Source organism: Mesorhizobium sp. M1409 (genome assembly GCF_040317535.1).
GTDB lineage: Bacteria > Pseudomonadota > Alphaproteobacteria > Rhizobiales > Rhizobiaceae > Mesorhizobium.
Map to the genome: position 1 here is coordinate 1 of NZ_JAMYKV010000025.1, position 95,527 is coordinate 95,527.

General features: G+C 64.2%; 88 protein-coding genes, 1 tRNA gene and 1 pseudogene. 31 read left to right on the forward strand and 59 right to left on the reverse strand.

Features of this window, described 5'->3' with window-relative positions:
• Window positions 1-171: 171 nt before the first annotated feature.
• The 13 genes and pseudogenes from NKG99_RS19365 to NKG99_RS19425 all read right to left on the reverse strand — a co-directional run.
• Window positions 172-1,143, reverse strand: a complete 972-nt coding sequence (locus tag NKG99_RS19365) for a branched-chain amino acid ABC transporter permease (protein ID WP_352870320.1) — start codon at window positions 1,141-1,143, stop codon at window positions 172-174.
• A 43-nt stretch (window positions 1,144-1,186) separates the two neighbouring features.
• Complete coding sequence (locus NKG99_RS19370) at window positions 1,187-2,074, reverse strand: branched-chain amino acid ABC transporter permease (RefSeq protein ID WP_352870238.1); 888 nt, start codon at window positions 2,072-2,074, stop codon at window positions 1,187-1,189.
• 7 nt (window positions 2,075-2,081) lie between these two features.
• The gene (locus NKG99_RS19375; RefSeq protein ID WP_352870239.1) at window positions 2,082-2,792 is read right to left on the reverse strand and encodes an ABC transporter ATP-binding protein; all 711 of its coding nucleotides are present in this window, start codon (window positions 2,790-2,792) and stop codon (window positions 2,082-2,084) included.
• Window positions 2,785-3,564, reverse strand: coding sequence for an ABC transporter ATP-binding protein (locus NKG99_RS19380; protein ID WP_352870240.1), 780 nt, complete (start codon window positions 3,562-3,564; stop codon window positions 2,785-2,787). The genes NKG99_RS19375 and NKG99_RS19380 overlap by 8 nt, the downstream gene beginning before the upstream one ends.
• A gap of 11 nt (window positions 3,565-3,575) precedes the next feature.
• Window positions 3,576-4,784 (reverse strand): ABC transporter substrate-binding protein, encoded by a 1,209-nt coding sequence (locus tag NKG99_RS19385; RefSeq protein ID WP_352870241.1) that lies wholly within the window; start codon window positions 4,782-4,784, stop codon window positions 3,576-3,578.
• Between the two features lie 247 nt (window positions 4,785-5,031).
• Window positions 5,032-6,795, reverse strand: a complete 1,764-nt coding sequence (locus NKG99_RS19390) for an ABC transporter ATP-binding protein (RefSeq protein WP_352870242.1) — start codon at window positions 6,793-6,795, stop codon at window positions 5,032-5,034.
• A gap of 208 nt (window positions 6,796-7,003) precedes the next feature.
• Window positions 7,004-7,948 carry an acetamidase/formamidase family protein gene (locus NKG99_RS19395; protein WP_352870243.1) on the reverse strand — a complete coding sequence of 315 codons (945 nt, stop codon included), beginning with the start codon at window positions 7,946-7,948 and terminating at the stop codon, window positions 7,004-7,006.
• Window positions 7,938-9,533, reverse strand: coding sequence for an ABC transporter substrate-binding protein (locus NKG99_RS19400; RefSeq protein WP_502911019.1), 1,596 nt, complete (start codon window positions 9,531-9,533; stop codon window positions 7,938-7,940). The genes NKG99_RS19395 and NKG99_RS19400 overlap by 11 nt, the downstream gene beginning before the upstream one ends.
• A 112-nt stretch (window positions 9,534-9,645) precedes the next feature.
• Complete coding sequence (locus NKG99_RS19405; RefSeq protein ID WP_352870245.1) at window positions 9,646-10,566, reverse strand: ABC transporter permease; 921 nt, start codon at window positions 10,564-10,566, stop codon at window positions 9,646-9,648.
• Complete coding sequence (locus NKG99_RS19410; RefSeq protein WP_352870321.1) at window positions 10,563-11,429, reverse strand: ABC transporter permease; 867 nt, start codon at window positions 11,427-11,429, stop codon at window positions 10,563-10,565. Before NKG99_RS19410 ends, NKG99_RS19405 begins: the two co-directional genes overlap by 4 nt.
• A 19-nt stretch (window positions 11,430-11,448) precedes the next feature.
• Window positions 11,449-12,066, reverse strand: a complete 618-nt coding sequence (locus NKG99_RS19415) for an ANTAR domain-containing response regulator (protein ID WP_352870246.1) — start codon at window positions 12,064-12,066, stop codon at window positions 11,449-11,451.
• Window positions 12,063-13,157, reverse strand: a complete 1,095-nt coding sequence (locus tag NKG99_RS19420; protein WP_352870247.1) for a transporter substrate-binding protein — start codon at window positions 13,155-13,157, stop codon at window positions 12,063-12,065. Before NKG99_RS19420 ends, NKG99_RS19415 begins: the two co-directional genes overlap by 4 nt.
• Window positions 13,158-13,935: 778 nt before the next feature.
• A pseudogene (locus tag NKG99_RS19425) lies at window positions 13,936-14,164 on the reverse strand (cupin domain-containing protein); the annotation flags it as partial.
• Between the two features lie 67 nt (window positions 14,165-14,231).
• Here NKG99_RS19425 and NKG99_RS19430 point away from each other — a divergent pair.
• Window positions 14,232-14,354 carry a hypothetical protein gene (locus NKG99_RS19430; protein ID WP_352870323.1) on the forward strand — a complete coding sequence of 41 codons (123 nt, stop codon included), beginning with the start codon at window positions 14,232-14,234 and terminating at the stop codon, window positions 14,352-14,354.
• 205 nt (window positions 14,355-14,559) lie between these two features.
• Here the strand turns inward: NKG99_RS19430 and hpaR are convergent, their stop codons facing one another.
• Window positions 14,560-14,955, reverse strand: coding sequence for a homoprotocatechuate degradation operon regulator HpaR (hpaR, locus tag NKG99_RS19435; RefSeq protein ID WP_352870322.1), 396 nt, complete (start codon window positions 14,953-14,955; stop codon window positions 14,560-14,562).
• A 503-nt stretch (window positions 14,956-15,458) separates the two neighbouring features.
• Here hpaR and NKG99_RS19440 point away from each other — a divergent pair.
• The 3 genes from NKG99_RS19440 to NKG99_RS19450 all read left to right on the forward strand — a co-directional run bounded on the left by NKG99_RS19440 (window position 15,459) and on the right by NKG99_RS19450 (window position 18,122).
• The gene (locus NKG99_RS19440) at window positions 15,459-16,313 is read left to right on the forward strand and encodes a MetQ/NlpA family lipoprotein (protein ID WP_352870248.1); all 855 of its coding nucleotides are present in this window, start codon (window positions 15,459-15,461) and stop codon (window positions 16,311-16,313) included.
• Window positions 16,314-16,399: 86 nt separating this feature from the next.
• Complete coding sequence (locus NKG99_RS19445; RefSeq protein ID WP_352870249.1) at window positions 16,400-17,488, forward strand: methionine ABC transporter ATP-binding protein; 1,089 nt, start codon at window positions 16,400-16,402, stop codon at window positions 17,486-17,488.
• Window positions 17,469-18,122: a methionine ABC transporter permease gene (locus NKG99_RS19450; protein ID WP_352870250.1), complete on the forward strand. Its 654-nt coding sequence runs from the start codon at window positions 17,469-17,471 to the stop codon at window positions 18,120-18,122. Before NKG99_RS19445 ends, NKG99_RS19450 begins: the two co-directional genes overlap by 20 nt.
• Before the next feature lie 624 nt (window positions 18,123-18,746).
• Here the strand turns inward: NKG99_RS19450 and NKG99_RS19455 are convergent.
• Window positions 18,747-20,486, reverse strand: a complete 1,740-nt coding sequence (locus NKG99_RS19455) for a hydantoinase B/oxoprolinase family protein (protein WP_352870251.1) — start codon at window positions 20,484-20,486, stop codon at window positions 18,747-18,749.
• A 1-nt stretch (window position 20,487) separates the two neighbouring features.
• Window positions 20,488-22,572, reverse strand: a complete 2,085-nt coding sequence (locus tag NKG99_RS19460) for a hydantoinase/oxoprolinase family protein (RefSeq protein ID WP_352870252.1) — start codon at window positions 22,570-22,572, stop codon at window positions 20,488-20,490.
• A gap of 220 nt (window positions 22,573-22,792) precedes the next feature.
• Between NKG99_RS19460 and NKG99_RS19465 the strand changes: the two genes are divergently transcribed.
• The 5 genes from NKG99_RS19465 (at window position 22,793) to NKG99_RS19485 (ending at window position 29,284) form a co-directional block, all read left to right on the forward strand.
• Complete coding sequence (locus tag NKG99_RS19465; protein ID WP_352870253.1) at window positions 22,793-23,620, forward strand: ferredoxin--NADP reductase; 828 nt, start codon at window positions 22,793-22,795, stop codon at window positions 23,618-23,620.
• Between the two features lie 210 nt (window positions 23,621-23,830).
• On the forward strand, window positions 23,831-24,877 hold the full coding sequence (gene deoC, locus NKG99_RS19470) for a deoxyribose-phosphate aldolase (RefSeq protein WP_352870254.1): 1,047 nt from the start codon (window positions 23,831-23,833) through the stop codon (window positions 24,875-24,877).
• Window positions 24,878-24,954: 77 nt separating this feature from the next.
• Window positions 24,955-27,327 (forward strand): aldehyde dehydrogenase family protein, encoded by a 2,373-nt coding sequence (locus NKG99_RS19475; protein WP_352870255.1) that lies wholly within the window; start codon window positions 24,955-24,957, stop codon window positions 27,325-27,327.
• Window positions 27,328-27,516: 189 nt separating this feature from the next.
• Complete coding sequence (locus NKG99_RS19480; RefSeq protein ID WP_352870256.1) at window positions 27,517-28,248, forward strand: SDR family oxidoreductase; 732 nt, start codon at window positions 27,517-27,519, stop codon at window positions 28,246-28,248.
• Window positions 28,249-28,438: 190 nt separating this feature from the next.
• Window positions 28,439-29,284, forward strand: coding sequence for a fumarylacetoacetate hydrolase family protein (locus tag NKG99_RS19485; RefSeq protein ID WP_352870257.1), 846 nt, complete (start codon window positions 28,439-28,441; stop codon window positions 29,282-29,284).
• Window positions 29,285-29,479: 195 nt separating this feature from the next.
• On the opposite strand, the gene NKG99_RS19490 is transcribed toward NKG99_RS19485, so the two are convergent.
• The 6 genes from NKG99_RS19490 to NKG99_RS19515 all read right to left on the reverse strand — a co-directional run bounded on the left by NKG99_RS19490 (window position 29,480) and on the right by NKG99_RS19515 (window position 36,010).
• A complete protein-coding gene (locus NKG99_RS19490; RefSeq protein WP_352870258.1) occupies window positions 29,480-30,478 on the reverse strand; it encodes an ABC transporter ATP-binding protein in 999 nt (332 codons plus the stop codon).
• 15 nt (window positions 30,479-30,493) lie between these two features.
• Window positions 30,494-31,555, reverse strand: a complete 1,062-nt coding sequence (locus NKG99_RS19495) for a Gfo/Idh/MocA family protein (RefSeq protein WP_352870259.1) — start codon at window positions 31,553-31,555, stop codon at window positions 30,494-30,496.
• On the reverse strand, window positions 31,552-32,391 hold the full coding sequence (locus NKG99_RS19500; protein WP_352870260.1) for a carbohydrate ABC transporter permease: 840 nt from the start codon (window positions 32,389-32,391) through the stop codon (window positions 31,552-31,554). Before NKG99_RS19500 ends, NKG99_RS19495 begins: the two co-directional genes overlap by 4 nt.
• A 228-nt stretch (window positions 32,392-32,619) precedes the next feature.
• Window positions 32,620-33,549 carry a carbohydrate ABC transporter permease gene (locus NKG99_RS19505; protein ID WP_352870261.1) on the reverse strand — a complete coding sequence of 310 codons (930 nt, stop codon included), beginning with the start codon at window positions 33,547-33,549 and terminating at the stop codon, window positions 32,620-32,622.
• 242 nt (window positions 33,550-33,791) lie between these two features.
• A complete protein-coding gene (locus tag NKG99_RS19510; RefSeq protein WP_352870262.1) occupies window positions 33,792-35,048 on the reverse strand; it encodes an ABC transporter substrate-binding protein in 1,257 nt (418 codons plus the stop codon).
• Window positions 35,049-35,050: 2 nt separating this feature from the next.
• On the reverse strand, window positions 35,051-36,010 hold the full coding sequence (locus tag NKG99_RS19515) for an N-acetylmuramic acid 6-phosphate etherase (protein WP_352870263.1): 960 nt from the start codon (window positions 36,008-36,010) through the stop codon (window positions 35,051-35,053).
• A gap of 198 nt (window positions 36,011-36,208) precedes the next feature.
• On the opposite strand from NKG99_RS19515, the gene NKG99_RS19520 reads away from it, so the two are divergent.
• Genes NKG99_RS19520 through nagA form a run of 4 tightly spaced genes read left to right on the forward strand, consistent with a single transcriptional unit; the run spans window position 36,209 to window position 40,078 of the window.
• On the forward strand, window positions 36,209-37,090 hold the full coding sequence (locus tag NKG99_RS19520) for a glucosamine kinase nucleotide-binding domain-containing protein (protein WP_352870264.1): 882 nt from the start codon (window positions 36,209-36,211) through the stop codon (window positions 37,088-37,090).
• Window positions 37,087-37,869 (forward strand): GntR family transcriptional regulator, encoded by a 783-nt coding sequence (locus NKG99_RS19525; RefSeq protein ID WP_352870265.1) that lies wholly within the window; start codon window positions 37,087-37,089, stop codon window positions 37,867-37,869. Before NKG99_RS19520 ends, NKG99_RS19525 begins: the two co-directional genes overlap by 4 nt.
• The gene (locus NKG99_RS19530) at window positions 37,866-38,909 is read left to right on the forward strand and encodes an SIS domain-containing protein (RefSeq protein ID WP_352870266.1); all 1,044 of its coding nucleotides are present in this window, start codon (window positions 37,866-37,868) and stop codon (window positions 38,907-38,909) included. The genes NKG99_RS19525 and NKG99_RS19530 overlap by 4 nt, the downstream gene beginning before the upstream one ends.
• Window positions 38,906-40,078, forward strand: coding sequence for an N-acetylglucosamine-6-phosphate deacetylase (nagA, locus tag NKG99_RS19535; RefSeq protein WP_352870267.1), 1,173 nt, complete (start codon window positions 38,906-38,908; stop codon window positions 40,076-40,078). Before NKG99_RS19530 ends, nagA begins: the two co-directional genes overlap by 4 nt.
• Window positions 40,079-40,100: 22 nt before the next feature.
• On the opposite strand, the gene NKG99_RS19540 is transcribed toward nagA, so the two are convergent.
• From NKG99_RS19540 to NKG99_RS19560, 5 genes are all read right to left on the reverse strand, one after another.
• Window positions 40,101-41,615 carry a malonate--CoA ligase gene (locus NKG99_RS19540; RefSeq protein WP_352870268.1) on the reverse strand — a complete coding sequence of 505 codons (1,515 nt, stop codon included), beginning with the start codon at window positions 41,613-41,615 and terminating at the stop codon, window positions 40,101-40,103.
• 183 nt (window positions 41,616-41,798) lie between these two features.
• Window positions 41,799-42,539, reverse strand: a complete 741-nt coding sequence (locus tag NKG99_RS19545; protein WP_352870269.1) for a GntR family transcriptional regulator — start codon at window positions 42,537-42,539, stop codon at window positions 41,799-41,801.
• 409 nt (window positions 42,540-42,948) lie between these two features.
• Entirely contained in the window at window positions 42,949-43,626 is a 678-nt protein-coding gene (gene rpe, locus NKG99_RS19550) for a ribulose-phosphate 3-epimerase (protein ID WP_352870270.1), read from the reverse strand.
• 213 nt (window positions 43,627-43,839) lie between these two features.
• Window positions 43,840-47,700 carry a DUF7929 domain-containing protein gene (locus NKG99_RS19555; RefSeq protein ID WP_352870271.1) on the reverse strand — a complete coding sequence of 1,287 codons (3,861 nt, stop codon included), beginning with the start codon at window positions 47,698-47,700 and terminating at the stop codon, window positions 43,840-43,842.
• A gap of 10 nt (window positions 47,701-47,710) precedes the next feature.
• Window positions 47,711-49,945, reverse strand: coding sequence for an NHL repeat-containing protein (locus tag NKG99_RS19560; protein ID WP_352870272.1), 2,235 nt, complete (start codon window positions 49,943-49,945; stop codon window positions 47,711-47,713).
• A 213-nt stretch (window positions 49,946-50,158) separates the two neighbouring features.
• Between NKG99_RS19560 and dnaK the strand changes: the two genes are divergently transcribed.
• The 10 genes from dnaK to NKG99_RS19610 all read left to right on the forward strand — a co-directional run bounded on the left by dnaK (window position 50,159) and on the right by NKG99_RS19610 (window position 59,072).
• Entirely contained in the window at window positions 50,159-52,075 is a 1,917-nt protein-coding gene (dnaK, locus tag NKG99_RS19565; protein WP_352870273.1) for a molecular chaperone DnaK, read from the forward strand.
• A gap of 213 nt (window positions 52,076-52,288) precedes the next feature.
• Window positions 52,289-53,419 carry a molecular chaperone DnaJ gene (gene dnaJ / locus NKG99_RS19570; RefSeq protein WP_352870274.1) on the forward strand — a complete coding sequence of 377 codons (1,131 nt, stop codon included), beginning with the start codon at window positions 52,289-52,291 and terminating at the stop codon, window positions 53,417-53,419.
• A 175-nt stretch (window positions 53,420-53,594) separates the two neighbouring features.
• Window positions 53,595-54,197, forward strand: coding sequence for a phospholipid N-methyltransferase PmtA (gene pmtA / locus NKG99_RS19575; RefSeq protein WP_352870275.1), 603 nt, complete (start codon window positions 53,595-53,597; stop codon window positions 54,195-54,197).
• Between the two features lie 355 nt (window positions 54,198-54,552).
• A complete protein-coding gene (locus tag NKG99_RS19580) occupies window positions 54,553-55,149 on the forward strand; it encodes an NADPH-dependent FMN reductase (protein ID WP_352870276.1) in 597 nt (198 codons plus the stop codon).
• Window positions 55,146-55,859 carry an orotidine-5'-phosphate decarboxylase gene (gene pyrF, locus NKG99_RS19585; RefSeq protein ID WP_352870277.1) on the forward strand — a complete coding sequence of 238 codons (714 nt, stop codon included), beginning with the start codon at window positions 55,146-55,148 and terminating at the stop codon, window positions 55,857-55,859. The genes NKG99_RS19580 and pyrF overlap by 4 nt, the downstream gene beginning before the upstream one ends.
• A 28-nt stretch (window positions 55,860-55,887) precedes the next feature.
• Window positions 55,888-56,175, forward strand: coding sequence for a DUF1330 domain-containing protein (locus NKG99_RS19590; protein ID WP_352870278.1), 288 nt, complete (start codon window positions 55,888-55,890; stop codon window positions 56,173-56,175).
• Between the two features lie 294 nt (window positions 56,176-56,469).
• The gene (locus NKG99_RS19595) at window positions 56,470-57,402 is read left to right on the forward strand and encodes an IS110 family RNA-guided transposase (RefSeq protein ID WP_352870279.1); all 933 of its coding nucleotides are present in this window, start codon (window positions 56,470-56,472) and stop codon (window positions 57,400-57,402) included.
• Window positions 57,403-57,859: 457 nt separating this feature from the next.
• Window positions 57,860-58,180 carry an ArsR/SmtB family transcription factor gene (locus tag NKG99_RS19600; RefSeq protein ID WP_352870280.1) on the forward strand — a complete coding sequence of 107 codons (321 nt, stop codon included), beginning with the start codon at window positions 57,860-57,862 and terminating at the stop codon, window positions 58,178-58,180.
• On the forward strand, window positions 58,177-58,665 hold the full coding sequence (locus NKG99_RS19605) for an SRPBCC family protein (protein ID WP_352870281.1): 489 nt from the start codon (window positions 58,177-58,179) through the stop codon (window positions 58,663-58,665). The genes NKG99_RS19600 and NKG99_RS19605 overlap by 4 nt, the downstream gene beginning before the upstream one ends.
• Window positions 58,662-59,072 carry a GFA family protein gene (locus tag NKG99_RS19610; RefSeq protein WP_352870282.1) on the forward strand — a complete coding sequence of 137 codons (411 nt, stop codon included), beginning with the start codon at window positions 58,662-58,664 and terminating at the stop codon, window positions 59,070-59,072. The genes NKG99_RS19605 and NKG99_RS19610 overlap by 4 nt, the downstream gene beginning before the upstream one ends.
• Window positions 59,073-59,458: 386 nt before the next feature.
• On the opposite strand, the gene NKG99_RS19615 is transcribed toward NKG99_RS19610, so the two are convergent.
• From NKG99_RS19615 to NKG99_RS19640, 6 genes are all read right to left on the reverse strand, one after another.
• Complete coding sequence (locus NKG99_RS19615) at window positions 59,459-60,532, reverse strand: D-alanine--D-alanine ligase family protein (RefSeq protein WP_352870283.1); 1,074 nt, start codon at window positions 60,530-60,532, stop codon at window positions 59,459-59,461.
• Between the two features lie 114 nt (window positions 60,533-60,646).
• A complete protein-coding gene (locus NKG99_RS19620; protein ID WP_352870284.1) occupies window positions 60,647-61,528 on the reverse strand; it encodes an SMP-30/gluconolactonase/LRE family protein in 882 nt (293 codons plus the stop codon).
• Window positions 61,528-62,169, reverse strand: coding sequence for a 2-dehydro-3-deoxy-6-phosphogalactonate aldolase (locus NKG99_RS19625; protein ID WP_352870285.1), 642 nt, complete (start codon window positions 62,167-62,169; stop codon window positions 61,528-61,530). Before NKG99_RS19625 ends, NKG99_RS19620 begins: the two co-directional genes overlap by 1 nt.
• Window positions 62,166-63,125 carry a 2-dehydro-3-deoxygalactonokinase gene (locus NKG99_RS19630; protein ID WP_352870286.1) on the reverse strand — a complete coding sequence of 320 codons (960 nt, stop codon included), beginning with the start codon at window positions 63,123-63,125 and terminating at the stop codon, window positions 62,166-62,168. Before NKG99_RS19630 ends, NKG99_RS19625 begins: the two co-directional genes overlap by 4 nt.
• Complete coding sequence (locus tag NKG99_RS19635) at window positions 63,122-63,889, reverse strand: SDR family NAD(P)-dependent oxidoreductase (protein ID WP_352870287.1); 768 nt, start codon at window positions 63,887-63,889, stop codon at window positions 63,122-63,124. Before NKG99_RS19635 ends, NKG99_RS19630 begins: the two co-directional genes overlap by 4 nt.
• Before the next feature lie 263 nt (window positions 63,890-64,152).
• Window positions 64,153-65,502, reverse strand: coding sequence for a putative bifunctional diguanylate cyclase/phosphodiesterase (locus NKG99_RS19640; RefSeq protein ID WP_352870288.1), 1,350 nt, complete (start codon window positions 65,500-65,502; stop codon window positions 64,153-64,155).
• A gap of 335 nt (window positions 65,503-65,837) precedes the next feature.
• On the opposite strand from NKG99_RS19640, the gene gshB reads away from it, so the two are divergent.
• Window positions 65,838-66,782 (forward strand): glutathione synthase, encoded by a 945-nt coding sequence (gshB, locus tag NKG99_RS19645; protein WP_352870289.1) that lies wholly within the window; start codon window positions 65,838-65,840, stop codon window positions 66,780-66,782.
• A gap of 184 nt (window positions 66,783-66,966) precedes the next feature.
• Window positions 66,967-68,499 (forward strand): YifB family Mg chelatase-like AAA ATPase, encoded by a 1,533-nt coding sequence (locus NKG99_RS19650; RefSeq protein WP_352870290.1) that lies wholly within the window; start codon window positions 66,967-66,969, stop codon window positions 68,497-68,499.
• A gap of 103 nt (window positions 68,500-68,602) precedes the next feature.
• On the opposite strand, the gene NKG99_RS19655 is transcribed toward NKG99_RS19650, so the two are convergent.
• Window positions 68,603-68,845 carry an exopolysaccharide production repressor protein gene (locus NKG99_RS19655; protein ID WP_352870291.1) on the reverse strand — a complete coding sequence of 81 codons (243 nt, stop codon included), beginning with the start codon at window positions 68,843-68,845 and terminating at the stop codon, window positions 68,603-68,605.
• 352 nt (window positions 68,846-69,197) lie between these two features.
• Here NKG99_RS19655 and NKG99_RS19660 point away from each other — a divergent pair, with 352 nt between their 5' ends.
• Complete coding sequence (locus NKG99_RS19660) at window positions 69,198-69,737, forward strand: DnaJ domain-containing protein (RefSeq protein WP_352870292.1); 540 nt, start codon at window positions 69,198-69,200, stop codon at window positions 69,735-69,737.
• Between the two features lie 128 nt (window positions 69,738-69,865).
• On the opposite strand, the gene NKG99_RS19665 is transcribed toward NKG99_RS19660, so the two are convergent.
• The 5 genes from NKG99_RS19665 to NKG99_RS19685 form a co-directional block, all read right to left on the reverse strand.
• Window positions 69,866-72,034: a malate synthase G gene (locus NKG99_RS19665; RefSeq protein WP_352870293.1), complete on the reverse strand. Its 2,169-nt coding sequence runs from the start codon at window positions 72,032-72,034 to the stop codon at window positions 69,866-69,868.
• A 273-nt stretch (window positions 72,035-72,307) separates the two neighbouring features.
• Window positions 72,308-74,350, reverse strand: a complete 2,043-nt coding sequence (locus tag NKG99_RS19670; RefSeq protein WP_352870294.1) for a hydantoinase/oxoprolinase N-terminal domain-containing protein — start codon at window positions 74,348-74,350, stop codon at window positions 72,308-72,310.
• Window positions 74,351-74,561: 211 nt separating this feature from the next.
• Window positions 74,562-75,188 carry a CDGSH iron-sulfur domain-containing protein gene (locus NKG99_RS19675; RefSeq protein ID WP_352870295.1) on the reverse strand — a complete coding sequence of 209 codons (627 nt, stop codon included), beginning with the start codon at window positions 75,186-75,188 and terminating at the stop codon, window positions 74,562-74,564.
• A gap of 163 nt (window positions 75,189-75,351) precedes the next feature.
• Window positions 75,352-75,723, reverse strand: a complete 372-nt coding sequence (locus tag NKG99_RS19680; protein WP_352870296.1) for a hypothetical protein — start codon at window positions 75,721-75,723, stop codon at window positions 75,352-75,354.
• 124 nt (window positions 75,724-75,847) lie between these two features.
• Window positions 75,848-76,201 carry a hypothetical protein gene (locus tag NKG99_RS19685; RefSeq protein ID WP_352870297.1) on the reverse strand — a complete coding sequence of 118 codons (354 nt, stop codon included), beginning with the start codon at window positions 76,199-76,201 and terminating at the stop codon, window positions 75,848-75,850.
• Window positions 76,202-76,364: 163 nt separating this feature from the next.
• Here NKG99_RS19685 and NKG99_RS19690 point away from each other — a divergent pair, with 163 nt between their 5' ends.
• Both NKG99_RS19690 and NKG99_RS19695 read left to right on the forward strand, forming a co-directional pair.
• Window positions 76,365-76,550 carry a hypothetical protein gene (locus NKG99_RS19690; protein WP_352870324.1) on the forward strand — a complete coding sequence of 62 codons (186 nt, stop codon included), beginning with the start codon at window positions 76,365-76,367 and terminating at the stop codon, window positions 76,548-76,550.
• Between the two features lie 73 nt (window positions 76,551-76,623).
• On the forward strand, window positions 76,624-77,004 hold the full coding sequence (locus NKG99_RS19695; protein WP_352870298.1) for a YkvA family protein: 381 nt from the start codon (window positions 76,624-76,626) through the stop codon (window positions 77,002-77,004).
• Window positions 77,005-77,073: 69 nt separating this feature from the next.
• Here the strand turns inward: NKG99_RS19695 and NKG99_RS19700 are convergent, their stop codons facing one another.
• On the reverse strand, window positions 77,074-77,616 hold the full coding sequence (locus NKG99_RS19700; RefSeq protein ID WP_352870299.1) for a phosphatase PAP2 family protein: 543 nt from the start codon (window positions 77,614-77,616) through the stop codon (window positions 77,074-77,076).
• Between the two features lie 37 nt (window positions 77,617-77,653).
• Between NKG99_RS19700 and NKG99_RS19705 the strand changes: the two genes are divergently transcribed.
• Window positions 77,654-78,136, forward strand: coding sequence for a DUF2127 domain-containing protein (locus NKG99_RS19705; protein ID WP_352870300.1), 483 nt, complete (start codon window positions 77,654-77,656; stop codon window positions 78,134-78,136).
• Between the two features lie 34 nt (window positions 78,137-78,170).
• Here NKG99_RS19705 and NKG99_RS19710 read toward each other — a convergent pair whose 3' ends face one another.
• The 11 genes from NKG99_RS19710 to NKG99_RS19760 form a co-directional block, all read right to left on the reverse strand.
• On the reverse strand, window positions 78,171-78,479 hold the full coding sequence (locus NKG99_RS19710; protein ID WP_352870301.1) for a UBP-type zinc finger domain-containing protein: 309 nt from the start codon (window positions 78,477-78,479) through the stop codon (window positions 78,171-78,173).
• Between the two features lie 86 nt (window positions 78,480-78,565).
• Complete coding sequence (locus NKG99_RS19715) at window positions 78,566-80,251, reverse strand: FAD-dependent oxidoreductase (RefSeq protein ID WP_352870302.1); 1,686 nt, start codon at window positions 80,249-80,251, stop codon at window positions 78,566-78,568.
• Between the two features lie 148 nt (window positions 80,252-80,399).
• Window positions 80,400-80,484 (reverse strand) — tRNA-Leu (locus NKG99_RS19720).
• Window positions 80,485-80,569: 85 nt separating this feature from the next.
• A complete protein-coding gene (locus NKG99_RS19725) occupies window positions 80,570-81,190 on the reverse strand; it encodes a 2,3-bisphosphoglycerate-dependent phosphoglycerate mutase (RefSeq protein WP_023762619.1) in 621 nt (206 codons plus the stop codon).
• 48 nt (window positions 81,191-81,238) lie between these two features.
• Window positions 81,239-82,081: a 4-hydroxy-tetrahydrodipicolinate reductase gene (gene dapB / locus NKG99_RS19730; RefSeq protein WP_352870303.1), complete on the reverse strand. Its 843-nt coding sequence runs from the start codon at window positions 82,079-82,081 to the stop codon at window positions 81,239-81,241.
• Entirely contained in the window at window positions 82,078-83,949 is a 1,872-nt protein-coding gene (locus NKG99_RS19735) for an ABC transporter ATP-binding protein (protein WP_352870304.1), read from the reverse strand. Before NKG99_RS19735 ends, dapB begins: the two co-directional genes overlap by 4 nt.
• A gap of 78 nt (window positions 83,950-84,027) precedes the next feature.
• Window positions 84,028-85,068: a glucokinase gene (locus tag NKG99_RS19740; protein WP_352870305.1), complete on the reverse strand. Its 1,041-nt coding sequence runs from the start codon at window positions 85,066-85,068 to the stop codon at window positions 84,028-84,030.
• Between the two features lie 189 nt (window positions 85,069-85,257).
• Window positions 85,258-86,346, reverse strand: a complete 1,089-nt coding sequence (gene mepA, locus NKG99_RS19745) for a penicillin-insensitive murein endopeptidase (RefSeq protein WP_352870306.1) — start codon at window positions 86,344-86,346, stop codon at window positions 85,258-85,260.
• A gap of 65 nt (window positions 86,347-86,411) precedes the next feature.
• Window positions 86,412-87,311 (reverse strand): SDR family oxidoreductase, encoded by a 900-nt coding sequence (locus NKG99_RS19750; protein ID WP_352870307.1) that lies wholly within the window; start codon window positions 87,309-87,311, stop codon window positions 86,412-86,414.
• Window positions 87,308-88,462 (reverse strand): tRNA epoxyqueuosine(34) reductase QueG, encoded by a 1,155-nt coding sequence (queG, locus tag NKG99_RS19755; protein WP_352870308.1) that lies wholly within the window; start codon window positions 88,460-88,462, stop codon window positions 87,308-87,310. Before queG ends, NKG99_RS19750 begins: the two co-directional genes overlap by 4 nt.
• The gene (locus NKG99_RS19760) at window positions 88,443-89,135 is read right to left on the reverse strand and encodes a glutathione S-transferase family protein (protein ID WP_352870309.1); all 693 of its coding nucleotides are present in this window, start codon (window positions 89,133-89,135) and stop codon (window positions 88,443-88,445) included. The genes queG and NKG99_RS19760 overlap by 20 nt, the downstream gene beginning before the upstream one ends.
• 160 nt (window positions 89,136-89,295) lie before the next feature.
• On the opposite strand from NKG99_RS19760, the gene NKG99_RS19765 reads away from it, so the two are divergent.
• Window positions 89,296-90,102, forward strand: coding sequence for an undecaprenyl-diphosphate phosphatase (locus NKG99_RS19765; protein ID WP_352870310.1), 807 nt, complete (start codon window positions 89,296-89,298; stop codon window positions 90,100-90,102).
• Between the two features lie 8 nt (window positions 90,103-90,110).
• On the opposite strand, the gene NKG99_RS19770 is transcribed toward NKG99_RS19765, so the two are convergent.
• Window positions 90,111-90,488: a YraN family protein gene (locus NKG99_RS19770; protein ID WP_352870311.1), complete on the reverse strand. Its 378-nt coding sequence runs from the start codon at window positions 90,486-90,488 to the stop codon at window positions 90,111-90,113.
• Window positions 90,481-91,395: a 16S rRNA (cytidine(1402)-2'-O)-methyltransferase gene (gene rsmI / locus NKG99_RS19775; RefSeq protein ID WP_352870312.1), complete on the reverse strand. Its 915-nt coding sequence runs from the start codon at window positions 91,393-91,395 to the stop codon at window positions 90,481-90,483. Before rsmI ends, NKG99_RS19770 begins: the two co-directional genes overlap by 8 nt.
• Window positions 91,396-91,544: 149 nt before the next feature.
• Here rsmI and NKG99_RS19780 point away from each other — a divergent pair, with 149 nt between their 5' ends.
• Window positions 91,545-91,724, forward strand: a complete 180-nt coding sequence (locus NKG99_RS19780) for a hypothetical protein (protein WP_352870313.1) — start codon at window positions 91,545-91,547, stop codon at window positions 91,722-91,724.
• Window positions 91,725-91,756: 32 nt separating this feature from the next.
• Here the strand turns inward: NKG99_RS19780 and NKG99_RS19785 are convergent, their stop codons facing one another.
• The 6 genes from NKG99_RS19785 to NKG99_RS19810 all read right to left on the reverse strand — a co-directional run bounded on the left by NKG99_RS19785 (window position 91,757) and on the right by NKG99_RS19810 (window position 95,401).
• Window positions 91,757-92,236, reverse strand: coding sequence for an EamA family transporter (locus NKG99_RS19785; protein ID WP_352870314.1), 480 nt, complete (start codon window positions 92,234-92,236; stop codon window positions 91,757-91,759).
• Window positions 92,236-92,715, reverse strand: a complete 480-nt coding sequence (locus NKG99_RS19790; protein ID WP_352870315.1) for a hypothetical protein — start codon at window positions 92,713-92,715, stop codon at window positions 92,236-92,238. Before NKG99_RS19790 ends, NKG99_RS19785 begins: the two co-directional genes overlap by 1 nt.
• Window positions 92,694-93,020 carry a hypothetical protein gene (locus NKG99_RS19795; protein WP_352870316.1) on the reverse strand — a complete coding sequence of 109 codons (327 nt, stop codon included), beginning with the start codon at window positions 93,018-93,020 and terminating at the stop codon, window positions 92,694-92,696. The genes NKG99_RS19790 and NKG99_RS19795 overlap by 22 nt, the downstream gene beginning before the upstream one ends.
• 163 nt (window positions 93,021-93,183) lie before the next feature.
• A complete protein-coding gene (gene hemW / locus NKG99_RS19800) occupies window positions 93,184-94,347 on the reverse strand; it encodes a radical SAM family heme chaperone HemW (protein WP_352870317.1) in 1,164 nt (387 codons plus the stop codon).
• On the reverse strand, window positions 94,344-94,991 hold the full coding sequence (gene rdgB, locus NKG99_RS19805) for an RdgB/HAM1 family non-canonical purine NTP pyrophosphatase (protein WP_352870318.1): 648 nt from the start codon (window positions 94,989-94,991) through the stop codon (window positions 94,344-94,346). Before rdgB ends, hemW begins: the two co-directional genes overlap by 4 nt.
• A complete protein-coding gene (locus NKG99_RS19810; RefSeq protein WP_352870319.1) occupies window positions 94,991-95,401 on the reverse strand; it encodes a VOC family protein in 411 nt (136 codons plus the stop codon). Before NKG99_RS19810 ends, rdgB begins: the two co-directional genes overlap by 1 nt.
• Window positions 95,402-95,527: the final 126 nt, after the last annotated feature.

Consider the following 95,527-nt stretch of genomic DNA (forward strand, 5'->3'; position numbering starts at 1 on the left):
CGAACGACGCTCAACGCGAGCGCGACGACCGGTTCTTGATCTCTACCTCAACCGCAGGCGCCCCTCCCGCGCAGCGGGTTCGTTCTCCGGCCCCCGATCAAGACGTTTCTACAACGGGCAAAGCGCCCCTGACGAGGTCCGCTCAATCACGCGCAGTCGATCCGGAGCCGATCACTCCTTCGCCGCCCGCTTGATCACCCGCGCATAAAATTCGCCGACAATGCCGCGCCGGAAGATCAGCACGCACACCATGAAGATCAGGCCGGTGGCGATGGTCACCGGAAAACCGGAGGTGGCAAGCGTGTTTTCCAGTCCGATGACCAGGCTTGCGCCGATGATCGGGCCGACCATCGTGCCGATGCCGCCGAGAAGCGTCATCAGGATCACCTCGCCCGACATCTGCCAGGTGACGTCGGTGAGCGTGGCGAACTGGAAGACGATCGCCTTGAGCGAACCGGCCAGCCCGGCCAGCGCGGCCGACATGACGAAGGCCCCTAGCTTGTAGTTGGCGACGGAATAGCCCAGCGAAATGGCGCGGTTCTCGTTTTCGCGGATCGAGCGCAGGATCATGCCGAACGGCGAATTGACGATGCGCCAGATGGCGAAGACGCCGATCAGGAACACCGCCAGCACGAAATAATACATGTTCAGCGACACGTTCAGGTCGAGCACGCCGAGCAGCATGCCGCGCGGCACGCCTTGGATGCCGTCCTCGCCTTGCGTGAAGGGCACCTGCACGCAGAAGAAGAAGAACATCTGCGACAGCGCCAGGGTGATCATGGCGAAGTAGATGCCTTGCCGGCGAATGGCGAAGAAGCCCATGACAAGGCCGAGCACGGCCGCGCCCGCCATGCCGAGCAGGATGCCCGCTTCCGGCGGCCAGCCCCAGACCTTGACGGCATGCGCGGTGAAGTAGGCGGCGCCGCCAAAGAAGGTGGCATGGCCGAACGACAGGAGCCCGGTATAGCCGAGCAGGAGATTGAACGCGCAGGCAAACAGCGCGAAGCACAGCATCTTCATCAGGAAGATCGGATAGACCAGGAAAGGCGCCACCAGCAGCGCCAGGATGCCGAGCCCGACCAGCGTCCATTCGAGCCGTGCCGAGGTCCTGACGGGCTTCTCGCGAAGCGTCAGTTCGGCCATGTCGGATGTCGCTTCCGACATCTCGGATGTCCCTTCCGACATGTCAGGCGTCCCTTCCGAACAGGCCGGCAGGCCGGACCAAAAGCACGATGGCCATGATGACGAAGACCACGAGGTTGGAGGCCTCGGGGTAGAAGACCTTGGTCAGGCCCTCGGCGAGGCCGAGCATGTAGCCGGTGACGATCGCGCCGAGGATCGATCCCATGCCGCCGACCACGACGACCGCGAAGACGACGATGATGAGATCCGATCCCATCAGCGGGCTCACCTGATAGACGGGTGCCGCCAGAATACCGGCAAGCCCGGCAAGGGCTGAGCCGAGGCCGTAGGTCAAGGTCAGCAGCAACGGCACGTTGACGCCGAAAGCCTGGACGAGGCGGGGATTCTCGGTCGCCGCGCGCAGGTAGGAACCCAACCTGGTCTTCTCGATCAGCGCCCAGGTCCCGAAGCAGACGATCAGCGAGGCGACCACCACCCAGCCGCGATAGTTGGGCAGGAACATGAAGCCGAGATTGGTGCCGCCGGAAAGCAGCGGCGGCACGGCGTAGGCGTTTCCCGAGACGCCGTAGTAGTAGCGGAATATGCCCTCGAGCACGAGCGCGAGGCCGAAGGTGAAGAGCAGGCCGTAGAGCGGATCGAGATCGTACAGCTTCGACAGCGCCAGGCGCTCGACAACGATGCCGAAGACGCCGACGATCAGCGGCGCAAGGATCAAGGCGGGCCAATAGCCGATGCCGAGATAGGTGAGAAGCAGATAACCGACGAAGGCGCCGAGCATATACTGGGCGCCATGGGCGAAATTGATGACGCGCAGCAGGCCGAATATGACGGCCAGACCCAGGCTCAGCATGGCGTAGAACGAGCCGTTGATCAGCCCGACCAGCAACTGGCCGAGGAAGGCCTGAACGGGGATTCCGAAGATCATCGTCATGGCGCCATCATACACCCAGGACTTCGTGGAGCTGCGTCATGCGGTCCGGCAGTTCGCCGACCGGAAACCCCGCCACGACCTTGCCGTGCTCCATCAGATAGAAACGGTCGGCGACACGGCTGGCGAAGCGGAAATTCTGCTCGACCAGCAGGATCGTCATGCCGCGCTCTTTCAACGTCGCCAGCAACTCGCCGATGCGCTGCACGATGACGGGAGCGAGACCCTCCGTCGGCTCGTCGAGAAGCAGCATTTTCACGCCGGTTCGCAACATGCGCGCGATCGCCAGCATCTGCTGTTCGCCGCCCGACAGCCTCGTGCCGGGACTGTTGCGCCGCTCCTTCAGATTGGGGAAGAGTTCGAATATTTCCTCGACGCTCATGCCGCCTTCGGCGACGACCGGCGGCAGCACCAGATTCTCGTCGACGGTCAGCGTCGCGAAGATGCCGCGTTCCTCCGGCACGAAGCCGATGCCTTGATGAGCGGTGCGGTGCAGCGGCAGCCGCATCAGATCCTTGCCGCCGAAAGCGATCTGGCCGGTGCGCTTGCGGATCAGCCCCATGATGGAGCGCAGCGTCGTCGTCTTGCCGACGCCGTTGCGGCCGAGCAGCGTGACCGTCTCGCCGGCAAACACCTCCAGATCGACGCCGTGCAGCGCATGGCCCTCGCCATACCAGGCGTTGAGGCCGCTGACCGCAAGGAGAGGCGCGGCACTAGTCATCGGCGGTGCCCATATAGGCGACCTTCACGCGTTCGTCGCGGCTGACGGTGGCGTAGTCGCCAGCGGCAAGGACCTCGCCGCGCTGCATGACCGTTATCCAGTCGCAAAGGTCGGCCACGACAGTCAAATTGTGCTCGACCATCAGCACGGCGCGATCCTTGGCCACCGAGCGGATGAGGTCGGAAACCGTGGCCACGTCCTCATGCCCCATGCCGGCCATCGGCTCGTCCAGCAGCAGCACTTTCGGATCGAGCGCCAGTGTCGTGGCGATCTCCAGCACGCGTTTCCTGCCATAGGAGAGATCGCCGGCGAGCCTGTTCCTGGCGTCGTCGAGACCGACCGACCGCAGCAGTTCCACGGCGCGCGGCGTCAGCCGATCGAGTGCCGCGAGCGAGCGCCAGAATTGAACGCTGAGCCCGCCCGGCCGCTGCAGCGCGACGCGCACATTGTCGAGCACGCTGAGGTGCGGAAAAATCGCCGATATCTGGAACGAGCGCACCAGACCCATCCGCGCGACCCTGGCCGGCGAGGTTCGGGTGATATCGTGGCCGAGCAGCTCGATCCTGCCGCTGGTCGGCGCCAGGAACTTGGTGAGCAGATTGAAGACGGTCGTCTTGCCGGCGCCGTTGGGTCCGATCAGCGCATGGATGTTGCCATGGCGGACATCGAGATCGACGTTCTTGACGGCGACGAAGCCGGCAAAGTCACGCCGCAAACCGCGGGCGGAAAGCACCACAAGCGGCTCGTTCGCGTTCAAGTCAGGCGGCGCCATGGCCGCGCCGATCACTGGCTGGCCGTCGGACAGCCGCTTTCCTTCTCGCTCAGGAATGCCTCGTTGCCAGGGATGGTGGCGAGGTATTTGTAGTAGTCCCACTCCTTGGTGCTCTCGGCTGGCGACTTGACCTGATAGAGATACATGTCGTGGATCATGTTGCCGTCCGCCTGCACCTTGCCGTTGGCCGTAAAAACGTCGTTCACCGGCATCGAATGCAATTGCTTGGCGACGGCTTCGGTCTCGTCGGTGCCGGCCTTGTCGATCGCCTTCAGGTATTGCGTCACCGCCGAGTAGGTGGCGGCCTGGATCATGTTCGGCATGCGGTTGGTGCGCTTGAAAAAGCGCTGCGCGAATTCGCGGCTCTTGTCATCGCGATCCCAGTAGAAACCCTCGGTCAGCACGACGCCCTGCGCCGCCTGAAGGCCAAGCCCATGCACCTCGGCCAGCGTGAAGAGAAGTGCTGCAAGACGCTGGCCGCCCTGGACGATGCCGAATTCGGCCGCCTGCTTGATGGAGTTGGAGGTGTCGAGGCCGGCATTGGCCAGACCGATGACCTTGGCGCCCGACGATTGCGCCTGCAGCAGGAAGGACGAATAATCGGTCGCCCCCAGGGGATAACGCACTTCGCCCAACACCTTGCCGCCATGGCTCTCGACGAACTTGGCGGTCTGCTCCTTGAGCGAATAGCCGAATGCATAGTCGACGGTGACTAAGAACCAGCTGTCGCCGCCCTGCTGCACGAGAGAGCCGCCGGTTCCCACCGCCTGCGAGTGGGTGTCATAGGCCCAGTGGAAGCCGTAGGGCGAGCACTGCTTGCCGGTCAGCTCGGTGGTCGCCGCACCGGTGACGATATCGATCTTCTTCTTTTCCTTGGAAATCCCCTGGACCGCGAGCGCCACCGAAGAGGTCGTCAGTTCCATGATGGCATCGACCTGTTCGGTGTCGTACCACTGCCGCGCGACGTTGGAGGCGATGTCAGGCTTGTTCTGGTGGTCGGCGCTGATGATTTCGACCGACGCTCCCTGCACCTTGCCGCCGAAATCCTCGACCGCCATCCTGGCCGCCTCGACCGACCACTTGCCGCCGAAATCGGCATAGACGCCCGACTGGTCATTGAGGATACCGATCTTGACCTTGCCGTCGGAAATCTCGGCGGCCGAGGCGGGGATCGCGGCCGCGGCGAGAAGGGCGGCAGAAACGAGATAACATGCCTTCATGGTCTACTTCCTCCCATTACGATGAATCCGGCCGCCCCCTACGATCGATCATCTGCAAAGCACAACTGAACATGAGGAAAATGGGGATGGACGGCAAGGGGCAATGGCGAATTTCATATTCGAGGCGATGCCGCTTTGGCGGCATAATGCCGGCCATGAGCCCGAGATGAAACACCAACATGTGAACCGCCCGGGCGTCGCGGCGGTCGTCCCGAGCTGCTGGAATTCCGGCGCCGCTACGACGTGCTCAGCCCTCCGCGGCGACCAGATGGCCGTTGCCGACATCCATTAGCGCCAGCTTCAGCGGCGCCTCGCCGATCTTGCGGGTGGCGCTCGGGATCTCCTTGTCGAGGCGGGCGAAGCGGCTTCTTCGCTTGCCCGGGTCGGGCACCGGCACGGCTTCGATCAGCCGTCTTGTATAGGGGTGGCGCGGGTTGGAAAAGACCTGGTCGCGCGTGCCCATTTCCACGATCTGGCCGAGATACATGATGGCGACGCGGTCGGAAATGTTCTCGACCACCGCCATGTCGTGCGAGATGAAGAGATAGGCGACGCCGAAATCGCGCTGCAATTCCTTCAACAGATCGAGCACGCGCGCCTGGACCGAGACGTCGAGCGCCGAGACGCTTTCATCGGCGATGATCAGCTTCGGCCGCAGCGCAAGAGCGCGCGCGATACAAACGCGCTGGCGCTGACCGCCGGAAAATTCATGCGGATAAAGCTCCATCTGGTCGGCCGACAGGCCGACGCGCTCGAACAGCCCCGCGACACGCTGGCTGCGCTCTTCCTTCGACGCGATGCCATGGATCAGCAACGGCTCGGCGACGAGGTCGCCGACGCGCATGCGCGGATCGAGCGAGGCGTACGGGTCCTGGAAGATCATCTGCACGTCACGGCGCACCGCCTTGCGCTCGTCGCGCCCGAGGCCCGACAGGTTGCGGTCACCGATGACGATGTCGCCGCTGTAAGGCACCAATCCGGCCAGCGCCTTGGCGGTGGTCGACTTGCCGCAGCCGGACTCGCCGACCAGCGCCAGCGTCTCGTTGGGCGCGATCGAAAAGCTGACGCCTTCGACGGCGTGGACGCGGCGGGTGACTCGGCCGAAGATGCCGCCACGCAGATCGAAGCGGACATGCAGATCGTTGACATCAGCGACATTGGCCGGCGTCACCGTCTCGGCATCCCTGGATTTCTGGCGGCCGACGCCACCGCCGATGCGCGGCACGGCGGCAAGCAGCTCGCGCGTGTAGTCGGCCCGCGGCCGGGCGAAGATGTCTGATGTTTTTCCCTCTTCGACCATGCGGCCATGCCGCATGATGATGACGCGGTCGGCCATTTCGGCGACGACGCCCATGTCGTGGGTGATGAGGATGACGCTGGTGCCATGCTGACGCTGCAGGTCGCGCAGCAGTTCCAGCACCTCGCCCTGCACGGTGACGTCGAGCGCCGTCGTCGGCTCGTCGGCGATCAGCACGTCGGGTTCGAGCGCCAGCGCCATGGCGATCATCACGCGCTGGCGCATGCCGCCGGAGAGTTCGTGCGGAAATTGCTTTAGCCGGCTTTCGGCTTCGGAAATCCGCACCGCCTTCAGCGCCTCGATGGCGCGCCGGCGGGCCTCGGTTGGCGACAGGCTGGTGTGCGCTTCGATGGATTCGGTCAGCTGCCGGCCGATCGACAGCACCGGGTTAAGCGAGGTCATCGGCTCCTGGAAGATCATGGCGATGCGGTCACCGCGAATGCGCCGCATCCGATGCTCGTCGAGCGCTGTGAGCTCGGTCTCACCGAGCCGGATGGTGCCGGAGGAAATCCGGGCGGCAGGCTGCGGCAGCAATTGCATGATCGCCAGCGCGGTCATCGATTTGCCGGAGCCGGATTCGCCGGCAATGCAGAGCGTTTCGCCGCGCGCCAGCGTCAGCGACAGGTTGGAGACGACCTCGCGCTCGCCGTCCTCGCCGCGCACGCTGACGGAGAGGTTGGCGATGTCGAGGATGGGTTTGGGGGTTGAGGTCATTGCGCGTGTGACCCCGAGAGGAATTTACTCCGGCACACCCCCCTCTGTCCTGCCGGACATCTCCCCCGCAAGGGGGGAGATTGGCGGTTTTGCCGCGGCGTCCATTCGTCACTGTTGAAAAGTGGCGAAGCCCGTCGTGACATCCGATCTCCCCCCTTGCGGGGGAGATGCCCGGCAGGGCAGAGGGGGGTGCCTTGGCGCCGACCTCTCATTCAAACACGCAGCGCGGGAAGTAGAACGACACCACCCAGTTCGGCATGTCGACGATCTCGCTGATGCGGAGATCGCCGCAGACCGAGGCCAGCATATAGGCCTCGACCGGGTCGAGTTTGTAGCGAGCGGAAAGCAAATCGATCATCTGGGCAACCGCTTCCCTGGCGCCGGCCATCAGGTCAGGACCGATGCCGGTTGTCACCTCATAGCCCTTGGCGTCGAGATGGCGCGTCACCGGGCCGGATGTGGTGAAGCGCGGCGTCTTCAGCCTGGCATCCTTGACCAGGTCGAGCTTGAGCACGACATCCATCGGGCTTTCGATCGCCGTGCCGCAGACCTCGCCGTCGCCTTGCGCGGCATGGGTGTCGCCGACCGAAAACAGCGCGCCCGCCACTTCCACCGGCAGATAGAGCGTGGTGCCGGCGGCGAGATCGCGGATGTCGAGATTGCCGCCGACGCGGCGTGGCGGCACCACCGAGTGGTGGCCCATCTCGGCAGGTGCGTTGCCGATGGTGCCGGCGAACGGTTTCAACGGCACGCGGGCGTTTTTACCGAACAGCGCCGGCTCGAGTGAACCGGCGTCATATTTCCAGATGTTCAGCGCCGGCTCCTTGAACTCGTCGGCGAGCAGGCCGAAACCCGGAATGTTGGCCGTCCAGCCGAAGCCGGACGGTTTGAACAGCTCGATCGTCACCTTCAGCGCGTCACCCGGTTCGGCACCCTCGACGAAGATCGGACCGGTCACCGGATTGACCATGGCGAAATCGAGCTTGGCGACGTCGGCAACGGTGCTGTCGGGCCTCAGCTGGCCGCCGCCGGCATCGAGGCACTGGAACTCGATGGTCGAGCCGGGCGCCACCCGCTCGGCCGGGGCAAACGAATTGTCCCAGCCGAAATGATGATGGCGCCCGTGGATGGTGTAGTCGCAGCTACTGCACATCTTTTACGTACACATTGTCGTAGTTGATCGGAATATGGACCGGGTCGACATAGAGGTTGTCGGCGCCGCCCATGCGCGCCGATTTCATGGTGAAGCGCTGCTCGTTGAAGACCGGCGCCCAGGGCGCGTCCTCCATCACCTTGTCGTAGATGGCGCTCCACATCTTGTCGCGCTCGCCGGCCTTGGCCGGATCGACCACCGAGTCGGCCTCGGCCGCCTTGGCGTCGAGATCCTTGTTGCAATACCACGACCAGTTCCAGCCGCCCGGCACCGCACCAGCGCAGCCGAGGATCGGGCCGTAGAAGTTCGACGGGTCGGGGAAGTCGGCGATCCAGGCCATGCCGCCGGACCAGATCATCGGCGCGCCGGCCTTGTCGCCGCCGGCGGCAATGACGTTGGCCTGGGCGAGCGACTGGATGCTGGCCTTGATGCCGATCGCCGCCAGGTCCTGCTGGATCGCCTGCGCGATGCGCGGGTTGGGATCGGTGTTCATGGCGAACAGCTGCGTGTCGAACCCATCGGGATGGCCGGCTTCGGCAAGCAGCGCCTTGGCCTTGGCGACGTCGTAGGGGTAGCCCTTGTACTCCTTGTCGTAGCCGGGCATCGACGGGGGAAGCGGCTGGTTGGCCGGCACCGCGCGACCGTTGATGATCTGGATGATGCGCGCCTTGTTGATCGCCATGTTGACCGCCTGGCGCACCTTCACATTGTCGAACGGCGCCATGGTGGTGTTCATGGTGACGTAGCCGGTGTGCAGCTGACCGCCTTCGACGACGCGCGCCTTCTGCTCGGGATCGGCCATCACCTCCTGGAACTTGGCTGGCGGAATGCCGTCGCCGGGGACGTCGATCTCACCCTTCTGCAGGCGCAGCAGCGCCACGATCGGCTCCTGGCCGATCTCGAAGGTGATCTTGTCCAGATGCGGCAGCCCCTTGTGCCAGTAGTCCGCATTGCGCTCAAAGACGATGCGCTGGCCGAGCGTCCATTCGGCGAGCTTGAAGGCACCGGTGCCGACCGGATGCTTGCCGAAATCGGCGCCGTATTTCTCGACCTCTTCCTTCGGCACGACATGTGAGAAGTTGATGGCCATGACATGCAGGAAGGTGGCATCGGGACGGGTCAGCTCGAACTTGACCGTGTAGGGATCGACGACGGTGACGCCGGAAAGGCTCTCGGCCTTGCCAGCGGCGACATCGTCATAGCCCTTGATCGAGCCGAAGAAGCCGGCGCCGGGGCTCTGGGTCTTCGGACTGGTGACGCGGTCGAGCGAATATTTCACGTCGTCGACGGTCATCTCGCGGCCATTGTGGAATTTCACACCATGGCGCAGCTTGAAGGTGAAGGTCTTGCCGTCGGGCGCGATCTCGTAGCTTTCGGCGAGGTCCGGCTTCAGGTTGGTGGTGCCCGGCTCGTAGTCCATCAGCCCGTCGAACAGGCTCTTGATCATCGACCAGTTCTGCCAGTCATAGCCGATCGCCGGATCGAGCGTGGCGACGTCGTCCTTGTAGGTGAGGGTGATGGCGCCGCCCTGCTTGGCGTTCGGATCGACGGTCTCCTCGGCGCGGGCGCTTGTCATGCCGAGCATCAGCGCCAGCGCCGATGCCGCTACCGTGGATGCGAGAAACTTTTTCATTTTTATGTTCCCTTTCTCTGTTTGGTTTCAGTCATGTCGTATTGTTTTCGCTCAGGTCCGGTTGTCATCTGAGCTTGATGCGGGGGTCGATGAACGGCGCGATGATGTCGGCAAGCAGATTGCCGAGCACGATGGCGAAGGCCGACACCAGCGTGACGCCCATGATGATCGGAATGTCGACCCGCTGGATGGCCTGCCACGCCAGTTGGCCGATGCCGGGCCAGCCGAATACGCTTTCGACGATGACGATGCCGCCCATGAAGATGCCGATGTCGATGCCGATCATGGCGATGACCGGCAGGATGGCGTTGGGCAGCGCATGGCGGAAGAGGATGGCGCGGCGCGCCAGGCCCTTGGCGCGCGCGGTGCGGACATAGTCCTGGCGCAGCACGTCGATCATCGACGAGCGCATCATGCGCGCGTACCAGCCGGCGCCGAGGATGCCCATGGTCAGCGACGGCAGCACCAGATGACGCCAGGTGCCGTAGCCGCCGATCGGAAACCAGCTGAGCCGCACGGCAAAGACGTAGAGCAGCAGCAGGCCGACGACGAATTGCGGTGCCGAGACGCCGACGAAGGAGGCGACCATCAGCGTCTGGTCGGTGGCGGTGCCGCGCTTGACGGCGGCGATCAGGCCCATGCTGAGGCCAAGCAACAGCTCGCACAGGATGGCGCCTACCATCAGCAGCAAGCTGGCCGGCAGCCGCGAGACGATCAGCTCGGTGACCTCGGAGCGCTGGATGTAGGAGCGGCCGAGATCGCCGCTGAGCAGCCTGACCAGATAGCGCCAATACTGGACGACGAAGGGCTGGTCGAGGCCGAGCTGCTGGCGGATGTTCTCGACCGTCTGCGGCGTGGCGCTGCGGCCGGCGATCTGTCGCACCGGGTCGGCGGGCAAGAGGTAGAGCAGCGCGAAGGTGATCAGCGAGACGCCGAGCAGGATGAGCAGCGACTGGACGAGGCGGCGGCCGAGATAGGCGATCATGCCCGGCCTCTTTGCGTCGGATCGAGGATGTCGCGCAGCGCATCGCCAATCAGGTTGAAGGCCAGCGCCAGCGCCAGGATCGCGGCACCTGGGAAGAACACCAGCCAGGGTGCCGCCTGGAAATAGGTCTGGTTCTCGAAGATGATGTTGCCCCAGGACGCGGTAGGCGGCTGCACGCCGATGCCGAGGAAGGAGAGCGTCGCTTCGAGCAGCACGGTGGTCGAAATGCCGAGCGTGCCCCAGACGATGATGGTCGGCAGGAGATGCGGCAGGATGTGGCGAAACAGGATGCGCGGCGCGCTCGCCCCAATGGTGCGTTCGGCGTCGATGAACTCGCGCTCGGCGAGCGATGAGGTTTCGGTATAGATGACGCGCGCGGTCTGCACCCAGTTGACCAGGGCGATGACCATGGCGACGATCCACAGGCTGGGCTGGAATACCGCCGCCAGGCAGATGGCGAGCAGCAGCGCCGGGAATGCCATCATCAGATCGGTGAAGCGCATCAGCGCGCCGCCTATCCAGCCGCGGAAATAGCCCGCGGTGACGCCGACCAGCGTGCCGATGAACAGCGCCACGCCGTTGGCGACTATGCCGATGATCAGCGAGGTGCGGGCGCCGTAGAGGATGCGGGTCAGGAGGTCGCGGCCGAGCAGATCGGTGCCAAGCCAGAATTTTGCATCCGGCGGCAAGGGCGAGCCCTCGATGGTCAGGCCGTCGAACATCTGCTCGTTTGGGTCGTAGCCGGTCAGCCACGGCGCCAGCACGGCGCCGGCGACGACGATGGCGACGATCACCAGGCCGAGCATGGCCAGACGGCGTTTGACCAGACGGCGCCAGACGCCGGCGCGCGGCTTGACCGGCATGCGCCCGGCCGCCGGGAGATCAGGCGCGATGGGACTGGTCATCGCCGCCCTCTTCCCCCGTTGCTTCCTCGCTTGTCATCGCCACGATCCGGCGCGCGGCGTCCTCGACGCTGATCTGCCAGCTCATCGCCAACGAGCGCAGCCGCGCATAGGCGCGCTCGTCATCGGTGCCTTTCGACAGTGCAGCCACCGCGCGCACGATGGTCTGGCGCTCGGCGACACGCTGGCGAAGCGAAGCGATCTCGCTGGCCAGGTGTTTTCGCGCCTCGAAACTCTGCCTCGCGATCAGCAGCGCGCTATAAACGCCGGCATTGCCGACGGGCTTCAGCAGTTGCGCATCGGCCTTGTGCGACAGCGCCCATTCGATGCGGCCCGGCGCCTCGGAACCGATCAGCGCCACCAGCGGCATCGGCGCTTCGCCCGGCTTCCACGGAAATTGCTCGTCAAAGCCGAGATCGGCGTCGAAGAAGACGAAATCGGCCGCCAATGCCTCGGGCGGCAGTTCGGGCCAGCAGTCCAGCGTGATCAGGCCGATCGCCGACAATTGCCGGGTGATGGCCTGCACCGTCGGATGCGGGCGATGCAGGATGAAGGCCCTGGCGCCACCGAGATTGGGGATGCGCGGCGTCCTCGTCACGACACCACCCTCAGGCGCGGACGGCCGAACGTTTTGGCGGGGTCGTAGCGCGACAGATAAGGGTCCGGCGCGACCTCGTCCTCACGGCTGACGACCTCGAAGAAGCCGTCCGCGATGCGCCCGATGATCACGGGCAGCGTGGCGTGCTGGGAGTGGGCGTCGATGGCGATCGGCCCTAGCCGGGTGGAGAAGCGCCGTTCGGCGAAGGCTTTGGAGAATTCCGCCGGGCCGGCCTCGGGATCGCTGGAGAGCACGTCGGCCATCACTTGCACGGAGGCATAGGCCGCGGCCTCGAAGGACGAGGCGAATGCGGCCGGGCGTGGCGCGAAATACGGCCCAACCGACAAATGCCCTTTGCCTGATACACCGATCGCCGGCAGCTCGCCCTCGGTGAGGTTGCAGGAGATGACCGGGCAGGCTTCCGGGCTGAAGGCTGGATCCTCAGCCGCGAGGTCGCGATAGGCCGCCAGGAAGGCGTAGGACGAGGTTCCGATCAAATTGTTGAGGACGAAGTTCGGCCGCGTGGCGCGGATCTCCGCGATCAGGCGCGACACGTCGGTCTCGCCGATGCGCAGATAGCGCTCGCCCAGGACCTTGCCGCCGGCATCGGCGATCAGGTCGCGCGCGACGCGGTTCATCTCCCAGCCCCAGATATAGTTCGAGCCGAGCAGGAAGCCGTTGGCGCCGAAGCGCGGCACGACATGCGCCATCAACGGCACCAGATGCTGGTTGGGGCAGGCGTGCATGTAGACGACATGCTCGTTGGCCTCGAAGCCCTCGTAGGGGCAGGCGTACCAGAGCATGCCGCCCGCCTTCTCCAAGACCGGGATCGTCTCCTTGCGGCTCCAGGAGGTGACGCAGCCGACGACATGGCGCGCGCTGCTGGTCTTGAAGATGTCCTCGCAGAGCGTCGCGTAGCGGTCGGCATTGCTTTGCGGATCGCGCTCGACCGGCACCAGCTCGATGCCTGAGCTCCGGTCGGCGTTGATGTCGGCGATCGCGCGCATGGCGCCCATGCGGCACGCATCGGACACGAGCTGGTAGCTCCCCGAGCGGGAATAGAGGATGCCGATCTCGATGCGCCGTTTCAAACAGATCCCCTAGAAATGACAATGCCCCGCAGCCAGCGCCGGAGGGCGAGGCATACGAGGCATATTTGCCGCCCGGCGATCAGAGCCGGTATTTTTCCGATGGCTAACCTATTCGGTAGGGGCGGTCAGTCAAGCCCCAACGATATCCGCGTGCGACACCCACTGGCTGCCATCGCTGTCTCGTTGCCGCCAGCTATCTGGCCGCCGGCCTCTGACTGTGTTGGCGGGCATAGGCCAAGCAGGCGTCCACCGTGCTGACACAAAGCGCGTCGCGGCTGTTCGGCAGATTGTTGTCGCCGGCGTAGGCAACTTCGGCAACGCGGCCGTCGACCATGCGAATTTGCGTGTCGCAATAGCCGCCTGGAGCGACATTGACGGAGCCGCCGACCACCGGGATCGCGCCTACCGCCAGGGTTGGGACGACAATGCTGAGATTGCCGCGCTGAACGACGCGCTTATAGGTCCAGATCTGGCCCGATCGGCCAGCGTCAGCGGTGGCGGTCGGAAACCCCGCGCACATCCGGACGTCGGCTTCGCTGAGGCCGACCATCTCCTTGCGAGCCGCCGCCACCGTGGGGTCAACCTTGGCGACGCGCGACGTATCGTCGGGAATGACACAGGAGGATTGCATGCCGACGAACAGAACAGGAAGGGCAAGCTTTCGAATACAGGAAAATGTCATACCGATTGTGGGATTTGCGTGGCGCCCGCCGCTCCTTTTACCTAGGCAAACAGGCGCTTGGATCAACCCGTGCGGCTTCACGAAAAAGTGGCCACGGGCGGCGAGCGCATCGTCGGCGACCGACACGACGATGACGTCGGCGCCCGGCCCGATCGAGAAGCCATGCACGATCGTACTCGGCAACGAAGCTGACGGCGGGCGCGGAAAAGTCCCAGGACCGGTCTTCAATGCGGTAGGTGCCGGAGCCGCCGGTCCAATAGGTGATCTGGCCCATCTGCGGATGTTTGTGCGCCGCGACCTGGCCAAGATGAACGTTTGCGCGGGCATTTCTGGCAACCAACGCCATAGTTAACGCGTTAAGGGAGGATCCAAGATGCGATCGGAAGATTTCCGTGCCGACAAGGGTGTTCCTGTCCAACCGGCGCTTCTGCGTCAACGTGCTGACGCGTGACCACATGCTCTATGTCGATCGCAACTATACACAGCCGACGCGGCTTGGCAGCTTTGGCGGGTGAGTTTTCGCTGGTAGCGCTACACGAACATTCGAAGTTGGCCGAAGCCTCCCCCCAACTTCGTCATCCTACGGTCTGCGCCGCGTCGCTTCGCTCCTTGCTCCGCCATAGGATGACGAAGCGATTGATGTTTCCGCCAATCTTCAAGGCATGCGGCCTGTAACGCAGGCGACCAGTCAAAACTTCCGCGCGGAGGTGCTGAACTGTCTCAGCCCTCGCCGTCGATCAGGCTTTCCAGGAGATCGAGCAGTTGCTCAAGCTTGTCGTGGCCAAAACGCTGTTCGATATCGTCATAGATGACGCGCCGCTCGGGCGACAGGGCGTCGATCAAAGCGGAGCCGGCCGGGGCGATTGTCAGCACGACGCGGCGGCCGTCGCCTTCCGCCTTGTTGCGGGTGATGAATTTCCGCCCCTCGAGCGCCTTGATGATGCGCGTCAGGCTGGGCGGCAGCACCGAGGCGCGATCGGCAAGCTCCGTCGCCTCGACCGGGCCGGCTTCGCTCAACACACGCAGCACGCGCCATTGCTGTTCGGTCACGTCATGCGCCGCGAGCATCGGGCGAAACCGCGCCATCACCGCTTCGCGGGCGTGAAGGAGCGCCATCGGCAGGGAACGACGGGTGTTTTCAGGCAGCAAGAAAAACAGTCTCCCCACACTGGCTTGCGATCGAAAACAGACCTTCCCTCAGCCAAGGCCCGTTCCTGCCATCCCGTATCGTTGCGCCAAGCCCGATGCAAGACTTGACTTCGTGGATGCCGCATGTAATTAACGCGTTAACTACAACAAAGCAATAACCCTGGGAACGACGCGCCGTGCCTCACTTCTCGATCGAGTATTCGGCCAATCTCGATGACAAGGTCGATATGGGCGCTGAGCCATCTCCGAATCTGATCTCCTCTCGAGGGTACAGGATCGCACCGCGACCCACTGCGGCCTGTCAGGCGGCGTCTTTTGCTCACGCTCTTCAAATTTTTGAGAGAATATTCCCGGCTTTGACGAGAACGGCGAAACACGTTCTTTGATATAATCGATAGAATTTCTGAGGATGTGACCAAGGCTAGGCAATCCGCCTGGCTGCCATGACTTCACAACCGCAGAGATCAATCATGTCCGACTTCAAGAACACTTTGCCATCTTCCCTTTGGTCAACCGTCAACCGGCGCAGCGGCCTTGCTCTGCTGTTCGCATCGGCCGTCGCGGTCGGCAGCCTGATGGCGCCCAGCGTGTCGTTCGCCGAAGACAAGAAGGCGATCAAGGTCGGCATCATCAGCGGCGAGGACGAGGATGTCTGGCGGGTCGTCGTCGCCCAGGCGGCCGAAAAGGGCCTCGCCATCGAGACCGTGGTGTTCAACGACTACACCCAGCCCAACGAGGCGCTGGAGCGTGGCGAAATCGACGCCAACGCCTTCCAGCACCAGCCCTATCTCGACAACCAGATCAAGACGCAAGGCTATCACATCGTCCGGGTCGGCTACACCGGCGTCTGGCCGATCGGCCTCTACTCGAAGAAGTACACAAAGGTCGCCGAGCTGCCCGAGGGCGCGGTCATCGGCGTGCCGAACGACCCGTCCAATGAAGGCCGGGCACTGCGCGTCTTGCAGAATGAAGGCGTGATCAAGCTGAAGGACGGGACCGGCATCTTGGCCACCACCGCCGACATCGCCGAGAATGCCAAGAAGGTGGTGATCAAGGAACTCGACGCCGGTATCGTCGGCCGCTCGGTGGAGGATCTCGATGCCGCCGTGGTCAACACCGACTGGGCGCTGAAAAGCGGGCTGACGCCGGAAAACCGCATCGCGCAGGAGCCCATTGCCGACAATCCGTACCGCAACTTCATCGCGGTGAAGACCGGCAACGAGAACGAGGCCTGGGTGAAGACGCTGGTGGCTTCGTACCAGAACGAGGCGGTGAAAGCCGAGTTCGACAAGGTCTACAAGGGCACCGGCCTCAGCGCCTATTGAGGACATACAGGCGCTAAAGCGTCAGCTTTGACTGCAAGGCGGTCCGCGCCACGCGCGGGCCGCACTCGTATTTTCAGGATCCGCCCATGAACCAGCACTTTACCTTGACCGCCGAGACCACGGAGCAGGCCAGCGCAACACAGCAAGATGTCGTGCGCCTTGTCGACCTGAAGCGCCGCTTCGGCGCGACCGCGGCGCTCGACGGCATTTCGCTGACCGTGCGCAAGGGCGAGATCCTCGGCATCATCGGCCGTAGCGGCGCCGGCAAGTCGACGCTGATCCGCTGCCTGAACGGGCTGGAGCGGCCTGACTCCGGCGAGGTGTTCATCGAGGGCCGCGAGATCAGTCGGCTCGGCGAGCGCGACCTGCAGCCGCTGCGCCGGCGCATCGGCATGATCTTCCAGCATTTCAACCTTTTGTCGGCCAAGACCGTCGAGGACAATGTGGCGCTGCCGCTCAAGATCGAAGGCCGCCCGAGGGCCGAGCGGTTGGCACGCGCGGCCGAGCTGCTCGATCTCGTCGGTCTGTCGGAGAAGGCAAAAGCCTATCCGGCATCGCTGTCGGGCGGCCAGAAGCAGCGCGTCGGCATCGCCAGGGCGCTTGCCGCGCGCCCGGCGCTGTTGCTGTCGGACGAAGCGACCTCGGCGCTCGACCCGGAGACGACGCGCTCCATTCTCGCGCTGCTCAAGGACATCAACCGGCGGCTTGGCCTGACCATCCTGCTGATCACCCATGAGATGGAAGTGATCCGCTCGATCGCCGACCGGGTGGCGGTGATCGATGCCGGGCGCATCGTCGAGCAAGGGCCGGTGTGGTCGGTGTTCGCCGACCCGCGCTCCGACATCACAAAAAGCCTGCTCGGCGCCACCCGGCCGCAGCTGCCGGCCGAACTGGCGGCCCGGCTGCTGCCGGCGGCCGGCGCGGAGACGATCCTGCGCGTGGACGTGGCCGGCGAGGCGGCAAGCGGCCCGCTGCTGTCCGACCTCGCCACTGCTATTCCAGGCGCATTCCGCCTTGTCCATGGCGGCATCGACCATATCCAGCAGCGGCCCGTCGGGACGCTGTTCCTTTCTGTTCCGGGCAGCGATGCAAACCATCTCGCCGAAATCATCACATTCCTGAAGGCCCGCCAGGCGCGGGTGGAGGTGCTTGGCCATGTCGCCAATCCTGTTTGAGCTTCTGCTGCGTTCGATCTGGGAAACGGTGCTGATGACGGCCGCGTCCGGCCTCATCTCGCTGGTCTTCGGCCTGCCGCTCGGCCTGGCGTTGATTGCCACCGAACGTGGCGGCATTGCCGAGAGCCTGTGGGTGAACCGGGCGCTTGGCGCCGTCATCAACGGCTTCCGCTCGGTGCCCTTCATCATCCTTCTGGTGGCGCTGATCCCGGTGACGCGGCTGATCGTCGGCACCTCGATCGGCACCTGGGCGGCGATCGTGCCGCTGTCGATCGCCGCCACGCCCTACTATGCGCGCATCGCCGAAGTGTCGCTGCGCGAGGTCGACCACGGCTTGATCGAGGCGGCGCGGGCCATGGGCGGCAACCGCTGGACGATCATTCGCGAGGTGCTGGTGCCCGAAGCCCTGCCCGGCATCGTCGCCGGCTTCACGGTCACGCTGGTGACGCTGATCGGCGCCTCCGCCATGGCCGGCGCCATCGGCGCCGGCGGCCTCGGCGACCTCGCCATCCGCTACGGCTACCAGCGCTTTGAGACCTCGGTGATGATCGCCGTGGTGATCGTGCTGATCATCCTGGTCTGCGGCATCCAGTGGGTAGGGGACCGTCTGGTGGCGAGGCTGGACCGGAGATAATGGTCAGCGGCTGAACATTCGGTTCGGCCGAGGCCTTCTACCGTTGGCGCCGCCCCTCACTGTCCTGCCGGACATCTCTCCCCGTAGAACGGGGAGAGAGGGGCTGGCCGTAACGCCGACATTCTTCCTGTAACGCTGGTAACTGGCGAAATCGTCAACGACAGCGCCCCTCTCCCCGTCACTATACGGGGAGAGGATGCCGGCAGGCAGGTGAGGGGCAGCGCCTAGGGTTGGCCACTATGACGCTTTGGGACTAGCCGAGTTAGCCTCGCAACCTAACGCCCTCCGGATCGAAGAACGGTATCGGCGCCACCACCGCGCGTGTGGGCTTGCCGTCGATGTCGACGCTGAGCTGCGTACCAACAGCGGTGAACGGCAGCCGCAGATGCGCGGTGGCACCTTGCCGAGAGAATAACCGTGGTCGCTATAGGTGACCGCACCGGCATCCTCGCCATGAGCCAGAACCCTCGCATCGGTCGCGGCCGGTTTGTCGCCGTCGAGGATCAGTCCTACCCATTGCTCGTCGAGGCCCCTGTCGCGGACCTTGTACGAAGGAGACGGAAACGACATGCGCCAGGCGATCGCGGCGCGGCGAACGGACCAAGCCGTTGCAATGGCGGTGCGTCAGCCGGCGCGCTGCTTGTCCGTCGCTTTCCGGTCAATCGCGAGCTCGCCCGAGAGGACCACGCCGAATTTTTCGCTGGCTTCCGCTGGCGTGTAGTACCCCAGCGCCACATCGCGCAGCACCAGATCGGCATTCCGCTCAAGCGGATCGCCATAGCCGCCGCCGCCCGGCGTGCCGACCCTGACCCGATCTCCCGCCTTAAGCGCGATGTCCTGCTCCTTGGAGAGATGCGCCGGCACATGTTCCTCACCGCCGCGGAAGACCGTCACCGTGTTGACCGCACCATCCTTGCCGCCGAGCGCGCCTTGCGGGCCGAAACGGCCGTGATCCATGACGAAGGAGGCGCGGGCATCGCCGCGCAGGATCTCGACCTCATAGGCGAGGCCGAAGCCGCCGCGATGTTTGCCGGCGCCACCGGAGCCTTCGCGCAAGGCATAGTGGCGGTAGAGCACAGGAAAAGCCTGTTCCATGATCTCGACCGGCGGCGATTTGGAAATGCCGATGGTCGAGCAGCCATTGGTCAGGCCGTCATGGCTTGAATTGCCGCCATAGCCGCCGCCGGAGATCTGGTACATGACGTAGTCGCGGCCGCGCGCGGGATCATTGCCGCCGAGCGCGAAATTGCCGCTGGAGCCGGCGGGGGCGGCCGTCACCTTCTCCGGCAACGCCTGCACCATCGCCGCGAACACCGCCTCGGCGATGCGCTGCGAGACTTCGGCCGCACAGCCGGAGACCGGGCGCGGATATTTGGCGTCAAGGAAGGTGCCTTCCGGTCGCTTGACGATCAGCGGCTCGAAAGCGCCGGCGCTGATCGGCACGTCGGGGAAAATGTGGCGCATGGCCAGATAGACCGAGGACAGGGTCGTCGCCAGCACGCTGTTCATCGGTCCGGCGCACGGCTTTGACGAGCCGGCGAAATCGAAGGTCAGCGTGTCGCCCTGTTTCTCGACGGCGAGCGCGATGGTCAGCGGCTCGTTGACCACCCCGTCGGAATCGACGAACGCCTTGGAACTGTAGGTGCCGTCGGGGATGGCTGATATGTTGGCGCGCATCTGCTCGGCGGCGCGGCGGCGCAATTCGGCGATCGCCTCGACAACAGTTTCGTCACCGTAACGATCCAGGATTCCGTTGAGCCTGTCCTGACCGATCAGCAGGGCCGCAGCCTGGGCCCTGATGTCGCCGATGCGCTGGTCGGCGACGCGGATGTTGGAACAGATGATGGCGTAGATCTCTGGATCGAGCACGCCCTTCTTGAACAGCTTCACCGGCGGCAACCTCAGGCCTTCCTGCTCGACCGCCGTTGCCGAGGCTGAAAACCCGCCCGGCACCGAGCCGCCAATGTCGGGCCAGTGGCCAGTGTTGGACAGCCAGCAGAAGATCTTGCCGTCGCGATAGACCGGCATGGCGAAGCGCACGTCCATCAGATGCGTGCCGCCGAGATAGGGATCGTTGACGATGTAGATGTCGCCCGGCTCCGGAGCCAAGCAGCGGCCATCGGCGATCATCTCGATCACCGTCCTGGTCGAATACTGCATGACGCCGACGAACACCGGCAGGCCCTGGCTGCCTTGCGCGATTAGCGAACCGTCGACGGCCGAATAGATGCCGTCGGAACGGTCGTTGGCTTCGGCGATGACAGGCGAGAAGGCGGCGCGCGAGAACGTCAGGTCCATCTCGTCGCAGACCTGCTGCAGCGCCGCCTGAAGGACCGAAAGCGTGATGGCGTCGAGCTTTGCCATATCAGGCCTCGCCAATGTCGATGATGATGTTGCCGTCGGCGTCGCAGCGTGCGCGGTCGCCGGGTTCGAGCACGGTGGTGGCGTCCATCTGTTCGAGGATCGCCGGCCCTTCGATGACCGCGTCGAGCGGCAGCTTTTCCCTGCTATAGACCGGTGTGTCGTGCCAGCGCCCAGCGTACCAGACCGGCCGGATTTCTCGTCGCGCCTCGTCGAGCGTTGTTGCGCGCCCGGCCGGATCGATCAGCCGCGACAGATCGATCGCCGGACGCACGCCCGTGACCGAGGTGTTGAGGTTGACGAGATTGGCGCGGATTTCCGGCAATTCGACCTTGAAGCGGGCGAAATAAGCCTTTTCGAAAAGCTGCTGCAGCGCCGCCCGCGTCACTGACGACGACGGCAATGGCACGTTGATGATGTGGGTCTGGCCGACGAACTGCATATCGGCGGAGTGCGTGACGCGGATCGTCTCCGGCTTCACCGCTTCCTTGCCGATCAGCTCCTCGCCTTCGTTTCGGTGCCGTTCCAATACAGCGTGAAGCTCGGTTTCGTCGAGCACCGACACTGGCTGGTTGATGGTGTTGACGAAGTCGTGGCGCAGATCGGCGACGACGCAGCCAAGCGCGTTGGTGATGCCGGGCCGCGCCGGCACCAATACCCGGGGCAGGCCGAGCTCGCGGGCTAGGGCGGTGGCGTGCAGCGGGCCGGCACCGCCAAAGGCGAACAGCGCGAAATCGCGCGGATCGTGGCCGCGCGACACCGAGACCATGCGGATGGCGCCGGCCATCTTCATGTTGCCCAGCCGCAGCACCGCACCCGCTGCCTCGACGCCGGACAGGCCGGTCGCCTTGCCGATCTTGTCCTTGAATATGCTGGTGACGCGCTCTGACGTGACGGGATTTTCGACCGCCAGCAGCTTCTTGGGCGCCAGCCGGCCGAGCACAAGATTGGCGTCGGTGATGGTCGGCTCGAGACCGCCGCGCCCGTAGCAGATCGGGCCAGGATTGGCGCCGGCACTTTCCGGACCGATCTGGATCAGGCCGGCCGCATCGACACGGGCGATCGAGCCGCCGCCGGCGCCGACCGTGTGCACCGCCACCATCGGCACGTGGATAGGCATCGCATATTCGATCTCGATCTCGTTCGAGACAGCCGGCTCGGCGTTGCGGATCAGCGCCACGTCGGTGGAGGTGCCGCCCATGTCGTAGGTGACGAGGTTTTCGAAGCCGGCGCGCTTTCCGGTATAGGCGGCGGCGATGACGCCCGAGGCCGGACCGGACATCACCGTCTTGGCCGATTCACGTGTGACGAAGCGGGCCGAGATCATGCCGCCATTGCCGTTCATGATCAGGAAATCGCGGGCATAGCCCTTTGCAGCCAATTCCTTGCGCAGCCGCTCGACATAACGCTCGAGGATCGGCTGCACCGAGGCGTTGACCGAGGCGGTGACGCCGCGCTCGAATTCGCGCGCTTCCGACAGCAGCGCGTGACCCGCCGTGATGTAGCCGTTCGGCCAGAATTCGGCGGCGATTTCGGCGGCGCGCCGCTCATGCGCCGGGTTGGCGTAGGAATGCAGGAAATGGATGACGAGGGATTCGCAGCCGGCCGCGATCAGCGTCTTCACCGCCTCGCGCATTTCCGCCTCGTCGAGCGGCGTGCGGATCACCCCCGACGCCTCGACGCGCTCCGACACTTCGAGCCGCAGATTGCGCGTAATGATCGGCACGAAGCTGCCGGTCATGCCATAGGCCTGCGGCCGTGTCCGTCGGCCAAGCTCGATCACGTCGCGAAAGCCGCGCGTGGTGATCATGCCGGTTTTCGCCAGCCGGCGTTCGAGCACCGCATTGGTGGTGGTTGTCGTGCCATGCACGATCAGGTCGATGCCGTCGATCGGAAATCCGGTGGCGCCGAGTGCCGAAACGACGCCGAACGCCTGGTTGTCGACCGTGGTCGGGGTCTTGGCGATATGCACCCTGCCGCCGTCGCGTCCGTCGATCAGGAGCAGGTCGGTGAAGGTACCGCCGACATCGATACCGGCAACGACATTTCCCAGGGAATCATGTGCTTGCGCCGAAAAATTCTCTTCCATCGTCGAAACCCGAAATGCGCGGACTACGGATATGCGTCAGTTTGGAAAGCTGTTTTAAGGGAGCATCTTGACGCAAATATCGTTTGTATACTAATAAATTCGGGACACAAGAGCTTGCCGCTTTGGAGTGTGCGAACAGCACGCCGGGACCTGAATGGTTCGGGCGCGCAGGTGAAGGTTTGGCGCCCGCATCCACAGTTGGGCCAGAAGGTTGGATTTGATGAACACCACATCCGCTCTCAACACCGTCGGCGCCCGCCCGCTGCAATTCCCGATTCCGGCCAACGTCTACGCCGAAACCGTCGTCTCGGTGAAGCACTACACCGACCGGCTGTTCTCGTTCCGCATCACCCGTCCGCGGTCGCTGCGCTTCCGCTCCGGCGAGTTCGTCATGATCGGCCTGCCCAATGCCGAGAAGCCGGTGTACCGCGCCTATTCGGTGGCAAGCCCGGCCTGGGACGAAGAGCTGGAATTCTTCTCGATCAAAGTGCCGGACGGCCCGCTGACCTCGGAACTGCAGAAGATCCAGGTCGGTGATACGATCATCATGCGGCAGAAATCGACCGGCACTTTGGTGGTCGACGCGCTGACCCCGGCCAAGCGGCTGTTCATGATCTCGACCGGCACCGGCATCGCGCCCTTCGCCAGCCTGCTGCGCGACCCCGACACCTACGAGAAGTTCGAGCAGGTCATCCTGACCCACACCTGCCGTGACAATGCGGAACTGACCTACGGCCAGGAACTGGTCGCGGCGCTGGAAAGCGACCCGCTGATCGGCGAACTGACCGGCGGCCGCGTCACGCTCTACAACTCGACGACCCGCGAAGAATCGGAGCGCATGGGCCGCATCACCGCGCTGATCGGCTCCGGCAAGTTCTATACCGATCTCGGCATCGACAAGCTCAATCCGGAAACCGACCGCATCATGATCTGCGGCTCGATGCATATGCTGAAGGACGTCAAGGAGCTGGCCGAAAGCCTCGGCTTCGTCGAAGGCTCGCTGAGCCATCCGGCGACTTTCGTGGTCGAGCGCGCCTTCGTCGGCTGAGCAGCACTCAGCATTTCAATTCTGCGTTTTGACCACGTGGTCAAAAATTGGCTGCTTTCGCCGCCTTTTTCGGTTATGACCGCCTGAAGGACTCGTGAAGTGCGACTTCACGGGCTATCTTCGTGCGTGTCGCCCAAAAGTGTCGAGCGGTTTTGGGAAAACGATACGCACCAAGACATAAGCACACGTCGCTGAATGAAAGGGCAGGAGATGAGCAGCACAATCCGCGAAGCCGATCTCGGCACCAAGGTGACGCCGCTGCCCGCGCGTGCCGCCGCCAACACAGCCGTTCCGCTGGACCATCGCATCGCGCGCAATCCCGGCATGAAGCTCGACCTCGGCTTCATGGAATCGGTGCGCGGCGTCAATCGCTCGGCGCTGGAGCGGCGCGTCGCCAGCCTGACCAAACGGCGCTCGATCAAGGCCGACAACCAGGCGGCCTGGCTGCTGCGCGCCGTCGCCTGCATGGATCTGACGACGCTGAATTCCAACGACACCGAGGAGCGCGTGCGCCGGCTCTGCGCCAAGGCGATCAACCCGTTCCGCCGCGACATCGTCGAGGGTCTCGGCATTGCTGGTGATCCGATCCGCCCGGCGGCCGTCTGCGTCTATCACCCCTTCGTCTCCACCGCCGTCGATGCCGTGCGCGGCACCGGCATCCATGTCGCCGCCGTCTCCACCGCCTTTCCGCATGGCCTCGCACCGCTGTCGACCCGCCTGCAGGAGATCGAGGCATCGGTCCGCGACGGCGCCGACGAGATCGACGTCGTCATTCCGCGCGGGCTGGTGTTCGGGGCCAAGTGGCGGGAGCTCTACAATGAGATCGTCTCGATGCGCGCCGCCTGCGGTGACGCGCATCTGAAGGTCATCCTCGGCACCGGCGACCTCGCCACGCTGCGCAATGTCATGCTGGCTTCGATGGTGGCGATGATGGCGGGTGCCGATTTCATCAAGACCTCGACCGGTAAGGAGAGCGTCAACGCGACGCTGCCCGTCGGCCTCGCCATGGTGCGCGCCATCAGGGCCTATTTCGAGGAAACCGGCTACCTCATCGGCTTCAAGCCGGCCGGCGGCATTTCCACTGCCAAGGCCTCGCTCGACTGGCTGGTGCTGATGAAGGAAGAACTCGGACGGCCGTGGCTGGAGCCCGAGCTGTTCCGCTTCGGCGCATCGAGCCTGCTGACCGACATCGAGCGCCAGCTCGAGCACCATCTGACCGGTCACTATTCGGCCAATCATCGCCACGCAATGGCATAGGGATCGGGCTAAAGCTTTGAACGTGGAGTTCTTTCGCGCGAAAGAACGCCTTCCAAGACAATTATCTGGAGCGATCCATGAACATTCTCGACCGCTATCACGCCATGGATTACGGCCCGGCGCCGGAAGCTCGCAACGAGGCCGATGCATGGCTTGCCGCGCGCGATTTCGGCAAGGCGCTGTTCATCGGCGGCGAGTGGAAAGCCGCGTCCGGCGGCAAGACTTTCGACACCAGCGAACCGTCTTCCGGCACGCTGCTGGCCAAGGTCGCGGACGCCACTGCCGCCGACATCGACGCGGCGGTTGCGGCGGCCGCCAAGGCGCTGCCGAAATGGTCGGCATTTTCAGGCTACCAACGCGCCAAAGTGCTCTATGCCATCGGCCGCGCCATGCAGCGCCATCAGCGCCTGTTCGCGGTGCTTGAGACAATCGACAATGGCAAGCCGATCCGCGAAAGCCGCGACATCGACGTGCCGCTGGCGATCCGTCATTTCATCCACCATGCCGGCTGGGCACAGGCGCTGGACAGGGATTTCCCCGGCCACAAGGGTGTCGGCGTCGTCGGCCAGATCATCCCGTGGAATTTTCCGCTGCTGATGCTGGCCTGGAAGATCGCGCCCGCACTCGCCGCCGGCTGCACGGTGGTGCTGAAGCCGGCCGAGTTCACGCCGCTGACATCAATCCTGTTCGCCGAAATCTGTGAGCGCGCCGGCGTACCGAAAGGCGTCGTCAACATCGTCCAGGGCGGGCCTGAGGCCGGCGCGGCCATCGTCAACCACCCCGGCATCCAGAAGATCGCCTTCACCGGCTCTTCCGAGGTTGGCAAGGTCATCAGGAAAGCCACGGCGGGGACCGGGAAAAAACTGTCGCTGGAGCTCGGCGGCAAGTCGGCCTTCATCGTCTTCGAGGACGCCGATCTCGACAGCGCGGTCGAAGGCTTGGTCGACGGCATCTGGTTCAACCAGGGCCAGGTCTGCTGCGCCGGATCGCGGCTCTTGGTGCAGGAAGGCATTGCCGATGCCTTGATCGCCAAGGTCAAGGCGCGGATGAGCCGGCTGCGCGTCGGCAGCCCGCTCGACAAGAACACCGACATCGGCCCGCTGGTCGACTTGACACAGCTCGACCGGGTCAAGGGTCTGGTTGCCGAGGGCGCCAGACAGGGCGCCGTCTGCTGGCAGCCGGATGCGGCGCTGCCGTCCACCGGCTACTATCATCTGCCGACGCTCGCCACAGGTGTTTCGCCGGCTAACATCCTGGCGCAGGAGGAGGTGTTCGGCCCGGTGCTGGCGACCATGACCTTCCGCAACACCGAGGAAGCGATCGAGCTTGCCAACAACACGCGCTATGGGCTGGCGGCTTCGGTGTGGAGCGAAAACGTCAACCTCGCTTTGCATGTCGCGCCGCAGCTGAAGGCAGGCGTCGTCTGGGTCAACGGCACCAACATGTTCGACGCCGCCTGTGGCTTCGGCGGCTATCGCGAAAGCGGCTTCGGACGCGAGGGCGGACGCGAGGGCATGTTCGAATATCTCGCGGCGAAACTGCCGCTCGGCCCGGTCATCAAGCCGGCGACGATCTCGGCGCAACCGGTCGAGCAATCCGACGGCGACGCGATCGACCGCACGGCAAAGCTGTTCATCGGCGGCAAGCAGGTTCGCCCGGACGGCAATTACTCGCTGGCGGTCGCCACCGCCAAGGGCAAGCTTGCCGGCGAGGTCGGTCTCGGCAGCCGCAAGGACATCCGCGATGCCGTCTCCGCCGCCCGCGCCTGCAAGGCATGGCCGGAGGCGACCGCCTATAACAGGTGCCAGGTGCTCTATTATCTGGCCGAGAACCTTTCCGGCCGCGCCGGCGAGTTCTCGGCGCGTCTCGTGCAACTCACGGGCGTCTCCGCCAAGGCGGCGCGCGACGAGGTCGAGCAGTCGATCGAACGCCTGTTCCTCTATGCCGGTCTTGCCGACAAGTTCGAGGGCCGCGTGCACCAGCCGCCAGCGCGCGCTGTCACGTTGGCACTGCATGAGCCGGTCGGCGTGGTCGGCATCGTCGCGCCTGACACCTCGCCGCTGCTGGGTCTGATCTCGCTGGTCGCACCGGCGCTGGCGATGGGCAACACGGTGGTGGCAGTGCCGTCCGAGCGCTATCCGCTGCTGGCGACCGATCTCTATCAGGTCATCGAATATTCCGACGTTCCGGCCGGCGCCATCAACATCGTCACTGGCCGCACGGCCGAACTTGCCGGCGTGCTGGCCAAGCACGACGATGTCGACGGACTGTGGGTCTTCGCCGACGCCGACACCTGCGCCAAGGCGGAAGCCGAGTCGATCGGCAACCTCAAGCGCGTCTGGAGCGGCAATGGCCGCGGCCTCGACTGGGCGTCCGACGAGGCTGCCGGCGACGCCTTCCTGCGCCGGGCCGTCGAGGTGAAGAATGTGTGGGTGCCCTACGGCGATTGAGCCCCCGTGGCTATCGCGATGGTGATCGTGTTCGGGCTTGACGCTCGGACAGATGTTCTTTAACGAGAAAAAACATCTTTATCAGTGAACCGGCGATGGCGCGGGCCACCCGATGGCGCGTGACCGGCACATGACGTCTTGGCCAGCCGCCGGTAAATGCGGATGACCCAAGCGGACGAGGAGAACAGCATGGCGGATCTGGCAGGCAAGGTCGTTGTCGTCACGGCAGCGGCGCAAGGCATCGGCAAGGCGAGTGCGCTGGCCTTCGCCAAGGCAGGTGCCGTCGTCCATGCCACCGACATCAACGAGGTGCTGCTGGCTGAGCTCGCCAAGACATCCAGCATCAAGACCCGCAAGCTCGATGTGCTCAACGACGAGGCCGTCAACGCCGCCTTCGCCGAGATCGGTGCCGTCGACGTGCTGTTCAACTGCGCCGGGTTCGTCCATTCCGGCTCGATCCTCGAAATGAAGGACGCCGATCTCGACTTCGCCTTCAACCTCAATGTCCGCGCCATGATCCGCACCGTGCGGGCCGTGCTGCCCGGCATGCTGGAGCGCGGCGACGGATCGATCATCAACATGTCCTCGGTCGCCGGCGCCGGCAAAGGCGTGCCCAACCGCTTCGCCTATGGCGTCACCAAGGCCGCCGTCATCGGCCTGACCAAGGCGATCGCCGCCGATTATGTCGGCAAGGGCATACGCTGCAACGCCATTTGCCCCGGCACGGTCGAGAGCCCGTCGCTGCAGGACCGCATGCACGCGCAAGGCGACTATGAGGCCGCCCGCGCCGCCTTCATCGCCCGCCAGCCGATGGGCCGGCTCGGCACGCCGGAGGAAATCGCCGATCTCGCCGTCTATCTGGCCGGCGCCACCTATACGTCCGGGCAGGCCTACAATATCGACGGCGGCTGGTCGATCTAGAGCGCCCCGCTCGAGAAGATCGGTACCTTGTTCCAAAGGTCTGAAAATGATGGTTCGCCCGACATCAGGCGTGGCATCCACGCTTGCCCGGCCACCATCCACTGGCTAGGTTCCGCCCGCCCAGAACCACGTCGTCGCGGCGACGGAGCGAAATTGTAAACGGCCGTTGGCCGCAATCAGGAGAAGATGCATGAAACTGCTGCGCTATGGCGAGGTGGGAAGCGAGCGCCCAGGTCTGCTCGATGCCGATGGCACCATCCGCGATCTGTCCGCTCACGTCAGCGATATCGGCGGCAAGGCGCTCGATCCGGCGGCGCTGGCTGATCTGGCCAAGCTCGATCCGAAGTCGCTGCCGGCCGTTCCCGGCAGCCCGCGCCTCGGCGCCTGCGTCGCCGGCACCGGCAAGTTCATCTGCATCGGCCTCAACTATTCCGACCATGCCGCCGAAACCGGCGCCACCGTGCCGCCGGAACCGATCATCTTCATGAAGGCAAGCTCGGCCATTGTCGGGCCGGATGACGACGTGCTGATCCCGCGCGGCTCTGACAAGACCGACTGGGAGGTCGAGTTGGCCGTGGTCATCGGCAGGACGGCGAAATATGTCAGCGAAGCCGACGCGCTGGACTATGTCGCCGGCTACAGCGTTGCCCATGACGTGTCGGAGCGGGCCTTCCAGGCCGAGCGGCAGGGCCAGTGGACCAAGGGCAAGTCCTGCGACACCTTCGGACCCACCGGCCCGTGGCTGGTGACCAAGGATGAAGTGGCCGACCCGCAGAACCTCAAGATGTGGCTGACGGTCAACGGCAAGACGATGCAGAACGGCTCGACCAGGACCATGGTCTACGGCGTCAAGTATCTGGTGTCCTACCTCAGCCAGTTCATGTCGCTGCACCCCGGCGACATCATCTCCACCGGCACGCCGCCCGGCGTTGGCCTCGGCATGAAGCCGCCGGTGTTCTTGAAGGCTGGTGATGTGGTGGAACTCGGCATTGAAGGCTTGGGTCAGCAGAAGCAGACGTTCAAGGCTGACGTGTAGGAGCGATATTTCGGAGGCTCGCGCCGCCCCTCATCTGGCTGCCGCCATCTTCTCCCCGTTGAACGGGGAGAAGGACGCTGCCGTTGATGCTTTCGCCAATCGCCAGCGCTTGAGCTATCTCCCTTCTCCCCGTCACTATACGGGGAGAAGGTGCCGGCAGGCGGATGAGGGGCAGCGCCAGCCTATGCTGCGATACTACTTCAGCACCTTCCCATCCGCCCCAAATCGATAGGTCTTCGCCGGGTCCGGCGTCGCATAGAGCGTGGCGCCCGGTTCTGCATCGTATACCCCGAAAATGCGCACTGTGATCAACCCGGCCTTCTCGCAGTCGAGATAGAGATTGGTGTCGGCGCCGAGATGCTCGGCATGCACGACCGTACCCTTCCAGGCGCCGGATTTCGGATCGACGGTCAGATGTTCCGGCCGCACGCCGATGGTCTTGGCGGTTTCGCCGAGACGGGCGCCGTCGACGAAATTCATCTTCGGTGAGCCGATGAAGCCGGCGACGAACTCATTTGCCGGCGAATTGTAGAGCTCCATCGGACCGCCGATCTGCTCGATCCTGCCGGCATTGAGCACGACGATCTTGTCGGCCAGCGTCATCGCCTCGACCTGGTCGTGGGTGACGTAGATCATCGTCGCTTTCAGCCGGCGATGCAGTTGCGCGATCTCCAGCCGCGTGTTGACGCGCAGCGCAGCGTCGAGGTTCGACAACGGTTCGTCGAACAGGAACAGCTTCGGCTCGCGCACCACGGCGCGGCCGATGGCGACGCGCTGGCGCTGGCCGCCGGAGAGTTCGGCCGGCCGTCTCTCGAGGTAGGGTTCCAGAGACAGCATCGACGAGGCGATGCCGATGCGGCGATCGATCTCGGCCGCCGGCGTGCCGGCCTGCTTCAGCCCGAGGCCCATATTGTTCTTCACCGTCAGATGCGGGTAGAGCGCATAGGTCTGGAACACCATGGCGATGCCGCGCTTGGCCGGCGGCGTGGCCGAGACATCCTGACCGTCGATGACCACCCGGCCCGAGGTCGAATCCTCCAGCCCGGCAATAACCCGGAGCAAGGTCGACTTGCCGCAGCCGGACGGGCCGACGAAGACGACGAATTCGCCGTCATTCACTTCGAGGTTGATGCCCTTCAGCACCTCGACCGGCCCGAAGGCCTTCTTCACGTTCTCGATGTTCAGCGAGCCCACGGCTTCGTCCCTGTTCTAGAGTTTGATGGCTGCGCCACTGCGCACGCTCTCGTCGGCGGCGAGGCAGACGGCGAGCGACTTGACCGCGTCGTCCATGTGTTTGGTCAGATCCAGATCCTCGCGGATCGCTTTCAGCACGAAGGCCTGTTCGAGGTCGCAGAGGTCCTGGTGGCCGGGCTCGCCTTCCATCGACAGCATTTCGTCCGGCCCGGCGAATTTGCCATCCGCTCCGGTCGCGGCACTGTGCAGGCGGATGGTCGAGGTCTTGGTGTGGGTGTCGATGTCATCCGACTTCACGCCTTCCTTCATCACGATCGACACGCAGCCATTGGGAGAGATGACGTCCTTCACGAAGAAAGCCGTCTCCGAAATCATCGGCCCCCAACCGGCCTCGTACCAGCCGACCGACCCGTCATCGAACAGCACCTGCAGGTGGCCGTAATTGTACATGGAGGGCGCGACCTCCTCGGTCAGCCGCACGCCCATGCCGCGCACCTCGACCGGCCTGGCATCGGTGATCTGCAGCATGACGTCGAGATAGTGAACGCCGCAGTCGACGATCGGCGAGGTCGTCCGCATCAACTGCTTGTGCGTCTCCCAGGTAGGCCCTGAGGATTGCTGGTTAAGGTTCATGCGGAAGACATAGGGGCCGCCGAGCTTGCGCGCCTCGGCGATCAGCCTGATCCAGGACGGATGATGGCGCAGGATGTAGCCGATCACCAGCTTCTTGCCGTTGGCCGTGGCCGCCGCGACGACGCGTTTGGCGTCGGCCACGGTCGTTGCCAGCGGCTTTTCGACGAAGACATGGCAGCCGGCCTCGAACGCCTTCACCGCATAGTCGGCATGGCTGTCGGAATAGGTGGCGATGCAGGCGATATCGGGCTTTTCGTCGCGCAGCGCTTCGTCGAAGGAGCGCCTGATGCCATAGCCGGAAAGCCCTTCCGGCAACGGCACGTCCGAGCGGTTGACCAGCGCGGCGATCTCGAAGCCCGGATTGGTGTGATAGGCCAGAGCATGGCTACGGCCCATATTGCCGAGGCCGGCAACGACAACGCGCAGGGGTGTTTCAGAACTCACTTGACGGCTCCAGACGTGATGCCGCGGATAAGCTGCCGCGAGAAGATGACGTAGAGGATCAGCACCGGCATGATGGCCAGCGACAGTGCGGCCAGGATGGCGTTCCAGTTGGTGACGAACTGGCCGAGGAACAGCTGCGCGCCGAGTGTCACCGTCTTGGTCTCTTCCGACGGCGCCAGGATCAGCGGGAACCACAGATCGTTCCAGATCGGGATCATGGTGAAGACGGCGACCGTCGCCATCGATGGCCGCACCAGCGGCAGCACCAGGCGGAAAAAGATGGTGTATTCGGAGAGGCCGTCGATACGGCCGGCATTCTTCAGATCGTCGGAGACCTGCTTCATGAATTCAGACAGGATGAAGACGGCCAGCGGCAGGCCTTGCGCGGTGTAGACCAGGATCAGTGCCGTCAACGTGTTGACCAGCCCGCTCGCCACCATCAATTGCAGGATGGCGACGGTGCCGAGCCGGATCGGGATCATGATGCCGAGCGCCAGATAGAGGCCCATCAGCGAATTGCCGCGAAAGCGGTATTCCGACAGTGCGAACGCCGCCATGGCGCCGAACAAAAGCACGAAGAACAGCGAGGCGACGGTGACGACGAGGCTGTTCTGGAAATAATGGATGAAATCGCCCTGGCCGATCACCGTCGTGTAGCCGATCAGGTCGAACGTCTTTGGCGTCGGCGGCGTCAGCGGCGCACCGAAGATGCCGGCGCGCGACTTGAACGAGTTCATGATGACGAGGATCACCGGAAACAGCGCGATCCCCGTGTAGGTCAGTAGGATCGCGTGGGCGCCGATGGTGCGGGGCACGGAATGGGTCGCGGTGCTCATTGGGAGGTCTCCTGACGAGCTGCGGCTGGTAGGGTCGGCGCCCAAGCACCCCCCTCTGTCCTGCCGGACATCTCCCCCGCAAGGGGGGAGATTGGCAGTTTTAGCGTTGCCGCACATCTTGCAACGCTGGAGATTGGCGAAGGCCGAAATGACATCCGATCTCCCCCCTTGCGGGGGAGATGGCCGGCAGGCCAGAGGGGGGTGTTCAAGCTCGACATTCTACCCCCCTCAGAACTGATAGCGACGCAGGCGCGTCTGCACGAGGAAGAGGTAGACGCAGACGCCGCCGAGGATGATCAGGAACATCATCGTGGCGATCGCCGCGCCCATATTGGGGTCGCCCACCTGCAGCTGGAAACCGAAGAAGGCGCGATAGAGGAAGGTGCCGAGAATGTCGGTCGAGTAGTTCGGCCCGGCGAGCGCCCCTTGCGCGGTGTAGATCAGATCGAAGGCGTTGAAATTGCCGACGAAGGTGAGGATCGAAATGATGCCGATCGCCGGCAGGATCAGCGGCAGCTTGATCTTCCAGAATTGCGACAGGCCGGTGATGCCGTCGCATTCGGCGGCCTCGATCACCTCTTCGGGGATCGACAGCAGGGCTGCGTAGATCAGCATCATCGGGATGCCGACGAACTGCCACACCGAGATCAGGCTGAGCGCGGTCAGCGCATATTGCTCCTTGCCCAACCACGGCGTGAACAGGCTTTTCAGGCCGACAAGGTCCATCAGATGCGGTGCCACGCCCCACAGCGGCGACAGGATCAGCTTCCAGGCGAAGCCGACGATAACGAAGGACAGGATCGTGGGCACGAAGATCGCCGTGCGGTAGAAGGCCGCGAATCTCAGTCTCGGGCTGGACAGCAACGCGGCCAGCATGACGCCGATCGGGTTCTGCACGACCATGTGGATGATGAAGAACCAGGTGTTGTTCCTGAGCGCGTTCCAGAAACCCACCGACCAGTTGGGGTCGCCGAACAGCATGCGGAAGTTTTCCAGCCCGACGAAGACCTGGTGCTGCTCGATGTTGCGGAACAGCGACAGCTGCAGCGTGCCGGCGAGCGGCAGGATCATGATCGCCGTGTAGACGAGCACCGCCGGCGCCAGGAAGATGCCGATGTGCCAGCGGAATGGTCTTTTCGGTCGTGTTTCTGCGGCCATGAGTTCGGTCCCCGCCGATCAGGTTGGCAAATGCCGCCAAAGGCGCGGCGCCTCCCTCCCCTCGAGGGGAGGGTGCCTCGCGAAGCGAGGCGGGTGGGGTCGGTCAAGGCAGCGCGCCATCGACATTTGACCGTGCTTTCCAGCAACGATCAAGTCGCGGCCTGCCTCCACCGACCCCCTCTGTCGCCTTTGGCGACATCTCCCCCTCAAGGGGGGAGATAAGCAGCGCTCAGCCTGAGCTCTTACTTGGCCGGCTTGTACCAGCTGTCGAGACCGGCCTGCAGCTTCTTGGCGGCGGCTTCCGGCGTATCGGTGCCGTTGATGACGTTGGCCGATTCAACCCAGGTCTCGTTCTCGAGGTTCGGCGTGCCGCGCGACAGGATCTGGTAGGTCGAGCGGATCGTCGATTTGCACTTGCCGCGCCAGGAGACGAATTCCTGCGCCAGCGGGTCTTCCATCTTCACCGGCGCGGAGTTCAGGCTGAAGAAGCCCGGCAGCGCGTTGGCGTAGATGGTGGCGAAGTCCGGCGAGGCGACCCAGGACAGGAAGGTCTTGGCCGCATCGGCGTTTTTCGAAGCCGCGTTCAAGCCCATGCCGATATCGGTATGGTCGGAGATGTAGCAGGTGTCGCCGGCCTTCTCGACCGGCGGCGGGAAGGCGCCCATCTTGAACTGGGCCTGGGTGTTGAACAGGCCGATTTCCCACGAGCCAGCCGGGTAGATGGCGGCGCGGCCAAGCGTGAACAGGTTCTGGCTGTCCGGGTAGGTCTGCGCTTCGAACCCATCGCCGAGATAAGGCTTCCACTTGGCCAGTTCCTCAAACGGCGCGACCCATTCCTTGTCGGTAAGCTTCTGATCGCCCTTGATCAGCGCCGCGCGGCCGTCCTCGCCCTTCCAGTAATTGGGGCCGATGTTCTGGTAGCCCATGGTCGCGGCTTCCCAGAGATCCTTGGTGCCCATCGCCATCGGGATGTAGGTGCCGTCGGCCTTGATCTTGTCGAGCGCGGCGAAGAACTCGTCGCGGGTCTCCGGCACCTTGATGCCGAGCTTGTCGAAGGCGTCCTTGTTGTAAATGAAGCCGTGGATGACCGAGGCCATCGGCACGCAGAAGCTCACCTTGCCGTCGTCTGTCTGCCAGGCGGACTTGGCCACCGGAGAGAAGTTTTCCATGCCGGGCAGCGCCGAGAGATCGGCAAGGTTGCCCTTCTTGAACAGTTCAAGCGACTTGTCGAACGGGCGGCAGGTGATCAGGTCGCCCGCCGAGCCGGCGGCGAGCTTAGCGCCGAGGGCTGCGTCATATTCGGTCGGAGCCGACGGTGCGAACACCACCTTGATGCCCGGGTTCTTGGCTTCGAACGCCGGGATCAGCTTGTCCTTCCAGATGGCAAGGTCATCGCCGCGCCAGCTTTCGATGTTGAGCGTTACGTCGGCATAAGCCACCCCGGCCGAGCCGAGAATGCTGGTGCCCAAAAGCAGTGCCGTCAGTAGTTTCGTTGTCATGCTCAGTCTCCCTGTTGACCTTTTTCAGGTTCGGTTTTGATGAGAACGGAGGCAGTGCGCCCCTTGCTCCCCTCTATAGCGGAAAGGGCCGGCCGCAGCTTCTGGCCGGCCTCTTCCAGTATCTTCCGCGCCGCATCGGCACTGTCGGCGCCGGCGGCGAGCAGAATGGCGGTCTTGACCGCGCCGCCGCTCTTCTCGAGCAGGCGGGCCGCTTCGTCCGTGCCGCGCCCGCTGACGGCGGCGACGATGCGCGCCGCGCGGTCGCGCAGCTTGATGTTGTCGGCCATCAGATTGACCATGTAGCCATCATGGACATGGCCGAGATGGACCGCGGTCAGCGTCGACAGCATGTTGAGCGCGATCTTCTGGGCGGTGCCGGCGCCCATCCGCGTCGAGCCGGCGATCAGCTCCGGCGGCGTTTCGAGCAGGATGGCGGTTTGCGCCTGGCGAAGCAGCGCCGAGTCCCGGTTGTTGGCGATGCCGATCGTCGCTGCACCACGGCGAGCGGCTTCCTCGATGGCCCGCACCGCATAGGGTGTGGTGCCGCTGGCGGAAATGGCGATCAGGCAATCGCTGCTGCCGAGGCCAGCATTGACGACCGCTGCCGCGGCCTCCTCGGTGTCGTCTTCCGGTCCGCCGGCCAGCGTCCGGAAGGCCTCGTCGCCGCCGGCGATCAGGATGGCGATGCGGTCGCGATGAATGCCGAAGGTGCCAGGCAACTCCAGCGCATCGGCCAGCGCCATCAGGCCCGAGCTGCCGGCCGCCGCGTAGGCAAGCTTGCCGCCGCCGTTCAGTCTGCTGGCGACGATTTCGGCCGCCCTGGCAATGGAAGGAATGGCATGGCGCACCACTTTCGCAGCTTCAATCTGCGCATCGGCCAAATAGGAAAGGATGGCGTCCGGAGTCTGGATATCCAGCCCCTCGGCATTTTTATGAAGCGCTTCGGTGCGCGTTTCGGCCATCCCGGTTCCTCCAATACCAGAACAATACCAAAAAAATACCACTTGTCCACACGCATTAACGAACTCGTGGGCTGGAAATCGGCGAAGCGACGGAATACCTTGATTATTCAATAAAATACGCCCTAATTTTTTTGAGCCGGAAATTAACCCTTGGCTATTGGTATTTTATTGGTATTATCTTCTCGGAGGAGAAATCGTGTGAATTTCGTGCTCGGAATCGATGGCGGCGGCACCAGCTGCCGGGCAGCCCTGGCGACAGCGGACGGCACTGTTGTTGGCCGCGCCAAAAGCGGCGCCGCCAACATCCGCACCGATCTGACCGGCGCCCGGTCGAACATCGTCGAGGCGGCGCGGCAGGCGTTCATCGACGCCGGGCAGGACCCGGACCTGATCCCGCAGACACCGGCAATTCTTGGCCTCGCCGGCGCCAATGTCGGCACCTACCGGCAGCAGCTCGAAGCGATCCTGCCGTTCAGCATCAGCCGCGTCGAGACCGACGCCGAGATCGCGCTGGAAGGCGCTGTCGGCTCCGGTGACGGCGCCATGGCGATCCTCGGCACCGGCACCGCCTATATGGCGCGCAAGAACGGCAAATCGCGCGCCATCGGCGGCTGGGGTTTCCAGGTCGGCGACCAGGGCAGCGGCGCCCGCATCGGCCGCGACCTGCTCGAGCAGACGCTGCTTGCCTATGACGGCGTCCGCGAGGGTTCGCCGTTGACGCTGAGCATGCTGGCCGTTTTCCGCAACAATCCGGAGGACGTGGTCGAATTCACCACCAATGCCAAGCCCGGCGATTTCGGCGGCTTCGCACCCAAGGTGTTCGAGCATGCCGAGAAGGGCGACAGCATCGCCAACTGGATCCTCGACAGGGCGGTCGCCGACGTCGAAGCCTCGCTCGGCGCGCTCGACCTTTCGGACGACGCGCCGCTCTGCCTGCTTGGCGGGCTGGCTCCGCTCTACGCGCCGCGCCTGTCGGCCCGCTACCGGGCGCTGCTCAAGCCGCCGCTCGACGACGCGCTGGGCGGCGCCGTGCAGATGGCGGTCCGCCTTTTCACTGGACGCGCGGAGGCGGCTCGATGAGCGAGGCCGCCGACCAGATCTTCGCCATGCTGAAACAGTCGTCGCAGAGCGGCGCGCCGCTCTACCTGCAGCTTCGCAAGAGCATCGAGGATGCGGTCAATCGCGGCCTGATCGGGCCGGGGGACGCACTGCCCTCCGAGCGCGACATCGCCACCAAGGCCGACATTTCGCGCGTCACCGTGCGCAAGGCGGTGCAAGACCTGGTCAAGGGCGGCATACTGGTCCAGCGCCATGGTTCCGGCACGTTCGTCGCGCCGCGCATGGAGCGCGTCGAACAGTCGCTGTCGCGGCTGACCTCATTTACAGAGGACATGGCGCGGCGCGGCATGGCGGTGCGTTCGGCCTGGCTCGATCGCGGCCTTTACGCGCCCTCGCCCGACGAGATGATGGTGCTCGGCCTGTCGTCGAGCGAACTGGTGGCTCGGGTGGCTCGCCTGCGCATTGCCAATGACACGCCGCTGGCGATCGAACGCGCCTCGCTGTCGGCGAGAGTATTGCCCGACCCGGCTGATATAGGCTCCTCGCTCTATGCGGCGCTGGAATTGACCGGCAACCGGCCGGTGCGGGCTGTGCAGCGCATTTCCGCCGCCAATCTCGGCGACAGCGACGCGCGCCTGCTCGAAGTATCACCGGGCGTCGCCGGCCTGCATATCGAACGCATTTCCTATCTGGCGAGCGGCAAGGTGATCGAATTCACCCGCTCTATATACCGGGGCGACGCCTATGATTTCGTCGCCGAACTGCGGCTGGCGGGGCCAAGCGAAGAGGGCCGACCATGAGTACAGAGCCAACGAAGCCGACCCATATGCGGCGCGAGATCGCGGAGATCCCGCAAGCCGTCGCCCGCCTGCTCGACGGCTCCGGCGCGGTATTGACCGAGGCCGGGCGCGGCATACGCGAACGCGACCCGCAGTTTGTCGTTACCGTGGCGCGCGGCTCGTCCGATCATGCCGCGACCTTCATGAAGTATGCCGTCGAGCTGACGGCGGGCCTCGCCGTCGCATCGGTCGGACCGTCCATCGCCTCGATCTATGGCCGCAAGCTCAGGCTCGCCGGCTCGGCCTGCCTGGCGATCTCGCAGTCGGGCAAGAGCCCCGACATCGTTGCCATGGCCGAAACCGCGCGAGCCGGCGGCGCCCTGACCATCGCCATCACCAACACCGCCGATTCGCCGCTGGCGCGTGCCTCGGATTACGCCATCGATATACTGGCCGGCCCCGAGCGCAGCGTGGCGGCGACCAAGACTTTCATCAATTCCGCCGTTGCCGGCCTCGCTTTGATGGCGCATGCCACCGGCGATGATGCGCTCCTGACGGCACTGGCCCGCTTGCCGGAGCATTTCCGCAAGGCGATCACCTGCGACTGGATGAGCGTGCTGGCCGAAACGATCGAGAAGCAGAAGTCGCTGTTCATCCTCGGCCGCGGACCATCGGCGGCGATGGCCAACGAGGCGGCGCTGAAATTCAAGGAAACCTGCGGCATGCACGCCGAGGCCTACAGCGCCGCCGAAGTCATGCATGGCCCGCTGGCGCTGATCGGCCCCGATTTTCCGGTGCTGGCGCTGGCCGCGCGCGACGCGTCGGAGCCATCAGTCGCCGAGGCCGCCGACAGCCTGGCGGCCAAGGGCGCGCCGGTGTTCGTCACCTCCGCGCTTGCCCAGCGTGCCGTGCCCCTGCCGCATGTCGCCACCGGCCATCCCCTGACCGACCCGCTGGCGCTGATCGTTTCCTTCTACATGTTCGTCGAGGCCTTTGCCCGCCATCGCGGTCTCGATCCGGACACGCCGCGCAATCTTCGCAAGGTGACGGAGACGCTATGAGCGACCGTTTTGCCCTGACCGGCGCCCGGATTTTCGACGGCGACGACTGGCATGACGGCCACGCGCTGGTCGTGCGCGACGGCCTCGTCGAGGCTATTTTGCCCTCCGGTGCCATAGCCGCCGATGTCCGCGTCATCGAGACCGGCGGCGGCATGCTCGTGCCCGGCTTCGTCGACCTCCAGGTCAATGGCGGCGGCGGCGTCATGCTCAACGACCATCCCGATGTCGCCTCGCTCGAAACCATCTGCAAGGCACATGCGCCCTTCGGCACGACGGCGCTGCTGCCGACGCTGATCACCGACACGCCCGACATCACCGCCGCCGCCGTCGCCGCCGGCGAAGCCGCGGCGCTGCGGAAGATGCCCGGTTTTCTCGGCCTGCATCTCGAAGGCCCGCATCTGTCGATCGCCCGCAAGGGCGCGCATGATCCGGCGCTGATCCGGCCGATGTCGGATGCCGACCAGGCGATGCTGATCGCGGCGCGGCAAAAACTGCCGGTGCTGCTCACCACCGTAGCGCCGGAATCCGTCGAGCCGGCACGCGTCGCGGCACTCGCCAAGGCCGGCGTCATCGTCAGTCTTGGCCATTCCGACACCGGATACGCCACCGCCAGCACCTTCGCCGAAGCCGGCGCGAGCGTGGTCACCCATCTGTTCAACGCAATGAGCCAGATCGGCAATCGCGAGCCTGGTCTGGCCGGCGCGGCCATCGACATCGGCACCTTGTCCGCCGGTCTTATCGCCGACGGCATCCATGTCGATCCCGCCACCATCAAGATCGCGCTGCGTGCCAAGCAAGGTCCCGGCAAGATCGTGCTGGTCAGCGACGCCATGGCAACAATCGGCACCGACATGACCTCATTCACGCTGAACGGCCGCACCATCTACCGCAAGGATGGCAGTTTGCGGCTTGCCGACGGAACGCTGGCGGGTGCCGATCTCGACATGATCTCGGCGGTTCGATACGTCCACCGGGTTGTCGGGCTGGACCTGTCAGAAGCGTTGCGCATGGCCTCGCTCTATCCGGCGCAGGCGATCGGCCAGTCGCACCGGCTCGGCCGCTTCGCCAAAGGCACGGCGGCGGATATCGTTTCGCTGTCGGACGATCTCGACATGAAGAGCGTTTGGATCGGTGGCGGCAAGGTTTTTGAGGCTGGCGCCCAAGGCTGACCGACCGGCCGCGCCTCCAATTTCAGGCTGTGTAGAGATCCTTATATGTCTCGCGCAAAAGATTTTTCTGCACCTTGCCCATGGTGTTGCGCGGCAGTTCGTCGACGAAGATCACCCGCTTTGGGTGCTTGTATTTCGCCACGCGTCCGGCGATGGCGCCGAGAATTTCGGCGCCGGTGATCCGCGATGCCGGCGCACGCACGACGACAGCGGTGACGCCTTCGCCGAAATCCGGATGGGCAACGCCGATGACGGCGCTTTCGCTAACCCCGTCGAGCGCGTCGATCTCGCTTTCGAGTTCCGTCGGATAGATGTTGTAGCCGCCGGAAATGACCAGGTCCTTGCCGCGGCCGACGATGTAGACGTAGCCGTCGGCATCGATGATGCCGAGATCTCCCGTGATGAAGAAGCCGTCGGCGCGGAATTCCGCCTTGGTCTTCTCCGGCATGCGCCAATAGCCGCCGAAGACGTTTGGGCCCTTGACCTCGATCATGCCGACCTCGCCTTGGGCGAGCGCTGCGCCGCTGTCGGGATCGGCGATGCGAAGCGTGACGCCGGGCAAGGGGAAACCGACCGTACCGGCGCGCCGTTCACCCTCATAGGGGTTCGAGGTGTTCATGTTGGTCTCGGTCATGCCATAGCGTTCGAGGATCGCGTGGCCGGTTCGTTCGCGCCAGGCCTTGTGCGTCTCGGCCAGCAGCGGCGCCGAACCGGAAATGAACACACGGATGTTTTTCGCCGCCTCGCGGCCCAGCCCATCCTGCTGCAGCAGGCGCACATAGAAAGTCGGCACGCCCATCAGAACCGTGGCGCGCGGCAAAAGCGTGACGATGCGGGCCGGATCGAACTTCTGCTCGAACAGCATTGAGCCGCCGGCCACCAGGATGACGTTGGTGGCGACGAACAGGCCGTGTGTGTGGAAGATCGGCAATGCGTGGATCAGCACGTCGTCTCCGGTGAAGCGCCAGTGCTCGACCAGCACGCGCGCGTTGGAGGCGAGATTCTCGTGGCTGAGCATGGCGCCCTTCGAGCGGCCCGTGGTTCCCGAAGTGTAGAGGATCGCCGCGAGGTCATCCGGCCCGCGCGCCACGTCATGAAAATCCGTCGGCAGCCGCGAGGCCTGATCGGTCAGCGATCCCTGGCCGTCGCGGCCGAGCGTGACGGCGACGGCGCCCGTTTTTTCCGCCAGCGCGCCGATGTCGGCCGCCCTTGCCGGATCGCAGACGACCAGCCGTGGCTCGGCATCGCCGAAGAAATACTCCAGCTCGGTCAATGTGTAGGCCGTGTTGAGCGGCAGGAAGACGGCGCCGGCGCGCAGGCAGGCGAGATAGAGCAGGACCGCCTCAGGGCTCTTCTCGACCTGCACGGCGACCCGGTCGCCGGGTTCGACATCCAGTTGCAAGAGCGCATGCGCGAGCTGTGCCGAGCGCTCCAGCATGTCGCCATAGCTGAGCGAGCGGCCATCATCGGTTTCCATCAGCAGGCGCCCAGGCGCCGGCATCCGGGACCGGAACGCGTCGAACAGATGATTGCTCATGAAGATTTCCCTGGGGTGGCGGAACGGCGGGCCTTGCACATGCGCCTGGAGCGGCATGCCTTGGCGGCGAAGAGTTCGCGGTTCTTGGCCGCGCCGTCAAGGCCGCCGACAGCGGGTCACGTCGGCCGTGCCGATGCCACAGGCTACCAGCAATGGGTTATAAAAGACCGCCGGAAACGACCGCTATCGCCGGGCAGCCTTGCCGGCGATCACCTTTGTAGCTTCGTCCTGCTTGAGGCGTTTCATGCACATGGCGGCGGTCAGTTGGTAGTGGTTGATCAATGCCTCGACGGCGCCGTCGGCATTGCCATCAAGGGCACATTCGGCGATCAGGCGATGCTCGCCGAAATCGTCGCGTTGGACGCCTTCGCCGTCATTGACCATTTGCCGGTAGCGATAGGCGTGATCGGAAAGCTGGTCGCAGAATCCCACCAGCCATTGCGACCGGCAGGCCGAAATCAGCACCCTATGGAAGATGCGGTGCAGCCGTTCCCAATCCGGATTGAGCGAGACGGGATCCTGCGGCGAAAAACGTGACGCGCGGCCCAGGCGATGCAGCGCCAGAACGAGTTGTTCTTCCCATTCGGCGGTGCGGTGGGCGATGGATTCGCGAAGCGCCCGCTCCTCGAGCCAGCAGCGCGTGCGCGTCAGCTCTTCGAGTTCCAACGCGCTGACCGGCATGATGAAGAAGCCGCGCTGGTCGTGGCGGCCGAGAAGCCCTTCCGAAGCGAGGCGATTGAGGGCCTCGCGGACAGGGGAGGCGCCAGCCCCATATTTGGAAACCACCCACTCGACCCGCAACTTGCTCTCGGCCTCAAGAACACCACCGAGAAGGTCGTCACGCAATTGCTGATAGACGGTGCTGGCAAGCGTGCTCTTGGAGCCTGCGCCGTCGTCGCTCAGATTGGCAGCTCCATATGTCACAGCGACTCCTTGTCCCTAATTTTTATTTTGGGCAATTCGAGTCCGAAAACATCCCCCTTTTTCGCATATGTACCATACAGCGCCTGCGGTCGTGTGCTCAAGCAGAAGATCACGCTATTGTACTCAAGCACAAAGAAATATGCGACTTTCCAGGGCTCGATGCTGTAATTCCGCGCGTTCCCACAACCTGTGGAAACTTAACATGTTTTGTATGCACGCAGGAGAATCTATTCCCTGTTCTTTTGTATGCGCGTGAGACCACCTGTTCTGTTGTGCGCGCTGGCGACGAACATTGGAACCGAATCAGGCCGGCTGCCGCTTTGGGGCATCATATCCTCATAAGCCGCGCTCCGGCACCAGATCCCTTGGCCGGCATATCGGATTGATTGAAGACGGAATGCGCCGTGAGTTAGCCGACTGCGTTGTCGGCTGCCGTCCTGATCGCCTGGATGTTTTGCCGGTAGGCTTCGACGCTGCCGCCCTTGAAGATGGCGGCGCCCGCCACCAGAACGTCGGCGCCGGCGGCGGTCACCAGCGGCGCGGTTTCGGCCGAAACGCCGCCGTCGATCTCGATGCGGATCGGCCGGCCGCCGATCAGCGCCTTGACCCGCTTCACCTTGTCCACAATCGCCGGAATGAAGGCCTGGCCGCCGAAGCCCGGATTGACGGTCATGATCAGGATCAGGTCGAGCCGGTCGAGCAGGTATTCGACCGCGCTTTCCGGCGTTGCCGGATTGAGCGACACACCGGCCTTCTTGCCAAGGTTCCTGATGGTCTGCAGCGAGCGGTCGAGATGCGGCCCGGCCTCGGCATGCACGGTCAAGCCATCGCAGCCGGCCTCGGCAAAAGCGGCCAGATAGGGGTCGGCCGGGGCGATCATCAGATGGCAGTCGAAGAAGGCCTTGGTGCGGTCGCGGATCGCCTTGATCACCGGCGGGCCAAAGGTGATGTTGGGCACGAAGTGCCCGTCCATCACATCGAGATGGATCCAGTCGGCGCCGGCCGCCACCACCGCTTCGACCTCATCACCTAGTTTGGAAAAATCCGACGCCAGCACCGAGGGTGCGATCAGGGTCTTTTTGCTCATGGGTGCGGCCTTTCCGAGCGCCTTTTTCGTCCGGCCACTCTATCGACTGCCTAATGCGCTCCAGCCAACTTGTCGAGAGCGCGGGCGCGGCGGATGCACTGGCGTTGCGGCGTCTCCGATCGTGTCGCAGCCAATTTCCACTTGCCCCGGAGCATTGACGAAAAACCCGCCGGATTGCTCCGGCGGGTTCCTGGTCTGGCGTCGAGCAGATTCCTATTGCTGCTGGAGTTTCAGGATTCTGTTTGGATCCGGATCCTGCTGCTGATCGACCTGCGGCTGGCGCCGTGGCAGTACCTGCAGCAGCAGGCCCGGGTTGAGCTCCAGCGACGGTTGCCCGCGGACCGGACGGCAGTTCGGATACCGCCCGATCGTGCCTTCAGGGCAGCGCCGTCTGATGATCGGCTGGCACTGGCCATTGATCATCTGCGAGCCCGGTGCGCATTCCACCTCCTGCCTGGGCTTGCGGCATGCGCCGTCGATCACTTCGGTCCCACGCGGACAGACACACTCGCCGCGCTTGTTATGGACCTGGCCGCGTATGTCGCACTGCTCCTGCGTCGGCTGCTTGCGCCGGCAGGCATTGCCCTGCACCTCGGTACCCTTCGGGCAGACGCAATCGCCGTTGGCGTCGTGGACCTGGCCACGGATCGTGCACTGCTCAGGCTTTGGCCGGATCGGACGGCAGGCGTTGTCCCTGACTTCCGTACCCTTGGGGCAGACGCAATCGCCGTCTGCATTGTAGACTTGGCCACGGATCGTGCACTGCTCGGGCTTCGGCCGGATCGGACGGCAGGCGCCATTGCGCACCTCGGTCCCTCTCGGGCAGATGCAATCGCCGTCGGCATTGTGGACCTGGCCACGGATCGTGCACTGCTCGGGCTTCGGCCGGATCGGACGGCAGGCATTGTCCCTGACTTCCGTACCCCTGGGGCAGACACAATCGCCATCCGAATTGTGGATCTGGCCACGGACGGTGCATTGCTCGGGCTTGTCGGTCCTGACGCATTTGCCGTTCTCAAGCCCGGTTCCGCGTGGGCAGACGCAGCGTCCGTCCTCGGTGCGGATCTGGCCTTCGAGCAGCACGCAGCGCTTCGGCTCCGGCTTCGGCACGATACCGCCGCCTGGCGAGCACTGGCCGTTGCGGAACGTCGTACCGCGCGGGCAGACACACCGGCCGGCATCGTTCAAGACGAAGCCCGCCGAGCATTCCTTCTTGGTCTCCTGGCTGATGGCGAAGGGATGGCAGGCATAGGCCCTGCCGCGATCGCCCTGCACATTTGTCAGGTCACCGCCAAGCACGTCGCCGCCGCCTTGCACCCGCGTGTCGGGAGACAGGACGCCGACGCAGTTCTGGCCGCTGACGTTGCCCCGCAGATTGGCCAGGCGGCCGTCGTCGGGAATGACCACGGTGACATGGTGCACCCGGCTTTCGCCGGCGCCCAGCGTCAGGTTGGCAATGCAGGACAGCGGCAAGGTCGCCGGCTCCGGCGAGCAGCCGAAGGGCGGTTGGATCGAAATGATCTCAACGCCTTCCAGCCTGCCGAAACCCTCCACGCCGATCGCATCACCGATGCGGACCGGCCCGGAGAAGGGGCTTGTGCCGTCGTTCGTGATGGTGATCTCGAACGAGCAGGGTTGGCCGAGCTTGCATTCGCGGTCGCCGGTCTTTTCGACACGGATGGTCGAAGAGCCGCCGCCCTTGGCGCAGGCCTGGCCGATCGGATAGACGATGTCGTCGCCCGGCGCCGGACCATACGAACCCCGCGCGCAGTTCTCGAACGCGCCGTTCGCCGAAACCGTCACGTCGAAGTGGCGGCTGGTTCCAGGTGTCATCACGGCACCGGGAATCTGGCACGACAGCGCATTGGCCGGGACCGGTCCGCACGCCCATTCCGCGCCGTCAGGGGTGACGGTCTGGATCTGGACGGGCGCGCCGCCAGCCACCAGCGTGGCGGCATCGTTGACCCGCACCGGACCGGTTGGGGCAGCGGTGCCAAGGCTGATGACGGTGATGCGGCAAGAGACGACCGCGGCGCCGGCGAGCGAGCCGTTGCACACCTTGGTGATGCGCACGATGGGCTTGCCGCCATTGGGATGACGGAAGCGTTCCTTGGCGCAGGCCTTGTTGTTGGTGAGGTCGTCTTCACCGGGGATGGCCTTCACCAATGCGCAGTTCTCCACCGTGTCCGACTGGTAGCCGGCCGGCATGACCGCCTTGACGACGATCGGTGTCGAGGCGCCCGGAGGCAGCGAGATTCCCGCATTGTCGCAGCGGAACTGGCCGGGGCCGTTCGGTCCGCATGTCCAGGGCGGGCTCGGGCCGAAGGTCGAGGAGGACGGGGCACCGCCCGAATAGCTGTCGATCACCGTCAACGGCCCGTTATAGGTTGATGTGCCGTTGTTGATGATGTCGATCACGAAATAGCAGATGCCGTCGGCCGTGCAGACCGGGATGCGGGCACGCTTCTTCAGGATCAGGTCGACCTTCTTTTCGACGGGCGGCCGGCAGTCGCGGTCACGATCGCCACGCCGGCAGATCGGGATCGAGGCACAGCCGCGATCATTCGATTGGCTGCCGAAAAGCGGCTTGCCGCTGGCCCCATAATTATAGGTGGCGCAGTTGCGCAAGACGCTGCCTTGCCAGCCCCCGGCCGGCTTGAAGCCGAGCTTGAGGTCGATGGAGGCCCCCGGATTGAGCGTGGTCACCGGATAGGTGCACGTCATCGGGGTGGTGCCGGGCACGCAGACCCAGGGCGGATTGGGCCCTGAATCGAGCGTCGAGCCGGCCGGCAGCGTCACCTCGTCGAGCACGATCTTGCCGTGGTAGGCACCGGTGCCGACATTGGTGACCCTGATGGTGAAGTCGCAGCCGCCGCCCATCGTGCAACGCGTCACGTCAGCGCGTTTCTCGACCTTGAGGTCCGGTTCCTTGTCCTTGGGCGGGCACCTCTGGTCTCGCGGGATGACGATGTCGATCGTCTGCGTGCAGCACAAGCCCCAGCCTTCCTTCGGACCGGCATAGGTTTCGATGCCGGTGACGATGAGGTGGATGACGTCGCCGGGCGAGGCGCCGACGATCTTCCAGTTGAGCACACCGCCGCCCGCCGGCACCAGCTGCGTGTCGGGGATGATGATGATGCCGGGCGTGGTCGTCGACACCTGCACCCACTTGCCGCCCATCTCTGGGCCGACCGGCATGTGGTAGATGAAGGCGCCGCCGCCTGGCACGCAGTCGACCGTGCCGCGCTCCACCTTGAAGCATTCCTTGCCGGGAGGTGGCGGTGGCGGGTTGCACTTGGTGACGTCGATCTTGATCGAGGTCTTTTCACCGGTCTTGAAGTCGCCGTCGTCGGGCTTGCTCGGATCCTGCGACGGGATGATGGTCCCGGTGCCCGGTCCGGCGGTCACCTTGATCATGCCCTGGTTGTCGATGATCGTCGGCGCGGGAAATGCCCCATGATCGATCTTGGCCGTGATCACGAAGTTGATGACGCGCTCGTTGGGAGCGCCGACGCCGTCGAGATCGGAAGTGGAGATGCGGAAATCGGAAACGACAGCCGTGTCGTTCGGATTTGCCGACGTGCTGATCGTCGCCCCCGGCAGCGGTCCGCCGGACGAATCCGTGCCGTCGCCGGACACATTGACGTTGACGATCTCAAGGCCGTGCGGAAGCTGATCCTTGAAGTCGACCCTGACCTTCTTCAGCCTGGCCTCGAGGCTCGGGTCGGCAAGGCCCCGCGGATCGCCGCGCAGGCCGAAGCTCAGCGAATAGACGACGTAGTCGCAGCCTCTTTGAGTGCCTTTCTTGGTGAAGAAGGGCACGACCCGGTCAGGCCTCGGGGTGATGACGCGCGAACTGTCGAGATCGAGCTTCAGCTCCGGGGTGATCGGGGCAGCGTCCTCCGCAAAACTCTGTATCGGGGCGAGCGTGGCGACCGCGATACCGGCCGCCATCAGCCAGCGCGCGCCGCGCCTGGCGTATGACAGGGGTTTCATGATCGTCTCCATGACGGTTGTTTGAGTGCCGGTTGATCGGCTGTTCTGGGCGAGCGGGGAGAGTGCGAGATTTTTCATCTTCCCCTCCTCAACGTTCGCAGCTGACGGCTGGGGTTCTGAGCGGCAAAGTCATCTTGCAGCAAGGGTAGTAACCACCCTTGTCCTTGTCGGACTTCCTGTAGAAGCAGAGCCCGACATCGACTGTGTCGCCCGGATAGTGGCCGGTGATGTCGATCGTGTAAGGCTTGCCGGGCGCATGCGACTGCCGGGTGGTTACCCCGACGCCTGGCGTCCTGGACTGGGCCTTGATCGAATCGCCGCCGAAGCCGGCATGGTCATGGAGATAGAGATCGGCCTCGAGGCCGGAAGGCGTGCAGTAGTACTGGACGTCGTCGACATCGAGACATGGAGGCAGATTGCCGGGCGGTGGGAAGTCCGGCGGATAGAATGGCGGCAGATAGCCGCCCGGGATTTCTTCATAATAGCCGGCGCGGCCTTCGCAGGGATGCCAGACGGCGACGTCGCCGACATGGCCCTCGACCTCCGGGTCGTCGAAATAGCTGTCGAAGTCGACGAACCAGGAGCCGAAGGGCGGCACATTGGCCGGCTTGACCAGCTCCTTGGGCGTGATCTGCACGCCATGCACGGCGAACGGCCCGCCGGCGGCGAGCTGTTCGGCGAGAGCCGGATTGTCGCGCAATTTGTCGCCGGTGTTGACCAGCGTCTGGGTGCAGACCGAAGTGTCGAGATTGCCGTCGGCATCATAGCCATATTGCAGGTCGAGGCCGCCGGCCGACTGCCGGTTGCCCTGCGGGAAGCCGACCGCGTATTCCTGCGGCACTTCGACCCAGACCGATTCCGTTTCCGGATCGTCCGGGTTCTCTCTGAAGTAGCGGATGACCTCGCCCTTGCCGGAATCGGCGAACTGGCTGTAGTCGTAGCGGTTCTCGACCGGGCCGCGCTGGGCCAGGTACATGAAGCCGCTGTTGTCGAAGGCGATGTCGGTGACGGCGTAGTCCTTGTCGGCCTTGACCGTCAGTTCCCAACGCGGGTCGCCGGCGAGAGTGCCGTCGCGGGCGATGCCCACCGACCAGATTTCCGACTTTTCACCGACCGAATAATAAAGCCGGCCGCCATGATAGGAAACGGCCCAGATGCGGCGCTCGTCCTGCGTGTAGCCCCAGCTGTCGGGGTCTTCGCTGTCGAAAGCCGCGCCTTGTATGTCCATCACCGAACCATCGTCGGCGACGGGAACGAGCCCATGCGCGGGGCGCCCGGCAACGCCATGGTCGAAGCTGTCGATCAGCGCGCCGGCGGCGTCGATGCGATGGATCAGGCCGGTATCGAGGTCGGAGGCGAAGAACTGGCGGTGAGCGGCGTCGAAGGTCAGGTTGCCGATGCCGGGACCGCTGTTGGTGTCGATGTCGGCGAATTTGGAGACCTGGCCGGTGATGCCGTCGATCTTCCAGATGGTGCCCGGCCCGCCACCGTTTTCGGTGCCGAACTGGCCATCCATGAAGGTGGCGCCTGGTGTGCCGCGGCGCTGCCGCTCGGGGCGACCGTCATCGTCGGCGTCCGGCGTGACGATGCGGATGCCGTGCAGCGAGGTGGCCCCGGCATAGAGATTGGGAATGCCTGATGGAACGCCGTCGCGCACGCCGTCGTCATAGGTGACGCCGAACACCTGGCCGATCTGGTCTGCCGTCACCTCGAAAGGCGGCGGCGTGTTGACAAGCTGGCCGGCGGCCGGCCCGCCCAGATGCGAGACGTCGAACACGCGCAAGGTGGCGCGCGTGGCGTCGATGAAGGTTTCGTCGACCGGATCGACGCCGGGCGGCAGGCCCTCGTCGAAATTGGGAATGATGGTGCCGGAAAATCCGGTCACCGCCATGGAACCGGGATAGATGATCCGGGTTTCCTGCGCCTGCGCGGCGCCCAGCCACAGACCGGCGCTGAGCGCCAGCGCCAGCAATCCGCCGCTTGCGTGCGCGATACCGCGTAAATGTCCATCAAGAGACGACACGAACGAGTCGCGGATGCGAGACATGACACTCCCCCCGTAGTCGACGGGAGAAATGTCCGGTTGGGCCGCGCAAATCAGGGCAAGGCGCGGCGGTCCGGCTCGTTCTTCCCTGATCGAATTGTCTGCTTTCCTCATTGTCACGATACGCCTGCTCTTACGCTGGGTCAACGGAATCAGCGGAAAGCCCAGCGCATCGACCCCGTCCCGAAGGCGGTGGTCGCGCCGAGCTCCCGTTGTTCCCGGAGACCGCGGAGCCTCTGGGTTATAGGTCATGGGTGCTTCCTTTCCGGGCCGCACCATGCGGCACCTGGAGATCAGTCGCGGGCGGAAGTGGAAAGGTTCATGGAAGCCTTGCGCAGAATGCTTGCGCGCGCTGCAGCCTGTTCTTATATACGCGCCAAGCCGTTCGGTGCCGGAACGCCGGTTGCCGGAACGGAATTTCTTGTGAACAGGGGCTTTCGTCGGAATGCCTGTACGGGTCCTGAGAGCCTGCTTAGCGGAGAGATTAGAAAAATGGCAAAAGTAATCGGTATCGATCTTGGCACCACCAACTCCTGTATCGCCATCATGGATGGCAAGGAGCCGAAGGTAATCGAGAATGCGGAAGGGGCGCGCACGACGCCTTCCATCGTCGCCATCAGCGGCGACGACGAACGTCTCGTCGGCCAGCCGGCCAAGCGCCAGGCGGTCACCAATCCTGAAAACACCATCTTCGCGGTCAAGCGCCTGATCGGTCGCCGCTATGACGATCCGGTGACGGAAAAGGACAAGAAGCTTGTCCCCTACAAGATCATCAAGGGTGACAATGGCGATGCCTGGGTCGAGGCCGGCGGCAGGAAGCAGTCGCCCTCGCAGATTTCGGCCATGATCCTGCAGAAGATGAAGGAAACGGCGGAAGCCTATCTCGGCGAGAAGGTCGAGAAGGCGGTCATCACCGTTCCAGCCTATTTCAACGACGCCCAGCGCCAGGCAACCAAGGATGCCGGCAAGATCGCCGGCCTTGAAGTGCTGCGCATCATCAATGAGCCGACGGCCGCGGCGCTTGCCTATGGCCTCGACAAGAAGGAAGGCAAGACCATCGCCGTCTATGACCTTGGCGGCGGCACGTTCGATATCTCGGTGCTCGAAATCGGCGACGGCGTGTTCGAGGTCAAGTCGACCAATGGCGACACCTTCCTCGGCGGCGAGGATTTCGACATGCGCCTGGTCGAATACCTGGCGGCCGAGTTCAAGAAGGAACAGGGCATCGACCTGAAGAACGACAAGCTCGCCCTGCAGCGCCTCAAGGAGGCGGCTGAAAAGGCCAAGATCGAGCTGTCGTCGACAACGCAGACCGAAATCAACCTGCCCTTCATCACCGCCGACGCGACCGGGCCGAAGCACCTGACGCTGAAGCTGACGCGCGCCAAGTTCGAGCAGCTGGTCGATGACCTGGTCCAGCGCACGATTGCCCCCTGCAAGGCGGCCCTCAAGGATGCCGGCCTGAAGGCCGGCGAGATCGACGAGGTCGTCCTGGTCGGCGGCATGACCCGCATGCCCAAGATCCAGGAGATCGTGAAGCAGTTCTTCGGCAAGGAGCCGCACAAGGGCGTCAATCCGGATGAGGTCGTCGCTCTCGGCGCCGCCATCCAGGCCGGCGTGCTGCAAGGCGACGTCAAGGACGTGCTTTTGCTCGACGTGACGCCGCTGTCTCTCGGCATCGAGACGCTGGGTGGCGTGTTCACCCGCCTGATCGAGCGCAACACGACGATCCCGACCAAGAAGAGCCAGGTGTTCTCGACGGCCGAGGATAGTCAGTCGGCCGTGACTATCCGCGTCTTCCAGGGTGAGCGCGAAATGGCCGCCGACAACAAGGCGCTCGGCCAGTTCGACCTCGTCGGCATCCCGCCGGCGCCGCGCGGCGTGCCGCAGATCGAGGTCACCTTCGACATCGACGCCAACGGCATCGTCAACGTTTCGGCCAAGGACAAGGGCACCGGCAAGGAGCACCAGATCCGCATCCAGGCATCGGGCGGTCTTTCGGACGCCGACATCGAGAAGATGGTCAAGGACGCCGAGGCCAATGCCGAGACCGACAAGAAGCGGCGTGCGCTGGTCGAAGCCCGCAACCAGGCCGAAGCGCTGCTGCATTCCTCGGAGAAGTCGCTGAAGGAATATGGCGACAAGGTTTCGGAAACCGAGCGCACGGCGATCTCCGACGCGATCGCGGCGCTGAAGACCGCGACCGAAGGCGATGACGCAGCCGACATCGAAGCCAAGAGCCAGGCGCTTGCCGAGGCTTCGATGAAGCTTGGCCAGGCCATGTACGAGGCTTCGCAGAAGGAAGCGGCGGAAGCCGACGCCAAGGCGGATGCCGCCAAGGACAGTGACGTTGTCGACGCCGATTTCGAGGAAATCGACGAGGACGACGACAAGAAGAAGTCGGCCTGAACCGTTTGACGGCAAGATAGTGCGAAAAGCCCGGCACAGAGCCGGGCTTTTTTGCAACCCTTTGCGGAAAAACAGCGGACCACGCCGAAAAAATGCGGGCAAAGCCGCGCCGACACTGGCATCGCGGTTCCATCGCACCTAAATCGAGGCGTCAGTGCCGGCAAGAGACGCAACAATGCTTCAAGACGTTGAGCATCCGGACAGCGGGAAAAAATGAAAGCTGATTTCTACGAGACGCTGGGCGTCCAAAAAGGCGCCGACGAGAAGGAGCTCAAGAGCGCTTTCCGCAAGCTCGCCATGCAGTTCCATCCCGACCGCAACCCCGGCGATCATTCCTGCGAGCACAAGTTCAAGGAAATCAACGAAGCCTACGAGACGCTGAAGGACCCGCAGAAGCGCGCGGCCTATGACCGCTTCGGCCACGCCGCTTTCGAGCAGGGCGGCATGAATGGCGGCGCGCAGGGCTTTGGCGCCGGCGGCTTCGCGGACATCTTCGAGGATATTTTCGGCGACATGATGGGCGGGCGCCAGCGCCGCTCGTCGGGCGGCCGCGAACGCGGCGCCGACCTGCGCTACAACATGGAAATCTCGCTGGAAGAGGCGTTTACCGGCAAGACCGCGCAGATCCGCGTGCCGGCTTCGATCTCCTGCTCGGAATGCTCGGGCAGCGGCGCCAAGCCCGGCACCCAGCCCGTCACCTGCTCGATGTGCAACGGCCACGGCAAGGTGCGCGCCACGCAAGGCTTCTTCTCGATCGAGCGCACCTGCCCGCAATGCCAGGGGCGTGGCCAGACGATCAAGGACCCATGTCCGAAATGCGCCGGCCAGGGCCGCGTCACCGAGGAGCGTTCGCTGTCGGTCAACATCCCGGCCGGCATCGAGGATGGCACCCGCATTCGCCTTGCCAATGAAGGCGAGGCCGGCCTGCGCGGCGGGCCGTCGGGCGACCTCTATATTTTCCTGGCGGTCAAGCCGCACGAGTTCTTCCAGCGCGACGGTGCCGATCTCTATTGCAAGGTGCCGATCTCGATGACGACGGCCGCCCTTGGTGGCTCCTTCGAGGTGACGACGCTGGATGGCACACAGACCAAGGTGAAAGTGCCGGAAGGCACCCAGAATGGGCGCCAGTTCCGCCTCAAGGGCAAGGGCATGCCGGTGCTGCGCCAGCCCAATATCGGCGACCTCTACATCCAGACCGCGGTCGAGACGCCGCAGAACCTCACCCGTCGCCAACGCGAACTGCTGGAGGAGTTCGAACAGCTCTCCTCGCAGGACAATTCGCCCCAATCGAGCGGCTTTTTCACCCGCATGAAGGATTTCTTCGAGTCCTTCGGCGAGCGTTGATGCACGTTGGCCAGCGGCGGAAGCCGGTTTGGGTCGCGAAAATCCGTGACCCGCGCATTGTCTTGAGACGCGACGAAGATTATCTTATCCACGACATGCGCCTGGCCGCGCCTTGCCTTGCGCCGCTCAAGTGTTAAGTAGCTTGAAGGGGAGCGCTGAGGAGAGGAGAGCTTGCATGACACGTCCCGGACTGCGCAAGGCGCTTGCCGAAAAGTTCGACGACGAGCTCAAATTCTTCAAGGGCTGGATCGATAAGCCAAAGACGGTCGGCTCGATCGTGCCGACCAGTTCGACCACCGCCCGCAAGATGGCCTCGATCGTCAATCCGAAATCCGACCTGCCGGTGCTCGAAGTCGGTCCCGGCACCGGCGTCATCACCCGCGCCATCCTGGCGCAGGGCGTGCGGCCTGAAAATCTCTACGCCGTCGAATATTCCACGGATTTCGTGCGCCATCTGCGGCGGCTCTATCCCGGCGTCAACGTCATCGAGGGCGATGCCTTCAACCTCAACGCCACGCTTGGCGACAAGAGCGGGATGATCTTCGATTCCGTCGTCTCCGGCGTGCCGCTGCTCAACTTTCCGGTCGCCCAGCGCATCGCCTATATCGAGAGCCTGCTCGACCGCATCCCGGCCGGGCGACCGATCGTGCAGCTGACCTATGGCCCGATGTCGCCGATCCCGGCTGGCCGTGGTAACTACAGCGTCGAACATTTCCATTTCGTCATCCGCAACATCCCGCCGACGCAGCTGTGGATTTACCGGCGCGGAGCGCATTAGTTCCTCCGTGCGGAGCCGTTCGCGGTTCCTAGCGCTGGCTGCATACCTTGGCGATTGGCGTAAACATCTCTCATTTCGTCATCCACGGGCGGAGCAAGGAGCGTAGCGACGCAGCGCAGACCCGAGGATCCATGCCGCGACTTTTGGGCGCCGCTACGGCGCAAGATTCTGCACCGCGGCACTCTCCGACCATCGTCGCGGCATGGATCCCAGGGTCTGCGCGACGGAGCTTCGCTCCTGCTTCGCCCAGGGATGACGAAGTTCGGGGGCTTCTGCTAATCTCGAACCTTTTGTGGCGCCAACGCGTTGATTTGCTCGAACCTTGGCTGTACCTGTCCGGGAACAAGGGTGGCCAATGGCAGTGATCCCGAAAATCCTCGTCTTCGCCGGCTCGGTGCGCAGCGGCGCCTACAGCGGCAGGACCGCCGACGTGGCGCAAAAGGAACTCGCCATGCAAGGCGCCGAGGTGACCCGCATCTCGCTCGCCGACTATCCCCTGCCGATCCTCGACGAGGATCTGGAAAAGGAAAGAGGCGTTCCCGAAAACGCCGTGAAACTCGGCCGCTTCATTATCGCCCATGACGGGCTGCTGATCGCCACGCCCGAATATAACGGCTCCATTCCACCGCTGCTCAAGAACACGATCGACTGGGTGAGCCGGGTGCGCAGGGATGGTGGCCGATCGGTCCGGCCGCTGGCCGGCAAGGTTGCCGGCCTCTGCTCGTCCTCCAAGGGCCGCTTTGCCGGGGTCCGCTGCATCAACCATCTGCGCGCGGTCCTGGTGCGCTGCCAGATGGAGGTGGTGACGCCGGAATGTTCGGTGCCGGAGGGCGGCGACGCCTTCGACGAGGACGGCCATTTCCGTGACGAAAGACTGCATAAATCGATGGAGCACCTATGCCGCACGCTGATCGAAACCTCGCGCATGCTGTCCACCCGGATCGAGACATGATTGCCGGAACGATGCAGGCCCAATCCATGCAAGAAAGACTGATCGTCGGCCTCGATGTACCGACCGTGAAGCAAGCCGAGCAGGCGGTGCTCGAACTCGATGGCGTCGTCTCGTTTTACAAGATCGGCTATCAGCTGGCCTTCGCTGGCGGGCTCGACTTCGCCAGGGAACTGGCCAGCGGCGGAACGAAGATATTCCTGGACATGAAGCTGCTCGACATCGACCACACGGTGGCCAAGGGCGTCGAGAACATCGTCAAGATGGGCATGACCATGCTGACCATCCACGCCTATCCCAAGGCGATGGCGGCGGCTGTGGAAGCGGCGCGCGGCAGCGACCTTTGCCTGCTTGCCGTCAGTGTGCTGACCTCGATGGACGAGCAGGACATGATCGATGTCGGCTACGAATACGACCCGCATACGCTGGTGCTGCGACGTTCGGAACAGGCGCTGCATGCCGGCATGGGCGGCATCGTCTGCTCGGCGGCGGAGGCCGAAGCGGTGCGCCGCATCGTCGGGCCCGACATGGCGGTGGTGACGCCCGGCATCCGGCCGGCCGGCAGCGACCATGGCGACCAGAAGCGCGTCGTGACACCGGGGCAGGCAATCCGCAACGGTGCCAGCCACCTCGTCGTCGGCCGGCCTATCATCGCGGCAAGCGACCGGCGCGCAGCGGCCGAAGCCATCCTTGACGAAATGCGCGCCGCATAATCCAAAAGAACGACTTCGGAGACAACAAATGCCCAAGGGATACTGGATCGCCCGCGTCGATGTACGCGACACCGAAGGCTACAAGGACTATGTCGCCGCCGCCAAGCCTGCCTTCGAGCGCTTCGGCGCGAAATTCCTGGCGCGCGGTGGCGAACATGAAAAGGCCGAAGGGCCGGGCCGCGCACGCAACGTCATCATCGAATTCGAATCGCTCGCCGCCGCACATGATTGCTACCACTCGCCGGAATACCAGCGCGCCGCCGCCATCCGTCAGAAGGTCGCCGATGGCGAGATCGTGCTGGTCGAAGGCGCCTAAAATCCGCCTGGAGCAGTTTTGACGAATCGCGGGCATACCTTGGCGATTGGCGCAAACGCCCAGCGCCTTCGTCATCCACGGGCGAAGCAAGGAGCGTAGCGACGCAGCGCAGACCCGAGGATCCTGTGTGTTGTTCCCATGCTATGTTTGAAGTGGGAAGGAGACCGAGAGGATCCTGGTCGTCCTTTCACAGGACAGGCCGCGGCATGGCTCGGTCCCTTCCCACCGGTGAACCATCAACCTGAACAGTTGCACGGGGCTGTTAGCAGCAGACCCCGCACCACAGGAAGAGGCATGGACATGATAATGCAGAACTACGTCGGCTGCGATATCTCCAAGCAGTGGCTCGACTTTTTTGATGAGACAAGCGGGCATTCCCAGCGCATCGACAACCAGATCGAAGCGATCGCTGCCTATGTGGCAGGCCTCTATCCTGGCCGAGATTTTGTGGTCATGGAGGCGACAGGGGTCCATGACCGGCTGCTGCGCCATGCGTTGGCCAAGGCCGGCGTTGCTTTCTCGCGACACAATCCGGCGCACACTCACCACTATGCGAGGTCGACGGCGCGGCGCGCCAAGACCGATCGTCTCGATGCCAGGATGCTGAGCGGCTATGGTCGTCGCTACCACCCTGAAGCCGAGCCGGCGCCGCGCGAGGAAGGTGAGCGGCTTCAATCACTTGCCCGCCTCCGAGACCAACTGGTCGAGATCAGGGCAAAGTTGAAGAAGCAGCTCAGTGAGGCCTTCGACGAGACCGTCATCACCGAGTTCGAAGAGCTGATCGCAACCTTCAACACGCGCATCAAGGCGCTCGAGAGCCGGATCACTGAGGCCATTGGTCAAGCCGAGGATATGGCCCGCGACAACGCGCTGATGGTCTCCGTGCCCGGTGTTTCCAAGGTCACGGCATTCTCCCTGCTGGCGCACCTGCCCGAGCTCGGCCTGCGTTCACCCAAGTCGATCGCGGCACTCGCCGGCCTTGCTCCTTTCGACAACAAGAGCGGCAAGCTCAATCGCAGGAGCCAGATCCAGGGCGGCCGAGCGCGCGTGCGCCGGGCCCTCTACATGGCAGCGCTCGGCGCCATCCGAGCCTGCGAGCGCTTCAGAGTTTTCTACAGCGCCACCGCAGCCCGCTCAGGATCCAAGAAGCTGGCTATCATCGCCGTCGCAAGGAAGCTTCTCGTCGTCCTAAACGCCATCATTCGGGACAAAAAAGCTTTCGCATGAACACAGTTGCCATGCCGCGACTTCAAAGCGTTGCAGCGGTGTAGAATTCTGCTCCGCTGCATTTTCGGCCAAGGTCGCGGCATGGATCCCAGGGTCTCCGCGACGGAGCTTGGCTCCTGCTTCGCCCTAGGATGACGAAGTTGGGAAGCTTCGGCCAATCTCGAATGCTTATGATGGTCCACCGACGAACGATGAAATCTCGGCGGTCGATAGGCATCCTGTCAAATCCCTGCTGCAGCGCTATTAGCAGGCCTTCAGACGAAATCCTGCAGGTTCACGTCCGTAGTTTGGTGCCGCTAAGCAGGGCTCCGACATCAGGTACATGGCCGGCGCGGCCCATCGCGCAATCAACGTCCGAGTCCGAATAGCCCGCATCCAATCTTGCGAGGCCGGATAATTGCCAGTTGACATGCAGGTATTTACCTGCATATTATAGGCTCACCACAGAGTGAGGCCGATGGACGCCGACAAAGTTTTCAAAGCGCTGGGCGACCCGACACGCAGAAGGCTGCTTGACCTTCTGTGTGAGCAGAACGGGCAGACGCTCGGTCAGCTTTGCGAACACCTGGACATGGCAAGACAATCCGCCACCCAGCACCTCGACCTGCTGGAGGCAGCCAATCTGGTGAGCACGGTCAAGCGTGGCCGCGAGAAGCTGCATTTCATCAACCCCATACCGCTGCACGAAGTCTACGAGCGCTGGGTGCGGAAATTCGAACGGCAGCGGCTCAGCCTGCTGCACGACCTGAAACAAGAACTCGAAGGAGACCATCAATGACCAGGGAAACGACCAGCTTTGTCTACGTGACTTATATCCGTTCGACACCGCAGAAGGTGTTCGAGGCCATAATCAAGCCCGAGATCGCAAGGCGCTACTGGGGACACGAGAATGTCTCCGATTGGAAGGCGGGTTCGAAATGGGAACATATCCGCGCCAATGACGAACGGACCGTCGAACTCGTCGGCAATGTCGTCGAGATTTCGCCGCCGACCCGTCTCGTCATCACCTGGGCGAACGCTTCGCAGGCCGACGATCCGTCGAAGTATAGCCGGGTGACGTTCGGCATCGAGGAATACGACACCATGGTGCGGCTGACCGTCACCCATGACGAACTCGAAGCCGGCAGCGGCATGGCGAAAGGCATCAGCCAGGGTTGGCCGGCGGTGCTGTCCAGCCTGAAATCCTTCCTCGAAACCGGCAGCGGCATCGACATTTTCGCCAAGCCGAAATCGGCCTGGTCGCAAGCGAGAGAATCACAATGACCAAGCGCTATACCGGCGGCTGTGCTTGCGGCGCGATCCGTTACGAAACCAGCGACGAGCCCATCTTCCAGAACCACTGCCAATGCAACGATTGCCAGAAGCGCAGCGGCACGGGCCACGGATCCTATCTGACCTTCGGCCAGCGAGCCGATATGGCAATCACCGGCGAGGTGAGTACCTGGCGCGTGGCGAGCGCCAGCGGCAATGAAAAGATCCACGCCTTCTGTCCAACCTGCGGAACGCCGGTCTTTCTGATATCCGTCGCCATGCCGGAGCTGATAGCGGTCCACGCGGCCAGCCTTGACGATCCTGGCCAGTTCGATCCGCAGGTGGTCACCTACACGGTCCACGGCCTCGCCTGGGACAAGATGGACCCGTCCTTGCAGGGGGTCGAGCGAATGCCCTAAGGGGTAAACTCGCTGGAAGTCCTGGACCTCCAGAGGTACGCTGTAGGCGCTTACAGGGACGCGATTATATGGTCGGAGATCGTCGGCAGTCACCAATCATCAAGGCCCTCTTGATCTCACAGGTGGCCGTTGGCGCCGCATTCGTTGGCTTTTGGTTGTGGGACGGAAAAGCCACCATCCCCAAACATGGCGGTGGCGTGCAAGTCCTTGACCGGGTCCAAGACCCGTACCTCTACTGGTTTCTACTGATCGCAATTTCGTGCGCTCTCGTCGCTCTCCCGCTTCGGTATCTCTATCAAGGTGCCCCAAAGCGCTAGGCGCTGCGGGAGAAGCGTCAAGGCACGCGCCTGCGCCTGCAACGCTGCCAGGCAAAGGCACGATGAGCGCTAGTTGCTGCGGCGCGGACCAGTCAGCCGGCTTGCCGCGGTTTCGGCCATGGCGTCGACAAGCTCGAGACCCCATTGCTGGCGGCAGTAGGCGCGGAAATCGAAGCAGGGCAGGCCAGGGCAGACCTCGAACTCGATGAGATGGACGGTGTCGTCGGCCTCGACCCTGAAATCGATGGAAAACACGTCGCGCAGGCCGAGCCCGTTCATCAGCCGCTCGGCGATCGCGCGAATGCTTGCGTCGGCGGCCGGCTGGCTGTCGGCAACCGCAACGAGTTCCGGTTCGGCATAGTGTCCCGCCGCCTTCGCTGCCTCGCCGGTGTCGCCGTAGAGCGCCAGGCTGTCCGCCATGGTCTGGAAATCCGCGCCTGAATCGACAAAGGCGACGCCAAGCGCTTCGACACCGGCGTCTGGCACCAAGCCGAGGAAGCTGGCGCGCACGTTGCGGCCGGCGACATAGGGCTGCACGACGACATCATCGCGATAGGCGGCGAACACACGCCGGCTGAGCTCCAGCGCGTGGCCGAGATCATTGCAGCGTGAATCCGGCCAGATGCCGATCTTGGCGCCAAGCCGGTTGGGCTTGACGAACCAACCGGCGGGCGCAGCCGGTGGCTCGACCAGCCATTTGCCGTCGCGCGCTAGCCCGGCTTGCGGCACCGGCAGGCCGAGCGCGCCAAGCACGGCACCGGAGCGGAACTTGTCCTGGCAGAGTGCAAACAGCGCATCGTCGGCGCCGATCGTCTTGAACCCGCCCAGTCTCGCCAGAGCGGGTGCCGCCCCGCCCCGGAAATAGGCGATGCCGTCGGTCAGCGTCCAGACCAGCGTCATGCCGGGGTCCTCGCCGGCGAGCACGCCCGACGCCTCGTCGAACGCCACCGGCGCGAAAGACAGGCCGCGTACCTTGCAGGCGCGGCCAAGCGCCTCGAATTCAGGAGCGAGATCGGTCGACTGCGCCAGATAGGACGCGATTTCGGTGGCACGCTCCGGTGCATGACCGTCGGCGACCAGACGGTCCAGGCAGGCCTTTTCCGGCTCATGGACGAGGATCAGTCTGGGCTTGCGGCTCGGCATGAGATCAAATTCCCGGCGATGCGATCGCCTACCATCGCACGGTGAAGGCTCTCGCGAAACCGACACGGCGCGGGCACCTGCGTGACAGCACATCGGCCGACCGCGGAATGCAGTTCAGGCGATCAGCACGCGCGGCTCGAAGCGGCCGTTGACCTTGGTGTCGAGCAGGAAGGTCATGCCCGCCTCCGGATCGAGCTGGCGCTGCTTCTCGTCCTTGCCCTTCCAGGCGGAAGTCACCGCCAGCCGGTCGGCGTTCTTGCCGACGAAGGCCGGACAGGATGGCTGCGTCACCGGCATCGGGATTTCGCGCAGCAGCGCGCCTTCAGGCGAATAGGCCTTGACCACCTTACCGCCCCAGACGGCGTTCCACAGCACGCCGTCACGGTCGACGACCGAGCCGTCGACATAACCCTTGGACGAGCGGTGATCGACGAAGATTTTCGGGTCGCCGATGGGCAGGCCGGTGGCCGGGTCGCAGGCAATCCGCATCAGCAACCCGGTCGAGGTGTCGGTGTAGTAGGCGAGCGCGCCATCTTCCGAAAAGCAGATCGAATTGGAGACGGTGATGTCGGAAAACAGCTTGCGCAGCTCACCCCTGGAGAACCAGTAGATCGAGCCCGCGCCCTTGGCCTCGTCCTTGGCCATCGTGCCGACCCAGAAGGCGCCGCAGGGATGGACGCGCGAATCGTTGGAGCGCGTCAGCGCATTGTCGGCCTCGATCGCCGTATGCAGCGTCAGCTTGCCGGTCGCCACGTCGCGGACTTGCAGGCCGGTTTCGGTGGCAATCAGCTGGCGCTTGTCGTCGATGATGGCGATCGCGCTCGCCATCTGGCCGAGCTCGTGGATCTTCAGCGCGCCGGAGGCGACGCCCTGCTCCAGCAAAAGGCCGTTGACGATGTCGAACCAGAACAGCGCATCGGTGGCGGGGTCGTAGCTCGGACCTTCGCCGAGCTGGCAGATATGATCGGAGAAAACCGACACGCTCGCTTCGCTCATCATGCGTCTCCGCCGAATGCTGCATCCCAGGCCGTCACCGCCGCCCGAGCCCGCGCGGCCACCTCGTCGACACTCATGCCCGGCTTGAACAGGCTGGAGCCAAGTCCAAAGGCCGTCACACCCGCGGCCTTGTAGCCGGCAAAGTCTTTTTCGGAGACGCCGCCGACGGCGCCGACCACCGTTTGCGCCGGCAACACCGCGCGCATCGCGGAAATACCGACGGCGCCGAGCACGCTCGCCGGGAAGAATTTCAGGGCCGAGGCGCCAAGCTTGATCGCCAAGAAAGCCTCGGTCGGCGTGAACACGCCGGGCATCGTCACCATGCCATAGTGCATCGCACGCGCCATCACCTCGGCATCGATGTTGGGGCTGACCAGCAGCCGCCCGCCAGCCATGTGCAAGCTATCGACATCAGCTGGCGTCAGCACCGTGCCAGCGCCGACCAGGGCCTTTTTCGGCAGGACTTCGACAATCCTGGCGATCGAAGAGAACGGCTCCGGTGAATTGAGCGGCACTTCGATCGCCTCGATGCCGGCGTCGAACAGTGCCTGGCCGATCGCGATCGCCTCGGTCGGTTTCAGCCCGCGCAGGATGGCGACCAAGCCGCGCTTGAGCTTGGGGAAAGGTGCGGTCTGGCTCATCGGGCTGCTCCAATTCTGTCGATCATGCCGTTTTCGCGCGCGGCTTCAATGAGCCCGGCACGCACCGCCTCGTCGGCATCGACAACCCGCACGCCGAGCCCCGCAAGGCCGAGCGCTTCACCGTAAAGCGTGGCGAGCGCACCGGAGGCGACCAGCACGACAGGTTCCGCGCCGGCGCCATGACGGCGGCTGGCCGAGGCGATCTCGCCACCGATCAGAAGGCCGGACAGGCAGGCCGCGGCATCGTCGGCTTCCAGATCCTGCAGCAGGCCGGCGGCGCGGATGGAAAACAGCCGCGAGGTGACATCGCCGCCTTCGCCCAATGCGGTTTCACACCAGCGGCGGAAGAACGGATTGCCTGATGTGACGGGCTTGGGATGTTCGCCGAGCGAATGGCGCAGGATCGAGTGCGCGGCAAGCACGGAAAACAGCTCGCCGGTCGGCCAGGTGCCGAAACCGGCGACGGCGCCGTCCTCGACCAGCACCCATTTCGAATGGGTGCCGGGCATGCAGACCAGCTGGCGTCCCTTGGCCGGCAGGCCGGTGCCGGCGAGCTGCGTTTCCTCGCCCCGCATGACGTCGGGCGCGTCGGCCAGCCGCTGGGCGAGGCCAGGAACGATGCGGATGTCGCGGCTCTGGCCGGGCACCTTGGCAGCGCCGCCGAGAATGGCACTGAGCGGCGCCGGCACGGTGACGTAGGGCGCCTCAAGCCAGCCCTGGCGAGACCCGGCCATGCCGCAGATGATGACGGGCAGCGCTCCCGGTGCTCCCATCGCCGCGAGATGCCCTTCGAGAATAGTCGAAAAGCCCTTTTGCTGGGCAGTGATCAGGCCATCGTCGCCACGGCGTTCGGCTAGCACCTTGCCTTGCCCGTCGATCAGCCAGACCCTCATGCGGGTCGTGCCCCAGTCGACGGCCGCTACCGCCGGCGCGTTGCTGGCAAACCCAGGGCTCACAGGAAACCTCCATCGACGATCAGCATCTGCGCGGTCAGCATGCGCGAGGCGTCCGAGGCGAGGAACAGCACGGTGCCGACGATGTCGTCCGGCTGCATGACCTGCTTGATGCACTGCTTGGCGACATGGGCGGCAAGCGCCTGTTCGGTCACCCAGAGTTCTTTCTGCCGCTCGGTGATCACCCAGCCCGGCGCAATGGCGTTGACGCGGATGCCGTCGACGCCGAGCTTGCCGGCCAGCCCCTTGGTGAGGCCGAGGATGCCGGCCTTGGCGGCCGTGTAGGACGGCATGTCGGGGTGGTTGATGAGATAGGATGTCGAGGTGAAGTTGATGATCGAGCCGCCGCCGGCCCGCTTCATGCCGGGCGCCACCACTTGCGCGGTGAAGAAATGCGGCCGCAGATTGATTGCCTGGTTGTTGTCCCAGAACTCGACCGTCACGTCCTCGACGGCGTGGCGTTCGTCCCATGCGGCATTGTTGACCAGCACGGTGACATCGCCATGCGCCTCGGCCGCCCTGAGAGCCGACGCCCGCAAGGCCTCGACGTCGCGCAGATCGGTCTTGAGATAGAGTGGCCGTTTGCCGAACTCTTTCTCGATGCGGTCGACAAGTATCGTGCTTGGCCCGTCGGCGATGTCGATGAAGGCGACATTGGCGCCCTGGCGCACAAAACCCTCGGTCAGTGCCGCGCCAATTCCGGAGCCGCCGCCGGTGATCAGCACCGAGGCGCCTTCGAGGTCGGCAAAATGCGCCGATGGCATCATCTCTCTCGTCTCCCAGCCTGACCCCGAAATCGGACCGATTTTCGGAAAGGGATCATGCGCGAATATAAAGTGCTACAGCGTCCTTGCACGTCCTGAAGGACGCGCGGCGCTGTAGTCAGACCGGCGCGCATCCTAGCCACGCAAGCAGCGTGGGCAAGGGCGAACGGTCGGATTTTGGGCATATGTCAGACAAAACGACAATGCGCCGCACTGGATTGCGGACAGCGGCATCGTCGGGATTGGCGGCGGTTCGAGATCGCCGGTCAGATCGCGTTGGCGCGCAGGGCGCCGCGGAAAGAATCGCGGAGATAGCCTAGCGTGGCGTCGGCATCGACCGGCTTGCCGAACAGATAGCCTTGCCCGCCGGCGCAGCCGAACTGGACCAGACGGTCGGCCTGTGCTTCCTGCTCGATGCCTTCGGCGACGACGTCCATGCCGAGCCCCTCGCACATGGCGAGAATGGCGCGGATGATGTGTTCCGACGGACGGTCGTTGAGAATGGAGGAGACGAAGGCGCGATCGATCTTGAGCTTATCGAAATGGAATTCGCGCAAGCGGCCGAGCGAGGACTGGCCGGTGCCGAAATCGTCGAGCGAGACACGGATGCCGACGCGACGCAGGTCTTCGACGATCTGCGCCGCCGAGGCAGGATCGTTCATCAGGCCGGTCTCGGTGATCTCGATCTCCAGCCGGCGCGGATCGAAGCCGGTTCGCTCGAGGATCGCCAGTATATGCAGGCCGGTATTCTGGTCGACGAGCTGCGAGGGCGACAGGTTGAACGACAGGAACAGGTCCTTCGGCCAGCTCCGGGCCGCCTCGGTCGCCTTGCGCAGCACCAGCTGCGACAGCGGGCCGATGATGCCGCGCTCCTCGGCGATGGGGATGAAGACGGTGGGCGGCACGGAGCCCAGGTCGCGATCGGTCCAACGCGCCAGCGTCTCGAAGCCGATGGTGCGGCGCGTGTTGAGGTCGACGATCGGCTGGAAATGCGGCTCCACCTCGCCGGCCGAGACGGCGCGGCGCAGCGCCTGTTCGATGCGGGTGACGCGCTTGGCCGCCTCTTCCATCTCGCGGGTGTAGACGACGACGCGGCCACGCCCGGAGCGCTTGGCGTGATAGAGCGCCGTTTCCGCCTTGTTGATGAGAATCTCGGTGGTCTCGTCACCCGAATAGAACAGCGAGCAGCCTACCGAAGCCGTGAGCCTGGCGGTGCGTTCGCCGACATCATAGGGCGCCGACAGTATCTCGATCAGCATGCGGGATTTTTCAGCCGCCGCCTCCTCGCTGAACACCATCGGATACAGAAAAGCGTATTCGTCGGCGCCGATGCGGCAGACCGTGGAATAGTCGTCCATCGAGGCGCGCAGCCGCATCGCTACCTGGATCAGGATGTCGTCACCGGCCTTGTGTCCGAACAGGTCGTTGATCGGCTTGAAGCCGTCCAGGTCGAGGATGCCGACGGTGAAGGGCGCGGGGTCGTCGGCACGGTCGCTGATCAGGCGATCGACCTTGTCGAAGAAGCGGCGATGGTTGCCAAGCCCGGTCAACGGATCTGTGAATGCCAGATCCGTGCTCTCCCTGTTTGCCTGACCGGTGCCAAACGAAGTTTGCATCGGTGTCCCTGTTTTGTGACGTCGGAATTTATTTCGAGACTGGCAGCAAACCCTTTAGGAAACGTATCGCGAAATAGATTTTTCACGGGTAAAGCGCATGACCTTCGGGAAGGTCGAGACGGGGTGCGTCAAACCTTTGTTTTCACGCACGTCTTCAGTCGTTTCCCGCCGCTGGATGACGCGGCGCCTCGCCTTGTCTCCATGTGGCCGGCAAGATCGGGGCCGGCCTGGCTTTGCGCCTTGCATATGCCAATCCTGGAAATGTCGCGATTGGCAGACGCACGGTGAGCCTGTACAGGCAAGACAGTCGCATCCGAGTCCGCCGGAGACCCGCCATGAAGTTGAAAATCGCCGTCCAGATGGACCACATCTCCACCGTGTCGATCACCGGCGACACCTCGTTCGCGCTGTCGCTGGAAGCGCAGCGGCGCGGCCACCAACTGTTCCACTACACGCCCGAGCGGCTGTCGCTGCGCGACGGCAAGGTGTTTGCCCGCATCGAGGAAATGCAGGTGCGCGACGAGAAGGGCAGCCACTATTCGCTGGGCGAGAAGGTGCGCACCGATCTGTCGGAGATGGACGTCATCCTGCTCAGGCAGGATCCGCCCTTCGACATGAACTACATCACCACCACGCATATCCTCGAACGCATCCATCCCAAGACGATGGTCGTCAACGATCCGGCCTGGGTGCGCAACAGCCCGGAAAAGATCTTCGTCACCGAATTTGCCGACCTGATGCCGGACACGCTGATCACCAAGGATCCGCTTGAGGTCGCCGCCTTCCGCAAGGAGTTCGGCGACATCATCATCAAGCCGCTCTACGGCAATGGCGGCGCCGGCATCTTCCATCTGCACGAGGCCGACCGCAACCTTGCCTCGCTGCTCGAAATGTTCGGCCAGATGTTCCGCGAGCCCTATATCGTGCAGCGCTATCTGAAGGACGTTCGCAAGGGCGACAAGCGCATCATCCTGATCGACGGCGAACCGGTCGGTGCCATCAACCGGGTGCCGGCCGAACACGATTCCCGCTCCAACATGCATGTCGGCGGCCGCGCCGAAAAGACCGAGCTGACGGAACGCGAGCGCGAGATTTGCGCCCGCATCGGGCCGGCGCTGAAAGAGCGCGGCTTCATCCTCGTCGGAATCGATGTCATCGGCGACTACATGACCGAGATCAACGTGACCTCGCCGACCGGCGTGCGCGAAGTGCAGCGCTTCGGCGGCGCCGACATCGCCAGCCTGTTCTGGGACGCGGTCGAGGACAAGCGACGGAAGTAACCGTCTTCATTTGGTCTTAATCATGTTCCGCTTTTTGCAACCGAGCTCTATTCGGTTGCAACCTGCGCGCTAACGTGTTCCTGTAATGTTCTTGATTTGGCCGGGGAATTGTGATTGTCTCGCCAAAGGGGCTCTAACGCCCTAACAGCGCGGGCTCGGGCAAGCCCACATTCGGGGTGGGAAAATGGTGGCGCGGGTTCGCACGGTCGCTTTCCAGGGCATCGAGGCCGTGCCGGTCGACGTGCAGGTGATGATCGCGCCCGGCAAGGTCAACATGCATATAGTCGGCCTTGGCGACAAGGCGGTGGCGGAAAGCCGCGAGCGGGTGCAGGCGGCGCTGCATGCATCGGGCCTGTCGATGCCGTCGAAGAAGGTCACGGTCAATCTGGCGCCCGCCGACCTGCCGAAGGAGGGCAGCCATTACGACCTGCCAATCGCGCTCGGCCTGATGGCGGCCCTTGGCGCGATTCCCGGCGACATGCTGGCCGGCTATGTCGTGCTCGGCGAATTGTCGCTCGACGGCACGATTGCCGCGGTCGCCGGCGCCTTGCCTGCGGCGATCGCCGCCAATGCAGAGGGCAAGGGCCTGATCTGCCCATTTGCCTGCGGGCCGGAAGCGGCCTGGGCAGGCAAGGAAATCGACATTCTGGCGCCGCGCAGCCTGATCGCTATCGCCAATCATTTTCGCGGCACGCAGGTGCTGTCGCGGCCGGAAGCCGGCATCCACGCCGCGGCGCGCGACCTGCCCGACCTTGCCGACATCAAGGGCCAGGAGACCGCCAAGCGGGCGCTGGAAGTGGCTGCGGCCGGGGGGCATAACCTTCTGATGATCGGGCCGCCCGGCTCGGGCAAATCGATGCTGGCGCAGCGGCTGCCGTCGATCCTGCCGCCGCTGGCGCCGAAGGAATTGCTTGAGGTCTCGATGATCGCCTCGGTGGCGGGAGAACTCGGCGAAGGCAAGTTGACCGACCGGCGGCCGTTCCGCGCGCCGCACCATTCGGCCTCGATGGCGGCGATGGTCGGCGGTGGCATCCGCGCACGGCCGGGCGAAGTGTCGCTCGCCCATCATGGAGTGCTGTTTCTCGACGAGTTTCCCGAATTCACGCCGCAGACGCTCGATGCGCTGCGCCAGCCGCTCGAGACCGGCGACTGCATGATCGCGCGCGCCAATCATCGCGTCACCTATCCGGCGCGCATTCAACTGGTCGCGGCGATGAACCCGTGCCGCTGCGGCATGGCTGGCGAGCCGGGCTATCGCTGCCTGCGCGGCGAGCGCTGCCGCACCGACTACCAGGCGCGCATCTCGGGCCCGCTGCTCGACCGCATCGATCTCCGGATCGAGGTGCCGGCGGTCTCGGCCAGCGATCTGATCCGGCCCGACCGGGCGGAGAAAAGCGCCGATGTGGCGCTGCGCGTGGCGCGCGCCCGCACCATCCAGCGCGAGCGCTTCGAACGGCTCGGCGCCACCCGCGCCACCACCAACGCGCATTGCTCGCCCTCTGTCATCGAGGAGATCGCCATGCCCGACGCCGCCGGCCTCTCGCTGCTCAAGGACGCCAGCGAAAAGCTCGCCTTTTCGGCACGGGCTTACCACCGGGTGCTGAAGGTGGCGCGCACGCTGGCCGATCTCGACACCAGCGAAACCGTCGGCCGCATCCACCTGGCAGAGGCAATTTCCTACCGCATGAGTTCGGAGCGCATGGCGCAGGCCGCGTAGGCTGCTGACTGCCGATCACTATGCTTGCGGTTGTGATCTTGGTCCCTGCCGTCGAAAATCCGGCAGCATGTAATGGGTCAAGCCGACCCTGCCGGACGACCATTCACCAGGGCCACAACATCAACGGTGACGTTGGGTCTGCCGGCGTCGCACGGGCGTCGGACACTTCCGGTGCTCGCCTGAATATCAAGTGAACCACGAGGCCGAAATATCCCACCTGAAGCACGACCATTGCAAGAATGGCCCATCCGAACGCCACCCAGACCGATCCGGCTTCAATGTAGGCCCAGATCGCCACGATGATTGTGGTGGCGGACATGCCCACCAGGAACCGCGGAAAATACATCGTTTTGCCACCCGCTTGACCACCCGTTAGTTAAGTTTTCACTAATTTAGCAAATTTGCAAGCTTACGGGATCAAGATGCGCGCCTCGTCGCGTTGGCAACGCCACGTTGCCTTCCGCGATCACGCCATAACCATTCCCTTACGAATCGACCATCTCTGCGGTGCGGCGGACCTGATTGTCCGCTTGGCCGGCGTCCTCACCACCCAACGGCCCCCACCGAACGGGCGCCGGCCCTTTTTTCCTCGTCCAGAAGCGTGGCCGTCGTCGATGCCGGACTAAAGCCTTGGCTGCTGCATTGGACATTCCTTATTCAGACAATACGAATATGGTGGCAGCAGAGGGTGTACCGCTATGTTCATAGACTATTACGAAGTTTTGGAAGTCAGCCCGAACGCCAACTCGGAGACGCTGGAGCGCATATTCCGCTATTTTGCGATGCGCTATCATCCAGACAATCAGCAGACTGGCGATGAAGCGCGCTTCAGCGAAATCGTGGAAGCCCACAATACGCTCAAGGATCCGGTCAAGCGCGCTCAATATGACATCGCGTATAAAGACCACGCCGGCCTTCGCCGCGAGTTGACCGAGGAAGCCAGCAACACCAAAGGCATCGAGCGGGATGTCGTGATCCAGGCCAAACTGCTCTCGCTGCTTTACGCGAAGCGCCGTCACGACGTCACCAACCCTGGGATCGGAGATGTAGAACTCGAACGCTTGTCAGGCTGTCCGCGAGAACATCTCGAGTTTCATCTCTGGTATCTAAAAGCAAAAGGCTGGATAGCAAGAGTGGAAAACGGGACGATCGCGATTACGGTGGAAGGCGTCGATCGCGTCAACTCCGAATACCGCCGCGATCCCACCATTCGGCTCCTGGACCACACAGCTTCCTAAGGCCTTCTCTCTGGCCGGCAGCAGGGTCGAAGACCTGCCGCCCATTGACGGCAGCAGCCGCTGGTCGAGAAGAAAAACCCCAGCCGATCAAGACCGTCGACGACAATTTCGCCGCCGCTTGTGCCTGTTCAGCCCTGCTTCGCCTTCAATTCCAGCCGTCGCGCGTGCAGCACCGGCTCGGTGTAGCCGTTGGGCTGATTGCTGCCCTTGAACACGAGGTCGCAGGCCGCCTGGAAGGCGATCGAGTTGTCGAAGTCGGGCGCCATCGGGCGGTAGAGCGGATCGCCGACATTCTGCCGGTCGACGATGGTCGCCATGCGCTGCAAGGCATCCATCACCTGGATGCGCGAGCAGACATGGTGGCGCAGCCAGTTGGCGATGTGCTGCGAGGAGATGCGCAGCGTGGCACGGTCTTCCATCAGCCCGACATCGTTGATGTCTGGCACTTTCGAACAGCCGACGCCCTGGTCGATCCAGCGCACGACGTAGCCGAGAATGCCTTGCGCGTTGTTGTCGAGTTCGCGCTGGATCTCGTCCGGCGTCCAGTTCGGCCGAACCGCCACCGGCACCGACAGGATGTCATCGAGCTTCGCCTTGGGCCGGCTCTTCAGCGCCGCCTGCACGGCATGCACATCGACCTTGTGGTAGTGGGTGGCGTGCAGCGTCGCCGCCGTCGGCGACGGCACCCAGGCGGTGTTGGCGCCGGCCTTGGGGTGGGCGATCTTCTCGACCAGCATCGCCGCCATCAGATCCGGCATCGCCCACATGCCCTTGCCGATCTGGGCACGGCCGGCCAGGCCGCATTCGAGCCCGGTGTCGACATTCCAGGCCTCGTAGGCGGAAATCCAGGCGGCCTGCTTCATGTCGCCCTTGCGGATCATCGGGCCGGCTTCCATCGAGGTGTGTATCTCGTCGCCGGTGCGGTCGAGGAAGCCGGTGTTGATGAACACCACGCGCTCTTTCGCGGCGCGGATGGCCTCCTTGAGGTTGACGGTGGTGCGCCGTTCCTCGTCCATGATGCCCATCTTGATGGTGTTCCTGGCCATGCCGAGCAGGGCCTCGACACGGTCGAATATCTCGACGGCGAAGGCGACTTCCTCCGGCCCGTGCATCTTGGGTTTCACGACATACATCGAGCCCGCGCGAGAGTTCATCCGCCGCCCCTCAGGCCCGACATCGTGCAGCGCGATCAGCGCCGTCATCGCCGCATCCATGATGCCTTCCGGCACCTCCTTGCCGTCGCGGTCAAGGATTGCCGGGCTGGTCATGAGGTGACCGACATTCCTGACCAGCATCAGCGAGCGGCCAGGCACGGTCAGCGTGCCGCCGTCAGGGGCGGCGTAGGAGCGGTCGGGGTTGAGCCTGCGGACAAAACTCTTGCCGCCCTTGGTGATCTCTTCCGCCAGGTCGCCCTTCATCAGGCCGAGCCAGTTGCGGTAGACGACGACCTTGTCCTGCGCATCCACCGCCGCGACCGAATCCTCGCAATCCTGGATGGTGGTCAACGCCGATTCCAGAATGACATCGGCGACGCCTGCCGGATCGGTGCGGCCGATCTGGTTGTTGCGGTCGATCACGATCTCGATGTGCAGGCCGTTCCTGACCAGCAGCACGGCACCCGGATTGGCGGCGTCGCCGCGATGGCCGACGAATTGTTTCGGGTTGGCCAGCGTGGTCGAGCCGGCGCCGGCGCCGAGCTTCAGCGCGCCATTGGCCACCGACAGGCCGTTCACGCCTGCCCACTTGCCCGAGGTGAGCGGGGCAGCCTCGTCGAGAAAGCCCTTTGTCCAGGCGACGACCTTGGCCCCGCGCGCCGGGTTGAATTTCCCGCCCTTCTCGGCGCCGTCCGTCTCTGGGATCGCGTCGGTGCCGTAGAGCGCGTCGTAGAGCGAGCCCCAGCGCGCATTGGCGGCGTTCAGCGCATAACGCGCATTCATCACCGGCACCACCAGCTGCGGGCCGGCAACGACTGCGATTTCCGGGTCGACATTGTCGGTCGACACGCTGAAAGCCGGACCTTCGGGGAGGAGATAGCCGATCTCCCTGAGGAAGCCCTTGTAGGCCTCCATGTCGACGGGCGCGCCATTCTCGCGATACCAGCCGTCGAGCTTTTCCTGCATGGCGCCGCGTTTTTCGAGCAGTACCCGGTTCTTCGGCGCCAGGTCATGGACGATGGCTGAAAACCCGTTCCAGAAGGCGTCCGCTTCGATGCCGGTGCCGGGCAGCGCTTCCTTGGCCACGAACTCATGCAGCTCGCGGGCGATCCGCAATCCGGCGATCTCGATGCGATCGGTCATCAGGCTACTCCAGATGAAAGGCTTTGCGGGCCTTTGGCATGTCAGGGTGGCAGGGTCAATTCAGCTTAGGGTGAAGGTGGCGTATTTAAGCGGCCGGCGCAGCTGCCAATCTCTCCGGTCGAGGGCCCATCGAGGGGAGATGGCCGGCAGGCCAGAGGGGGTCGCCGCGCGTGGAGCGCCAACCTCGTCTCTGGCTGAAGATCGCGCCCGGTCGGACCGACCCCCTCTGTCGCCTTCGGCGACATCTCCCCCTCGAGGGAGGAGATGTCGCGCTCACACCGCAATCCTTGGCCGTCCAGACGCCACCGCCACCACATGCGCCTCGATGAACATGCGCTGGGCTTCGACGGTCGAGACGCGGAATTCGGTTGCGACGTCGATTTCGGCGCTGTCGGTGCCGGCTTCCTTCGCGCGCTCCGCGACGATGGCGCGGACATCGGCCTCGGCCGCCGCGATCGCCGCCGCCTCGTCGAGGAAATCGCGCACGGTTTCACCCGAGGCGAGACGAAACAGCCCTTCCTTGGGCTGGCTGACCCGCGCCTCGGCCGACACCCTGACCTGACCGACGACGGCGCCGAGCGCATTGGCGACATCGGTATCTTCCGGCACCACGCACTCATTGCCGATCAAGGGCGGTAGCCCCGCATAGTGCAGCGGCGCCGAGGCGCCGAGGCCGATGACCGGGCGGTCGAGCGCGACGCTCAGGCGAGCGATGCCGGGATGCGCGTCGACGGCGCGCTGCACCAGCGCGTGCGCCACCGTCGACGCCCCGTCGAGCCCGTCCTCGGCAAAGGCGGTTTCGAGAATATATTCGGCCGACCAGCGCGTCAGCGTCACCAGCACGCGCTCCGAGATCGCTTCCGGCGAAGCGGCGATCGGCTGGCCACGGCCGTCGCGCTTGCGCGCGAACAGCTCGGCGCCGAGGCGAGTCGCGACCGGATCCCAGTTCGCCTGCTTGCCCAGCACATGGGCGGCGTCCGACGGCGTGAAGCCGGCGATATGCACCAGCCCGCGCGACACCAGCCGGTTCAGCGTCGCGTTCTGCGCGTTCGAGGTCAAAAGCCTGTCGATGGCGACCGGCGTGGCACCGATCATCTCGTAGAGCCGGGCTTCGGCGCCGGTCAGTCCCGCGGCGAGCCGGTCCGGCACGCCGGTGCGCACCGCGAAGCGGCCGTCCATGCGGCCGGGATTGGGCGCCCGCAGCTGACGTTCGAGTTCCAATGTGACGGCATTGCCATGCGCCATGCCGGCCAGCGCCAGCGGCACCAGGCGGCGCGGTCCGAGCAGTATTTTCGGGTTGAGCGCGCCATCCTCCAGCGTCACTTCGGAATCGCCGCCGAGGCCGAAGGTGCGCATGGCGACGGCCTCGACCATGGTGCGGAAGCCGCCGACGGTGGCGCCTTCCGGATCGAGCCGCGGCCGGCCGCCGTCGAGCACGGCGACGTCGGTGGTGGTGCCGCCGATGTCGGACACCATGGCATTGTCGAGCCCGGTCATGTGGCGGGCGCCGACCAGGCTGGCGGCCGGGCCGGAGAGGATGGTCTCGATCGGCCGCTGGCGGGCGAACGCCGCCGAAACCAGCGCGCCGTCGCCACGCACCACCATCAGCGGTGCCGCGATGTTGCGCTGCTCGAGGAAGCCTTCGGTCGCCGCCACCAGCCGGTCGATCATCGAGATCAGCCTGGCGTTGAGCAGCGTGGTCAGCGCCCGGCGAGGGCCGCCGAGCTTGGCAGACAGTTCGTGGCTTGATGTGACCGGCAGGCCGGTCTTTTCGCGGATCAGCTCGCGGGCGGCGATCTCGTGCGCCGGATTGCGGGTGGCGAAATAGGCGCAGACGGCAAAGCCGGACACAGAGGCGCCGAGTTCCGGCAGCGCCATTTCCAGCCCGGACAGATCGAGCTTGGCGGCATTGCCGTGCACGTCGTGGCCGCCCGGGCAAAAAACCACCGGGTCGGTGCCGAGTGCGGCTTTCAGTCCGTCGCGGGCGAGGTCTCCCTCGGAAAAGCCGATCATCACCAGCGCGACGCGGCCGCCCTGGCCCTCGACCAATGCGTTGGTGGCTAGCGTCGTCGACATCGAAACCAGCTTGATGGCGGCGGGATCGGTGCCGGCCTTCAGCAGCACCGCGTCGACGGCGCCGGAAATTCCGACGGCCAGATCATGCCGTGTGGTCAGCGCCTTGGCCTTGGCCAGCACCTTGCCCTTGTTGGGCCCCTCTTGCTTGCCTTCCGTCTCGGACCACAGCACGGCATCGGTATAGGTGCCGCCGGTGTCGATCCCGAGGAACAGCGGCCTTGGCTTGGTCTTGGTGATCATCTTTTGCGGCGGTCCGGCTGGCGAATTTATGTGCCCCTGCCCTTAGCCGATACGGAGCGGGCAATAAAGCCGCGAGCGCTGGGCCACCAGGCGTGGTTGTTGTCGGGAACAAGCAAGGTCAGCGGGACAGCACCCCCCTCTGTCCGGCAGGACAGAGGGGGGTGTGAAGGATCGCCGCCCTGGCGGGTAAGCCAAAACGACTACCCGCTGGCTACCCGACAAACCCCACCTTCTTGTGCGTTCCATCGCAAAACGGCTTGTTGGCGGAATGGCCACAGCGGCAGAGGAAGGTGCGTCGGGTACGATCGACCGTGTGGCCGGTGCCGGTGACGATCTCGACATTGCCTTCGAGCTTGAGCGGGCCGTTGGTGGTCGGCGTCACCGTCAGCGGGCCGTTCCTCGCCTCGAGCGCCGGCGTGTCCTTCAGCGGCGGTTCGCCGGTGGCGGCAAAACCTGATTTGTTGTGGCTGCCGTCGCAGAACGGCTTGTTTTCGGACGCGCCGCAGCGGCACAGCGTGGCGCGGTAAAACGTTTCGCCGTCGAGCACGATCTCGGCGTGCACGGCCAGCGGTCCGTTTTCCCGCAACCGAACGGTGTTGACCACCGGCGGCTGCTCCTGCGGCCCACCATCCTTCCTGATGTAAGTGATGGCGCCCGAGGGGCAGCTTTCGGCGATGGCGACGATCTTCTCGACGCTTGCCGCCTCGGGATGAATCCACTGGCCCGGAGCGTTGGGCACGAAGACATGCGGATCGCCGAGCACACAGTTTCGCGAATGGATGCAGCGCCTGCCGGAAAACCCGACGTCGATCTTGTCGCCTTCGACCATACCGGCCATTGCCGTGCTCCTTCTGCCTGAAGCGCGTCGCGTCAACCGGCGCGGCGCTCTGGGTATTCGTGCAGGCTCTCTTTTGACGCAATTCCGGACGGAAAGCCGCTCCACACTTTTCCTGGAATTGGTCTATGGGTTCGGCAAGAGGACCGTCAAGCTGGCAACCCGGTCAGGGGACCAGATTGATCTCCTCGGTTTCGCCGCCGTTGCAGGTATAGCAGCAATCCTCGCATTTTTCCTTGTTGCCGGGGCCGACACCCCAATAGGTCCCCTCGTCGCCATCGACCCAGGCGCCGTAGCAGATCGATTCGCCGGCGTTGCAGGATATCGGCAGCTGCTTGGTCTCGCCGTCGTCGAGGTAGAAATCCTTGTCCTCACCCGGCCAGACATAGTCACGGTCCTGGCTGTAGAGCTCGACGCGCATGGCGTTGGGATGGCTGTTCTTGATGGCAAAGGTGACATCGTCGGCATGTGCCGCCGGCGCGAACACCATGACGAGAGAAAGCGCGACCAGCGTGCGGCGCGCATAGGTATAAAACATGGTAACCCCCTGAAGTAGCGGCCCATCCGGCCGCGGAGCAACCATCGCATGCCGCATTGAATCGCTAAAGGGATGATTGCAACAATTCCCGAACTGATTTTGGGGATATCGGCGTGCGTCTCCCCTATGGCACCAGGTCGATCGTCTCGGTCGAGTGCTCCACGCAGATAAAGCAGCAGGTGTCGCAGGGCTGGTCATTGTCCGGTCCGACGCCGGCGGAAATGCTGTCGTTGCCATCGACCCAGGCGCCGTAGCAGATGTGCTCGCCCTGATTGCACGACAGCGGCACGGATTTCTGCGAGCCGGGATCGATCAGGAACACCTTGTCGTTGCCCGGCCAGACCGTTTCGCGTTCGCGGCTGAAGAGCTCGACCGCAACCGCTTCCTTGCGCAGGTTCTTGATGAAGAAGGCCATGTCGGCGGCCTGCGCCGAGGTGGTGAAGACCAAAGCCGCAAGTGCTGTCGTACGAAAGAGCATCGCGGTCTCGATCTCCCGAATCATCCCGGCAGAATCGCATGCCTGCCCCGAACTAGGAAGGCGCGGGTCACCGAGAACTCCGCCTCAATTCCGCCCATTAACAAAGTCGTAAGGAGTTGCTTAACCGTTCGCGGCTATGTCCCGCTCCGGGGGGTCTGACAAAGTGAGTATGATGAGCGACAGCCCCGACAAGCGCAATGAATGGCGCGCGATTTTTTATGTGCAAGCCCGCGTTGCCATCCTGTTTGTCCCGGTCGTTGCCAGCCTGCTGATCATCGCGGCACTTGCCGGCAACGAACGCAAATCCGTTCCAGATATTGACCGGACCGTCACGGGCTCCGTGCGATAAAACGGCCCGATAGCCGGCAGTGACCGGTTGATCGAGCTATCAGCGCATTGTCGTTTAGCGCTAAGGTCATCCAATGGCTGCGTCATTGAACCAGTGGGCGCGAACGATCAAGCGCGACGTGCATGCGCTCTACCTTGCCGCGCGTGATCCCCGAACGCCGTGGTACGCCAAGGCGCTTGCCGTGTGTGTCGCAGGTTACGCCTTGTCTCCAATCGACCTGATCCCCGATTTCATCCCGGTGATTGGCTACCTCGACGACGCGATCCTGGTCCCCTTGGGTATCCTTGCGGTCGTCAAGATGATACCGCCCGAGGTGATGGCGGAACACCGGGAGGCCGCCGCCCTTGCCGCTGACAGGCCGGTGAGCCGTATCGCGGCGGTGATCATCGCTTGCATCTGGGTCGCTTCGGCCTCGCTGGCGGGATGGCTGGGGTATCGATACTTCGCTGGCTGATTCTGAAGTCGCGTTCCGGTGTGGAACAGCTCGATTGCGTTCCCGAACGCGCCTTCGAGCAGCGCCGAGCTAAAGAATTTTGGTCACCAAATTGTCGAGCCGGGAGTTCTCGCGGAAAGCCAGTCGCACCACGATGGCACCCAGGACGCCAGTCATGGCCCCACCGATAACGTCGGTCAGGTAATGCGTCCCGATGTAGATTCTCGACCAGCAGATCAGGAATGCCATGATGAGAAGCGCAATCGTCCGGCGCGGGAGACCTTGCATCGCAAAAGCCGCAACAATCGTGACGGTGGCTGTCGCATGATCGGAAGGAAATGACCAGTCGGCGCTGGGCGCGATCAACAGATGCGTTACGCCAGCATCATAGGGCCGTATCCGATGGACGAACAGAAGAATGAACTGGTTGACCGCAAGACCGAGCAGGAACGCCAGACCGGCCGACACGGCCGTGTGACGAACATGGTAACGGTCAACCTTCGCCCACCATTGCAGGACCACAGCCACCACCATGAGGGGAACGCCGATTTGTGAGACGCCGATCATTGCTTTATCAAGAAAAGGGCTGATCCCGGCCTCGGCGTTTATCCAGTGCGTTAATGCTGCATCCATTTGGCGTCAGTTCCGTAGTTGATCGTGAGGTGGATTTTTGAAACCCGTCGATGAACACCGCATCCATCAGATTTTCGAAGTCGGCGTATGGCTCAAGGGCGCGCATGCCCTGATCGAATGCATCGGCGGGGTCCTGCTTTATATTGTCACCACCGATGCCATTGCCTCCTGGGTCAATGCTTTCACCGCAGAGGAGTTGATCGAGGATCCGAACGATTTCATAGCTGGCTATCTGTCGCAGATGGCAAGCCATTTTTCGATCGCCAGCAAGGAGTTTTATGCCTTCTACCTGCTCAGCCACGGCCTGATAAAGCTGGCCTTGGTTGCCGGGCTCTTGAGAGGCAAGCTCTGGTCGTACCCGGCATCGCTCGCGGCATTGGGCTTATTCATGGTCTATCAAGTCTACCGCTACTCATACACCCATTCGGCCGGCCTGCTCGTCCTGACCGTCTTCGATGCGGTCGTCATGGTGCTGATCTGGCACGAGTGGAAGGTCGTGCGACGACATAAGCCAGCGTGACAGCTGAACTACCGGCCACGTCCCTGGCGCTGCCTCAATAAAAGCGCGGGATTGGGCCGTTCTGTGGCGTGGTTCGATCGCCGAGGTCGAGAAAGACCTCGTCGATGTAGCACCATCCCCAGCCTTCCGGCGGGTCGTAGCCCTCGATGATCGGATGGCGTGTCGCGTGGAAATGCTTGGTGGCGTGGCGGTTGGGCGAGTCGTCGCAGCAGCCGACATGGCCGCAGGTGCGGCAGAGCCGCAGGTGCACCCATTCCGACCCGCTCTTCAGGCATTCCTCGCAGCCGAGCGCGCTCGGCGTTACGTCCCTGATCTCCGCCGCGTGTCTGCATTCATCCGCCATCACACTCTCCCGATCCGTTCAGGCTCGAACTATTCCTTTTGCGCAATTCCCGGGACAAGGCGCCATGCGCTTCCCCGGGAAAGCCGCTACACCCTTTTCCTGGAATTGCTCTCGGCGGCGTGACTGCCGTCTTGCGCAAGATATGCATGCAAGGCCGCGACCACCTGGGCGCCTTCGCCGACGGCCGCCGCGACGCGTTTGACCGAGCCGGCGCGAACGTCGCCGATGGCGAACACACCGCTGCGGCTCGTCTCCATTTGCGCCGATCCCAAATCCGATCCTGTGCGGACGAACCCCTTGGCGTCCAGCGCCACGTTGCAGTTCGCCAGCCAGTCCGTGTTCGGGTCGGCGCCGATGAACAGGAAGAGATGGCGGATCGGGCGCATCGTCTCCTCGCCGCTGGCGCGGTTGCGCCAGCGCACCGTGCTAAGATTGCCCTCCTCGCCTTCCAGGGCTTCGACCTCGGTCCCGGTCAGCACCTCGATGTTCGGCTGCGCCCTGATGCGCTCGACCAGATAGCGTGACATGCTGGCATCGAGGCTGTCGCCGCGCGCCAGCAGTGCCACTTTCCGCGCATGGCTGGCCAGGTAGACCGCCGCCTGTCCGGCCGAATTGCCGGCGCCGACCAGCGCTACTTCCTGCCCCGCGCAAAGCCGGCCTTCGATGGGCGACGCCCAATAATGCACGCACGTTCCCTCGAACCGAGCCAGATTGGCGACATCGAGGCGGCGATAGCGCGCCCCGCTGGCTATCACCACGCTGCGCGTGCGCACGGTTTCGCCGTCGCCGACGTCAAGCCTGTAGCGGGCGCCGTCGGTGGCGGCACTCAATAGCTTCACCTCGTCCGGAATCACCATTTCGACGCCGAATTTCTGCGCCTGGTTGTAGGCGCGCGCCATCAGCGCCATGCCAGAAATGCCGGTGGGGAAACCGAGATAGTTCTCGATGCGCGAGGAGGCACCGGCCTGTCCACCGAAGGCACGGCAATCGAGCACGATCGTCGACAGCCCTTCTGACGCCGCATAGACCGCGGCCGCCAGCCCCGCCGGACCGGCGCCGACAATGGCGACGTCGTATAATTTGTCGGCATCGATCGGCCGCAGCAGGCCGATGCAGCGGGCGAGGTCCTTTTCGCCGGGATTGAGCAGCAGCCTGCCGTTCGGGCACAGAACGATCGGCAGATGGTGAGGGTCGACCTCGAAGCGCTCGACCAGGGTTCTGGCGCAAGGATCGCTGTCGGAATCCAGCACCCGGTGCGGCTGGCCGCTGCGGGCCAGGAAGCCCTGCAGCCGCAAGACGTCGGCATTGGCGACAGGTCCGATGATGATCGGCCCACTGGTGGCGCTTTCCAAAAGCCCGACACGGCGCAGGATCAGCGCCCGCATGATGCGCTCACCGAGATTGGCTTCCTGCACCATCAGATCGCGCAGCCTCTGCGAGGGGATGACGAACGCCTCCACCGGTTCGGCGGCCTCGGCATTGACCAGCGACGGACGCGCCGAAAGCTGGGCCAGCTCGCCGACAAAGCTGCCCGGGCCATGCGTGACGATCGTCTCGCGCCGGCCAAGCCCGCCATCCTGGGTGATGTCCACCTTACCGGAAAGGACCACGATCAGGCCGGGCGCCACATCGCCGGCTTTAATGATGGGTTCGCCGGCGGCATAGGTGCTGGCCTCGCCGAATCGGCGCATGCGATCGATATCGGCCCCGGCCAGCGTCGGGAAGGCCTGGTCACGCCGGGCGCCGAAGATCGGGTTGATGGTTTGCGACATGGCTTCGAGCGTATCGAAGCGGCCGCAGAGTTTGAAGCGGTTTGTTAGGGGACTGGTCGGAAGGGGAGGTTGGCGGCAAAGAAAAAGCCCGGACGAACCGGGCTTTTCTCCGAGTTTCTGAACCGTCGAATGGTTCGAAACGGGAATTTGGTGCCCAGAAGAGGACTCGAACCTCCACTCCTTGCGGAACACGGACCTGAACCGTGCGCGTCTACCAATTCCGCCATCTGGGCTGGTGCGGGCTCATGTAAGCGGGCAAGCGATGTGTGTCAACGCGCTTTTTTCAAAGCCGTTTGCTGCTTGCCGGCTCAAGGACCGTCAGCCCTCCAGCACTTCCTTCGAAGCCACGGTCGAATCGGCGTTGAGCTGGTAGATGACCGGCACGCCGGTGCCGAGTTCCAGCTTGACGATCTCCTCCCCCGACTTGCCGTCCAGCGCCATGATCAGGGCGCGCAGCGAGTTGCCGTGGGCGGCGACCAGCACCGTGCCGCCGCGCAGCACATGCGGCTGCAGATCGTGCAGGTAGTAGGGCCAGACGCGGGCGCCGGTGTCCTTCAGGCTTTCGCCGGCGGGCGGCGCCACGTCATAGGAACGGCGCCAGACATGCACCTGCTCCTCGCCCCACTTCTTGCGGGCGTCGTCCTTGTTGAGGCCGGAAAGATCGCCATAATCGCGCTCGTTCAATGCCTGGTCGCGGATGGTTTTCAGATCGCTTTGGCCGACCGCGTCGAGAACGTGCTGGCAGGTTTTTTGCGCCCGGATCAGCGCCGAGGTGAAGGCGATGTCGAACTTCAGGCCGCGCGCCTTGAGTTTCTGGCCGGCGGCCTTGGCCTCGGCATGGCCCTGCTCGGTCAGGTCGACATCGCGCCAGCCGGTGAACAGGTTCTTCAGGTTCCATTCGCTCTGGCCGTGGCGCACGAGCACGAGGGTTCTCGACATATTTTCTCCCTTCAAGTTGGCAGATTGGCAAGTTGGCGGATTGGCCGCTCAGCTGAGGCCGAGCACGTCCCGCATCGAATACAGTCCCGGTTTGCGGCCACGCGCCCACAGGGCGGCCTTGACGGCGCCGCGGGCGAAGATGGCGCGGTCCTCGGCATGGTGAGCCAGCGTGATGCGCTCGCCGGTGCCGGCCAGCAGCACGCTGTGATCGCCGACCACCGAGCCGCCGCGCAGCGTGGCAAAGCCGATCGAGCCCTTCTTGCGCACGCCGGTATGCCCGTCGCGGACGCGCACATCATTGCCGGCCAACGCGATGCCACGCCCGGCGGCAGCGGCCTCGCCAAGCAGAAGTGCGGTGCCCGACGGCGCGTCGACCTTGTGCTTGTGGTGCATTTCAAGGATCTCGATGTCGAAATCGTCTGCATCGAGCGCGCGCGCCGCCTGTTCGACCAGCACCGCCAGAAGATTGACGCCAAGGCTCATATTGCCCGACTTGACGATCGTCGCATGACGCGCCGCCGCGGCGATCTTGGCGTTGTCGTCGGCCGTGCATCCGGTTGTGCCGATGACATGGACGATATGCGCCTGCGCCGCGTAGCCGGCGAACTCGACTGATGAGGCCGGGGTGGTGAAATCGAGCACGCCATCGGCCTTGGCGAAGACCGGCAGCGGGTCGTCGCTGATCGCCACATCGATGCGGCCGACGCCGGCGAGTTCGCCTGCGTCCTTGCCCAGATGGGGCGAATCCGCACGCTCGACCGCGCCGATGACGCGAGCACCGGGGATGGTGTGGATGGCACGGATCAGCGTCTGGCCCATGCGGCCGGCAGCGCCGACCACCACCAGGCCCATATCGGTTGCGATGCTGTCGGTTGCGGACGTCTCGCTCATCTCGTGCTCCCGGCGATGCTTTGCGTCTGGATGTTGCGAATTGGGCCTTGGGCCGAAGTCTGGATCGGAGCGCTGTCGTCGACAAGCCCCAGGCCCTTGACGCCCTGGATGCGGTGGAAACGCGCATAGACGCTGTGCGGATCGGCCATCAGCGAGGCATGCGTGCCCTCTTCGACCAGCCTGCCCTGTTCCATGACGATGATGTGGTCGGCGTTGACCACCGTCGACAGCCGGTGCGCGATGACGATGGTGGTGCGGCCTTCCATGACCTTTGTGAGCGCCTGCTGGACGCGGGCCTCGGCCTCGTTGTCGAGCGCCGATGTCGCCTCGTCGAGCAACAGGATCGGTGCCTGCCGCACGATGGCGCGCGCAATCGACACGCGCTGGCGCTGGCCGCCCGACAGCGTCACGCCATTTTCGCCGACCGGCGTGTCATAGCCCTGCGGCTGCTGGCGGATGAAATCGTCGGCCGCGGCCTGCCTTGCGGCCTGCTCGATCTCGGCATCGGTGGCGCTCAGCCGGCCGTAGCGGATGTTGTCGCGGATGGTGCCTTCGAACAGATAGGGCTGCTGCGAGACATAGGCGATGGAGCCGCGCAGCGACTGCTTGGTGACCTTCGAGATGTCCTGGCCGTCGATCTCGATTCTGCCCGCCTCGACGTCATAGAAACGCTGCAGCAGCGCCACCAGCGTCGTTTTGCCGGCGCCCGAGGCGCCGACGATGGCCGTCACCTTGCCGGCGGCGGCGACGAAGCTCAGATCGTGCAGGACCGGCGCCTCCTCGACATAGCGGAAGGAGACCTTGTCGAAGCGCACTTCGCCGGAGGTGAACTTCGCCTCGGCGGCGCCAGCAGCGTCACTTTGCTGCGGCTCGATGTCGAGAAGCTCGTAGATCATGCGCGCATTGACCAGCGCGCGTTCCATGCCGACCTGCATGCGCGCCAGCCGGCGGGCCGGATCATAGGCGAGCGTCAGCGCCGTGATGAAGGAAAACACCGCGCCCGGCGGCTGGCCGAGAACGGTGGCCCGATAACCGGAATAGGCGATGACGCTGGCGAAAGCGATGCCGGCCAGCAGCTCGGAAACCGGCGTCAGCCGCTCGGAGACGCGGGCGATCTTGTTCGAGCGCTGTTCCGCATCCTCGGCAAGCTTGCTGATCCTGCGCGACAGCTCGTCTTCCATGGTGAAGGCCTTGACGATGGCGATGCCTTGTGTGGCCTCCTGCATGGCGCCGATCAGCCGCGAGTTGATCTGCACCGATTCGCGCGTGATGCGGCGCACCCGGCGCATCAGGTAGGTGACGGTCCAGATCAGCGGCGGCCCGATCAGCAGCGAGCTCAGCGAAAGTATCGGATCCTGGTAGATCATGACGCCGACCAGGCCGATCAGCGAGACGGCGTCGCGCGCCGTCGAGGTCACCGTCATCGACAACAGGTCGCGAATGCCGTTGACGTTCTCGTTGACCTGCGCGGCCAGCCGCCCGGACCTTGTGTCGTTGAAGAAGGAGACGCCGAGCTTCATCAGATGGTTGAAGATGCGCTGCTGGTAGCGCGCCACCAGATTGTTGCCGATCCTGGCCATCGTCACCGCCTGGCCGTAGCCGGCAAGGCCGCGCAGGATGAAAGCGCCGAGCAGTGCCGCGCAGATCCATGGGATCAGGTCGCCGCGCCGTTCATAGAATATCTGGTTCACGACAGGGCTCATGATCCAGGCTGCAAGCGCCGTCGTCGCCGACACGGTCAGCAGGCAGAGGATCGTGAAGATGTACGCGCCGCGATATTCGCGGCCGTTTTCCTGGAGGATGCGGCGGATGACCGCCACGATCTCGCCCGCGCGGGGTTTCGACAGGTTGGGGGGCTGAAATGTCAAATCGGAGCGCTTCGTAGGTTTCCGCTTCCCGCGGCCGGGCAATTCGGCACCCCTCTTAACGCCAAGGAGCCGGCTTGCCTATGCCTTGGGGTGACTAACTTCGTCGCGCCAGCGCCGGCCCTCTGTCTGGACGCCGAACAGCGAGGGGTTCCTGGCGTAGGCGGCAAGGCCCAGGAGTGCGGCCAGCGGGTGGGTGATGACATAGACCGGCATGGTCCGCATCAGCGCGCTGTGCGGCGCCTTGTCCTCGAAGGCGGCGCGGAAATTGCCGGCTTTCAGCGCCGGCACGATCTTTTGCGCGATGCCGCCGGTGAGGAACACGCCGCCACGGCTCATGAACACCAGAGCGAGGTCGCCGGCGGTGCGCCCGAGGCAGGTGACGAAGGTCTCCAGCGCTTCCTCCGCGACCGGATCGGTTTTCGCCAGTGCGGCGGCAGTGACCTCGGCCGGCGTGGTGAAGGGCGACGGCTTGCCATCCGCCTTGGCCACCGCCCGGTAGACATTGACCAGACCGCGTCCGCACAGGATCTGCTCGCCCGAAATGCGACCCTCGAGCTTCTCGATATGCGGGAAAACCTCGAAATCGCGGGCCGAGCGCGGGCCGATGTCCATATGGCCGCCCTCGCCGGGCACTGGAATCCAGTGGCGCAGCGCATGGACCAGCCCGGCGACGCCGAGCCCGGTTCCCGGACCGAGCACGACGCGACCGGCATTGGGCTCCGGCGTGCCGCCGCCGATCTTTTCCATGTGCTCCTCGCCGAGCGCGACGACGGCCAGCGCCTGCGCTTCGAAATCGTTGAGCACGACGATGTCGCTCAAGCCCAGATTGGCGAACATTTTTCGCGGCTTGACGATCCACGGGCAATTGGTGAGCTCGATCTCGTCGCCGTCGACTGGGCCGGCCACAGCCAGCACCGCCGAATTGGGACGCACCGACGAGCGGTCGAGTACGGCCGCCTGGATCGCCTCGTCGATGGTGTTGTAATTCGCCGTCTGGACGATGGTCGGCTCGCCGGCCTCGGAATTGGCGTCGAGCACGATCGAAAAGCGCGCATTGGTGCCGCCAATGTCGCCGATCAGGATCGGAAACCGCAACAAAGTATCGTCGTCACCTGCCATGCTTTTGTCCGTCTCGTTCCTGGCAGCCTCTCACCGCCTCGTCGTTGACTAGCGCATGACCTTGCAAAGGGAAAGCCGCTTCGGCGTCGGGCCAGGGCTTACCCGTCCAGCGTTGGCGCTGCCCCTCACCTGCCTGCCAGCTTCGGCAAACAATTTGTCTCCAGCACAAGTTGGAGCTCGAGCGCGCCCTCAGTTTCCAGGCGGCCGTGGCCGCGGCAGCGGGATGCCGATCTCGGGGGTCGCGGTGAAGGCGTTCAGCGAGCTTGGTAATCCGGCCGCGGCCGGGGTGGCGGGCAGCGACGGCGCTTCGGGTTCGGACGCGGCCACCGCAACCGGCACGGCGCCGCCATGGTAGGTCGCGGCCTCGGCGGAGGCCGGCCCCGGCGCGTCGAGCACGGCGCGGCATTCCTGGGGCAGGTTTGCCATCGTCATCAGGTCGCGTGCCTTCGGCGCATCCGGGTTCTTGTTGGGGCGCCATGGCTCCTCGGTAAACCACCAGGCCAGCGGCTTGCCGCAGCCATCATCGTCCGGCGTCGCTTCCTGCGCCTTGCAGCCGGGCGAACCCGGCTGGCAGCCGAGGCGCATGTGGAAATGATAGTCGTGACCCCAGAACGGCCTGATCTTGCGCAGCCATGAGCGGTCGCCCTTGACGGTGTCGCAGAGCTTTTTCTTGATGCCCGGGTTGACCAGGATGCGCTCGACTTGGCTGTAGCTCGCCGCCCGCTTCAGAAACCTTGTATGCGCGGGCGTCCACAGCGCGTCCTTCACCAGATGGGTCTTCTCGTCGACCATCAAGGTGGCGCTCATCGATTCGCGCTGCGCCATCGACAGCGGATGGCTGGGCATCGGCGTCAGCCAGATGTCGGCGTCGAGCCCTATCTGGTGCGAGGCATGCCCGGTCATCATCGGGCCGCCGCGCGGCTGCGAAATGTCGCCGATCAGCAAGCCGGGCCAACCATCGACCGCTGCGTCGCGCGACAATTTCTCGATCACCGCGATCATCGCCGGATGGCCCCAGCGGCGGTTGCGTGACGGCCGCATCAGCTCCCAGGTAGGACCGTCCATGGGAATGGCGACGCCGCCGGCGAAGCAGCCCTTGGAATAGAAGCCTATCGACTGCGCGGCGGCCGCCGCCGGCAGCTTCTTGGCGCCGAACAGGTCTTTTGCCCGTTCCTCGGCCGCTGCCGGCTGCGACGCGAGCCCGAGCACTGCAAACAGGCCTAGCGCGGCTGCCAGCAGTGGTTTTTTGCTTAGAAATGGCCGCATCGCTGTTTTCATGAAACCGGTTTCCCACCGCAATCCCGAGGTCGAATCATAGCACGCCGCGCCCGCGGCTTCGACCGTTAGCGCTTCATCGGGCTGCGCGGCTCGCCGTCACGCCAGTCGCCGCTTGCCCACATGTGGTCGAAGGCGGCGCGGTAGTCCGGAAAGCGAAAGCGATAGCCCGCCGCCTTGATCGCCGTGTTGGCGACACGCTTGTTCTCGCCATAGAAGGACTGCGCCATGGGCGAAAGTTGGGCAGCGTCGAAGGGAATTTCGGGCGGCGGCTCGATGCCCATCAGCGAAGCGGCATAGGCGACGACATCCTGCGGCGGTGCCGGCAGATCGTCCGTGACATTGAAGACGCCGCCTGTGCTGCCACCGATCAGCTGCCACAGCGCACCGGCAATGTCGTCGCAATGGATGCGATTGAACACCTGGTCCGGCTTGACCAGCCGCCTTGCGGTGCCGTTTTCCAGATTGACCAGGGCGTTGCGGCCCGGCCCGTAAATGCCGGACAGGCGCAGGATCGCCACCGGCCGGCCGATGTCCGTGCCCAATTGCAGCCAATCCTGCTCGGCCGCCACCCGCATCACCGAGCGCTTCGACACCGGCCGGCATTCGGCCGTTTCATCGACCCACGCGCCGTCGTAGTTGCCATAAACCCCGACCGTGGAGAGATAGCCAATCCATTCGAGCGCCGGCATTTGAGCGATTGCCTCTCGCGCGGCATTCAGGACGGGATCGCCGGCCTCTTCCGGAGCGACCGAGATCACCAGATGCGTTGTTTTTTCCAGCGCATCCGCGACTTCGTCGGTCAGCACACCATCGAACAGCAGCGGTGCGATGCCGGCCTGGCGCAGCGCCTCGAACTTTTCCGGCGACCGCGTCGTGCCGAATATGTTGGCGGCCCCCTTGTTGGCGCGGGCAAAAGCCTTGCCGGAATAGCCGGCGCCGACGATGAAGACCTGTTTCTCGCTCATACATGCGTCCTGGTTGGCCGCGCCAGACGCCATTCGTCGCGTACGGCTTCGTCGTTTTCGGCTTTCAGGCCGGCAGCGGCCCGTTCGGAATATTCGGCGTATGGCACCAGCCGCGCCAGCGCCCATATTGCCGCGCCCCGCACCAGCGGCGAGGCATCGTCCAGCAACGCACGCACGCTGACCGCAAGCGCGGTGTCGCCGGAATTGCCGGCGGCGATCAGCACGTTGCGGACGAAACGATCGCGGCCGATGCGTTTTATCGGTGAACCGGAGAAGAAGACGCGGAACGCCGCGTCATCCAATCGCAACAGGTCGGCGAGCGGTGGCTCGCGCAATTCGTCGCGCGCGGCAAGCTTGGCCTCCGAGGCCGCCCGGGCGAACTTGTTCCACGGGCAGACGGCCAGGCAATCATCGCAGCCATAGATGCGGTTGCCGATCTTCTCGCGGAATTCATGCGGGATCGGGCCTTTGTTCTCGATGGTGAGATAGGAGATGCAGCGCCGCGCATCGAGCCGGTAGGGCGCTGGGAACGCATCGGTCGGGCACACGTCGAGGCAGGCGCGGCAGGAGCCGCAATGATCGATCTCCGCCCGGTCGGGCACCAGTTCGGCGGTGGTGAAGATGGTGCCGAGGAACAGCCAGGAGCCGTGTTCGCGGCTGACCAGGTTGGTGTGCTTGCCTTGCCAGCCGAGACCTGCCGCTTCCGCCAGCGGTTTTTCCATCACGGGTGCGGTGTCGACGAACACCTTCACGTCGCCGCCGGCACGGGCGACGATCTTGCCGGCGATTTCCTTCAGCCGGCCCTTCATCACGTCGTGATAGTCGCGGTTATGCGCATAGACCGAGATCGCGCCGCGGTCGCGCTTGGCCAGCATGCCGCGCGGATCACGGTCGGGGCCGTAATTCATCGCCAGCACGATGATCGAGCGCACCTGCGGCCACAGCACCGTCGGTTCGCCGCGGCGTTGCAGCGTCTCGGCGATCCAGTCCATCGAGCCGTGAAAGCCGTCGGCGACGAACTCGGCCAGCCGCGCCGGCGCCAGCGGGATCGCATCGGGGGTGGTGACGGCGACGGCATCGAAGCCGGCGCGACGCGCCTCCGCGTCGATCAGCGCGCGGAGTTTCGCGGCGTCAGAAGTCGAGGTCCGCATAATGCGACACCGGCGACAGGCCGCGCACGCGGTCGGTCAAAAGCGGCCGGAAGGAAGGCCGCGACTTCACCCGCGTGTACCATTCGCGCGCGGCTGGGTGTTCGCGCCAGTCGATCTCGCCGAGATAATCGAGCACCGACAGCGTCGCGGCGGCGGCCAGATCGGCATAGGTAACCCTAGGGCCGGCCAGCCAATGGCGGGTGCCGGCCAGCCAGTTGGTGTATTTCATGTGCTGGCGGATGTTGGCGCGCGCGGCACGGATCGCGCCCGAATCGGGCGAGCCGCCGCCTGCGGTCTCCGGCATCACCGGCTTCAGCACCCGTTCGCGCACCAGATGGCGGGTGACTTCGCTTTCGGCCTTGTTGAGGTACCAGTCGATCAGCCGGCGGATTTCGGCGCGCTGCATCGGATCCTCGGCGAACAGCCGCTTGTCGCGCTTCAAGACGCCGCGTGTTTCATCGAGATATTCCGAGATCACCGTCGCGCCGACGATCGGCACGTCGCCTTCGGCCAGCAGGATCGGCAGTGTCCCGGCCGGGTTCAGCGCCAGGAACTCCTTGCGCCGTGTCCACGGCTTTTCCTCGATCAGGGCCAGCTCCTCGCCATATTCGCCGAAAGCGAGACGGACGAAGCGACAGGTGGCGAACATGGGATGGTGGAAAAGCGTCAGCATGGTTCCGCGATGATAAAGCGCACTGGCGAATCGCAGGGCGCACCGGTAAGTCTTGGCCGCCCGGTTAGCGGGCCGTCAGGGTGTTGCGACCTATAGGGGGACTTGCACGCCATGACAAGCAAGCCGTTCTGTCAGCCGTCACGCCAATTCCGAGGTAGCCATGGAAAGCCAGCCAATCGTCGAAGCCCTGCTGCTCGGCCTGCTGGAGGGGCTGACTGAGTTCATCCCCGTCTCATCCACCGGCCATATCCTGCTCGCCGGCCATTTCCTCGGCTTCCACTCGACCGGCAAGGCCTTCGAGATCCTGATCCAGCTCGGCGCCATACTGGCGATCCTCAGCGTCTATTTCCGCCGGCTGTGGCAAATGCTGGTCGACCTGCCGCGTGACCGGCTGACACGTCATTTCGCCATCGGCATCCTCATCGCTTTCCTGCCGGCGGCGATCATCGGCGCGCTGGCGCATGATTTCATCAAGACGGTGCTGTTCGAATCGCCACGGATGATCTGTATCATGCTGATCATCGGCGGCTTCGTGCTACTGGCGGTGGACCGCATGAACCTCAAGCCGGTCTATCGCGACGTCGAGCGATTCCCGACCCGGCTTTACCTGCAGATCGGGCTTTTCCAGTGCCTGTCGCTCGTTCCCGGCACGTCACGCTCGGGTTCGACAATCGTCGGCGCGCTGCTGCTGGGCGTCGACAAGCGGGCGGCGGCGGAGTTCTCCTTCTTCCTCGCCATCCCGACGATGGTCGGCGCCTTCGCCTTCGACCTGTTCAAGAACCGCAACGTGCTGAGCAGCGCCGACCTGCCAATCATCGCCGTCGGCTTCGTCGCCGCCTTCGTCACCGCGCTGATCGTCGTGCGCTTCCTGCTCGATTACGTCTCGCGCAACGGCTATTCGCTGTTCGGCTGGTGGCGGCTGGTGGTGGGTGGTGTGGGTTTGGTTGGCTTGATGATCTGGGGGTGAGCTTACCCTCAACTCCGCCCATAAAACGCATTCTCGACATGCACCGGCCAGCGCCAGGGCAGCACCGCGACCATGTCGAAGCGCATCGACAGTCGGCCGTAGTCCGTCTGGCGCGACAGCCAGATATCGGCGGCACCCTCGATGCGGCGCTCCGATTCATGGCCGATCGCCTCCATGGCTTCCATCAGCGTGCGGCGGGCCTTGACCTCGACGAACAGCACGAGATCGCCGCGCCGCGCGATCAGGTCGATCTCGCCGAAGCGCGTGCGATGGCGGCGCGCGAGGATCCGGTAGCCCTTCAGCATCAGCGCCGCCGCCGCCAGCCATTCGCCGCGATGGCCGCGCCGATAGGCTTTTTGGCGGCTGGCGCTCGGCCGCTCAGCCAACGTCGCTTTCTCCAGCGGCATCCCTGAGCTCAAGCAGCCGCCGATAGAGCGCCTGTTTCTGGCCGCCTGTCATTTTCGCGGCTTCCGCCGCCGCCTTGGAGGCCGGCATCTCGGCGGCGAGCGACAGCAACAGCCGGTCGATATCGGCCGGTTCGTCGGCCTTGGCCTCGGCCGGACCGACGCAGACGACGATCTCGCCCTTGGGCGTATCGGCCGCCGCATAGTGGTCGGCCAGCGCCTGCAGGGTGCCGGTGCGCATCTCCTCGAAGGTCTTGGTCAATTCACGGCCGATCGCGGCCTTGCGCTCGCCGCCGAGCGCTTCGACCATGGCGCCGAGGGATTCTGCCAGCCGGCGCGGCGATTCGAAGAAGATCAGCGTCGCCGGCACTGCCTTCAGTGCCCCCAGCCGCGTCAGCCGCTGCCCTGATTTGACCGGCAAAAAACCGGCGAACAGGAAGGCGTCCGACGGCAGGCCGGATGCCGTCAACGCCGCGAGCGGCGCCGATGGGCCGGGGATGGGCACGACGCGAATGCCGTGGTCGAGCGCCTCGCCGACCAGCCGGTAGCCCGGATCGGACACCAGCGGCGTGCCCGCGTCGGAAATCAGCGCCACGCTCTGTCCTGCCTGGAGCGCCGCGATCAGCTTCGGCCCGGCCTCGCCGGCATTGTGTTCGTGATAGGCCGTGGTGCGGCGGCGAATGGCGTAGCGGTCGAGCAGCACGCGCGACACCCGCGTGTCCTCGCAGGCGACGATGTCGGCGGCGGCCAGCGTCTCCAGCGCGCGCAGCGTGATGTCGGCGAGATTGCCGATCGGTGTTGCCACCAGATAGAGCGCCGGCTCGAGCGGCCGCGCCGCGATCTCGGTCTGACCGACCACATAGCTGCGCTTGCCCGTCTCGCCGGTCACTGATGCCTTCTCCATTCAGCCCTGTTTGGCACGGCCGGCGCCGGCTTGCAAAAGCTGACGTCGATGAAAGGAACTCGCCATTCCTTTGCCACAGTAGGGAACGAAACCGGCTACGGCAGATTTACCCTCTGATTCCCGAGGAGGACAGGATGGATAGCCTGAAGACGCAGGACGCTTTCGAACCCTATCATGCCGACCGCGACCGCGTGGCCGTACGCAAGGACAAGCGCCTGCCCGCCAAGACCGACGCCAGCCTAGCCAAGCAGGCCCGCTTGCCCACGAACGTCAGGCTTTCCGACACCAAGCCCGACAGCACGACGGAGCACTGACCAGACGATGCCCAATCGCTTCGACATTTTCATCACCCGTCTTGAAACGAAAAACGCCCGCAACGGCGAGCCGCTATCCCCGGATAGGCGACCAGCACCGCGCCCGCCGCGATAAGGGCGACGCCAAGCCAGTTCGCGCCGGAGAGTCGCTCGCCGAGAAAGGCCGCGCCAAACACCGCCACAAGCACGACGCTTAGCTTGTCGATCGGCGCCACCTGCGCCGCATTGCCGATCTTCAGGGCACGGAAGTAGCAAAGCCAGGAGGCGCCGGTCGCTAGGCCGGACAGGCCGAGGAAAGCCCAAGTCTTTCCCGAGATCGTAGCCGGCGACTGGAATTGGCCGCTGGCCAGCAGGATCGCACCGAGCACGACCATGATGATGACCGTGCGGATGAAGGTGGCGAAATCGGAATTGATGTTTTCGATGCCGACCTTGGCGAAGATCGCCGTGAGCGCTGCGAACGCAGCCGACAGCAGAGCCCAGAATTGCCAGGAGGAAACGGTCAGGTTCATTAGGCAGCGAGAGCCCTAGCTTTCTTCAATGCCGTTCCGTCCGGCTTAGGTGCCTCCCTTGAGGCCTTAACGCCCGGAGCAATCTTGTAAATTACTCCTTCATCCACCTCAACACCGTCAAATGTGCTATTTGCGAATCGCATTAGATTACTCGCCACGGTAAAAGAATTCGATCTCCCGCCAGTAAGAATTGACAACAAAGATGCCTTATTTATGAAGTGGTTCGTGGTATTAGCCACCGTCACTTCGTCAAGAGAAATAGGTGAGTTAATTGCTAGCAGGATACGGTCGATAAATCTGTTTACGGTCGTCGGCCCGTGCGTTTCTACGTCGGGCGACGCGATATAGAGTTCCCATTTCGAGGAGTCGTGAAGCCGTAGCCACATAGCCGCTGCTATGGGCAGTCCCGCAGCCTCCAGCGCTTTGACCGCCGTCAACCCGGCTTCAATGTCGGATTCTACCAGTGTCGTCTTATCCATGCCAACACACCTGTTTTGCCACGGGTCACCGCCGTGACCATGTTAGTCGCTTCTGCTGAAGTCCAAAACTTATATCGCGAATCGACATCCCAAGCCTTCACTGTGTTCCAGTAAGCTCGAAAAGCGGCACTTGCTTGCTCCTCTGCTGCCAAAGCGGCGGCCAATTGCCCCAATTTCACCAACTCACCCAACTTGTGGCCGTTGTTATAGATCTGGTTCACAAAGTTTTTATCAGGCAGATCGTTGGCCCGAAATGCGGAAGCAATTTTCGCTTTCAGGGCGCATTCAACGGCAATTCCTGACATGCAGTATGCCGCGTCGTGTTCACTGCTGTTTAGAAGCACTCGCGCAGTTCGCGCAAATATCCTAGATTTTAGTCGCCATTCGTCCCTTGTCATTCCACACCCCCCAATGCGGAACGATACTGGAGATTCTCGTTGAAGGAAACTTGCGTTAACGGCAGATGATCTATCGCGCCAGGTCCGCCACCACGGCGTCGAGCACAATCATGCCGGCCGGCGTGGCGCGCAGCCGCGCATTGCCGATCGGCGCCACCAGCCCCTCGCCCTGCAGCATCGATAGCCGCGCGCTCGACAGGCCGCGTCCGGAGAACGCTTCGTAGCGGGAGAGGTCGATGCCCTCGGCCAGCCGCAGGCCCATCAGCAGGAACTCGTCGGCCTCTTCCGAACGCGTCAGGATCTCGCCGCCGGTGACGCCATGGCCCTTGGCTTCGACCAGATTGGCCCAGGTTTCCGGCATCCGTTCGGCGATCGTCACCGTGCGGCGGCCGTTCTCGACGAAGCGACCATGCGCGCCGGGGCCGACGCCGACATATTCGCCATAGCGCCAGTAGGTCAGGTTGTGCCGGCTTTCGGCGCCCGGCCTGGCGTGGTTGGAAATCTCGTAGGCCGGCAGGCCGTGCGCCGATGTGATGTCCTGCGTCAGCGCATAAAGGTCGGCGGCGTGGTCGTTGTCGGGGATGATGAATTTCTTCGCCGCATGCAGCGCGTGAAACGGCGTGCCTTCCTCGATGGTCAGTTGGTAGAGCGACAAATGGTCGGCGGCATGGCCGATCGCCTGTTCGAGTTCCGATGCCCAAGCTTCCGGCGTCTGGCCGGGCCGGGCATAGATCAGATCGAAGGACAGCCGCGGAAAGATCTCGCGCGCCAGGCCGATGGCATGAAGGGCTTCCTCGACATTGTGCAGCCGGCCGAGGAAGCGCAAATCCTTGTCGTTCAGCGCCTGCACCCCGAGCGAAACGCGGTTGACGCCGGCCGCCCGGTAGCCGCGAAAACGTTCGGCCTCGACCGAGGACGGATTGGCCTCCAGCGTCACCTCGATGCCGTCGGGAACGGTCCAGTTCCTAGCCACGGCGTCCAGAACCCTGGCCACCGTTTCCGGCTTCATCAGCGACGGCGTGCCGCCGCCGAGAAAAATACTGGTCACCACGCGCGGCCCGGTTCGTTCGCGCATCGTCGCCAGCTCGGCCTCGAAGGCGCTGGCAAAACGATCCTGGTCGACCGGCTGGTGGCGGACATGGCTGTTGAAATCGCAATAGGGGCATTTGGCCGCGCAGAACGGCCAATGAACATAGACGCCGAAGCCGGGCGCCCGGTCGAGCAGCATGCTCATGTCGAGCCCAATCTGGCCTTGGCGAATTTCTGGAAAGCGCGGGCGCGGTGCGACAGCGCCGTCGGCTGGCCGGGCTTCCAGCCATGTTTTTCCTCGGCGCTCATCTCGCCGAAGGTTTTTTCGAAGCCATCGGGCAAAAACACCGGATCGTAGCCGAAGCCGAGGTCGCCGCGCGGCGGCCAGACCAGCGTGCCTTCGGCCTCGCCGCGATAATATTCGGCCTCGCCGTCGGGGAACGCCAGGCAGATGACGGCGACAAAGCGGCCCTTGCGTCGTTCGGCCGAGGCGGCGCCGACTTCCTGCAGCGCCACTTCGGTGCGTTGCATGGCCATGCCGAAATCGCGCGAGCCGTCAGGGGTCTCGGCCCAATTGGCGGTGTAGACGCCGGGCGCGCCGTCGAGCGCGTCGACGCACAGGCCGGAATCGTCCGACAGCGCCGGCAGGCCGGTCGCCTTGGCGGCGGCCAGCGCCTTGATGTAGGCGTTTTCCTCGAAGGTGGTGCCGGTTTCGTCAGGCTCCGTCAGGCCATACTCCTTGGCCGACTTCGCTTCGAAGCCGAACGGCCCCATCAAATCGGCGAATTCGCGCAGCTTGCCTTCATTGTGGCTGGCGACGACGATCTTCTTTCCATCGAGAGAATGCATCAAAGGCCCCAGATTCGTGGCTCGGCGAATTCGATCGAATTGCCCGAGGGGTCGCGTATATAGATCGAACGACCGCCCTGCGGCCACTCAAATTCGCTTTCAATGGCGATCTTCTTTGCCTCGAGACGCGCTTTCCAGCGCACGATTTCGTCGGCGGTCGCCGCAAAGCAGAGATGGCCTTCGCCGACCGTGCCGTGCGGCGGCACCGGCAGCCTCGCGTCGGGCGCCGGCGGGATTTTGGTTGCCTCGGCGTTGAAGATGAGCAGCACGCCGGATCCGCAGCGGAAGAACAGGTGCCTGCCGTCGACCTTGCCGAGCACGGAGAGGCCGAGGACGCCGGTGTAGAAGGTTTCGGCGGCGGCAAGGTCGGCGACGTAGAGAGCCGATTCCAGGATAGCAGAGGGCGTCACGAGGCACCCCCCTCTGCCCTGCCGGGCATCTCCCCCGCAAGGGGCAGGGCTGTCCGGGGAAATCTATTCATATATGAAGGCCATCTGATTGAGGGAGGATCGGTCTCTTGGTCGGCTCGGATTGAC

Excerpts from the sequence above, each read along its gene's own strand:
- NKG99_RS19680 (WP_352870296.1), bottom strand. The coding sequence starts at position 75,723 with ATGTTTTATACCTATGCGCGCCGCACGCTGGTCGCGCTTTCTCTCGTC.
- NKG99_RS19725 (WP_023762619.1), bottom strand. The coding sequence starts at position 81,190 with ATGTCGAGAACCCTCGTGCTCGTGCGCCACGGCCAGAGCGAATGGAAC.
- NKG99_RS19530 (WP_352870266.1), top strand. The coding sequence starts at position 37,866 with ATGAGTACAGAGCCAACGAAGCCGACCCATATGCGGCGCGAGATCGCG.
- NKG99_RS19795 (WP_352870316.1), bottom strand. The coding sequence starts at position 93,020 with ATGTCAGGAATTGCCGTTGAATGCGCCCTGAAAGCGAAAATTGCTTCC.
- NKG99_RS19385 (WP_352870241.1), bottom strand. The coding sequence starts at position 4,784 with ATGAAGGCATGTTATCTCGTTTCTGCCGCCCTTCTCGCCGCGGCCGCG.
- NKG99_RS19380 (WP_352870240.1), bottom strand. The coding sequence starts at position 3,564 with ATGGCGCCGCCTGACTTGAACGCGAACGAGCCGCTTGTGGTGCTTTCC.
- NKG99_RS19375 (WP_352870239.1), bottom strand. The coding sequence starts at position 2,792 with ATGACTAGTGCCGCGCCTCTCCTTGCGGTCAGCGGCCTCAACGCCTGG.
- NKG99_RS19760 (WP_352870309.1), bottom strand. The coding sequence starts at position 89,135 with ATGCTGACGCTTTTCCACCATCCCATGTTCGCCACCTGTCGCTTCGTC.
- NKG99_RS19750 (WP_352870307.1), bottom strand. The coding sequence starts at position 87,311 with ATGAGCGAGAAACAGGTCTTCATCGTCGGCGCCGGCTATTCCGGCAAG.
- NKG99_RS19390 (WP_352870242.1), bottom strand. The coding sequence starts at position 6,795 with ATGACCTCAACCCCCAAACCCATCCTCGACATCGCCAACCTCTCCGTC.
- NKG99_RS19595 (WP_352870279.1), top strand. The coding sequence starts at position 56,470 with ATGGACATGATAATGCAGAACTACGTCGGCTGCGATATCTCCAAGCAG.
- rpe (WP_352870270.1), bottom strand. The coding sequence starts at position 43,626 with ATGAGCAAAAAGACCCTGATCGCACCCTCGGTGCTGGCGTCGGATTTT.
- NKG99_RS19605 (WP_352870281.1), top strand. The coding sequence starts at position 58,177 with ATGACCAGGGAAACGACCAGCTTTGTCTACGTGACTTATATCCGTTCG.
- NKG99_RS19590 (WP_352870278.1), top strand. The coding sequence starts at position 55,888 with ATGCCCAAGGGATACTGGATCGCCCGCGTCGATGTACGCGACACCGAA.
- NKG99_RS19740 (WP_352870305.1), bottom strand. The coding sequence starts at position 85,068 with ATGGCAGGTGACGACGATACTTTGTTGCGGTTTCCGATCCTGATCGGC.
- dnaK (WP_352870273.1), top strand. The coding sequence starts at position 50,159 with ATGGCAAAAGTAATCGGTATCGATCTTGGCACCACCAACTCCTGTATC.
- NKG99_RS19405 (WP_352870245.1), bottom strand. The coding sequence starts at position 10,566 with ATGATCGCCTATCTCGGCCGCCGCCTCGTCCAGTCGCTGCTCATCCTG.
- NKG99_RS19395 (WP_352870243.1), bottom strand. The coding sequence starts at position 7,948 with ATGTGCAGTAGCTGCGACTACACCATCCACGGGCGCCATCATCATTTC.
- NKG99_RS19660 (WP_352870292.1), top strand. The coding sequence starts at position 69,198 with ATGTTCATAGACTATTACGAAGTTTTGGAAGTCAGCCCGAACGCCAAC.
- NKG99_RS19410 (WP_352870321.1), bottom strand. The coding sequence starts at position 11,429 with ATGCCGGTCAAGCCGCGCGCCGGCGTCTGGCGCCGTCTGGTCAAACGC.
- NKG99_RS19510 (WP_352870262.1), bottom strand. The coding sequence starts at position 35,048 with ATGACAACGAAACTACTGACGGCACTGCTTTTGGGCACCAGCATTCTC.
- NKG99_RS19700 (WP_352870299.1), bottom strand. The coding sequence starts at position 77,616 with ATGGATGCAGCATTAACGCACTGGATAAACGCCGAGGCCGGGATCAGC.
- nagA (WP_352870267.1), top strand. The coding sequence starts at position 38,906 with ATGAGCGACCGTTTTGCCCTGACCGGCGCCCGGATTTTCGACGGCGAC.
- NKG99_RS19525 (WP_352870265.1), top strand. The coding sequence starts at position 37,087 with ATGAGCGAGGCCGCCGACCAGATCTTCGCCATGCTGAAACAGTCGTCG.
- queG (WP_352870308.1), bottom strand. The coding sequence starts at position 88,462 with ATGCGGACCTCGACTTCTGACGCCGCGAAACTCCGCGCGCTGATCGAC.
- NKG99_RS19450 (WP_352870250.1), top strand. The coding sequence starts at position 17,469 with ATGTCGCCAATCCTGTTTGAGCTTCTGCTGCGTTCGATCTGGGAAACG.
- pyrF (WP_352870277.1), top strand. The coding sequence starts at position 55,146 with ATGATTGCCGGAACGATGCAGGCCCAATCCATGCAAGAAAGACTGATC.
- dnaJ (WP_352870274.1), top strand. The coding sequence starts at position 52,289 with ATGAAAGCTGATTTCTACGAGACGCTGGGCGTCCAAAAAGGCGCCGAC.
- NKG99_RS19655 (WP_352870291.1), bottom strand. The coding sequence starts at position 68,845 with ATGTATTTTCCGCGGTTCCTGGTGGGCATGTCCGCCACCACAATCATC.
- NKG99_RS19465 (WP_352870253.1), top strand. The coding sequence starts at position 22,793 with ATGAACACCACATCCGCTCTCAACACCGTCGGCGCCCGCCCGCTGCAA.
- NKG99_RS19610 (WP_352870282.1), top strand. The coding sequence starts at position 58,662 with ATGACCAAGCGCTATACCGGCGGCTGTGCTTGCGGCGCGATCCGTTAC.
- NKG99_RS19370 (WP_352870238.1), bottom strand. The coding sequence starts at position 2,074 with ATGACGATGATCTTCGGAATCCCCGTTCAGGCCTTCCTCGGCCAGTTG.
- NKG99_RS19715 (WP_352870302.1), bottom strand. The coding sequence starts at position 80,251 with ATGTCGCAAACCATCAACCCGATCTTCGGCGCCCGGCGTGACCAGGCC.
- NKG99_RS19650 (WP_352870290.1), top strand. The coding sequence starts at position 66,967 with ATGGTGGCGCGGGTTCGCACGGTCGCTTTCCAGGGCATCGAGGCCGTG.
- NKG99_RS19400 (WP_502911019.1), bottom strand. The coding sequence starts at position 9,533 with ATGCTCGGCATGACAAGCGCCCGCGCCGAGGAGACCGTCGATCCGAAC.
- mepA (WP_352870306.1), bottom strand. The coding sequence starts at position 86,346 with ATGAAAACAGCGATGCGGCCATTTCTAAGCAAAAAACCACTGCTGGCA.
- NKG99_RS19670 (WP_352870294.1), bottom strand. The coding sequence starts at position 74,350 with ATGATCACCAAGACCAAGCCAAGGCCGCTGTTCCTCGGGATCGACACC.
- NKG99_RS19685 (WP_352870297.1), bottom strand. The coding sequence starts at position 76,201 with ATGCTCTTTCGTACGACAGCACTTGCGGCTTTGGTCTTCACCACCTCG.
- NKG99_RS19790 (WP_352870315.1), bottom strand. The coding sequence starts at position 92,715 with ATGGATAAGACGACACTGGTAGAATCCGACATTGAAGCCGGGTTGACG.
- hpaR (WP_352870322.1), bottom strand. The coding sequence starts at position 14,955 with ATGGCGCTCCTTCACGCCCGCGAAGCGGTGATGGCGCGGTTTCGCCCG.
- gshB (WP_352870289.1), top strand. The coding sequence starts at position 65,838 with ATGAAGTTGAAAATCGCCGTCCAGATGGACCACATCTCCACCGTGTCG.
- NKG99_RS19455 (WP_352870251.1), bottom strand. The coding sequence starts at position 20,486 with ATGGCAAAGCTCGACGCCATCACGCTTTCGGTCCTTCAGGCGGCGCTG.
- NKG99_RS19515 (WP_352870263.1), bottom strand. The coding sequence starts at position 36,010 with ATGGCCGAAACGCGCACCGAAGCGCTTCATAAAAATGCCGAGGGGCTG.
- hemW (WP_352870317.1), bottom strand. The coding sequence starts at position 94,347 with ATGAGCATGCTGCTCGACCGGGCGCCCGGCTTCGGCGTCTATGTTCAT.
- NKG99_RS19460 (WP_352870252.1), bottom strand. The coding sequence starts at position 22,572 with ATGGAAGAGAATTTTTCGGCGCAAGCACATGATTCCCTGGGAAATGTC.
- NKG99_RS19765 (WP_352870310.1), top strand. The coding sequence starts at position 89,296 with ATGGAAAGCCAGCCAATCGTCGAAGCCCTGCTGCTCGGCCTGCTGGAG.
- NKG99_RS19445 (WP_352870249.1), top strand. The coding sequence starts at position 16,400 with ATGAACCAGCACTTTACCTTGACCGCCGAGACCACGGAGCAGGCCAGC.
- NKG99_RS19710 (WP_352870301.1), bottom strand. The coding sequence starts at position 78,479 with ATGGCGGATGAATGCAGACACGCGGCGGAGATCAGGGACGTAACGCCG.
- NKG99_RS19695 (WP_352870298.1), top strand. The coding sequence starts at position 76,624 with ATGGCTGCGTCATTGAACCAGTGGGCGCGAACGATCAAGCGCGACGTG.
- NKG99_RS19540 (WP_352870268.1), bottom strand. The coding sequence starts at position 41,615 with ATGAGCAATCATCTGTTCGACGCGTTCCGGTCCCGGATGCCGGCGCCT.
- NKG99_RS19615 (WP_352870283.1), bottom strand. The coding sequence starts at position 60,532 with ATGCCGAGCCGCAAGCCCAGACTGATCCTCGTCCATGAGCCGGAAAAG.
- rdgB (WP_352870318.1), bottom strand. The coding sequence starts at position 94,991 with ATGCATTCTCTCGATGGAAAGAAGATCGTCGTCGCCAGCCACAATGAA.
- deoC (WP_352870254.1), top strand. The coding sequence starts at position 23,831 with ATGAGCAGCACAATCCGCGAAGCCGATCTCGGCACCAAGGTGACGCCG.
- NKG99_RS19485 (WP_352870257.1), top strand. The coding sequence starts at position 28,439 with ATGAAACTGCTGCGCTATGGCGAGGTGGGAAGCGAGCGCCCAGGTCTG.
- NKG99_RS19480 (WP_352870256.1), top strand. The coding sequence starts at position 27,517 with ATGGCGGATCTGGCAGGCAAGGTCGTTGTCGTCACGGCAGCGGCGCAA.
- NKG99_RS19505 (WP_352870261.1), bottom strand. The coding sequence starts at position 33,549 with ATGGCCGCAGAAACACGACCGAAAAGACCATTCCGCTGGCACATCGGC.
- NKG99_RS19560 (WP_352870272.1), bottom strand. The coding sequence starts at position 49,945 with ATGGTGCGGCCCGGAAAGGAAGCACCCATGACCTATAACCCAGAGGCT.
- NKG99_RS19640 (WP_352870288.1), bottom strand. The coding sequence starts at position 65,502 with ATGCAAACTTCGTTTGGCACCGGTCAGGCAAACAGGGAGAGCACGGAT.
- NKG99_RS19600 (WP_352870280.1), top strand. The coding sequence starts at position 57,860 with ATGGACGCCGACAAAGTTTTCAAAGCGCTGGGCGACCCGACACGCAGA.
- NKG99_RS19475 (WP_352870255.1), top strand. The coding sequence starts at position 24,955 with ATGAACATTCTCGACCGCTATCACGCCATGGATTACGGCCCGGCGCCG.
- NKG99_RS19625 (WP_352870285.1), bottom strand. The coding sequence starts at position 62,169 with ATGAGCCAGACCGCACCTTTCCCCAAGCTCAAGCGCGGCTTGGTCGCC.
- dapB (WP_352870303.1), bottom strand. The coding sequence starts at position 82,081 with ATGAGCGAGACGTCCGCAACCGACAGCATCGCAACCGATATGGGCCTG.
- NKG99_RS19675 (WP_352870295.1), bottom strand. The coding sequence starts at position 75,188 with ATGGCCGGTATGGTCGAAGGCGACAAGATCGACGTCGGGTTTTCCGGC.
- NKG99_RS19785 (WP_352870314.1), bottom strand. The coding sequence starts at position 92,236 with ATGAACCTGACCGTTTCCTCCTGGCAATTCTGGGCTCTGCTGTCGGCT.
- NKG99_RS19635 (WP_352870287.1), bottom strand. The coding sequence starts at position 63,889 with ATGATGCCATCGGCGCATTTTGCCGACCTCGAAGGCGCCTCGGTGCTG.
- NKG99_RS19780 (WP_352870313.1), top strand. The coding sequence starts at position 91,545 with ATGGATAGCCTGAAGACGCAGGACGCTTTCGAACCCTATCATGCCGAC.
- NKG99_RS19440 (WP_352870248.1), top strand. The coding sequence starts at position 15,459 with ATGTCCGACTTCAAGAACACTTTGCCATCTTCCCTTTGGTCAACCGTC.
- pmtA (WP_352870275.1), top strand. The coding sequence starts at position 53,595 with ATGACACGTCCCGGACTGCGCAAGGCGCTTGCCGAAAAGTTCGACGAC.
- NKG99_RS19665 (WP_352870293.1), bottom strand. The coding sequence starts at position 72,034 with ATGACCGATCGCATCGAGATCGCCGGATTGCGGATCGCCCGCGAGCTG.
- NKG99_RS19365 (WP_352870320.1), bottom strand. The coding sequence starts at position 1,143 with ATGGCCGAACTGACGCTTCGCGAGAAGCCCGTCAGGACCTCGGCACGG.
- NKG99_RS19555 (WP_352870271.1), bottom strand. The coding sequence starts at position 47,700 with ATGAAAAATCTCGCACTCTCCCCGCTCGCCCAGAACAGCCGATCAACC.
- NKG99_RS19580 (WP_352870276.1), top strand. The coding sequence starts at position 54,553 with ATGGCAGTGATCCCGAAAATCCTCGTCTTCGCCGGCTCGGTGCGCAGC.
- NKG99_RS19620 (WP_352870284.1), bottom strand. The coding sequence starts at position 61,528 with ATGAGCGAAGCGAGCGTGTCGGTTTTCTCCGATCATATCTGCCAGCTC.
- NKG99_RS19500 (WP_352870260.1), bottom strand. The coding sequence starts at position 32,391 with ATGAGCACCGCGACCCATTCCGTGCCCCGCACCATCGGCGCCCACGCG.